General features: G+C 62.4%; 91 protein-coding genes (2 of these 91 running past the window's edge). 28 read left to right on the top strand and 63 right to left on the bottom strand.

The genetic code is table 11. The features are described 5' to 3' along the window. The 5 genes from B3C1_RS02250 to B3C1_RS02230 all read right to left on the bottom strand — a co-directional run. Positions 1-675 carry the 5' end (the start) of an alkaline phosphatase family protein gene (locus tag B3C1_RS02250; protein WP_008482611.1) on the bottom strand. Its footprint begins 939 nt before the window's first position, so 675 of the gene's 1614 nt are visible here — the first part of the coding sequence; its start codon is at positions 673-675; its stop codon lies beyond the left edge, outside the window. A gap of 22 nt (positions 676-697) precedes the next feature. Beyond that, a complete protein-coding gene (locus B3C1_RS02245; RefSeq protein ID WP_008482609.1) occupies positions 698-2221 on the bottom strand; it encodes an alkaline phosphatase in 1524 nt (507 codons plus the stop codon). Between the two features lie 187 nt (positions 2222-2408). Then, a complete protein-coding gene (locus tag B3C1_RS02240; protein ID WP_008482608.1) occupies positions 2409-3707 on the bottom strand; it encodes a transglutaminase-like domain-containing protein in 1299 nt (432 codons plus the stop codon). Beyond that, positions 3704-4798, bottom strand: coding sequence for a dipeptide epimerase (locus tag B3C1_RS02235; protein ID WP_008482607.1), 1095 nt, complete (start codon positions 4796-4798; stop codon positions 3704-3706). Before B3C1_RS02235 ends, B3C1_RS02240 begins: the two co-directional genes overlap by 4 nt. An 8-nt stretch (positions 4799-4806) precedes the next feature. Next, positions 4807-6174 (bottom strand): SH3 domain-containing protein, encoded by a 1368-nt coding sequence (locus B3C1_RS02230; protein ID WP_237750940.1) that lies wholly within the window; start codon positions 6172-6174, stop codon positions 4807-4809. A 182-nt stretch (positions 6175-6356) separates the two neighbouring features. Between B3C1_RS02230 and B3C1_RS02225 the strand changes: the two genes are divergently transcribed. After that, a complete protein-coding gene (locus B3C1_RS02225) occupies positions 6357-9296 on the top strand; it encodes a TonB-dependent receptor (RefSeq protein WP_008482605.1) in 2940 nt (979 codons plus the stop codon). Positions 9297-9371: 75 nt separating this feature from the next. Here B3C1_RS02225 and B3C1_RS02220 read toward each other — a convergent pair whose 3' ends face one another. Together B3C1_RS02220 and B3C1_RS02215 are read right to left on the bottom strand one after the other, a co-directional pair. Then, on the bottom strand, positions 9372-10853 hold the full coding sequence (locus tag B3C1_RS02220) for a serine hydrolase (RefSeq protein ID WP_008482603.1): 1482 nt from the start codon (positions 10851-10853) through the stop codon (positions 9372-9374). After that, positions 10850-12223 (bottom strand): Na+/H+ antiporter NhaC family protein, encoded by a 1374-nt coding sequence (locus B3C1_RS02215; RefSeq protein ID WP_008482602.1) that lies wholly within the window; start codon positions 12221-12223, stop codon positions 10850-10852. The genes B3C1_RS02220 and B3C1_RS02215 overlap by 4 nt, the downstream gene beginning before the upstream one ends. Before the next feature lie 128 nt (positions 12224-12351). Between B3C1_RS02215 and B3C1_RS02210 the strand changes: the two genes are divergently transcribed. From B3C1_RS02210 to B3C1_RS02200, 3 genes are all read left to right on the top strand, one after another. Then, positions 12352-13095, top strand: a complete 744-nt coding sequence (locus B3C1_RS02210) for a L,D-transpeptidase family protein (RefSeq protein ID WP_008482601.1) — start codon at positions 12352-12354, stop codon at positions 13093-13095. A 17-nt stretch (positions 13096-13112) separates the two neighbouring features. Beyond that, the gene (locus B3C1_RS02205) at positions 13113-13943 is read left to right on the top strand and encodes a MurR/RpiR family transcriptional regulator (RefSeq protein WP_008482600.1); all 831 of its coding nucleotides are present in this window, start codon (positions 13113-13115) and stop codon (positions 13941-13943) included. Positions 13944-14017: 74 nt separating this feature from the next. After that, entirely contained in the window at positions 14018-15751 is a 1734-nt protein-coding gene (locus B3C1_RS02200; RefSeq protein WP_008482599.1) for a potassium/proton antiporter, read from the top strand. A 46-nt stretch (positions 15752-15797) separates the two neighbouring features. On the opposite strand, the gene B3C1_RS02195 is transcribed toward B3C1_RS02200, so the two are convergent. From B3C1_RS02195 to B3C1_RS02180, 4 genes are all read right to left on the bottom strand, one after another. Continuing rightward, positions 15798-24191: a tandem-95 repeat protein gene (locus B3C1_RS02195; protein ID WP_008482597.1), complete on the bottom strand. Its 8394-nt coding sequence runs from the start codon at positions 24189-24191 to the stop codon at positions 15798-15800. 114 nt (positions 24192-24305) lie between these two features. Then, complete coding sequence (locus tag B3C1_RS02190) at positions 24306-24833, bottom strand: phage tail protein (RefSeq protein ID WP_008482595.1); 528 nt, start codon at positions 24831-24833, stop codon at positions 24306-24308. 12 nt (positions 24834-24845) lie between these two features. Further along, on the bottom strand, positions 24846-25343 hold the full coding sequence (locus tag B3C1_RS02185; protein WP_008482594.1) for a phage tail protein: 498 nt from the start codon (positions 25341-25343) through the stop codon (positions 24846-24848). A gap of 10 nt (positions 25344-25353) precedes the next feature. Next, positions 25354-25872 carry a phage tail protein gene (locus tag B3C1_RS02180; protein WP_035480797.1) on the bottom strand — a complete coding sequence of 173 codons (519 nt, stop codon included), beginning with the start codon at positions 25870-25872 and terminating at the stop codon, positions 25354-25356. A 57-nt stretch (positions 25873-25929) separates the two neighbouring features. Between B3C1_RS02180 and B3C1_RS02175 the strand changes: the two genes are divergently transcribed. Further along, positions 25930-26427, top strand: a complete 498-nt coding sequence (locus B3C1_RS02175; RefSeq protein ID WP_008482592.1) for a GNAT family N-acetyltransferase — start codon at positions 25930-25932, stop codon at positions 26425-26427. Here B3C1_RS02175 and B3C1_RS02170 read toward each other — a convergent pair. From B3C1_RS02170 to nudE, 4 genes are all read right to left on the bottom strand, one after another. Then, on the bottom strand, positions 26385-26708 hold the full coding sequence (locus B3C1_RS02170; RefSeq protein WP_008482590.1) for a DUF6916 family protein: 324 nt from the start codon (positions 26706-26708) through the stop codon (positions 26385-26387). The genes B3C1_RS02175 and B3C1_RS02170 overlap by 43 nt on opposite strands. 172 nt (positions 26709-26880) lie before the next feature. After that, on the bottom strand, positions 26881-27207 hold the full coding sequence (locus tag B3C1_RS02165) for a hypothetical protein (RefSeq protein WP_008482589.1): 327 nt from the start codon (positions 27205-27207) through the stop codon (positions 26881-26883). A 29-nt stretch (positions 27208-27236) separates the two neighbouring features. Then, positions 27237-28010 carry a 3'(2'),5'-bisphosphate nucleotidase CysQ gene (gene cysQ, locus B3C1_RS02160; RefSeq protein WP_008482588.1) on the bottom strand — a complete coding sequence of 258 codons (774 nt, stop codon included), beginning with the start codon at positions 28008-28010 and terminating at the stop codon, positions 27237-27239. Further along, positions 28007-28570 carry an ADP compounds hydrolase NudE gene (gene nudE / locus B3C1_RS02155; RefSeq protein ID WP_008482587.1) on the bottom strand — a complete coding sequence of 188 codons (564 nt, stop codon included), beginning with the start codon at positions 28568-28570 and terminating at the stop codon, positions 28007-28009. Before nudE ends, cysQ begins: the two co-directional genes overlap by 4 nt. A gap of 61 nt (positions 28571-28631) precedes the next feature. On the opposite strand from nudE, the gene yrfG reads away from it, so the two are divergent. After that, on the top strand, positions 28632-29318 hold the full coding sequence (gene yrfG / locus B3C1_RS02150; protein ID WP_008482586.1) for a GMP/IMP nucleotidase: 687 nt from the start codon (positions 28632-28634) through the stop codon (positions 29316-29318). 74 nt (positions 29319-29392) lie between these two features. Here the strand turns inward: yrfG and B3C1_RS02145 are convergent, their stop codons facing one another. The 14 genes from B3C1_RS02145 to gspC form a co-directional block, all read right to left on the bottom strand. Beyond that, positions 29393-32041: a TonB-dependent receptor domain-containing protein gene (locus B3C1_RS02145; protein ID WP_035480791.1), complete on the bottom strand. Its 2649-nt coding sequence runs from the start codon at positions 32039-32041 to the stop codon at positions 29393-29395. A gap of 65 nt (positions 32042-32106) precedes the next feature. Further along, positions 32107-34770 (bottom strand): hypothetical protein, encoded by a 2664-nt coding sequence (locus B3C1_RS02140; RefSeq protein WP_008482584.1) that lies wholly within the window; start codon positions 34768-34770, stop codon positions 32107-32109. 265 nt (positions 34771-35035) lie between these two features. Beyond that, positions 35036-35788: a type II secretion system protein N gene (locus B3C1_RS02135; RefSeq protein ID WP_008482583.1), complete on the bottom strand. Its 753-nt coding sequence runs from the start codon at positions 35786-35788 to the stop codon at positions 35036-35038. Continuing rightward, positions 35788-36258 carry a type II secretion system protein M gene (locus B3C1_RS02130; protein ID WP_008482581.1) on the bottom strand — a complete coding sequence of 157 codons (471 nt, stop codon included), beginning with the start codon at positions 36256-36258 and terminating at the stop codon, positions 35788-35790. The genes B3C1_RS02135 and B3C1_RS02130 overlap by 1 nt, the downstream gene beginning before the upstream one ends. Beyond that, a complete protein-coding gene (gene gspL, locus B3C1_RS02125; protein ID WP_008482579.1) occupies positions 36255-37451 on the bottom strand; it encodes a type II secretion system protein GspL in 1197 nt (398 codons plus the stop codon). The genes B3C1_RS02130 and gspL overlap by 4 nt, the downstream gene beginning before the upstream one ends. Then, positions 37448-38413, bottom strand: coding sequence for a type II secretion system minor pseudopilin GspK (gene gspK, locus B3C1_RS02120; RefSeq protein WP_008482576.1), 966 nt, complete (start codon positions 38411-38413; stop codon positions 37448-37450). Before gspK ends, gspL begins: the two co-directional genes overlap by 4 nt. Beyond that, a complete protein-coding gene (gene gspJ, locus B3C1_RS02115; protein WP_008482575.1) occupies positions 38410-39063 on the bottom strand; it encodes a type II secretion system minor pseudopilin GspJ in 654 nt (217 codons plus the stop codon). The genes gspK and gspJ overlap by 4 nt, the downstream gene beginning before the upstream one ends. Beyond that, a complete protein-coding gene (gene gspI, locus B3C1_RS02110; protein WP_051012869.1) occupies positions 39060-39410 on the bottom strand; it encodes a type II secretion system minor pseudopilin GspI in 351 nt (116 codons plus the stop codon). The genes gspJ and gspI overlap by 4 nt, the downstream gene beginning before the upstream one ends. Before the next feature lie 2 nt (positions 39411-39412). Then, a complete protein-coding gene (locus B3C1_RS19215) occupies positions 39413-40117 on the bottom strand; it encodes a prepilin-type N-terminal cleavage/methylation domain-containing protein (protein ID WP_008482573.1) in 705 nt (234 codons plus the stop codon). Positions 40118-40119: 2 nt separating this feature from the next. Beyond that, positions 40120-40554 carry a type II secretion system major pseudopilin GspG gene (gspG, locus tag B3C1_RS02100; RefSeq protein WP_008482572.1) on the bottom strand — a complete coding sequence of 145 codons (435 nt, stop codon included), beginning with the start codon at positions 40552-40554 and terminating at the stop codon, positions 40120-40122. A 17-nt stretch (positions 40555-40571) separates the two neighbouring features. Continuing rightward, positions 40572-41792, bottom strand: coding sequence for a type II secretion system inner membrane protein GspF (gspF, locus tag B3C1_RS02095; protein WP_008482571.1), 1221 nt, complete (start codon positions 41790-41792; stop codon positions 40572-40574). Further along, complete coding sequence (gene gspE, locus B3C1_RS02090; protein ID WP_008482570.1) at positions 41792-43324, bottom strand: type II secretion system ATPase GspE; 1533 nt, start codon at positions 43322-43324, stop codon at positions 41792-41794. The genes gspF and gspE overlap by 1 nt, the downstream gene beginning before the upstream one ends. After that, positions 43317-45407 carry a type II secretion system secretin GspD gene (gene gspD, locus B3C1_RS02085; RefSeq protein WP_008482569.1) on the bottom strand — a complete coding sequence of 697 codons (2091 nt, stop codon included), beginning with the start codon at positions 45405-45407 and terminating at the stop codon, positions 43317-43319. The genes gspE and gspD overlap by 8 nt, the downstream gene beginning before the upstream one ends. Positions 45408-45433: 26 nt before the next feature. Beyond that, positions 45434-46312 (bottom strand): type II secretion system protein GspC, encoded by an 879-nt coding sequence (gene gspC / locus B3C1_RS02080; protein ID WP_008482566.1) that lies wholly within the window; start codon positions 46310-46312, stop codon positions 45434-45436. A gap of 294 nt (positions 46313-46606) precedes the next feature. Between gspC and hslR the strand changes: the two genes are divergently transcribed. After that, positions 46607-47005: a ribosome-associated heat shock protein Hsp15 gene (gene hslR, locus B3C1_RS02075; RefSeq protein WP_008482564.1), complete on the top strand. Its 399-nt coding sequence runs from the start codon at positions 46607-46609 to the stop codon at positions 47003-47005. Between the two features lie 7 nt (positions 47006-47012). After that, on the top strand, positions 47013-47873 hold the full coding sequence (hslO, locus tag B3C1_RS02070; RefSeq protein ID WP_008482563.1) for an Hsp33 family molecular chaperone HslO: 861 nt from the start codon (positions 47013-47015) through the stop codon (positions 47871-47873). Between the two features lie 48 nt (positions 47874-47921). Here hslO and B3C1_RS20720 read toward each other — a convergent pair whose 3' ends face one another. Beyond that, a complete protein-coding gene (locus B3C1_RS20720) occupies positions 47922-51554 on the bottom strand; it encodes a S8 family serine peptidase (protein WP_008482562.1) in 3633 nt (1210 codons plus the stop codon). A 316-nt stretch (positions 51555-51870) separates the two neighbouring features. After that, a complete protein-coding gene (locus B3C1_RS20715) occupies positions 51871-55503 on the bottom strand; it encodes a S8 family serine peptidase (protein ID WP_008482561.1) in 3633 nt (1210 codons plus the stop codon). A 330-nt stretch (positions 55504-55833) separates the two neighbouring features. On the opposite strand from B3C1_RS20715, the gene pckA reads away from it, so the two are divergent. Both pckA and B3C1_RS02050 read left to right on the top strand, forming a co-directional pair. After that, the gene (pckA, locus tag B3C1_RS02055) at positions 55834-57435 is read left to right on the top strand and encodes a phosphoenolpyruvate carboxykinase (ATP) (RefSeq protein ID WP_008482560.1); all 1602 of its coding nucleotides are present in this window, start codon (positions 55834-55836) and stop codon (positions 57433-57435) included. Between the two features lie 180 nt (positions 57436-57615). Then, on the top strand, positions 57616-58476 hold the full coding sequence (locus B3C1_RS02050) for a patatin-like phospholipase family protein (protein WP_035480778.1): 861 nt from the start codon (positions 57616-57618) through the stop codon (positions 58474-58476). On the opposite strand, the gene B3C1_RS02045 is transcribed toward B3C1_RS02050, so the two are convergent. Continuing rightward, complete coding sequence (locus tag B3C1_RS02045) at positions 58473-59459, bottom strand: helix-turn-helix domain-containing protein (RefSeq protein ID WP_008482557.1); 987 nt, start codon at positions 59457-59459, stop codon at positions 58473-58475. The genes B3C1_RS02050 and B3C1_RS02045 overlap by 4 nt on opposite strands. Further along, entirely contained in the window at positions 59459-60337 is an 879-nt protein-coding gene (locus tag B3C1_RS02040; RefSeq protein ID WP_192813336.1) for a GGDEF domain-containing protein, read from the bottom strand. Before B3C1_RS02040 ends, B3C1_RS02045 begins: the two co-directional genes overlap by 1 nt. 217 nt (positions 60338-60554) lie before the next feature. Here B3C1_RS02040 and B3C1_RS02035 point away from each other — a divergent pair, with 217 nt between their 5' ends. Together B3C1_RS02035 and B3C1_RS02030 are read left to right on the top strand one after the other, a co-directional pair. Next, positions 60555-63263: a TonB-dependent receptor gene (locus B3C1_RS02035; protein ID WP_008482553.1), complete on the top strand. Its 2709-nt coding sequence runs from the start codon at positions 60555-60557 to the stop codon at positions 63261-63263. A gap of 9 nt (positions 63264-63272) precedes the next feature. After that, positions 63273-65012 (top strand): phytase, encoded by a 1740-nt coding sequence (locus tag B3C1_RS02030; protein ID WP_008482552.1) that lies wholly within the window; start codon positions 63273-63275, stop codon positions 65010-65012. Positions 65013-65055: 43 nt separating this feature from the next. Here B3C1_RS02030 and B3C1_RS02025 read toward each other — a convergent pair whose 3' ends face one another. Then, on the bottom strand, positions 65056-65955 hold the full coding sequence (locus B3C1_RS02025; RefSeq protein ID WP_008482551.1) for a LysR family transcriptional regulator: 900 nt from the start codon (positions 65953-65955) through the stop codon (positions 65056-65058). Between the two features lie 111 nt (positions 65956-66066). Between B3C1_RS02025 and B3C1_RS02020 the strand changes: the two genes are divergently transcribed. Both B3C1_RS02020 and B3C1_RS02015 read left to right on the top strand, forming a co-directional pair. Then, the gene (locus tag B3C1_RS02020; RefSeq protein WP_008482550.1) at positions 66067-66705 is read left to right on the top strand and encodes an NAD(P)-dependent oxidoreductase; all 639 of its coding nucleotides are present in this window, start codon (positions 66067-66069) and stop codon (positions 66703-66705) included. Positions 66706-66852: 147 nt separating this feature from the next. Next, positions 66853-67827 (top strand): alpha/beta hydrolase, encoded by a 975-nt coding sequence (locus tag B3C1_RS02015; protein ID WP_008482549.1) that lies wholly within the window; start codon positions 66853-66855, stop codon positions 67825-67827. 41 nt (positions 67828-67868) lie between these two features. On the opposite strand, the gene katG is transcribed toward B3C1_RS02015, so the two are convergent. The 14 genes from katG to agaR form a co-directional block, all read right to left on the bottom strand. Next, entirely contained in the window at positions 67869-70034 is a 2166-nt protein-coding gene (gene katG / locus B3C1_RS02010) for a catalase/peroxidase HPI (protein ID WP_008482548.1), read from the bottom strand. Positions 70035-70272: 238 nt separating this feature from the next. Then, on the bottom strand, positions 70273-71286 hold the full coding sequence (locus tag B3C1_RS02005; RefSeq protein ID WP_035480775.1) for an ArsA family ATPase: 1014 nt from the start codon (positions 71284-71286) through the stop codon (positions 70273-70275). Then, positions 71286-71564: a cory-CC-star protein gene (locus tag B3C1_RS02000; RefSeq protein WP_008482546.1), complete on the bottom strand. Its 279-nt coding sequence runs from the start codon at positions 71562-71564 to the stop codon at positions 71286-71288. The genes B3C1_RS02005 and B3C1_RS02000 overlap by 1 nt, the downstream gene beginning before the upstream one ends. Next, positions 71564-73237, bottom strand: coding sequence for a carbon starvation CstA family protein (locus B3C1_RS01995; protein WP_008482544.1), 1674 nt, complete (start codon positions 73235-73237; stop codon positions 71564-71566). The genes B3C1_RS02000 and B3C1_RS01995 overlap by 1 nt, the downstream gene beginning before the upstream one ends. 142 nt (positions 73238-73379) lie before the next feature. Further along, positions 73380-74708, bottom strand: a complete 1329-nt coding sequence (gene envZ, locus B3C1_RS01990) for a two-component system sensor histidine kinase EnvZ (protein ID WP_008482543.1) — start codon at positions 74706-74708, stop codon at positions 73380-73382. Beyond that, positions 74705-75430: an osmolarity response regulator transcription factor OmpR gene (ompR, locus tag B3C1_RS01985; protein WP_008482542.1), complete on the bottom strand. Its 726-nt coding sequence runs from the start codon at positions 75428-75430 to the stop codon at positions 74705-74707. The genes envZ and ompR overlap by 4 nt, the downstream gene beginning before the upstream one ends. Positions 75431-75504: 74 nt before the next feature. Beyond that, the gene (greB, locus tag B3C1_RS01980) at positions 75505-75990 is read right to left on the bottom strand and encodes a transcription elongation factor GreB (RefSeq protein ID WP_008482541.1); all 486 of its coding nucleotides are present in this window, start codon (positions 75988-75990) and stop codon (positions 75505-75507) included. A 99-nt stretch (positions 75991-76089) separates the two neighbouring features. Further along, a complete protein-coding gene (locus tag B3C1_RS01975; RefSeq protein WP_008482540.1) occupies positions 76090-77409 on the bottom strand; it encodes a sugar MFS transporter in 1320 nt (439 codons plus the stop codon). Beyond that, entirely contained in the window at positions 77409-80687 is a 3279-nt protein-coding gene (locus tag B3C1_RS01970) for a TIM-barrel domain-containing protein (protein WP_008482537.1), read from the bottom strand. Before B3C1_RS01970 ends, B3C1_RS01975 begins: the two co-directional genes overlap by 1 nt. After that, entirely contained in the window at positions 80680-81876 is a 1197-nt protein-coding gene (gene nagA / locus B3C1_RS01965; RefSeq protein ID WP_008482536.1) for an N-acetylglucosamine-6-phosphate deacetylase, read from the bottom strand. Before nagA ends, B3C1_RS01970 begins: the two co-directional genes overlap by 8 nt. Then, positions 81869-82771, bottom strand: a complete 903-nt coding sequence (locus B3C1_RS01960) for an ROK family protein (RefSeq protein ID WP_008482535.1) — start codon at positions 82769-82771, stop codon at positions 81869-81871. The genes nagA and B3C1_RS01960 overlap by 8 nt, the downstream gene beginning before the upstream one ends. Positions 82772-82774: 3 nt before the next feature. Beyond that, entirely contained in the window at positions 82775-83863 is a 1089-nt protein-coding gene (locus tag B3C1_RS01955) for an SIS domain-containing protein (protein ID WP_008482534.1), read from the bottom strand. 5 nt (positions 83864-83868) lie between these two features. Beyond that, positions 83869-85152: a D-tagatose-bisphosphate aldolase, class II, non-catalytic subunit gene (locus B3C1_RS01950; protein WP_008482533.1), complete on the bottom strand. Its 1284-nt coding sequence runs from the start codon at positions 85150-85152 to the stop codon at positions 83869-83871. Between the two features lie 8 nt (positions 85153-85160). After that, positions 85161-85952, bottom strand: a complete 792-nt coding sequence (gene agaR / locus B3C1_RS01945) for a transcriptional repressor AgaR (RefSeq protein ID WP_008482530.1) — start codon at positions 85950-85952, stop codon at positions 85161-85163. A 324-nt stretch (positions 85953-86276) separates the two neighbouring features. Here agaR and B3C1_RS01940 point away from each other — a divergent pair, with 324 nt between their 5' ends. Both B3C1_RS01940 and B3C1_RS01935 read left to right on the top strand, forming a co-directional pair. Then, on the top strand, positions 86277-89105 hold the full coding sequence (locus B3C1_RS01940; protein ID WP_008482529.1) for a TonB-dependent receptor: 2829 nt from the start codon (positions 86277-86279) through the stop codon (positions 89103-89105). Positions 89106-89232: 127 nt separating this feature from the next. Continuing rightward, positions 89233-91551 (top strand): Tex family protein, encoded by a 2319-nt coding sequence (locus B3C1_RS01935; protein ID WP_008482528.1) that lies wholly within the window; start codon positions 89233-89235, stop codon positions 91549-91551. Positions 91552-91584: 33 nt separating this feature from the next. On the opposite strand, the gene B3C1_RS01930 is transcribed toward B3C1_RS01935, so the two are convergent. The 4 genes from B3C1_RS01930 to bioH form a co-directional block, all read right to left on the bottom strand. After that, the gene (locus tag B3C1_RS01930; protein ID WP_008482527.1) at positions 91585-91935 is read right to left on the bottom strand and encodes a hypothetical protein; all 351 of its coding nucleotides are present in this window, start codon (positions 91933-91935) and stop codon (positions 91585-91587) included. Positions 91936-92111: 176 nt separating this feature from the next. Further along, positions 92112-93404 (bottom strand): cell envelope integrity protein CreD, encoded by a 1293-nt coding sequence (gene creD, locus B3C1_RS01925; protein ID WP_008482526.1) that lies wholly within the window; start codon positions 93402-93404, stop codon positions 92112-92114. 143 nt (positions 93405-93547) lie between these two features. Then, positions 93548-93757, bottom strand: coding sequence for a hypothetical protein (locus tag B3C1_RS01920; RefSeq protein WP_008482525.1), 210 nt, complete (start codon positions 93755-93757; stop codon positions 93548-93550). A gap of 72 nt (positions 93758-93829) precedes the next feature. Then, positions 93830-94570 carry a pimeloyl-ACP methyl ester esterase BioH gene (bioH, locus tag B3C1_RS01915; RefSeq protein ID WP_008482524.1) on the bottom strand — a complete coding sequence of 247 codons (741 nt, stop codon included), beginning with the start codon at positions 94568-94570 and terminating at the stop codon, positions 93830-93832. Between bioH and B3C1_RS01910 the strand changes: the two genes are divergently transcribed. Together B3C1_RS01910 and B3C1_RS01905 are read left to right on the top strand one after the other, a co-directional pair. After that, positions 94571-95254 (top strand): ComF family protein, encoded by a 684-nt coding sequence (locus B3C1_RS01910; protein ID WP_008482523.1) that lies wholly within the window; start codon positions 94571-94573, stop codon positions 95252-95254. Between the two features lie 58 nt (positions 95255-95312). Further along, a complete protein-coding gene (locus B3C1_RS01905) occupies positions 95313-95540 on the top strand; it encodes a hypothetical protein (RefSeq protein WP_008482522.1) in 228 nt (75 codons plus the stop codon). A gap of 27 nt (positions 95541-95567) precedes the next feature. On the opposite strand, the gene B3C1_RS01900 is transcribed toward B3C1_RS01905, so the two are convergent. Further along, a complete protein-coding gene (locus B3C1_RS01900; protein ID WP_008482521.1) occupies positions 95568-98072 on the bottom strand; it encodes a M14 family zinc carboxypeptidase in 2505 nt (834 codons plus the stop codon). Positions 98073-98143: 71 nt separating this feature from the next. Beyond that, positions 98144-98557, bottom strand: coding sequence for a hypothetical protein (locus B3C1_RS01895; RefSeq protein ID WP_008482520.1), 414 nt, complete (start codon positions 98555-98557; stop codon positions 98144-98146). 105 nt (positions 98558-98662) lie between these two features. Between B3C1_RS01895 and nfuA the strand changes: the two genes are divergently transcribed. Then, positions 98663-99241 (top strand): Fe-S biogenesis protein NfuA, encoded by a 579-nt coding sequence (nfuA, locus tag B3C1_RS01890; protein WP_008482518.1) that lies wholly within the window; start codon positions 98663-98665, stop codon positions 99239-99241. Next, on the top strand, positions 99241-99471 hold the full coding sequence (locus B3C1_RS01885) for a hypothetical protein (RefSeq protein ID WP_008482517.1): 231 nt from the start codon (positions 99241-99243) through the stop codon (positions 99469-99471). The genes nfuA and B3C1_RS01885 overlap by 1 nt, the downstream gene beginning before the upstream one ends. On the opposite strand, the gene dinF is transcribed toward B3C1_RS01885, so the two are convergent. Beyond that, on the bottom strand, positions 99461-100753 hold the full coding sequence (dinF, locus tag B3C1_RS01880) for an MATE family efflux transporter DinF (protein WP_008482516.1): 1293 nt from the start codon (positions 100751-100753) through the stop codon (positions 99461-99463). The two genes, B3C1_RS01885 and dinF, sit on opposite strands and share 11 nt — an antisense overlap. Before the next feature lie 103 nt (positions 100754-100856). On the opposite strand from dinF, the gene B3C1_RS01875 reads away from it, so the two are divergent. The 3 genes from B3C1_RS01875 to B3C1_RS01865 are packed head-to-tail and all read left to right on the top strand — an operon-like array spanning position 100857 to position 104029. Continuing rightward, positions 100857-102662, top strand: a complete 1806-nt coding sequence (locus tag B3C1_RS01875) for a M1 family metallopeptidase (RefSeq protein WP_008482515.1) — start codon at positions 100857-100859, stop codon at positions 102660-102662. 48 nt (positions 102663-102710) lie between these two features. Further along, positions 102711-103667 (top strand): polysaccharide deacetylase family protein, encoded by a 957-nt coding sequence (locus B3C1_RS01870; protein ID WP_008482514.1) that lies wholly within the window; start codon positions 102711-102713, stop codon positions 103665-103667. Then, entirely contained in the window at positions 103664-104029 is a 366-nt protein-coding gene (locus B3C1_RS01865; RefSeq protein WP_083858232.1) for a Rieske (2Fe-2S) protein, read from the top strand. The genes B3C1_RS01870 and B3C1_RS01865 overlap by 4 nt, the downstream gene beginning before the upstream one ends. Before the next feature lie 14 nt (positions 104030-104043). Here the strand turns inward: B3C1_RS01865 and B3C1_RS01860 are convergent, their stop codons facing one another. From B3C1_RS01860 to B3C1_RS01840, 5 genes are all read right to left on the bottom strand, one after another. Continuing rightward, a complete protein-coding gene (locus B3C1_RS01860) occupies positions 104044-104349 on the bottom strand; it encodes a hypothetical protein (protein WP_192813335.1) in 306 nt (101 codons plus the stop codon). After that, positions 104346-104630, bottom strand: a complete 285-nt coding sequence (locus B3C1_RS01855) for a hypothetical protein (protein ID WP_008482510.1) — start codon at positions 104628-104630, stop codon at positions 104346-104348. Before B3C1_RS01855 ends, B3C1_RS01860 begins: the two co-directional genes overlap by 4 nt. A 134-nt stretch (positions 104631-104764) precedes the next feature. Continuing rightward, positions 104765-105553: an SDR family NAD(P)-dependent oxidoreductase gene (locus B3C1_RS01850; RefSeq protein WP_008482508.1), complete on the bottom strand. Its 789-nt coding sequence runs from the start codon at positions 105551-105553 to the stop codon at positions 104765-104767. Positions 105554-105640: 87 nt separating this feature from the next. After that, positions 105641-105862, bottom strand: coding sequence for a hypothetical protein (locus tag B3C1_RS01845; protein WP_008482507.1), 222 nt, complete (start codon positions 105860-105862; stop codon positions 105641-105643). A 135-nt stretch (positions 105863-105997) separates the two neighbouring features. Continuing rightward, complete coding sequence (locus B3C1_RS01840) at positions 105998-106327, bottom strand: hypothetical protein (protein ID WP_008482506.1); 330 nt, start codon at positions 106325-106327, stop codon at positions 105998-106000. Positions 106328-106510: 183 nt separating this feature from the next. On the opposite strand from B3C1_RS01840, the gene purU reads away from it, so the two are divergent. Then, positions 106511-107347, top strand: coding sequence for a formyltetrahydrofolate deformylase (gene purU / locus B3C1_RS01835; protein WP_008482505.1), 837 nt, complete (start codon positions 106511-106513; stop codon positions 107345-107347). A gap of 25 nt (positions 107348-107372) precedes the next feature. Here purU and B3C1_RS01830 read toward each other — a convergent pair whose 3' ends face one another. Next, positions 107373-107765: a hypothetical protein gene (locus tag B3C1_RS01830; RefSeq protein ID WP_008482504.1), complete on the bottom strand. Its 393-nt coding sequence runs from the start codon at positions 107763-107765 to the stop codon at positions 107373-107375. 264 nt (positions 107766-108029) lie between these two features. Here B3C1_RS01830 and B3C1_RS01825 point away from each other — a divergent pair, with 264 nt between their 5' ends. The 3 genes from B3C1_RS01825 to B3C1_RS01815 all read left to right on the top strand — a co-directional run bounded on the left by B3C1_RS01825 (position 108030) and on the right by B3C1_RS01815 (position 112174). Next, on the top strand, positions 108030-110027 hold the full coding sequence (locus tag B3C1_RS01825) for a TonB-dependent copper receptor (protein WP_035480855.1): 1998 nt from the start codon (positions 108030-108032) through the stop codon (positions 110025-110027). Positions 110028-110095: 68 nt separating this feature from the next. Then, on the top strand, positions 110096-110488 hold the full coding sequence (gene gloA2 / locus B3C1_RS01820) for an SMU1112c/YaeR family gloxylase I-like metalloprotein (RefSeq protein ID WP_008482502.1): 393 nt from the start codon (positions 110096-110098) through the stop codon (positions 110486-110488). Between the two features lie 165 nt (positions 110489-110653). Beyond that, on the top strand, positions 110654-112174 hold the full coding sequence (locus B3C1_RS01815) for a peptide MFS transporter (RefSeq protein WP_008482501.1): 1521 nt from the start codon (positions 110654-110656) through the stop codon (positions 112172-112174). Between the two features lie 56 nt (positions 112175-112230). On the opposite strand, the gene hmpA is transcribed toward B3C1_RS01815, so the two are convergent. Continuing rightward, positions 112231-113388, bottom strand: coding sequence for an NO-inducible flavohemoprotein (gene hmpA / locus B3C1_RS01810; protein ID WP_008482500.1), 1158 nt, complete (start codon positions 113386-113388; stop codon positions 112231-112233). 161 nt (positions 113389-113549) lie between these two features. Between hmpA and norR the strand changes: the two genes are divergently transcribed. Continuing rightward, positions 113550-115109, top strand: a complete 1560-nt coding sequence (gene norR / locus B3C1_RS01805) for a nitric oxide reductase transcriptional regulator NorR (RefSeq protein ID WP_008482499.1) — start codon at positions 113550-113552, stop codon at positions 115107-115109. Here the strand turns inward: norR and B3C1_RS01800 are convergent, their stop codons facing one another. Further along, on the bottom strand, positions 115110-115343 hold the final stretch of the coding sequence (locus B3C1_RS01800) for an SCO family protein (RefSeq protein WP_008482498.1). 378 nt of this gene lie beyond the right edge of the window; 234 of the gene's 612 nt are visible here — the last part of the coding sequence; the start codon falls outside the window, past its right edge — the gene reads right to left on this strand; it ends in the stop codon at positions 115110-115112. It lies immediately after the preceding gene.

Here is a 115343-nt window from a genome sequence, read left to right as displayed (position 1 = left end):
ACCGGCGCTGATGGCGGCGGCAGGCATATTGCTGTCGGCTTCCCAGTTACGCTCGACGCTGTGGGCGTAAGTGGCAGCCGGGGTGGCATGGGTCAGGCGGGCGGTAGAGATGATACCGGTGCTCATGCCGGCCATTTCCGCCAGCGCCAGGGCGCTGACCATTTCGTGGCCCTGGCCGGAGGCGCAGTTGCCGCGCACTGCGTCGTCGGTGATGGACAGCATGCCGTCCTTGGTCTTGGCACCGGTGACGATGGCGCTCATGGTGGGGGCCGAGTCCGGGGTCTGCTGGTTGGAAGAGTAGGTCTTGACCAGGCCCGAGTAGGGGAAGGTTTCGAAGCTCAAGCGGTTTTCCTCGCCGCTTTTACCCTGCTGCTGGCCTTCGAAGATGCGGGCGGCGGTGAGAGTGGAAACCCCCATGCCGTCACCGACGAACAGGATCACGTTCTTGGCCTTGCCGGCCGGGTCGCTGATGCTGGACTCGGAAGCCTTGGCCACGGTGGATTGACCGGCCAGGTACCATTGGTTGACGGCGGTAAAGTCGCGGCCGTCGGTACCGTTGTTGCCATTGGAACCGTCGGCGCCGGGGGTACCGGCAGCGCCGTTGTCGCCGTCGTCACCGCAGCCGGCCAGACCCAGGGCGGCGATGGTGGCCATCACCAGAGCGAGTTTTTTCATTTCCATGATTTCAATCCCTTAATCAGTACTTGCTGCCACCCAGGGCACCGGCCTGGTTCATGACGTGGAAGATGACGTTCTGTTCGACAGAACCCTGGAACAGGTAGGCACCGGGGCCGGTGGCGTAGATGGCCACATCTTCGGCGGCGTGGGTCTCGCTGCCCATGGGCACCTGGGCCTGCTGCATGAAGTCGACGTCTGTGGTGTCGACGCCAGCCAGGTCCACACGGGCGCCATTCTTGGCGCCGGGGCCGTTGGCGTAACCCAGGGTGGTGTAGGGCAGACCGTCGGCGGCAGTGGCAGCGTCGGTGTCTATGGCTTCGTCATTGGGCTCGTGCACCAGGCCGAGGATGGGGTTACCCCGGGCCGGGTAGCCGGCGATGGTAAAGGTGTGGCTGTGGTCGGCGGAGACGATGATCAGGGTGTCTTCCAGGTTGACCTTGCCAAGGGCAGCCTGCACGGCGTCAGACAGGGCAACTGTGTCTTCCAGGGCACGGGCGGCATTGCCGGCGTGGTGGGCGTGGTCGATACGGCCCCCTTCCACCATCAGGAAGTAACCCTTGTCGTTCTTGGCCAACAGATCGATGGCCTTGCTGGTCATCTCGGCCAGGGAAGGCTCGCCGGCGCTGTCGTCGCTGCGGTCCGCCTCGTACTGCATGTGGGACGGTTCGAATAGGCCCAGCAGGTGGTCGGTGCCCGCCACGTCGATGGCGTCGAACTGCTCCTGGTTCCACACATAGGCGGCATTGGTGAAGTTCTCGGTCCACTTGGCGGTAAGGTCGTTGCCGTCCTTGCGCTTGCCCTTGGCCCCTTCACCGTCGGTGACGGTATTGGGCAGGAAATAGCTGCGCCCGCCGCCCAGGGCCACTTCCAGGCCGTCACCCGGGGCGTCGTTCACCAGTTGGTAGGCGATATCGTGGCAGCCGTTGGCCACGGCTTCGGCGCTCAGGTTGCCGTCCGCTTCCCAGTCACGCTCGGGGCTGTGGGCGTAGGTGGCGGCCGGGGTGGCGTGGGTGATGCGGGCGGTGCTGATGATACCGGTGGATTTACCCAGATCTTCGGCCAGTTCCAGGGCGGTTTTCAGCTCGTTGCCCTTGCTGGACAGGCAGTTGCCGCGAATGGAATCGGCAGACACCGACAGCATGCCGTCTTCGGTCTTAACGCCGGTGATCATGGCGGTCATGGTCGGGGCCGAGTCCGGGGTCTGCTGGTTGACCGAATAGGTCTTGGACAGGGCGCTGTAGGGGAAGGTCTCGAAGCTCAGACGGTTTTCTTCACCGGTCTGGCCGGCCTGCTGGCCCTGGTAGATACGGGCGGCGGTCAGGGTGGAAACCCCCATGCCGTCACCAACGAAGAAAATGATGTTCTTGGCAGCGCCGGTGTTACGGGCTTGGGCGACCTTGGCGGCCAGGGCGGTGGCACCGTCCTGGTACCAGCTGCTCTGGGTCTGGGTATCGGGCAGCACGGCCGCATCGGCGGCCATGGCCACCAGGGCGGTGGCGACGGCACAGCCCAGCGTGGACATCACTTGTGGAATCTTTTTCATGCCAATCCTCGCGTTCTTTAATCCTGAAAGAAGGGACATCGGTCAAAAGAGGGAGAGCCGATGCGCGGCGGATTGTGCGCGAGATTGGTGACACTAATGTTTCCCTGATGTGAAACGTTTTCGTGGCGGCAAAGCCGCGACAGCCGTAGCCCCCGGCTGTCTTGTGCTGAAGGGTTTTATGACAATGTCATGGCGTTTTTATTTCCTGCCAATCCAACTGGTATTGCCATTGGTCGTAGTAGAGGTTGCCGCCGCGCCATTCCACCTCGCCGCGCTGGGCATCGACGGTGTCGGAGCGGGGCCATTGGCGGGCCGGTACCAGGGGCTGGCTGTAGTCGTCGTTGAACACCAGCCGGTAACTGTCCAGCCCCCCCAGGTAGAAGCCGTGCTGAGGGTCGCCTTCTTCGCCCAGCAGGCCATGGGTGGCATCAAAGGGCAGCCAGCCGTAGGGGGCCAGGTACAGCTGCCCCCAGTCGTGCATGGTGTCGAAGCTGGCGTCGGAAAACTCCCAGCCCGACTGCCAGCGGGCCGGGATCCCGGCCAGGCGCAGCAGGGTGATCAGCAGCAGCGTCTTCTGGCCGCAGTCGGCATGGCCGGCGCTGGCCGCGTACTGGCTGATATTGGCGATGGTGGAGTAATCCCTGGCCCCGGCCCAGGGAATGGCGGCCACGGCGGCAAAGAGCCGCTGGGCCTGGCGATAGGGGTTGGTCTCGCCGGCCAGCAGCCGCTGGCTAAGGGCGGTGAGTTCAGGGGTGAACTGCACATGGGGCACCCTTGGCGCCAAGTAAGGCGCCAGGGCTGGGTCGGCCGGGGTGGCGGTGACCTTGGCCGGGTCCACCTTCTGGTAGCGGCCCAGGTGGCGGTAACGGTAGCGCACGAACACTTCGGTGGCCTTGCCGGCCTGGGCCTGGGCTGTGACATAGAGACTGCGCTGCAGATCCCCTTCCTCCCCCACTGTGGCGCCGGGGCTGGCTTCCAGCAGTTCGATGCTGTCCTGCTGGCCGGGGATAAGCCGGGGATAGGGGATCCAGAATTTCAGGCTTTCGCCGGCTGGCACCACATCGGCGTCCACCTTGATGCGATGGGTTATTTCAAAACGCTTGGGGTCGCTTTGGCCGGCCATCAGCCGGGCCAGGTGCGGATGGGGCTGGTACAGAGGCGCCAGGGTGCCGTACTTGGCCGAATAGGGCTGGCGCCGCTGCCGGTATTGGGGGGCGATATAAAAGAGGTTGTCCACCGCCCGCACAAAATAGCGGCTCTGGCCTTCCAGCTGCATGGACTCCAACAGGCCCTGGGCCTTGAGGCGCTCAAATTCCCCTTCCTTGAGATCCGGCAGCAGCCGGGCCAGTTGGTCCTTGACCAGGGCCTCGCTGTAGGGAAATTCTTTGTTGATCCGCGCCAATCGCTCCCTGGGGGGCAGGTTCAAGCCATGGGCCAGGGCCTGGCTGGCCGCCAGGGTCAACATCAGGGCCGTCAGGCCCTTCAAGGCAACATCTCCAGGCCATCTATTTGGGTGATGCCCAGGCCGGGGGCGTCGCTGATGCGGATCTCGCTGTCGTCGAACTCGATGGCCCCTTTGACCGGGTTGAACTGGCAGAGGCTGGGGCCGTCCAGGTCCACCTTGGTGATGATATTGGCCTTGGCCACCGCCAGGTGCGCCGCCGCCGACACGCTGATGCTGGTTTCGAGCATGCAGCCGATCATGCACTGCATGTCGTAGACGCCGCAGATGTCGGCGATCTTCATGGCGTTGGCGATACCGCCGGTTTTCATCAGCTTGATGTTGATGATGTCGGCGGCCCGCATCTGGATAAGCTCTATGACTTCCCTTGGACCAAAGCCGCTTTCGTCGGCCATCACCGGGGTGTAGACCCGTTCGGTCACGTACTTCATGCCGGCCAGGTCCGCCGCCTTGACCGGCTGCTCCACCAGTTCCAGCTTGATGCCGGCGTCTTCCAGGGTGCGAATAGCATAAACCGCTTCCTTAGGGGTCCAGCCCTGGTTGGCGTCCAGGCGCAGCAGCGCCCTGCCCTCCACGGCGCCGTAGATGGCCTTGACCCGTTCGATATCGACGCCGATGTCCTTGCCCACCTTGATCTTCAGGCTTTCAAAGCCCCGCTCCACCGCCACCACCGAGTCCGCTACCATCTTGTCGATGTAGTCGACGCTGATGGTGATGTCGGTGCTCAGGGTCGGCTCGCCGCCGCCAAGGATCTTGTAGAGGGGGGCGTCGTAGAACTGGGCGAACAGGTCGTAGACGGCGATCTCCACCGCCGCCTTGGCACTGGAGTTGCGCACCGCCGACTGGCTGATGGTGGCCAGGATGTCGTTGAGATTCTCCACCTTCATGCCAATGAGCTTGGGGCGGATCAGGGTGCGGATGGCTTCGATGATGGAGCCGTGGGTGTCGCCGGTGATGACGGCGGTGGGCGGCGCCTCGCCGTAGCCCTTGTGGCCGGTGTCGGTTTCGATGACCACCACCACGTCCTCCACCTGGTTGACGGTGCGCAACGCCGTCTTGAAAGGGGTTTTGAGTGGCACCCGCAACATACCCAGCTTGATATCGGTGATCTTCATGGTGCCTCTCAGTTAATGGCCTTGATGTTGTAAACGCCGTCCAGGTAGCTGCGTTCGGCCCCCAGCATCAGCGGTTTGAGGGGGGTGATGGAAACGCCGTTGAGCACCCCCTGGTAAAGCTGGCCGCCGCGCCGGTAGCGCAGCCCGGTGACATCGTGGATGACATAGGGCTCCTTGCCTTCAAAACCCAGCAGCATCATCACGTGTCCCGGCAGGTAGATAAGGTCCCCGGGCTGGCCCTTGGCCAGCACCTGCTCTTTGTCGGCGCTGGGGGTGGCCTTGCTAAAGGGGTGGTTGACCCCGTAATCACCCTTGCCCTGCTGGCCGGAGTTGCGGGGCATCAGGATGCCGAAGCTGCGGTATACCTCCCCCACAAAGCCGGTGCAGTCGCGGCCGTTGTAGTCATGGCCCCAACCGTAGCGCTCTCCCAGGAACTTGAAGGCCTGGCGGATCAGGTTGGCGCGGGTAAAAGGCAGGTAGCCCAGGTGCACGTCCTGGCTGCGGGGGATAAGGGCCGGCCTGAAGGCCAGGCTGCCGTCGTCGTTGCGTACCGGCAGTCGCACCACATAGCCGGTGTAGGGATTCTGGCCGTAGAGGTTGTTGCCGACCCTGGCCGCCGGCAGCAGCGGCAGGCGCAGGCCCATATCCAATTGCAGCTCCGACACCCTGGGTTCTTCGGGGTTGAAGACGGTGCGCACCTTGGCGCCGGTGGTTACCAGGAAGGACGGCGAGCGGCCATAGGCCAACACCTGTTCCCGGCTGCCAAAGGCGATATCGGCCTTGGGTAGCCAGGCGGCATATTGATAGGACTGGGCAAAGACCCAGTTGCCGTCGGCGCTGTCGGCCAGCACCGCCAGGGCCTGGCCGGGGAAGACGCCGGTTTCCTGGAAGCGGTCCAGATCGGTGTCCAGGTCGGCCTTGAACACCCGGTCATGGGTGGGAAAAGTGCGCATCAGGCTGCGCCGCACCGCCAGGGCAAAGCGCACCTGTTGCGGCCCTTGAAGGGCGTCGAGGTTGAGGTTGCGGCGGTAGTTGTCCCAGGCGGCCTGGTCCAGGGCGCTGCCGTCGCGCCGGTAGCGCTCGGCCTCCAGGCCCAGGGCTTCAATCTTGGCCCGGACCGAGGTGCCTTCTAAGTGCCGTGGGTATTGGTCCAGGGCCACCATCTCGGGCAACTTGTCGAACAACCCCTGGTTGAAGCGGGCTATGGCGCCGGCATCCATCACCAGGGCGTCGGGGTCCTTGAGCTTGGCCAGCCAATGGGCGGCCTCCAGCTGTTGGGGCTGCACCGCCACCACGTCGCTTTGCCATACCGGCTCTGCCTGGGCCTGGCCCAGTAACACCAGAGCCAGGATACCGGCCATCCAGGGTTTTGCCATCCTCATTTCTCCCAGCGACTCGTCACTTCTTTGTATCGCCTCAGGGCCATCTATGCCACGGCCCAGAATATTATTCCACCGAAATCACAAAATAATAATAAATTATTTACAGAACCGTCATAGCTGATAGTTTATGCGGGAGCGATGAAAAAAACGGCAATAACAGCGAGAGGGATCACCCGATGAATAAGCGCCACTTGCGCCCTTCCCTGCTGGCCCTGGCGATCACCGCCAGCCTCAGCATGGGCCTTAACACCGCCTTGGCCGCCAACAACGACGGCGCCATTCGCGGCACTGTCTCCCTGGCCGACCGGGGCAGCACCAATGGCGTGACCCTGAGGGTGGAAAACCCCGCCACCGGCTTCAGCCGCACCCTGGCCGCCGACGCCGACGGCAACTTCCGCTTTCCCTACCTGCCGGTAGGCCGTTACCGCATCAGCGCCCACAAGGACGGCCTGCAGGACGTACAGCTGAGCGACGTGGAAGTGACGGTAGGTAACGCCACTGTGGTCAGCCTGGTGCTGGGGGAAGATCTGGAACACATCGAGGTGACCGGCTCTTCCATCCGCAGTATCGACACCAGTACCAGCGAAACAGCCCTCAATATCAGTGCCGCCGAATTGGCCCGCCTGCCCATGGCCCGCAACGCCGAGTCGGTGGCGCTGCTGGCGCCGGGCACAGTGGAGGGCAGCCGTTTTGGCGGTATCTCCTTCGGGGGGTCTTCGGTGGGTGAAAACGCCGTCTTCATCAACGGCCTTAACATCACCGACGTGGAAACCGGGGTGGACTTTTCCACCGTGCCCTTCGCCTTCTACGACCAGTTCCAGGTGAAAACCGGCGGTTACTCGGTGGAGTTTGGCCGCACCACGGGGGGCGTTATCAACGCCGTGGTCAAATCCGGTACCAATGACTTCCACTTCGGGGCCGAGACCTTCTGGGAACCCGAAGACCTGCGCGCCGACGTCAACAACACCTATAACCGCGAAGGCACTCGCCTTATCAACGGCGACGACGACCAATACGGCAGTTGGAGCGCCGATATCACCGCCTCCGGCGCCATCATCCAGGACAAGCTGTTCTTCTTCGCCCTCTATGAACCCCGCAACATCGACCGCCAAAGCGGCAACAGCGACGGCAGCGCCATCAACGACGGCAACGACGACTCGGCCTTTTGGGGCGGCAAGCTGGATTGGCAGATCAGTGACGACCACAGCCTGTCGCTGCTGGCCTTCTCCGACGACCGCGAAGAAGTCACCGACCGCAGCGTCAACGGCCAATACCTGGAAACCAACTACACCAAGCACGGCGGCAAGAACTGGGCCCTGACCTACACCGGCTACCTCACCGACGACCTCACCGCCAAGGTGCTCTGGGGCAAGACCAAGAGCCGCTATGCCAGCGATTCCACCACCTCCATGGAATGCGCCAGGGTCCGTGATTACCGTGACGGCTCAGGCAGCGACATCGGCTGTACCTCGGTCAGCCTCACCGACAGCCGCACCAACTCCCGCGAAGCCCTGCGCCTGGACTTCGAATACGCCCTTGGCGACCACCTGCTGCGCTTTGGCCTGGACAACGAAACCCGCACCACCGAGATGAACCGCCGCACCCCGGGCCCGGACCAGACCTACTACGAGCTGGAAGCCATCAACCCCGGCGACACCATCAACGGCGCCGTGGTCCAGGGCGACAGCTACGTCTACGCCCGCACCCGCTCCACCCTGGGCAGCTTCGACACCGACACCTCAGCCTACTACCTGGAAGACATCTGGTCGGTCACCGACAACCTGACCCTGAGCCTGGGGCTGCGCTGGGACGAGTTCGACACCAAGGCCGCCGACGGCCAGTCCTTCCTCAAGGTGGACGACATGCTGGCGCCCCGCTTCGGCCTGTCCTGGGACCTGTTCGGTGACGGCGAGTCCAAGTTCTACGCCAACCTGGGCCGCTACTATTTCCCCATCGCCAACGGTCTGGCGGCGCGGGAAGGGGGTGGCACCCTGGATGAAATTCGCTACTTCGAACTGGCCGGCCTCGACAGCAACAGCACCTCAGGCGGCCTGACCAACATCACCCCGGTGCTGGGCAGCCAACTGGGTGACACCGTGACCTTCGGCGCCGCCGGGTCCGGCCGTGACGACATCAACCAGGTGGTGGACAAGGATCTGGACCCCATCTACCAGGACGAGCTGATCCTCGGTTTCGAACAGATGCTCAGCGACAACTGGAAAGGCGGGGTAAGGGGTATCTACCGCCACTTCAACAACGCCATCGAAGACATGAAGATCAACGTGGATGTAGCCGGCTGCGGCAACATCTCCGGCTGGGTGTTCGGCAACCCCGGCAAGACCCTGACCCTGGACCGCCAGTGCGATGACGGCAGCACCCGCCAGATCGATATCGACCTGGGCCAGGCCCAGGACTACGACCTGGACGGCAACCCCATCGGCGCCCAGGAAGTGGAGCGCAAGTACTACGCCCTGGAACTGACCCTGGACCGCCAGTGGGACAGCGTCTGGTCCGCCAACTTCTCCTACACCTGGTCCCACAGCTACGGCAACTATGAAGGGGGGGTCAACTCCGACACCGGCAACGACATTCCCGGCTGGACCGAGGCCGGGGACAACGTGGTTTACATCAACAGCGGCTGGGGCAACCTGCCCAACGACCGCCGCCACGCCTTCAAGGCCCGTGGCGCCTGGGCCTTTGCCGAGCATTGGACCCTGGGCAGCACCTTCAGCCTGGTGTCGGGCCGCCCCATCAACGCCCGGGGCCACGGCAACCCCTATAACGAGAACACCCGTTACGACCTCAACTACCTCTGCGTGGCCAACTGTGACGCCGATTCCAATGCCGACCGGGAGTTTATCTACCTGAAAAAAGGCATGTACGGCACCACCTCCTGGCTGCCCAAGCTGGACTTGAGCCTGCGTTACGACAACCAGTGGCAAGGGGCCGACTACTATGTGGGGCTGTCGGTGTTCAACCTGCTGGACAGCCAGCAGGACACCGATGTGGGTGAGATAGTGGTAAACGGCGTCTCCACCCCCAACCCCAACTTCCTGGCCACCACCGGAACCCAGGAACCCCGCTATATCCAGCTGAGCGCCGGCATCCAGTTCTAAGGTCGGTCAATAAAAAACGCGCCTTGGGGCGCGTTTTTTTATGGCTGACTGTCCCTTCGCAGCTGGCTGGGGGGCTCAAGGCTCGCGCTGAAGATCCAGGTCCCCAAAGTCGAAGCTGAAATCCACCTCAGGGCTGGCCGGGGCCAACTTCATATGACCGTCTTCAAACCAGAGGCTGGCATCCGCCTCCAGGGTGCGGTCTTGCCAGCGCAGCAGGTAGTAACCCTCTTGGGCCGGGTAAAGCACACCGCTCAGGCGCTCGGAGCGCTCCGACTGCCACAGCACCTTGTCGCCCTCGGCCTTAAGCTGCACCTTGCCGAACCAGGGGTCCTGCCAGGTGCCCAGCTGCGCCTTGAGCTGGGCCGGGGCCAGGGGTTGACCAGGATCGACGTCGACCTTGGCGCGTGCCTTGGTCTTGGTCACCGCCGGGTAACGGGCAAGCCAGGCCTTGCCGTCCCCACCCAGGGCCGATTTCAGGATGGCCCTGACCAGGGCGTCGCGGCCGTCTGAGCTGTCGGCATTCATCAACACCACCACCCCCAGCTGTTTCTCCGGCAGGAAAGCCACGGCGGCACGCATGCCGGCCAAGGTGCCGGTGTGGTGCACCAGCAACAAACCGTCCATGTCCTTCATCCGCCAGCCCAGGCCGTAGGCGGCAAAATGGCTGTTGTCCCACTGCCTGTCCCACTCCCCCACTGTCATCAGGGTTTGCGGCGTCCACAGGAAGTTATGCTGCCCTCGGCCCAACAAGGGACTCTTGCCCGCTTGGGCGGCCAGATGGAAGTCGAGCCATTTCATCATGGCCCCCAGGGAACAGCGGATCCCCCCGGCGGCGGCCGAGATCAGGCTGTGGTCGGCGGCGTCCGCCTTGGGCAAGCGCTCGATGCCCAGGTGGGGCCAGGCCAGCTGCGCCTTGTTGGCCGGCGGTACGGGGCCGGTAAAGCACTGGTCCATGCCAAGGGGCTTTAGCAGTCGTTGCTGTACCGCGTATTCCCAAGGCTGACCGGTGACCTTGGCGATCAACTCACCGGCCACCACGTACAGCAGGTTGTCGTAGGCGTAACTGCTGCGAAAGGAGCTGGCCGGTTTGAGGTGGCGCAGGTTATGGACCACCTCGGCACGGCTGAAACTGTTGGGCTCAGGCCAGAGCATCAGATCCCCCTGGCCCAGCCCCAAGCCGGAGTTGTGCACCAACAGATCCTTGACCTGCAACTGCTTTGTGACCCAGGGGTCGTACATGGCGAAGTCGGGCAGGTAGCGCACCACCGGGTCGTCCCAGGCCAATTTGCCCTGCTCTACCAGCAGCGCCAAGGTGGTGGTGGTAAAGGCCTTGGTGGTGGACGCTAGCTTGAACAAAGTCTGGCCGTCCACCTTATGGCCAGGCTGGGCCTCGCCGAAACTGCCCTGGTAGCGAAAATCTCCCTGAACCACCCCCACTGCCAGGCCGGGAATGGCAAAACGTTGTTGGGCCTGGCGTGCCAAAGCATCCAGAGACTCGCTATCCATGGCCTTGGCCGGCAACGCCAGCACGCCCACGAGCAACCAAAGTTTTTTCATATCATTACCAAGCCTGCCAGGAAATAAAGCACCAGGCTGATCCCCCCGGCCACCAGGGCGTAGGGCAGCTGAGTGCGGACGTGTTCAAGCAGGTCGCAGCCGGAGGCAATGCTGGACACCGCCGTGGTATCGGAAATCGGCGAGCAGTGGTCGCCGAAGATGCCGCCGCCAAGGATGGCCGCCAGCACCAGTTCCGGGGGCAGGCCCAGGCTTTGCACCAGGGGCATGCCAAGGGGGATAAGGATGGCGAAGGTGCCCCAACTGGTGCCTGTGGTAAAGGACATGGCCGCCCCGGCCAGGAACAGTACAGGGGCCACCAACACCAGGGGCAGGAAAGACCCGACCAGGCCGGCGATATAGGCACCGGTTCCCAAGGCCTTGAGGCTGGCCCCAAGGGCAATGGACAGCAGCACTATGGTCACCAGGGGCAGCAGTTCCCCCATGCCGCTAAAGCACAAGTCCATCAGCCGCTTGTGGCTGAAATCCTTGTTCCACACCAACAGCAGGTAGGCCACCAGTATGCCGCACAGGGTGGCATAGAGCATGGACAGAGAACCGTTGCCCTGGGTGATGTCGCCCTCGCCGCTCCACAGCATAAAGGCCGCCATGCCCCCTACCAGGGTCACCAGGGGCAGCACCATGTAGCGCACCTTGGTGGGGGCCACGCTGTGCATGCCGGCCAGGCCCTGGTCCAATTGCCGCTCACTTTCCTTCATGGGGCCAAACACCTTGCCGGTAAAGGCCACATAGAAGGCGATAGCCAGGGTCACCAGGGCATAGAAATTCAGGGGCACAGTGCCCCAAAGCACCTGCACCGCTCCCCCTTCCAGGGGGTAGTCGCTCAGCAGGGCCAGGATGTAAGCCCCCCAGCCGTTGAGCAGGATCAGGATACAGACCGGGGCCGAGGTGGAATCGATCAAATAAGCCAGTTGCGCCCGGCTCATCTTGAACTTGTCGAACAGGCCCCTGGCCAGGATGCCGGCGGTGAGCACCGACAGGTTGGACTCCACAAAGACCGCCACCCCGGTCAGCATGGTAATAAGCCGGGAACGGCGGGCCGTCTTGGCCAGGCCCTTGCCCCCCAGCCAGTCCACGGTGGCAGAGACGCCACCGGACTCACGGATCAGCGCCAAAAAGGCGCCGATCAGCACCGAGAACATCAACAGCTGCACATTGCCGGCCGAGCCGAACACCGCCACCACCCGGTCCACCCCGTTGATACCGGTTTGGCCCAGGCCGAACTGGCCGGCGGCCAACAGTTGCAGGCCCTCTGAGGAAAGGATGGCCAGCAGCAGGGCGCCGATAACGTCCTTTTTCCAGAAGACGAAGGCGATGGCCACCAGGGGCGGCACTATGGAATACCAATGCACGGTTCTTTCTCGCTGTTATCGGTGAGACCTCGGCCCATTGTTATCAAAAAGCAACCTAACTGAAAATAAATTATTCAATTAAGCAATTCCTGTGCGATAAAGTATTCACGCCCAGCCAAGGAGGCCCCATGCGCCACGTCCTGTTTGCCCTGCTCCTGGCCCACTGCAGTTTCCTGGCCAAGGGGGCGGCCACCCTGCCGGCCGACGCCACCCAGCTGGTCCTGGTCACCACCACTGACTGGCAGCAAAGCCAAGGCCAGCTGCAAACCTTTATTCGCCAGGACGGCCAATGGCTGCCCGGCCCCCTCAGTACCCCAGTCAGCCTTGGCCGCAGCGGCCTGGCTTGGGGTCTTGGCCTTTATCCCAGCCAGCCCCAAGCCCCCCAGAAAGTGGAAGGGGACGGCAAGACCCCGGCCGGCATCTTCAGCCTGGGCACGGCCTTTGGCTATGCCAGCCGGCTCGACAGCGCCCTGCCCTACCTGGCCAGCACCGCTGGCGATTACTGCATGGACGTGCCCGATTCCCCTTATTACAACCAATTGGTGAATGCCGATCGCCTGGGTAAAGCCGCCGTGGCCGGTTCCACCGAGCCCTTGCGGCTGGATTTGAAAACCCCGGGAGACATGCGCTACCAGCGGGCAATAGTGGTACACCACAACCCGGCCAACAGCCCCAATGCCGGCAGCTGTATTTTCCTGCACCAGTGGCGGGCCCAAGGGGTAACCACCTCCGGCTGCACCGCCATGGCCCCGGACGCCATGGCCGCCCTGGCCCGCTGGCTTGACCCGGCCAAGGCGCCGCTGCTGGTGGTGATGCCCAAGCCCGAATATCGCCGCCTGGCCAGCACCCTGGCCTTGCCAAGGCTGCCCTGACAAGGTCTAGTGGCATCATGAGCTGCCTATTGAAAATCAGCGCCATCCGGCACCAGTTGTCGGTCAGTGAAAAGAAGCTGGCCGACTTCATCCTCACCAATGCCCACCTGCTGCGGGACTATTCTTCGTCCCAGTTGGCCAGCGCCGTGGGGGTCAGCCAGTCGTCGGTGGTCAAGTTCAGCCAGAAGCTGGGCTACAGGGGCTACCCGGATCTGAAGCTGGCCATCAATGAGTCCATCGCCCGGGGCTTTCAGGGGGAATCGGCACCGGAGCCCCAGTCCACCCCCAACCCTGCCGGCCAACCCCTGACCCAGCTTAAGCAGGCGTTGCTGGCCCAGGTGGACGAGCTTAACGACCCCCGCCAGCAAAGGGCGGCGGCCCAAGCCCTGGCCAGCGCCCAGCGGGTGTTGGTGCTGGGCCAGGGCTTTTGCCAGTCGGTGGCGGCCGCCTGGGTGGACCGCCTGGCACTGCTGGGCCTGGCCAGCCAGAGCCCGGCCGACCCCCTGCTGCAATGGCAACTGTGTGCCCAGCTGGGCCCCGGCACCGTGCTTTTTGTCATCGCCATGGACAACGCCAGCCCAGAACTGCACAGGGCAGTGCGGCGGGCCAAGGCCCAGGGGGCCAAGGTGGTGGTATTGTGCCGCTACAACCTGGATAACCTCTGGGCCCACGCCGATATCCGCCTCTACTGCCTGGCGGGCAACCCACCCGAGGCCCTTAGCCTGCTGCTGGAACAAAGCGCCCAGCAGCACCTGCTCGATTGCCTCTTTTTGACCCTGCTGGAGGACAAGAGCCTGGCAGAGACCTTTCAACAATGCCGTAACGCATTGAAAACATTGGAGCCTTAGGGAGCGAACTGGCGCCTACCCCCTGCTCTGGGGTAAGGTAAAAGGGCCATCCATACCGCTACTAAGGACCGCCTTTGGACGCCACCACCATCAACAGCCTTTATGTCGTCGGCGCTATCTTGGTGGGGGCCAGTGTCCTGGTCAGTTCTCTTTCGTCACGGCTGGGTATTCCCATACTGGTGATCTTCCTGGCGGTGGGCATACTGGCCGGCGAAGACGGTCCCGGCGGTATCCATTTCGACAACTACCCTGTGGCTTACCTGGTCAGTAACCTGGCCCTGGCGGTGATCCTGCTGGACGGCGGTTTGCGCACCAGGGTGGCCACTTTCAGGGTGGCCCTGTGGCCGGCCTTGTCCCTGGCCACCCTGGGGGTGGCCATCACCACGGCCCTGACCGGGGTGGCTGCCGCCTACCTCTTTGACTTCAACTGGATGGAAGGACTGCTGGTGGGCGCCATAGTCGGCTCCACCGACGCGGCGGCGGTGTTTTCCCTGCTGGGGGGACGCAGCCTCAACCAGCGGGTCGGCGCTACCCTGGAAATCGAGTCCGGTTCCAACGACCCCATGGCGGTGTTCCTGACCGTCACCCTCATTGCCCTTATCGGCCAGGGCCAGGCCATGGGCCCGATGTTGCTGCTGAGCCTGGCCCAGCAATTTGGCCTGGGTATCGCCCTCGGCCTGTCAGGGGGCTGGGCACTGCATCACCTGGTCAACCGCTCCAACCTGGCTGCCGGGCTCTATCCCATCTTGGTGGTGAGCGGCGGCCTGCTGCTCTTTGCCATCACCAACGCCCTGGGGGGTAGCGGTATCCTGGCCATCTACCTGTGCGGCCTGTTCTTGGGCAACAGGGCCATTCGCAGCCGGGGCACAGTGCTGGCGGTGCTGGACGCCCTGGCCTGGCTGGCCCAAATCGGCATGTTCCTGGTGCTGGGGCTGTTGCTGACCCCCAGCGAACTGTTACCCATCGCCCTGCCCGGCCTGTTGCTGGCCCTGTGGATGATCCTGATCGCAAGACCGGTGGCGGTCTGGGCCAGCCTGGGCTTTTTCAAGAACTTCAAGGCCAGGGAACGCTGGTTTGTGTCCTGGGTGGGATTGCGGGGCGCCGTGCCCATCATACTGGCGGTGTTCCCCATGATGGCCGGGCTGGAACACGCCCAGGTCTTTTTCAACCTGGCCTTCTTCGTGGTACTGGTATCGTTGCTGCTGCAAGGCAGCACCCTGCCCCTGGCCACCCGCCTGGCCAAGGTGGAAGTACCGGCCAAGCCCTCGCCCATCTCCAGGGCAGGCCTGGAGATCTACCCCACCAGCCAGTGGGAACTGTTCGTCTACCACCTGGGCCAGGAAAAATGGTTTATCGACTCTCCCCTCAAGGAGCTGCAAATGCCGGCCGGCACCCGTATCGCCGCCCTGTTCCGGGGCCGACAGTTGCTGCACCCCAGCGGTAGCACCCGTCTCAAGGCCGGCGATATCCTCTGCGTGGTGGGTAAGGAAGAGCACCTGGGATCCCTCGGTACCCTGTTCAGCGAAGCCCCCAAGCGGGGCCTGGACAACAGTTTCTTCGGGGATTTCGTGCTGGACGGCTCAGCCCCCCTGGCGGACATCGCTCCCCTTTACGGCCTGATATTGGAGCCGGAACAGCAGCAGCTGACCCTGGCCCAGTTCCTGACCCAGTCCCTGGGGAACAAGGTGGTGGAAGGGGACCAGCTCCATTGGAACCAGTTGTTATGGACTGTGGTGGACCTGGAGGAAGGCCGTATCCACAAGGTGGGGGTCAAACTCAATCCCGAAGGGGCCGAAGCCACCGACTGATTAGCCCCATGAACCATAAAAAAGGCGCCCTTGGGCGCCTTTTTTATTAATGCCGGCGTCGCCGCCAGCCCAACCAGGCCAGCAGCACCAGGGCTCCACTTCCCAGACTGCCGCCGTGGCTGCGGTTTTCCACCCAGTAGGGGGCCCAGCCATCACTCACCTTGAACTCAACCTGGTTGTTGGCACTGTTGAGATCGCTGGCCGACCCATAGACCCTGGCCAGCAGCAGGCTGTTGGCCAGGTTCGGCTGAGCGGTCAGGGTCAAGGTCAGGCGCTGCTCAGCCCCTGAGGCCAGGCTGCCCAAGGGACAGAGCCACAGGTCGGCGTCCTGCACGCAGCTGGCCGGCATGCCGCTGACCACCAACGACGCCGGCAGTGACAGCACCAACAGGTTGTCGTTGGAACTGGCCGGGCCCAGGTTTTGCACCTTGAGCTGGTACTGGCTTTGATAGTCCTGGCCGCTGGGCTCCAGGGTGGCGCTCAGGGCCATATCGGCCTGGGGCCCCAACTGCTCCAGTATCGCCTTGCCGTCATAGATCACCAGGCTGCCGTCTTCGGTATTGGCCAGCAGTATGTCGGCCAGGCCGTCACCGTTGAGGTCGGCCACCAGGCCCAGGCTGTCCGGATGGAACAGGCTCTGGGACAGAGCTGTCCAGGTGCTGCCTTCATTGCGCAGCAACTGCCAGGCCCCGTTGTCATGCTGGGTCAGCAGATCCAGGTCACCGTCGCCGTCAAAGTCGGCCACCAGCAGATCCTGCACCGCTGCTTCCCCTACCTGGCTGTCCACCACGAAGTCATCACCCTGAGCCACCACCAGGGCCACACCGCCGCCACTGCCCTGTTGATCCGGGCCATAGCTGACCGCCACTTCAACCTGGCCGTCGCCGTCGAAGTCGGCCACCCGCAGGGTACGGATCTCCCCGGGCAACAAGGGCTCCGGCTCTGCCGCCGCAGGGCTGGCCTGGGCGCCGGCCTTGGCCAGCAGCAGCGACAGGTTGACCAACTGCAGGCGCTGGCCATTGCTGACCAGTATCCGGCCATCCGGCCAGAGGGCGAAGTCGCTCAGGCTAAAGGGCGTGCTCTGGGCCAAAGGCAGCGCCACGGTGCCGCCGTCATTCCCGCCGTAGAAGGTCAGGGCCGGTGCCCCCACCAGCAGATCCGGGTAGTCGTCGCCGTTGAGCTCGGCAACCCGCACCTTGTGGCCGTAGGCCAGGGTCTGCAAGGCGTTGAAGTGCAGGTCTCCCTGATTGAGGTAGAGGGTGGAGGCATCGCCGCTGGCGTTGATCACCACCAGGTCCTCCAGGCCATCCTGGTTCCAGTCCAACACCGCCAGATCGCGGGCGTCGCCGAGGTTGTCAATGGCGGCCTCGGCCACCAGGCTGTTGCCCTCGATGCGGTACAGGGTGACCCCTTCCCCAGCGGTCGTACCCACCACCAGGTAAGGCTGGTCGCCGTCCTGGAGCAGGGCCAGGGCGCTGGCCTTGGCGATCACCGCCGCCCTGTCACCCTGGGTCAGGGTGTCGGCGGTAATGGTGACGTCGGTGTTGAGGCTGGCCAGCAAGGCACCTTCACTGTCCTGCAGCTCCAGATGGACCAGCTGGTCACCCTGGTTGGCGGTGCTGACCGGCAGGGTCCACTGGGCCTGGGCGTCCACCGCCAGGTTCAGGGGGCAACGCTGGGTGTCGCCGCTGAGGCTGCACCCGGCCAGGGCCGACATACTGCCGCCCTGCAGGCGGATCACCAGGCTGGCGTCGGCCAGGGCAGGACCCATCTCATGCTGGGCACTGATCATCAGGCGCAGGGGCTTACCGACCCGGGCCGGCAGGCCTACCCAACGCCGGCTCAGGCTGACCATGGCGGTATCGGCCTCGGTCACCGTCAGCACAAAGGATTGGGTCGCCTGTAACTGGCCGTCGCTGGCTACCAGGCTGATGTTGTGGTCACCCAAAGCGTCCAGGGGCGCGGTACCGGCCAGCAGGTTACCGCTCAGGGTCAGCCAAGACGGTGCCTGGGTCAGGCTAAGGCTGACACTGCTGTCCGGATCTTCCACCTCCACCTGATAAGCCAGGCTGGCGCCGACGGCCAGGGTCAAAGGCGCCTGGCTGGTAAAGCGGGGGGCGTCGTTGACCGGTGCCAAGGTGAAGGTCACCTGGCCCTGGGTTTCGCCGCCCTGGCCGTCACTCAACCGGTACTGGAAGCTATCGCTGGTGCCTTCGCTGCCGTCATGCTGGTAGCTGAAGCTGCCGTCGGCGGCCAGGTTGAAGGCACTGGCATGGGCCGGCCCAGCAAGCAGGGTGACGGTCAGGCTGTCGTTATCGGGGTCAGACGCCACCGACAACACCCCCTGGGCCGCCGCCACCACCAGCAGCCCGCCTTCGTCCAAGTTGAAGCCCAGGTTCCCAGCCACAGGGGCGTCGTTGACATTGAGCACCTGGATACTGAAGGCCGGCAGGCTGGCCTGAGCCTGGCCGTCGCTGACGCTGATCTGGATAGCGCTGTAATTGCCCACATCGGCATTGCCCGGCACACCGCTGAGGCTGCCGGTAGCGGTATCGAAGCTGGCCCAGCCTGGTTTGTTCTGAATGCTGAACATCAGGCTGTCGCCGTCGGCGTCACTGGCCTGGGGCTGGAACTGGTAGCTTGCACCCTGGGCCACCTGGGTAGCCGGGCTGCCGCTGATTTGCGGCGCACTGTTGGGGTTGAACACCTCTATGGTCAGGGCTACTTCGTTGGAGGCCAGGCCGTCGTTATCCAGGGCCACATATCGCAGGCTGTCCTGGCCGACAAAGTCGGTATTGGGGGTGTATCGCACCCGCCCGGCACCCAGCAGCTGCAAGGCACCCTGGGCAGGGGCCTGGCGGATGTCGATAGCCACCACGGCCCCGTCACCGTCGCTGTCGTTGGCCAACAGGTCCAGTTCGGCATTGGTGTTCATCGCCAGGGTCAGGCTGTCGGCCTGGGCCACCGGCACCTGCCCCACCTTACGAACCTGAATGTCGACCCAGGCCGGATTGGACAGGTCACCCTGATCGTCCATCACCTGGTAGCGCAGCCTGTCCACCCCATAGAAGCCAGCGGCCGGGGTGTAGGTGATGATGGCGGTACCCGGAGTGGCGGTGCCGTGTTCCGGGTTCTGGACCACCACTATGCTGTCGCTGTCCAGGCTGCCGTCCAGGTCGCTGTCGTTGAGCAGCACCCCTATGGCAATGGGCTGGTCCTGGTTGGTCTGTGCCAGATCGCTGTTGGCCAAAGGCGGCTGATTGGGGGCCGCCGCCACCAGGTTGACGGTGACCGGCGCCGACCAGGCCCCCAGGCTGTCTTGCAGCCGGTACTGGAAGCTGTCGCTGACCGGGCTGCCGCTGGGCTGGTAACGGACCAGGCGGCCATTGAAGCTGATACCGCCACTGGCAGGGGCGCCAGTGAACTGGATGGTCAGGTCCGCCAGGGCGTTGTCCACGTCGCTGTCGTTACCCAGCACGTTGATATCCAGGGCGTCACTGCCGCTGAGCACCACCGTATCGGGCTGGGCAACAGGGGCATCGTTGACCGGGTTGACAGTGAGGCTGACGGTGGCCGCCGCCGACGTCAGGCCCTGATCGTCCTCCACCCGGTACAGGAAGCTGTCGGCACCGTTGTAGTCTGCATCAGGGGTGTAGAGGAACTGGTTGCTGCTCAAGGCCAGGGTGCCGTGAACTGGCCCCTGCACTACCACAGGCACCAGGCCGCTGCCGCTGTCGTTGGCCAGGATATCAACCAAGGTGGGGGTGTCTTCGTCCAGGCTGGCAGCGTCAGCCACCGCCAGGGGCGCTGCGCCGTCCAGCACCTGCAGGGTGAGGATGGCGTCGTTGGACAGGACACCCTGGGTGTCGGCCACCCGGTATTGGAGGCTCACCTGCCCTTGCCAGCCGCTAGGGGCCTGGTAGCGGATCTGGCCGGCTTCGACACTGGCCTGGCCTTGCAGGGGGCCGGAGCTTATCACCAGAGAATCCGGGTCCAGGCTGTCGCCGCTGTCCACTTCCAGGTCGTTGGCCAGCACGTCCACCAGCAGGCTGGCGCCACCGGCCAGGCTGGCGGCGTCGTCCAGGGCGCGGGGGGCATCGTTGACGGCCGCTATGGCCAGGGTCACGGTGGCAATGTTGCTGAGCACCCCGAAGGTGTCCTGCACCTGGTAGGCAAAGCTGTCAGCGCCGTTGTAGTCGGGGTCTGGGCTATAGGTCAGCACCCCGGTGCCGGTATTGAGGGAAAGGCTGCCGTGGGACGGCGCCGTACTGATAGTCAAGCTGGCACCGTTGAGGCGGCCCCTGACCACAGTATCGTTGGCCAATACCGGCAGCTGCTTGGCCTGGTCTTCGGTCAGGCTATAGCTGTCGGCCAGGGCCTGGGGGTCGGCGTTGCGGGCGGTAAAGCTCAGCACAGTGCCGCCGGCAAAGGGGTTGCCCGCCAGATCGGTGACTGCCTCGGCGCCCAGGGTCAGTTCATGCACCAAGTCCGGCACCAGGCTGTTGGTGAGGTTTAAGGTCAGGGTGCTGCCACTGACCTCCACATCGCCGCCGTTGGCGGCGCCGCTGAACACCACTGTGCTGTCCGACGCGGTCAGGGCCAGGCCGTTGTCGCCGCTGGCTCCCGCCGCTACCGCCTCGTTGAAGCTCAGGCTAGGGGCAACCCCCAGGGCCACATCGGTGGCCCCATCCGCCGGGGCGCTGCTTTGCAGGGTCGGCGCTACCGTGTCCTTGGTGATACTGACCGTCGCCGCTGTGCCAGCGTTTCCGGCAGTGTCGGTCAGCACCAGCGTCAAACTCAAGGTGCCATCAGCAAAGGAGCTGAGATCCAAGCTGTTCAAGGTCAGGCTGGTACCGGTTAGGGTACCGCTGCGACTGATATTGTCGGCTCCATTACTGATGCTGAGCTGATAACTGGCACCAATCTCGCCACCGCTGATGGTGACAGACTGGGCCGCCTGGTTGGCAATATTGACAAAGCCAGCACCAAAGCTGGCGCTATAGCCTGTAGGCGGGGTGCTGTCTTTAATTACCGTGTCGCTGGCAGCTGTACCGCTGTTACCCGCCTCATCGGTGAGCGTTAAGCTGTAGGTCAGGGTGCCGTCAGCCAGGCCACTGAGACCCAAGCCGGTGATCTGCTGGTTAGCCGCGCTCACAGCACCGCTGGCCAGCACCGGGGAACCGCCGCCGCTGCTGGAGACGGTCAGTTGGTATTGGGCCCCCACTTCAGCGCCAGACAGGGTCACCGAAGCGGCTCCCTGGTTGGCGGCGTTAATGGGGCTTTGGTCCGCCACCAGGGAATAACCGCCGGGGGCAGTGCTGTCGATGGTCAAAGCCAGGGCCGGGGAAGGCGCCGACTCGTTGCCGGATGAATCCAGTTGTACGGCGGTCAGGCTCTGGCTACCGTCGGCCAGGGTACTGGTGGTCAAGCTCCAGTTGCCGCCAGCATCGCTGGTGGTGGTGCCCACTGTGCCGCCGGTGTTTTTCACCCGCACTGTGGCGCTGGCAGCAGCAGTGCCGGTTAAAGTCGGGGTGTTGTCCTTGGTAATGCCGTCCCCCGGGGTACCGCTGTCGGAGCCAGCGGCCAGCACGGGAGCCGAAGGAGCAACCGGTGGCTGGTTGTCGACGCTGGCATTGCTGCTGTCGACCGCCAGGACGCTGTTGCCGGCGTTGTCGGTAACGGTGACAGTCACATTGAGGTTGCTGCCTTCCACGCTGCCGGCCACCAGGGTGTAGGTGGCGGTCCAGGTATTGCCGCTGTTGCTGGCCGCCACGCTGCTGCCACCAAACTGGGAGAAGTCCACGGTCACGGCACTGAGGCCGTCGCTGTTGTTGTCACCGCTAGCTGTGTTATCCCAGGTGGCGGTGATGGTGTCGCCAACGATGAAGGTGCCGCCGCTGCCGCTGGCCCCACCGATGCTGATGCGGCCGTCGGTGACAACCGGGGCTTGGTTATCCACCGTGGCATTGCTGGTGTCGGCTGTGGTGGTGGTACCTGAGCCGTTGGCTGCCGATACGCTGACATTACGGCTAACTGCATCGATACTGCCCGCAGGCAACAGGTAGGTGGCGGTCCAGATGTCGCCACTGTTGCTGGCCGCCACACTGCTACCGCCGCCGAACTGGCTGAAATCCACGGTGACCGCCGTGACGCCGCTGTTGTTGTCGCCAGTGCCGCTGTTGTCCCATTGGGCGGTAACGGTGTCGCCTATCTTGTAAGCGCCGCCGATACCGCTGCCGCCACTGACACTGATATTGGCGTCGGTGACCCTGGGGCCAGCCAGGGAGGTAATGGTGGTAGAAGTGGCGCTCGTCAAACCACCGGAAGAGGCCCTCAAGGCCAGGCTTTCGCTGGGTCCGGTATTGGTATATTGCAGGGCCAAGTTGGTAAAGGTGGCGCTGCCGGTACCTGGGGTCAGGGTGACGGTGACACTGTTGCCGTCGCCATCACCGGTGCCGCTAAGGGTGTTAATGCTGCCGTCCAAAACCCCGTCGTTGGGGTCGGTGACCGACAACACTATGTCGGTGCTGTAGCCCGTATCGAGGGTGTCATTGGCATCCACCGCCTGCACCACAGGCACTGTGCTGAAGTTGGTCAGCGCGCCGCTGATGATGCTGATTGGGGCTGGCTCGGTGCTGAATAGCAGTTTGGTGGCCACCACATCGGCAGTAATGCTGTTGGCGGTGGCATCGGTCAGGCCGCCACCGGCGGCGGTCAGGGTAAAGCTTTCCTGGTCGGCAGAGGCGGTATAGGTAATGCCGCTGAAAGTGGCGATACCATTGATGGCGGCCAGGGTGGTGGTGCCGCTCAGGCTGCCGGCACTGGCTTCGGTGAGGGTGATATTGCCGGTAAAGCTGGCGTCGGTGTTGCCAAAATCGTCCTGTGCCCGCACCACGGGCTGGGTGGTGAGGGCGCTACCGGATACCGAACCGGCCGGCTGGGTGGTAAAGGCCAGCAGGGTGGCGTCGATGGCCGTTGCCAGGCCGGCGCCGTTATCAATGGCCGAAGTGGTGCCCATCTGGGTACCAGAGCTGCCCACTGTCAGATCGGTATCGCCATCAATGCTCAGCAAAAAGCGGTTACCGTCGGTCAGGCCGGTGTTGTCGTTGAAATAACCGCTGATGGCGTAGTTTTCGCTGCTGCCGTCCGCTATCGAAATGCTAACCGGAAAAGTCAGCACGTCGGTGGCGCCGTCGTAGCTACCGGCCACAAAGACGGCGTCCGGGCCGCTGAGGCGCCAGGTGATCTTGCTGCGATCGGCATCGGTGCTGGGGCCACTGACATGGACCCGTACCTCGCTAACGTTCAGGGCCAAGCCATCGCCGGCGCCGCCGTCAAGAAGGGTGAAGTCCAGCACATTGACCGCCTCGGCCGGGCTGTCAGCGGTACTGGCGATCTGGGTAGCTTCAGGAACGCCGCCGCCGATAAGGTTACCGCTGCTGTCACCGCTGACCACTGCCGCCGACACCGTGATGTCGTCAACATAGATATCCAAATCGCTGCTGGTAATGTGCAGGGAATCGATATCATTAAAGGCGGTATTACCTGAGAGGTTTACAACACCACTAGAGGCCGAAGTGGACCCCACTTCAGCGCCATTCTTATAGGCACGAAGGGTTACTGTGGCATCCCCCGCTCCGGTTGCAAGCAGCAGGGAGTCGAGCTTGAATTCCGAGCCATCAGCACTGCTGATCCGCGCTTCGGTCACTTCACCTGGGTTCTGGTTATAAAAATACAGCCAGTATGTACCGCTCGGAGAAATACCGTCGGCGCTGTTCAAGTTCGTGATTTGGAGTGGCTGAATGCCCCCATTGCTGTTGTTGCTGTAGAAAACAAAGGAGTCGCCCAACTGCGTATTGTTATCGTAGGTGGGCCGGGCAGGGGTACACCCCCCTGCGCAAATACCCTCAAAGTTCTCATTGGTTACGGCCAAGAGCACCGGCAATCGGGACAGCAAGGTACTGTCTACCGGGCTTCCCTTGCCATACTCCAGAACCAGGTCACCCCCCAGCGAGGCCGGGCCAGTGGCATTGGTTGAGGCCAGCACCGGCCTGCCCAGGCCCTTGGCCAGGGCGTCTACCAGCAGGTGGCCGTCACCCGCAGCCAGGCCACAGCCCCAGAGTTCCAACTGGGCATCTGCTGCCAGTTGCTGGCGCCAGGGCGCCAAAAAGCCCGGGTTGTCGTTAAGATAAGCCAGATCCAGCTTCTCGCCGCCCAGCTCCAAAGCGCCTGGCTCCCCGTGGCTAACCAGGCTGACCCTGTCCCAAGCCTTGCCGGCCAAGGCGCCGGGCAGGTCGTCCAGAGAATTGACCAAGCGCAGCTCGGCATCTGCCGGCAGCACCAACTGGGATGCCAGCTTGGCATCGGCCAGCACCAAGGTGCCGGCATTGGCGTTAAAGGCCAGTATCCATCCCAACAACAGCCAAGCCAGCTGGCGCATAACGGCTTCCTCATCGACCTGTTAGTGGGCCCGTCCCGGGCCCGTACTCACAAAATGGTGTTTATGCCAGAAGCCGGCCCCAAGGGCCGGCCCGTCCTGTTACACCCGCTCCTATCAGCTGCGGGGCGGGTAAATGCCTTGCAGGCAGATAATGAAATTGAGCACCTGAAACGGCTGCTGGTTGTCATGAGCCTCGTTACCACCTTCCGGCGCCAAACCGCCCGGGGCCATCTCCAGGTTGCCACCTGCTGCGTACAGGGGAGTCGGTCCACGGCCGGCCAAACCTGCGGCCCAGTAAGCCCCTTCTGGCCCCTGGCCAGCTTGGCCTGCACTAGCAACGGCCCTGGCCTGGTGGTTGTGGCTGGGGATCTGCGGCAGCGTTAGGGTGACCCTATCCTGCCCCGTGGGCTCACCCAGAAAACGCATGGTCAGCCCCGCGCCGCGCCCTTGGTGCATGGGCGCCCTGCCCCGCAGGTCTGGCAAAGCGAAGGTGCTGGTGCCGTTGCCACCGTAGGTGGTGCCCACCAGCGAGAACAGCGCCGTGTTTTCGGCAATGGGCAACAGTTGGCCGTCGCAAAACGCCCAGTTACGAGGGGGGAAATTGCCTGCGAAGATCCGAACTTCGCCGATATATGGATCCATGTGCTTAGCTCCTTAATTGCGGCTGGGGAACAGGCCTTGAACGGCGATGCAGAAGTTGATGGTCAGGTAGGGCTGCATATTGTTGTGGGCTTGGCTGCCGCCGGTATTACCTATGGCGCCGGCAGCCATGGTGCCGTTGGCGCTCTCGATATAGGGATTGGAGTCGGTAGTGGCCCAGGCATTGTTGCTGGGGTCTGCAGAAGACGCCTCGCCGGTGGCGGCATTGACCAGGTGGTTATGCTGAGGCAGGTTGGCCAGGGTCAAGGTGACGGATTCGGTACCGGCGCTCATACCAAGGGCCTTGCCGGGGCCCTGGTGCACCGGAGCTCGGCCTTGCAGGTTGGGCAGGGCGAAGGTGGTTACCCCATTTCCCCCATAGGTGGTACCCAGAATGCTATAGAGGGCCTGATTTTCGGAGATCAGCATCACCTGGCCGTTACACAGGGCCCAGCCAACCGGGGCAAAGTCGAAACCAAAGGGGCGGATCTCACCGATAAAGGGTTCAGCCATAACGAAGTCCTCAAGTCCTGGATGGGTAGATGCCATAAAGGCTGATGATGAACCCCAGGGTCAGTCCCGGCATCATGTTGGGGTGGGGTTGAGACCCGCCGGTCAGGCCTATGGCCTGCACACTCATGGCGGTGCTGGGACTGGCCGTCGAATAACCGGCCTCGGCGCCGGACAGGGCAGCCCAGTAGGCGTCCTGAGGGCTGGGCTCGTCACCGGTGTTGTTGCTGGCCCGGGCCGGGTGATTATGGGACGGCATTTCCGCCGTGGTCAGGGTGACGGTTTCACTGCCGGAGCGCTGCCCCAAGCGGTAAATATGGCCGGTGCTGCTTGGCCCATAGTGCAGTGGCAGCCGGCCCCGCAGGTCCGGCAGGGCAAAGGTGGTACGGCCATCGCCGCCGTAAGTGGTCTGCAGCAGGCTGAACAGGGCGTCGTACTGGCTTATGGCCAGCAACTGGCCGTCGCAGTAGGCCCAGCCCCTGGGGGCAAAGTTGCCGCTAAACATTCGAATTTCACCAACATAGGGTTCCATGGGTGCTCCTTTTCCACTATTGATAAGGCCAGGCCCCGCTCTTCATAGGAAAGAACCATGCCTGACCTGCTACCCCCAGGTATCAGCCTGAGGCCGGTCCAAGACGGCGACCGGGAATTCATGGCGGCACTCTTTGCCGCTAACCGCCAGGCCGAGCTGGCGCTGTTCCCCTTTGACGACCGGCAAAAGGCGCTGTTTCTGCAAAGCCAGTTCGAGGCGCAACAGCATCATTACTTCAGCCATTACCCCACCGACCGCTTTGCCATCATCGAACACCAGGGACTGCCCGTGGGCCGCTGGTTGGTAGCCCAGCAACAACAGGCATTGCGGATCGTCGATATCGCTTTAATGCCCAGTCACCAGGGACAAGGCATCGGCAGCGTCCTGATCCGCCGCCTACAGGCCGAAGCCACTGCCAACAGGCAAGCCATAGAACTTCAGGTCACACCCACCAGCCCGGCCAGGACTCTTTATGAACGCCTGGGCTTTCAAGCCGGCCAGGGTGACGACCTCTACCTGGCCATGGCTTGGCAGCCGGCTGTTAGAGCCTGCTGACCATGAATGCTGCACTGGGTAGGGTTGTTGGGCACCATGCTCAGCAACAACTCATCCGGCACGGCACGCTCGAAGCGGCACCGCCCCTGGGGGATCGGCTGCTGCTGATCACCTTCTAGGAGCAAGGTAAAGAGGTCGAGCGGGTTGTCGGGGGAGCTGTGCAGTGTGGTGCCGGTCAGGCGAAGAGGGATGGCAACGTCATCGATGCCTTTGAGATGTATGGGACTACCGATACAGGCCTGAAACTGGCTAACGTCAAACCTTCCCTGCGCGTGCTGCATAACCTACCTTGGTACTACAGTGTTGCGGGAAATGTTAATACAAGGTAACTGCCTTAGATAGGGAACATCTGGTACGCCCAGCCTAGAGCGAATAGTAACCACTTGTTATTTATGGGAATAAAATAAGACTGCTTTTTGATCAAAAGTTGAGCCTGTGAGCCAGATCACAGTGCTACTCCAGTATGACCTGGCCTTTTTCGTCCAGGCGGCATGCAAGCTTCTCTTCTCGCCCCGCTACCGTCACCAGGTAACGGCCCGGAGCCAGGGCCTTGACCCTGAAGCCAGCCTGGCTGGCGTAGCGCATTTGGATGGCGTTTAGGCAGTGACTTTGCAGCAAGGACTGATCCAGGTCCTTTTTGACCTTTTGCAGGGTACTGGGCTTATCCTGCTGGCCAGCCAGGGTGACCTGGCTGGCGGCCTGGTCGGGGTTCAGCAAAAACAACCGCACCATGATCACCAGCACGGCCACCAGCAGTAGCAGCATCAGTATCCTGGCCATTAGGCCCTCCCCGCACAGACCTCTAGAGCTTAGAACAGTTGTTCGGGGCTGAGCTGGCCAAGGACCGCATAGTTGGGGTTTTCCAGGCTCTCGCTCTGGTTGAAGGTCAGGGGCTGGCCGGCCAGGTCGACTATGCGGCCTCCCGCTTCCACCACTATGGCCCAGCTGGCCGCCGTGTCCCACTCGCCGGTGGGGCCTATGCGCACGTAGGCGTCGGCTACCCCTTCGGCCACCATGCAGGACTTGAGGCTGGCCGACCCGAAGGGCAAGGCGTCAAAAGCCAGATCCTGGTGCAGGTGGGCCTTGAGGGTGCTTAAGGACTGGTGGCGGGACACCGCCAGCAGCGGCGGCTTGGGACTTTCCCTGGTATGGATGGCCTGGCCGTTCTTAAAGACTCCCTGGCCCCTGACGGCCCAATAGCAGTCGCCGGACACCGGGGCATGGATCACCCCCAGCACAGGTTCGTTGTCCACCACCAGGGCGATGTTGACGGCAAAATCCGGTGAGCCGCCGACAAACTCACGGGTGCCGTCCAAAGGGTCCACCAGCCAATAGACCCGCCAGCGGCTGCGCTCGGCAAAGGGCTTATGGCCGGATTCTTCCGAGAGAATGGGAATATCCGGGGTCAGGGCCTTGAGGCCCCGCACTATCACCTTGTTGGCGGCGATGTCGGCGTTGGTGACCGGGCTGTCGTCGGCCTTGTGTTCGGTGACCAGGTCATCGGAACGGAACCAGGGCAAGATGGCCTGGCCCGCCTGGCGGGCCAGGGTGATGATGTCGTCGAGATAGGCCTGGGGTGTCATAGCAGCGCCTGTTCTTGCAGCCAGTCCCGTGCCAACAGCAAGGCGGTGAGGCTGCGCGCCTCCGAAAAATCCTTCTGATAGCGTAGCTCATTGATCCGCGCCAGCGGCCATGGCACCACTTCTATGGGTTCGGGCTCATCCCCTTCCAGCCTTGACGGGTACAGGTCCCGGGCGATGAGCAGGGTCATCTTGGCCGAGAAATAGCCGGGGGCCATGGACACTTCCCGCAGCACTGTCCAGTCCCGGGCGCCATAACCTATCTCTTCCTGCAGCTCGCGGTTGGCCGCTTCGATGGCGTCTTCGCCCGGGTCGATCAGCCCCTTGGGAAAGCCCAGCTCATAGGCATGGAGGCCGGCGGCATATTCACGCCCCAACAGCAGGGTGTGGTCGTCCAACAGCGGCACCACCATTACCGAGCCACGCCCCGAGCCCTTCATGCGCTCGTAATGGCGCTCGGCGCCATTGGTAAAGCGCAGGTGCAACTGCTCGACCTTGAACAACCGGCTTTCGGCGACGATTTGGGCGTCTATCACTTCGGGCAGCTTGGCAGATTTCGTCATGGCGGTACCGCTGGCTTAGAATGGCCCCTCCATTACACCCAATCACAGAGGCAGATGCCAGATGCTTGATGACCAACGCCTTAATTGGTCTGAAATTGACACCGTTTTGCTGGACATGGACGGCACCCTGCTGGATCTGCATTTTGACAACCATTTCTGGATGGACAGGGTACCGGTGCTGCTGGCCGAGAAAGACGGCATCAGCCTGGACCAGGCCAGGGCCCGTATCGATGCCGAATACCAGGCGGTGTTCGGCACCCTCAACTGGTATTGCTACGATTACTGGACGGCCCGCCTGGGTCTGGACATAGACCTGGCCAGCCGCGAGATCCAGCACCTGATCAGCCTGCGCAGCGACACCCTGCCCTTCTTGAAGGCCCTGCGCGAGTCAGGCCGGCGGGTCATTCTGCTCACCAATGCCCACCCCAAGAGCCTGTCCTTGAAGGTGGAGCTAACCGCCCTGGACCAGCACCTGGATCAGCTGATCTCCACCCACAGCTACCGGGCGTCCAAGGAGTCCCAGTCGTTGTGGCAGGCGGTTCACCTGGATCTGGGCTTTGACCCGGCCCGCACCCTGTTCGTGGACGACTCCCAGCCGATCCTCGAAGCGGCCCGCCGCTTCGGCATCCGTTATCTGTTGGGGGTGGAAAACCCGGACTCGAAAAAGCCCCATAAGCAATTCGACGGCTTTGCCGCCACCAGCGACTACCGCCAGCACCTGGATGAGATAAAAAAAGGGCCACGGTAAGTGGCCTGGGTAAGAAAGTGTTCTGATTGTAGTTATAGGTATGGGGAATAGGGCCGGTCTGACCGGCCCTTTGCTTAGTAGCGGTAGGACAGGCTCAGGCCGTAGCTGACCCCTTCTTCCTTCTCCTGCACTATCTGGCCCTGCTGCTCTATGGTGGTTTTCTCATCCAAGAGGTTCTTGAGGGTCAGTTTCACCGACAGCTCGGTGGTGGGGTAATAGCTGTAGGTGAAGTTCACCGAGTGGAAGGGTTGCTCCAGGGCGTCGTCACGGCCGTTGGTGCCGGCAAAAGCCACCCGCTCGCCGAATACGTTGTAGCTCAGGTTGGCCGAGTGCAGGCCGTCCGGTGAGTCAAAGCCCAGCTGCAGGTTGGCCACGTACTTGGAGTGGCCGGTCATGCGGCGCTTGAGGTTGGTGAGGTTGGTTTCCGCCAACTGGTTGATGTTGATCTCCGAGTCGGACACCGTCAGGTTACCGGCCACGAATAGACCGTTCCACGGGCTGTCGCCGCTGTCTCCCAGGAAGGAGAAGTCGCGAAGACCTTCGATCTCCAGGCCGTAAACTTCACCGTCTTCGGCGTTACGGAAGGAGATCAGGCGGTCGCCGTCCGAGCCTTGCAGTTCCAGGGTCTCGATGGGCTTTTTCAGGTCCTTGTAGAAGGCCCCTACCGACAGGTTGGCGCCGTCTTCCAGGTACCACTCCCAGCGCAGGTCGAAGTTGGTCATGTCGGTGCTTTCCAGGCCGCTGTAACCACGGACCTTGAAGTCGGTGACAGGGTCAACGTAAAGCACCGGGGTCACTTCCCTAAGATCGGGGCGCACCACGGTTTGGCCGACGCCAAAGCGCAGCTGCATGTCCTCGGTCAGGAAATAGGTGGCGGACAAGCTGGGGTAGAAGTCGTCTTCGGCCCGCACCATCTCTGCCGGGTCACCTTCAATCTCACCGGTGCTGGGGTTGAAGGGCACAGAGGCCTGGCGGAAGTCTTCATAACGCACGCCGCCGGCAAAGCGCCAGTCAAAGCCGTAACGCCAGTCAAAGCCCACATAGCCCATGTCCAGCTGCTGGGCCGACTTGTAGTCGTCGGCGCGGGTGGCCACATCGGAGATGTTAAAGCCCTTGCTGGCATCGAGGATGTTGGCGTCGCTGAAAATGTTCTCAAAGCGGTCGGTCAGCTCGGCCGTGGTAAAGCCACGGGTGTCGAACTTGTAGCGTGAGGTGGTGGAGTCACGTTCCCGCTCGAAGTAGTTGTAGCCCGCCAACAAGTCGAAGCTCGAGTCGCCTACTTCGAAGGGCAGCTTGAAGTCGATGGAGCCGTTTTTGGTCTCGTCCTTCATGTCGCCGAACTGGTAAGTGGCGGCGCTGTCGGAGCGACGCAGGCTGGCGCTTTGCAGCTGGCCGTCGGCGTCGTACTGGTTGTAGTAACGGTATTCAAGCTCACCGGGTGCAAAGCGGCGGGCGCGGGCGTCGGTGTACTGCCATTTGACCCCCAGGCCAAACAGCCACTCCCACATATGCTCGCCCTGCACCTGGTTGGCCACCATGGACCGCTCTTCGTAGCGGATATTGTTGATGCTGTAGTTGGCGTTGGCTTCGTTGATGGTCTCGACTGTGTCACCGGTCTTGCGCTTGGCCTCGTCGGAGGTGTCCTTGAGGTAAGTGCTGGTGAGCTTGACCTTGTTGTAGGGATCCAGTTCGAACCCTACCGAGGCCACCCCGGAGTTCTTCTCGGTGTAGGTGGTGCCCAGAATGTCGTCGAACTTTTCCAGGGGCGACAGGCTGCCGTCGGCGCTGCGGGAATAGTAGCGCTCGCGCTCGTTGAAGTTCTTGGCTTCGGTATCGTGGGCCACCCCCACCATAAAGCCCAGCACGCTTTCGCTACCGATTTCAAAGCGGTTACCCATGGCCACCGAGAAGTCGTAGTCAGGGTCTACGCTGCTCTTGTCCAAATCCATGCGACGGTTGAAGCTGGTGCCCAGTTCACGGTTGATGGTCTCGGCCTTGGCCAGGTTGCCGGCGGTCAGGCCGCCCAGGCCCTTGGCGATATTGACCACGTCGATGGAGCCGTACTGGTTGGCGGCGTCACTGACCGCCTTGGGCAGGGCACGCTTGCCGTCGTCCGAGCCCAAAAAGTCGCGGCCACCGCCGTTGTAGTCCAGGCCGTCTTTGTGGTTCTTGCTGGTGGTGCTGATACCCACCTTGGCGGCCAGGGTGAACTCCAGGGGGAAGCTCAGGGTACGGATGTCGACGTTACCGCCGCCAAAAGCCGCCGGCTTGTCGGGGGAATAGGCCTTCTGCACTTCCAACGAGTCGATGATGGAAGAGGGGAACATGTCCACCGGGATCACCGAGCGGGTCGGGTCAGGCGAAGGCACCAGGGCGCCGTTGAGGGTGGTGCTGGAGTAGCGCTCACCCAAACCACGCACATAGATAAACTTGTCTTGCACCAGGGTCAGGCCCGTGATGCGACGCAGGGCTTCGGCAGCATCGCTGTCGCCGCTGCGGCTGATCTGTTCGGCGTCCATTAGGTCGGCTACCACCGCTTTTTCACGGCGTTCGGCCATCACCGAGGACAGGGTGTTGATCTGGCGACCAACCACTTCAATGCGTTCCACATCGAACTCATCCCCCGCATCTTTTTTCTCGGGTTCAGCAGCCAGACTGGGCAGGGTCACCAGGGCAGCCAGCACGGCCAGGCATACCGGTGTCCGAGTCGGAAATCGACGCATAATCTTCAAATCCTTGCGACAGAGGGAAAGGCGAAGGCGCCGGGAGAGCCCCGGCGCCTTGATGCTTAGTTGTTCAGGCCAAAGGTCCAGCCGGCAGTCCAGTCGGCGTCAGCTTTGACGGCGCCGATGTAGTCGGTGGCGTCGAAGAAGCTGTCGGCAGACAGGTCGGCAGGGGTGGTGGTATCGATGGTGTAGATACCGTTGACCACGTCGGCCATGGCAGCGGCAGTACTGTTACCGGCTTGACCCAAGAACCAGGACTGGGCGTCAACGCCACCGGTCTCGTTCTTGAAGGGCTCGTCGCAGGCGATGACGGAGTTGGTCATCACTGTGGTGCCATCGGTAGCCAGGGCGTTGGACTCGGCGCCGTTGAACTCCAGGCACTCACCCATGCCCACCGGGCCGGTGATGATGAAGTTGTGCAGCTTGGCGGAGGTCCCTTCGCGCAGCAGTACGCCTTCGGAGTCGTCGTCACCGTCCCAGGTGTTGCCGATAATGGTCATATTGGCCACGGTCGGCTGAGTCAGGGGGGTGGCAGACTTGTCGGCTTTCTGGTTGTCTCCTTCGATGCCACGGTTGGCGGGGCCGTTGGCCGGGTCTTGCTTGACCAGTACGTATTGCACCTTGCCGGTCCAGCCGTCGGTCCAATCCAGGGAGTCGTCCTCTTCACCGGTCAGCACCAGGTGGCGCAGGTTGACGTTGCCGCCGAACACTTCCACGCCGTCGTCAGAGCTCTGGTGCACTTGCAGGAAGTCGACTGTGGTACCGGAGCCAACGCCGGCCAGGGTCAGGCCGTTCAGTTCGTTATCGGGCAGCACTTCGTAACCGGAGTGTTTGATCACTACGTACTTGAGCACACCGGAGTTGTCGGCCGGGTTGTTGCCGCCGTACAGGCCGGCGTCACCTTCGGCTTCGATGTCACAGCTGTTAGGGTCGGTACAGAGGTTGGAGGGGGCATTGCCCAGGATAACCATGCCGCCCCATTGGCCGGTGCCGGTCTGGGCGCCGATGACGTCCTGCACCGAGGTGAAGGTGATAGGCGCAGTAGCGGTGCCTTCGGCCATGATTTTGGAGCCACGGCTGACCACCAGGAAGTCGGCAGTGCCTTTACCGAACACCCGCACACCCGGCTCGATGGTCAGGGTAGCGGAGTTGCTGTTGTCGCCGCCCACCGCCACTTTACCGTCCAGCACGTAGTCGGCGCCGGCCAGCAGGGTCAGGTTGCTGGATATCTCGCCGCTCAGCTGGCAGTTGAGCTTGTCGGACACGGACGCCACCTGGGTGGTGCCGGCCGGGCAGTTGGCCAGCGCCGGGGCTTCGTCGTGGATACCGTGGGTCCAGCCCAGGGTCCAGTCGTTGGTGCCGTCGAAGGCGCCGATGTAGTTGACGGTCTGGAACCAGGAGTCGACGTTGTTGGCAACGTCATAGCCGCCGCCGATGGCCGGCGAGGTGGCCGCCGGGGTGTAGCCGCCCAACTGGGCGTCACCCAGGACGTTCTCTTTGGCCGGGTCGGTGAACCAGGTTTCCAGGTTGGTCAGGTTGTTGTCGTTGGCGTCCTTGGCATCCTTGAAGGGCTCGGCGCAATCGATGATGGAGTTGCGCAGGATGATCTCGCCTGCGTTGTACTGGGCGATGGTGGCATCGTTGTTGAGCTCGAAACACTCACCCATGCCGGCCGGGCCGGTAATGATGAAGTTGTACAGCTCGGCCTGGGTGCCTTCGCGCAGCAGCACGCCTTCGGAGTCGTCGTCACCGTCGTAGTTGTTGCCGATGATGGTCATGTTGGAGATGACCGGACGGGTGATCGGCTCGGCGCCGTTGTCGTTCTTGTTGTTGTCCCCTTCGATGCCACGGTTGGCATGGAAGTCGCCCTTGTTCTGCTGAACAAAAACGAACTGGGCCTTACCGTTCCAGCCGTCGGTCCAGTCCAGGGAGTCGTCTTCGTTGTTCAGCAGCACTATGTTGCGCAGGTTCACCGAGCCGCCGAACAGCTCGATACCGTCGTCGGAGCTGTGCATGACCTGGACGTGGTCAACTGTGGTGCCGGAACCGACGCCGGCAAAAGTGATGCCGTTCAGTTCGTTATCGGGCAGCACTTCATAGCCGCTGTAGCGCACTTGCAGATACTGCAGCACGCCGGAGTTGTCGGCGGGGTTGTTGCCACCGTAGGGGCCGGCGTCGCCTTCGGCCTGGACGGTACAGTTGTCCGCGTCGGCGCAGCTGTTGGTCACGGCGTTACCCAGCAGCACCAGGCCGCCCCACTGGCCGGAGGAATCGGCCTGGACGTTGCCCAGCATGTCCTGCAATGACGTCATGACGATGGGAGCGGCGGCGGTACCGGCGGCGTTGAGCTTGGAGCCACGGGACACCACCAGGAAGTCGGCACCGGATTTACCAAACAGGGTGGTACCGGGCTGGATGCTCAGGGTGGCGCTGTCGGTGTTGTCGCCGCCCACTGTCACTTTGCCGTTCAGGGCCCAGAGGATGTCGCTGGTCAGGGTCTGGTCGCTGCTGAAAGTACCGGAGATCTCACAGACCGTCTTGCTGCTGCCGGCAATGGCGGCGCCTTCGGTGGCGAAATCAGGGCAGGCGCTGGCCGGAGGATTGGGGTCAGAGGGGTTGCCACCGCCGTTGGAGCTGTTTTCGTTGATGTTGATATCACCGCCGCAGCCCGCCATGGCCAAAGCCAAGGTCAGGGCGCTGAGCTTGGCTACAAACTTGCAGTTCATAAAAGGGTCTCTCCCGAAAACACGTGATAAGTGCAGATCCGGGGCAAACCCTAAAGGTGAATCTTTACAAATACGCTACAAAAAGATTTCCCAAAAAAGTCATATTTGTTACCCATTCAAGGATTTAAAGTCGGCGAAAATATGTACTACGGCGCCAGCCCTTGCTGTGACTGGGCCCACATCCGTAACACTAATGAAACAAAACAAAAAGCGCCCTCGAATGAGGGCGTCATTTTTTTTAGAAATGCGACGAATGCCTTTGGCCTTACCTGGGCAGGCGGCCCTGGAACTGCACCGGGTAACGGCCGTCACTGCCGGCCTTGCCGAAAAAGGCAAAGGCGTCTTTCAAGGCTTTGGGCTGGTCGTCAGCCGGGCGGGCAAAGCCCCTGACCTGGTAGTTTTCCCCTTCCAGGCGTGCTTCCAGTTCCAGGCCAAGGCGAGGGGGCGTGTCGCGCACCACGGCGGTGATGGCGCCCTGGTCGCAGGCCAGGTCAGCGTCGATGCGGCCAAGGTCAAAGTCACCGAAATTGTTGGTCACGGCGGCATCCAGCCATTGGGCCTTGCCCGACAGGGCTTCACACCAGGGGGCGCCCTTGCGGTACTGGGCCAGGGCCACCGACAGCTGGCCGCTCACCTGGCTGGGTACCGGCAGGCGCATATCCGCCACCAAGGGTGCCACCGGCACTTTCAGCACCAGGTTGTCCAGGGCGATGTCCCCCCCCAGTCCCAACGCCAGGTCACCACCCAGTTGGCTGACGCCGGGGCGGCTGGACAGATGCAGGCTGAGCTGGCCGGTCAACAGGGCCCAAGGCCGGGTTTGCCAGCGCAGCTGCTCAAAGTGCAGCCCCTGCACCGACAGCTGGGCCACTTGGCCCTGCCAGATGGTGCCCTGCACACCGCTTACCGCCACCCCAGGGGGCAGCGGCGCCTGGGAGAGCACCAGGGCAGCAGGAAGTTGCCAGGCCAGGGCCACCAGGAAAAACAACAGCCCTGCCAGGGTCCACTTGATAATCCGCATCAGGCCCCCGTCAATTCCAAACGCCGCACCCGCACCATGCCCGGTGTGCCCGTGGTAATAACGTCGGCCTGGGACACACTCAGGCCCTCTTTCAATTGCAGTGCGGTGAGCCACTGAGTCAGGCGCTCGAAGGGCACCTCATCGACCCAGACGCTGATCCCCCCCTGTCCCGGTTGCAGGCGGGCGATGCGGACATTGAAGCTGTTGGCGCTGCGGGTAACCCTATCGGTGAGGCTGCCACTGCCGGTTGCCAGGCGCCCGCCTTTGGCGGCCAGCAGCCTGCTGCCCTGCTCTCGCAGGTATTGCAGGTCGCCCTGGCGGCTTTGTAGCTGTTGGCGCGCGGCTTCCTCGGCACCGCTCAAGGGCTGCCAGATGGCAAAGTAAAAGAGGCCAAGGGCCATAAAGGGCGCCGCCCAGGTCAGCACCTGGCGATCGCGGGGGGCCATGGCCTGCCAGTATTCCTTGATCATCCTTTGCTCCTCAGGATAAGGGTGCCGGTTACGCCCCCTTCCACCGTGCTCTGGCCACCGCTCTCTACCTGGTAACGGTTGGCCAGTTGCTGTTTGAGCCGTTCGAAGGTGGCAAAGTCCGGCGCCATGGTCAGGACACGCAGCTCGCCACGACCGGCGTCAAAGCGCAGGTTGTCCGGCTTGATGTTGCCGACCTTGGCAAAGGTCAGCGACAGGTCGTTGAGCATGGCCAGCAGGCTGGCCTCTTGGGCGCCGCTGCCCAAGTTTTTGAGCTTACCGCGCAGCTGACTTTTCAGGCTGCCGGCGCTGACCAGCCGCTCCCCGCTGAAGAGGCGGCCGTAGTCGGCCTTGATTTGCGCTTCCAGGGCCTGGGTTTGCGCCGAGTATTGGTACAGGGCCACCCCCTTGCCGGCCAGGGCGATGACCAGCAGGGCCGCCAGGCTGGCCAGGGCCGGCCACCACAAATTCAAAGGGCCCTTACCCTTGCGCTTTTGCTGGTAAGGGCCATGGAGCAGGTCCAGGCTTTGTTCAGAGCCGCCCTTGGCCAATACCGCCAGAGGCAGGTCGGCGTCCAGGTGGGTCAGGGTGCAGTTGGGAGGCAGGCTGAGGTCGCCGTAGGCTTCCACCGGCTGTACCCCGCCGCCGCTGGTTTCTTCCGCCAGTGGGGCTACTATCCAATCGGCCAGGGCTGCCTCGATGCAAAGCCCTTTGCTCTCCTGGGTGCGCAGCAGCAGTTCCTGGCCCAGCACCAGGGCCGACCAGCTGTGGGGCTGCCAAGGCAGAGCCAGGCAGTCGGGCAGCAGTTTCCAGGGGCTCAGCTGGGCCTCTTGCAACCAGCCCAGCCACTGCTCCATCAACTGATGGCGCACCGCCACGGCGGCTACCTGCTCTCCCTGGGGTTTGAGGGTGAAGTGCAGGCTGTCCACGTCGTCTGCCAGTTCTTCTTCCAGGGCAAAGGGCACGGCACGCAGGAACTGTCGTCCCTTGCCGGCCTGTTTGACCGACCCCATAAAGCAGGCGCTACCCGGTACCAATACCAACAGCCGGCCGTCCAGGCGGGCCAGCTCTGTCAGGGCCTCTGGGCCAGGCAAGGTACCGCTGGCCAGCACTGCCTGTTCGGCGCCAGACCAATGGAGCCAGGGTATCCCCTGGTCGTCAGTCAGGGGCAGGCGGATCACCAAAGTGTTGGTCACAAGCGTCCTCCCAGACGGCGCCACAGCGTCGTCAGCTTGTTGTTATCGTCTTTCTTCAAGAGACTTTCCATGTACATGGGCCTGTCCTGGAAGCGCCCTTCCAGGGAAACAAAATAGCGATCAGATTTCAGCACCAGGGCTTCCTTGGCCCCCGGCAAGGGGTCTTGCAAGGACGCCAGGGCAGGCTCTTCCCAAACCTGGTCCAGGCTGTCGAAGCCCTCTTCCGGCCTAGCCCCAAGGATCCCCTCGGCATCGCTCAGGGTCAGGGGGGTGAGCACGGCGGCCAGCACCGCCGCCCTGTCACTGGGCAGGGTGTTGACGTTCACTTCAAAGCTGTTGTCGTCCAAGACGCAGACATAAGGCCGCACCTTGAGGTAGATGGCCGCCGTCACCCCGTTGACCATGCGCAGCTCTGACACATCCGTCATCAGGCCATTGGCCGCCAGGTAGGGAAACTCCCGGCCTTGGTATTCGGCGTCTTCGGCGCCGAAACTGGCATCCAGGCGGCTGTCATCGTCCAGCCAGTCCGCCAGGGAATAGCTGACGGTTTCCGCCTCGAAGCTGTCCACTTCCAGGGCCTCCAGCAAGGCTTGGAAGGCCTTGCGATGACTTTGGCGGTCCTGGTCGTTGTCCCCTTGCAGGCTGTTGAGGTTGAAGCAGCCGTGGCCGTCGCGGATCTGGCCCTTGATACTGCCCCCTTCCACCGGGAAAGCCTGGGGTTTGGCCCAGTCCTGGCTCAGGTTCAGCTCCCCGTCTTCTTCCTTTAGCAGCCGGTGCAGGGCCAGCTTGGCAAAGGCCTCGCCGGACAGGGCATAAAAGTAGGCCTGATGTTGGCCGATCTGGTTGCCGGTACGGCGGATATTGATGCCCAGACGGCCGCCGATACCGGCCGCCACCACCACCATGATGGCCAGGATCAGCATGACGGTAATGAGGGCCACGCCCCTTTGCCTTTGGTTCACTTGTCCTCCCCGCTGCTGTCGTCCTTGTCCGGGGTGGGGACGGCGAAGCGGCGGCTCAGCTCGCCGAAGTCCTTGAGCTTTAACTTAAGCTCTATGGCCCTGGGCAGCGCTGCCGCGTCCCAGCTTTCCTGCCAGTCCTTGCCGTCGTAGTAGCGCACCTTAAAGGCGTCGACACCGGCCAGTAGGGGTTGTTCCTGGGGTTCCACCCCTACGTCCGGGTCCGGATAGAAGTAGTAGTCCTTGACCAGCTTGCCCTCTTTGAGGCGATAAGCGGCCAGCTGCACTTCCGAACGGGGCAGCATGGCCGCCGGGTTTTGCCAGCCCCGGCGGGTAAAGAGGATGCCGTCGTCCTCCGAGTCCAGTAGGAAGGGGCCGCCTTTGAAGACGCTGGCCTGCTTGTCGCCGCCGGGGAAACGCACCTGGCGGCTGGTGAGCTGGAGCATATCCCGCTCCACCGTCAGCATCGCCTGTTGCAGTTCGGCCAGGCGCCCGGACTTTTCCTGGCTGCTCTTGTCAGCCTGCAATACCTGGTTCAACACCTGGTAGGCCCCCACGGCCAGAAGGGCGAAGATGGCCATGGCCACCAGCACCTCGATCAGGGTGAAGCCTCGGACAAGGTCTCGGGGGATAACCCTGGGCGCCGGCCTCATGACTGCACCTCGAAATAGCGGCGCAGCACCGCCCCTGGGTGGCTCAGGTCGCTGTTGCGCGACACTGTCACCTCCAGGGCGAAAAAGCTTTTATCTTCGGTTTTCAGGCGTTTTACCCGCCAATGCCATTCCACCCCGGCCTGGGTTTCGGTGCCTTGGGCACCGTCCTTGAGCTCGCTGTACTCGGCGTCGTTGAGCTTATTACTGGCCACCCAGTCGGCCAGGGTCTTTTCTTCCAGGATGGACAGGCTGCGCACCCCATTGGTGGTGGCATTGATAACGGCAATGGCCGACAGGGCGAAGATGGCCATGGCCACCAGCACTTCGATAAGGGTAAAACCGCGCATCTTCACCAGCTCAGTTCCCCTTGGCGCCAACTGAGATCGCTGCTGTCGGGCCTGTCCAGGTAGCCGTTGGCATGGCCTTGGACGCAGCGGCTCAACACCTGGCTGGGGTCATTGCTGGCCAGGATGCTGCGCTCTCGGCTCTCCCGGCTAAAATCCAGCAATCCTGCCAGGGCCTCGCTCTTTACCTTGAAAAAACAGATTTCAAAGGGCAAAAACTCCCCGGACGACAGGAAGAACAGGTGCGGTGTCAGGCGTTTTTCCCGCTCCTGGGAGCTGCCCTCCACCTCGAAGGCGTCATCGGGGATCAGGCTTTGGCCCAGGGACAACCCCTCCAGGCGCAAGGCGCCATGGATACCGGGCTCGCTGTGCCAGTTCTTCAGGACACCGTCGTCGTCCAGGGCCTTCCAGGCTCCTTTGGGCCCTTCGGGGTCGTCTTCATACCCCGGCGCCGGGGCGTCCGGGTCAAAACGCATGGGCTCAACGCCCCCTTCCTGGTCGAACTTCAGCCCCAGCTCCTCGCCGCGCATGATCGCCTCGTCGTGCATCAGGGCAAAGCGGGCCTGCCAACGCAGGGCTTCCTTGTCCAGAGCCACGCCATCGCTCTGGCCGCCAAAAGACAGGCTGACCATGGCCACCATCATGCCGATGACAAAGAGGACGACCAGCAACTCAAGCAATGAGAAGCCGGCGGCGCGGCGCGGCAACATGATTATTTTTGGAAGTCCTTGATGTTCCAGTTGCCGATGTCGGCATTGAGATCTTCACCCCCTTCCTGGTTGTCGGCGCCCAGGGTGAACAGGTCGTAACGGCCGTGCTCGCCGGGGCTGATGTAGATGTAGTCGTTGCCCCAAGGGTCTGTGGGCAGGCGCTTGATATAGCCGCCTTGGCGGTAGTTGCGGGGGGCCGGTACCGGCTCTTCCACCAGGGCCTGCAGCCCCTGCTGGGTGTTGGGCAGCTGGCTGTTGTCCAGGTAGTACATTTCCAGGGCCGACTCCAGGCCGTTGATGTCGGCAATGGCCTTTTGCACCATGGCCTTGTCTTTGTTACCCAGCACATTGGGGGCGACTATGGCGATCAGCATTCCCAGGATCACCACCACCACCATGATTTCGATAAGGGTAAAACCCTGTTGCTTGCTTTTCATTACGGCTCCTTGGCGGCTCAGGCCACCATATTGTTCATTTCCAGAATGGGTTGCAGGATAGAGATCACGATAAAAAAGACAATGCCGGCCATCATCACCACCATCAGCGGCGTGAGGATGCCAAGGGACACTGTCACCAGGTTGGCAAACTCCCTGTCCTGGTTGTCGGCGGCCCGCTCCAGCATCTGGGTCAGTTCACCGGATTTCTCCCCAGAGGCGACCATGTGCAGCATCATCGGCGGGAACAGCTTGGTTTGGGTCAGGGCCTGGCGCAGGCTGCTGCCCTCCCGGACCTTGGTGGTGGCGTCCCGCAGGGCGACGCGCATCACGTCGTTGGTAAGCACCTCGCCGCTGATGCGCATGCCTTCCAGCAGCGGCACCGAAGAGGCGCTGCAGATGGACAGGGTGCGGGCAAAGCGGGCGGTGTTGACCCCCCGCACCACCTTGCCGAGGCCGGTGGTTCTTAATAGCAGGCCATGGACCTTGGCGCGAAAGCGCTCCTGGCGCATGGCACGGCGAAAGACCACTGTCGCCAGCACCGCCGCCGCCAGCACCAACAGGCCCCAATTGCGGACAAAGTCGGAGGCGGCAATCAAAAAGCGGGTACTGGCCGGCAGGGCGGCATTCATATGGTCAAACTGCCCCACCACAGTGGGTACCACAGTGGCCAGCAGCAGGCTGATAACCCCTATGGCCACCACCGTCAGGATGATGGGGTAGATCATCGCCTGTTGGACCTTCTGCTTGATGGCCTGGCGCTGCTCGGTGTAGTCGGCCAGGCGATTGAGGACAGTGTCCAAGTGCCCGGACTTTTCCCCGGCGCTGATCATGGCGCAGTAAAGGTCGTCAAATACATGGGGGTACTCGGCCATGGAGTCGGCCAGGCTATAGCCTTCCACCACCTTGGAGCGCACCGCCATAATGATGCGCTTGAGGCGCGGCTTCTCGGTCTGTTCCGCCACCGCCTTGAGGCACTCTTCCAACGGCAGGGCCGATTGCACCAGAGTAGAGAGCTGGCGGGTGATAAGGGCCAGATCCGGCACCGAGATACGTTGGCCAAAGCCCACACCTTTGCCTTGGGCCTGGGCCTTTTCCTTCTGGGCGCTGGCTTCCAGGCTGACCGGCATCAGCCCCTGTTCCCGCAGCAGCACCCGGGCCGCCCTGGCGGTATCCGCTTCCAGCAGGCCTTTTTTCTGTTTGCCCTTGGCGTCCAGGGCGACGTATTCGAAAGCCGCCATCAATCCTCCCGGGTGACCCGCAGCACTTCCTCAAGGGAAGTGACACCGGCCTGCACCTTGGCAAAACCGTCGTCGCGGATGCTGGGTACCGACTTGCGTACCTGCTTGATGATGGCCTGCTCGCCCCGGCCGTTGTGGATAAGCTCCCTGAGTTTCTCGTCGATGATGATGAACTCGTGGATGCCGGTCCGGCCGCGATAACCGGTCATGTTGCAGTGTTCGCAGCCCTTGGGGTGGAACAGGGTGAGATGTTTTTCCTCGACCCCCATCAGCTCCAGCTCGCCCTTGCTGGCTTGGTAGGGCTCACGGCATTGGGGGCAGAGGCGGCGCACCAGGCGCTGGGCCAGCACCCCGAGCAGGGAGCTGGAAATAAGGAAGGGTTCAACCCCCATGTCCTCCAGGCGGGTAATGGCGCCGGCGGCGGTATTGGTGTGCAGGGTAGACAGCACCAAGTGGCCGGTCAGGGACGCCTGCACGGCGATCTGCGCCGTTTCCAGGTCTCGGATCTCCCCCACCATCACCACGTCCGGGTCCTGGCGCAGTATGGCCCGCAAGCCCCGGGCGAAGGTCATGTCCACCTTGGGGTTGACCTGGGTCTGGCCTATGCCTTCCAGGTCATATTCGATGGGGTCTTCGACGGTCAGGATGTTGCGGTCCTTGGAGTTGATCTCCGACAGCCCCGCATAGAGGGTGGTGGATTTACCGGAGCCGGTTGGGCCGGTGACCAGGATAATGCCGTGGGGCTTGCGGATAAGGGCCTCGAACTGGCCGCGCACCGCCTTGGCCATGCCCAAGTCTTCCAAGTCCAGGCGCACCGCGTTTTTGTCCAGCAGACGCAGCACCACCCGTTCGCCGTGGTTGGACGGCATGGTGGACACCCGCACGTCCACCGCCCGGCCGGCGATACGCAGGCCGATACGGCCATCCTGGGGCACCCGCTTTTCGGCGATGTCCATGCGGGACATGACCTTGATCCTTGAGACCAGCAGGTTGGCCAGCTTGCGGCTGGGCTTGAGCACTTCCTTGAGCACGCCGTCGATGCGAAAACGCACCACCAGGGCTTGCTCGAAGGTTTCGATATGGATATCCGAGGCCCCTTCCTTGATAGCCTCCGACAGCAGGGCATTGATCAGCCGAATCACCGGGGCGTCGTCGTCGGAGTCCAGCAGATCCTCGGTCTGGGGCAGCTCCTCGGCCAGGGCGTTCAGATCCAGGTCGGCGCCGATGTCTTCCATCAACTGGCGGGCAGCACTGGAGTCACGCTGGTAAGCGGCCACCAGTTGCTCTTCGAAATCGTGGCCGGACAGGGGCGTGGGGCCAATGGCCTCCCCCAGGAAACGCCAGGCCTCCAGCAAGGCCTGGGGTTTGGCCCCCTCTCGCAGGTAGAGGTGCCCTTCGGTAAAGAGCACCCCGTGGCGCTTGGCAAAGGCGAAGGGCAGCCGGCCGGCGGCCAGCTCCTGTTCGGGGCTCAGCTCTTGCTGGGCCTCCTGGGCCAGGGCCTCTTCTTCGAGCTGCAGGCTTGGTTCAGTCATCCTTTTGCTCACGTGCTTGCTTTTCCAGGTACTCCTCCAGGCTGGGAGGACGGGCCAGGTTGTCATCCCAAGGCGGCAGCTCGGGAGGATCCATAAAGGGCATCAGGCTGATGCCGTCTTCCCGGCGCTTCTCCTGCTGGCGGTGCATCAGGTTGTACTTGCGGCGGCTCAGCTCGCGCAGGGTGTCGGCGTCCCGCACTATGGTGGGATGGATAAACACCATCAGGTTACGCTTGCGCTTGGAGGTGGAGGTAGAGCTGAACAGGTGGCCGATAATGGGAATGTCACCCAGCAGCGGCACCTTGGACTCGGATTCCTGGACGTCCTCGTCAATCAGGCCTCCCAGCACTATGGTGTCACCGTCTTCCACCAGCACTGTGGTGTTCACTTCCCGCTTGTTGAGGGTGATGTCCACGGCGGTGTTACCGGCCCGACTGGACACTTCCTGCTTGATCTCCAGCTGTACCGTATCGCCCTTGTTGATCTGGGGGGTGACGTTGAGTTTCACACCCAGCTGCTGGCGCTCTATGGTCTGGAAGGGGTTGGAGTTGGAGTCGCTGGCGGTGGAGCCGGTCAACAGCGGTACGTCCTCACCGGCCACGAAGGACGCTTCCTTGTTGTCCAGGGTGGTGACCGAGGGGGTCGACAGGATATTGGCCTTGGTGTTGGTGCTGACCGCCTGGATAACGGCGCCCCAGTCGTCCTTGATCACCCCCCACATGGCACCGTTGACGCTGCCCAGCACCTGGGCCAGCAGGCTGTAGTCACCCTGGGTGTCAGGGGTGGAACTGGTGGTGGTGGAACCGTCCCGATTGACCACTGTGGTGGTGGTGCCGTCCTCTCCCTGCGCGGCCAGGGCGGCGGCGCCAATCTGGGTGAGGCTGGGGAAGTTGCCGTTGGAGAACTGCTGCAGGCCGTAATCTTTGGACACCCACTGCACCCCCAGGTCGGTGCCGTCACCGTCGTAAATCTCGACGATCATCGCTTCCACATGGACCTGGGCCCGGCGGATATCCAACTGGGCCACCACATTGGCCAGGTTGCTGAGCAGGTCAGGCTGGCCGGTCAGCACCAGGGAGTTGGTCTCTTCGTGGGCCTTGATGGACACCTGCTGGCGGTTACGGGTACTGGACCTGGCCTGGGCCTGGCCTTGCTGGTCCTCGGCCTGGATGGAGTCGGACACCCCTTGCAGCACATCCACCAGGTCCTTGGCCTTGGCGTATTGCAGGTAGATAACCCGGGTATTGCCGGTGTTCTGCTGGTTGGTGTCCAGCTCTTCGATGGTGCGCACGATGCGGGCCCTGGCCTTGGCCTCACCGGACACCAGCACCGAGTTGGTGCGCTCGTCCGCCACCACTTTGACGGCCAGGGGATTATTGTTGTTCTGGTTGGCGCTCCCCGACCCCTTGTTGAGATCGTTGAGGATATCCACCACCTGGTTGGCCGAAGCGTACTTGAGCTTGACCACTTTGACTTCCTGGTCGCCGGCCTTGTCCACCCGCCGTACTATCTGGTCGATGCGGTCCACCACCCCGGAACGGCCGGTGACGATCAGCACGTTGGAGTCGTCATAGTGGACCACGTTGCCGGCCCCGGCGTTGTCCACCAGTTGGCGCAGCAACGGCGACAGTTCCCGTACCGGCACGTTGTGTACCTGGATAACCCGGGTGATCATCTCGTCGCCGCCGGCTTCCCCAGCCTTGTCTTCCAGCACCGGTATGGCGCCGGTCTTGGCGTCCTTGGCCTTGACCACCTTGAGCACGCCGTTGGGCATTTCCACCACGGCAAAGCCGTAGACGTCCAACACGTTCTGGAAGAAGCCGTAATACTGGTCGGCCGTCATCTGGTCATAGGAACGCACGTCGATTTTGCCGCGCACCGAGGGGTCGACGATGATGGTCTTCTTCAGCACCGCCGAAACGGTGGAGATGAATTCGTTGATGTCGGTGTCCCTGAACTGGGCCGAGTAGGTGGCAGGCTCGCCACTTTCTGCGGCCAGGGCCGGCAGCAAGGGGCTGCCCGCCAACAGGGCCGTCAACAAGGCCGCCGCCAGTGTCGGCTTGACGCCGTGATTCTTGGCCATAGTCCTTCCTTTATGCTTGATGGCGGTCATTGCTCGATACTGATGCTGAGGTTCATGGCCTGGCCGCCGCGCTCTATGTCGAGGGCGAGGCTGTCCAGGGTGCCGAGCTGACTGAGAATATCCATGGCCTGTGCCGGATCGGTCAGGTCATAGCCGTTGATGGCTTTGACCAGGTCGCCTTTTTCCAGGCCCAGGCTGTTGAAAAGTTGCGGTTTGGAGCCGGGTGCCACCAGGTAGCCGACAAGGCTGTCGTCCTGGCGGGAGGGGGAGAAACGCACCAACTCGCTGATGGAGGCCGGGTTGGCCTTGGCAGCGGCCAGGCTGTCCCTGACCTGGTCCGCGCTGACCGAGGTCGGTGCCGGGCGGCGGCCGGCCGGTACCGGGGCAGGCCTGGCCAGGGGCTGGTATTCCTTGCCGTCCAGCATCAGGGCTTCGGTCTGGTTGCGGTTGTCCAGCAGCACCCTGTCCCAAAGGATGCGTTTGATCTTGGCGGAGGTGCCCTTGATGTCGTCACCGACCCGGTAGGCCCGCTGGCTACCCTGGCTTTCGATAATGGCCACGCCACTACCGGTGTGGCTTTCGGCCACCAGGCCGCTCAGTTTGAGCTTGAGGCGGGTCTCGGGCGCGTCCACCACTTCCTGCACCGGCGCCTGCTGCTCCGGGGCGGCAATGCCGAACAAGGGGTGGGCGGACAGGCCACTCAGGTCCAGGGACTCACCCTGGCCGGCCTGGGACGGTTGCCAGCGCTCAACAGGCGGTACAGGGGTGGCCAGTTGCCAGCAAAGCCCTGCCAGCAGCCACAAGGCCACCATGCTGAAGATGAGGGTAAGGAAGCGCTGCAAGGTTTTTTCGGGCAAGCGCCGTGCCCAATCCGAGGCACGCTCAAGAAGCAATTCGGTATTCATTGTTATAACAGCCCCCTGGAATCCACCTGTCCCTGGTGTGGGCTGTGACCCCTTTTTAATCGTAATAAGGCACAGAGAATGTGAAGAAAGTATGTCAAATTCGATCTTAACGTTAACTGCAGCAGCTAGTTAAAACTAAGGCAGATGTAAATGCAACGGTGGCCTGGGCCTCCCTAGGCTAAGGTCTCAATATGACGACCAAGTTGCAATAGCCCGGCCTCTTGCAACTCGCCTCCAGCCCCTGCAATCCATGGGCAACTTGGTCATAATGGGCACAGTAAAACGAAGGTGCCTATGACAGACAAGCAAAGTGACCCAAAAGTTCGCCTGGACAAGTGGCTCTGGGCGGCCCGCTTCTTCAAGACCCGTTCCCTGGCCCGGGCCCAGGTGGAAGGGGGCAAGGTCCACTACAACGGCAACAGGGTCAAGGCCGCCAAGGTAGTGGAGCTGGGCGCCCTGGTGCGCTTTTGGTCCGGTAGCGACGAGCGGGAAGTGCTGGTGCTGGGCTTGTCCGAGCAACGTGGCCCCGCCCCTGTGGCCCAGCAGCTCTACGAAGAAACCCCCCAGAGCGTCGAAAAGAGAGCCAAAAATGCCGAGGCACGAAAGCTCAATGCCCTGTACAATCCGCACCCCGACACCAAGCCGGACAAAAAACAGCGCCGGCAGCTGAGAGATTTCAAGCATCAGGAGTGACCCGCTCATGGCCCAAGATCAGCTTCATCGCTTCCTTTTTGAAGACGCCCAGGTAAGGGGCGAACTGGTTCAGCTCGACCAGAGTTTCCAGGCCATATTGGCCAACCACCAGTACCCTGCTCCTATCCAGCGCCTGCTGGGCCAGCTGATGGCGGCCACCAGCCTGCTGACCGCCACCCTCAAGTTCGAAGGGGAGATCACAGTGCAGCTGCAGGGCAACGGCCCCGTCAGCCTGCTGGTGATCAACGGCAACCACCAGCAGGTGTTGCGCGGCGTGGCCCGCTACCAGGGCGAGGTGCCGGACGGCACCCTGGCTGACATGGTCGGCCAGGGCTACCTGGTGATCACCATTACCCCCAAAGACGGCGAGCGCTACCAAGGGGTAGTGGGCCTGGAAGGGGATACCCTGGCCCAGGTGCTGGAAGGCTACTTCGCCAATTCCGAGCAGCTGCCCACCCGCCTCTGGCTCTTTGCCGAAGGCGAAAAGGCCGCCGGCATGATGCTGCAGGTGCTGCCTGGCCATGACGTGGAACAGGACTTCGAGCATCTGTCCACCCTCACCGAGACCATCAAGGCCGAAGAGCTGTTTGGTCTTGAGGCCGAAGAAGTACTGCACCGGCTCTTCCACCAAGAACAAGTGCGCCTGTTCGACCCCCAGGCGGTCAGCTTCAGCTGCACCTGCTCCCGCCAACGCTGTGAAGGCGCCCTGGTGTCCCTGGGCCAGGCCGAAGCCGAGTCCATGCTGGCCGAGCACAACGGTACCCTGGAGATGGACTGCGAGTACTGCCGCAAGCGCTACCAGTTTGACGCCGTGGATATCGCCGGCCTCTTCGCCGGCGCCAACCAGGCAGCGGACGGCACCCACTGACATCGCCCAACAAAAAGGCCCCTGAAGGGGCCTTTTTTATTGCTGGCTTCAGTACCGGCGGCGCCGGCCCCAAGCCAGGGGCACCAGCAGCAGGGCTAACCAGCCCAAGGCACCGCCGCCACCGCCGGAGCTGGGCTGTTCAGTGGTACCGCCGTTACCGCCGGTGTCAGGGTCAGGGGTGGTGGTACCCACCGCCGTAACGGTGACACTGACCTGGCCTTCCAGGCTGGTGTTGCCCTTGGCGTCGGTCAGGCGGTAGCCGAACCGGTCGCTGCCGCTAAAGCCGGCTTTGGGGGTGTAGGTCACCTTACCCTGGCCATCCAGGTTGGCAGTGCCCTGGGCAGGCTGAGTGGCAATAAGGGCGGTCACGGCCCCTTGAGGTTCCACCTGCCATAGGCTGGAGGCCTTGTTGGACTGCACTAGGTTGTCCACCTCGGCATTGACCACCAGCTTGCCCTGCACCAGGCCCTGGGTCAGGTCCAGGCTGGTGCTGCTGTCCTGCTCCAGGCTGATGGCCAAGCTACGGGGAGCAGCGGCCAGGCTGTAGTCGATAACCAGCTTGCCGGCCGGCTGGTATTGAAACAGGTAGGCGCTGTTGCTGGTGGGTGCGGTGCCAGACGCCTGGCCGGAGCCCCTGGCATAGAGGCTGACACCGACCAGGCCAGTACTGTCTTGGGCACCGGTCACCAGGTAGTCCGGCAGGTCGCTCAGATCCAGATAGTGGACATAGACTTGGCCGCCGGTGTTGCTGACGATCACCTGGAAGCTGTACGGCTTGGCACCGGCCGTATCCTGGTAGTCGGCCATTTTGTACCACTCGAAGACCTGGTACTGGCTGCCGTCCTGGGTCAGCACGGCGCTGTACAGACGGCTGTCGGCGTTCATCCGCAGATCGCCCCAGAAAGGCGCCAGCAGGGCACCGGTGACCGCTTCGCTGGGCAGGAACTGCATATTTTGGCCGGCGATGCGGGCGCCGTTGAAAGCCAGGTAGCCGTTGAAGGAAATATCAACAGCGGTTGCCTGGATATCGAGGAAGGCGAAGCTGTTCTCGCCCGCCAGGGTGACCAAGGCACTGCCGTCGTCACAATTGCTGCTGCAGGCAAAACCCGACGCCTCCGGGACTGTCGACAGGCTGGGCAGATCTTCCACCCATTGCGGAACGGTCTTGACCTCCAGGTCACCGGGGCTGACATTGCCGAAGAAACTCAGGGTGCCCTTGCCGGGATCCCGGGTCAGGATGCCGCTGAAGTTGCTGCTTTGGCTGGGGGCACCATCAAACCAGAGGCCGGGGGGGACCGTCATGGTCAGATCCGTGTAGCTATTGCCCGCCCTGTTGGTAAACACCAGTTGCCCAGCCTGGCTGTTCCCCAGACCCAGCTCGCTACCCTGGCTCATGGTCAACACCTTGGCCTGAGACTGACTACCGTTGTAGATGGCCACCGCCATACGGGCATCGGGGTGTTGGCCGGCCTTGTCCTGCCAGGTTACGGCACCGAAGTACCAACTGTCCTTGGCCAGGCTGGCGGTGTCCACCTTGAGCGTCACCTCTTTCTGGCTGCCGCCGGCAGTCAGGGTCAGCTGGGAAGGATCGCTCTCCCCAGTATCCAAGCTGGCGATGACGGCCGGGTTGTCGAAGGTCACTTTGCCCTGCCAAACAGCGGCGCCAGCCAGGCTCTGGGCATTGAAGCTCAGTTCACAATCGATGACACAGTTGCTGTCTACCAGGGAAACCGGGGCAACACTCAGGCCAGCCTGCACCGCCAAGGCCACATCCAGACGGCCGGCGCCCATGGCAAAGGGGGTCGCCTTGCTGATGCCATCATCGTCTTTCACCTGGGGGTTGGCCGTGGTGGTCAGGGCCGCCTTCACCTGCACAGCGCTCCAGTCCGGGTGCGCCGCCTTCACCAGGGCAGCGGCACCGGCCACGGCCGGGCTAGCCATGGAGGTACCTGTCAGGCTGGCAAACTGGCCCATGGTGTCGGGGGAGGCAGCAGAGATGATGTCGGTTCCTGGAGCGGCCAGGTCTGGCTTGAGGACACGACTGTCGCCATTGGGGCCCCGAGAAGAGGAGTCGTTCATGGCGTCAAGCCACTGGGACTGGGAAACGATGTGCTGGCTAGCCGCCACGCTGACCGCCAGGCCTCCCGACAGCAGCTTGGTGGTAAGCAACTCGCCGTCCGCCTTGCTGACCATGACCAGGGGCACCGAAGCCGAGGGGGCGTAAGCGGCAAAGGGGGCGTTGGCGTCGTTGTTGGCCATTACCAGGCCCTTGGCACCGGCTGCAATCAGCTTGGTGGCCTTTTCATCAAAGGTACATTCGCCGCGATCAACCAGCACCCATTGGTCATTAAAGGTACCGGCACTGTAGCTGTCACAGGCCAAGGGATTGGCTGGCACGGCTACTGCCGCCGACACCAGGGTGCCGCTGCGGCTGACCTGGTCCAAGCCGCTGAGGGCGACAGTGCCCCCCTCCAGGCTGTCGTAGCTGTTGCCGTCCACGGTCAGAGCGTTGGCAAAGACACGCCCTGTCTGGGTGTTGGCCACAGTGATGCCGGACTCGGAGCAGGCCGGGCAGCCTATGGTTTGTGCGCTGTTGCCGTCATTACCGGCGGCAGTCACCACCACCACCCCCATCTCTTCAGCACTTTTATATAGGGTGCTGTAGGGAGAATCGGCAGGATCGCCACCAGGGCCGCCGCCCCAGGAGTTGTTGATGACGTCGGCGCCGTCGTTAACCGCATCGACCAGGGCCTGCATCAGGCTGGAGGTGGCGCCATAGGCATGCTCGCCATCGCTGAACAGGGCCTTGTACACCATCAGGTAGGCCCCAGGAGCCACGCCGGCAACGTCAAAAGTGGCACCGTTGCGGGTCAGGCTGACCGGGTTGCCCACGGCAATACCGGCCACATGGCTGCCATGGCTGTCATATCCCAGAGGCGAGTCTTTGTATTCATTGGGGCTGGCTTCGGCCAGGGCCGGGTAACTGCGGGCCAGGATCAATTTGTTGTTACAAAAACTGGCATCCACTGTGTGGCAGTAGTCGTTGTCAGGCAACCCTGTGGGCGCGGTATAGCCGGCGTCGGCGAACATGGGGTTTTCGGGGCGGATGCCGCTGTCGATCACCGCGACCTTGATCCCTTTACCGGCCAGGTTGGTACCACCGACCGCTTCCCAGACGGCGGGCGCCCCCACCAATGGCAGTGAAGCGTCGTAGCTGGCGACCATCAGCCGATCGGGATAGACCCTTTTAACGCCGCTGATGCTCTTGAGGCTGGCCGGGTCCAGGTTTTCTCCCTGCACCACCAGGCCATTGAAAAGGGTGTCGAAGCGCTGGGTCACTTTGGCGCCGGGATACTGGCGGGTCAGGGCACTGGCAACCTGGTTCTGATCATGGCGCAGTTGTGCCAGATAGCCCTGCGACTGGCTGCTGGCCAGGTCGATACGGCCCCCCTTGGTGCGGGGCGCATCGGCCAGGCGGGCCAAGGGGCTGGCCTGGAGCTCGATGATATAGCGGTTGGGCAGGGTGTCACCGGCCTTCAAGGCCTCTTTCTTGGCGCCCTGCACCGCAGTGGCCTGGTCGAACAGCGGCTGCTCCGTCTTTTGCCACTGTACCGCCAGGGCCGGCAAGGCCGCCATGGCCAAGGCCAGCGGTGTCAGACGGCTCAAAATCTGTCTTTTCACGTCAAAGTTCCTCGGATGTAAACAACGCGGCAAGACCCCAAAGGCATTGCCGACAACCTGACACGAGGAAGGAAGAACAGGGGAAAGGTGGATAAGCCCTTAGGCCAAGCTCAGCATCCTTGCCGCACGTCGTCCGGTCCTGGTTAGCGGTACAGCGGTGTTGTTAACAAAAAGCACAGCTGTACCAAATCTGTAGTCGACCATATTAGCAAACATCATTAAGCGTATGCGCAAATACACATTTCACATCTGCCTAGGAAAAATCCTTCCCCATAAAAAAGGCCCCTTGCGGGGCCTTGGTCAAAGAACTATCAGATCAGGCATGGCGACGACGCAGCCAAGCCAGAGGGGCCAACAGCAGCGCCAGGAAGCCAAGGGCACCGCCACCACCGAAGCTCTTGTCGACAGCATTGGTTTGTTCCACTTGGACGGTCACTGTACCCTCGAAGGAAACGTTACCGGCCTCATCAGTCAAGGTATATCCAAAGCTATCTGCACCGATAAAACCGGTATTGGGCGTGTAAGTTGCCACCCCGTTGTCGAGGGAGACAGAACCGTTGTTAGGGGCAGATGCCAAGGTTGCTGTTACTTTCTCGCCAACAGGATTAACCACAACAACAGCCTGGGACTTGGCCGCCACATCGCCACCAGTAATTTCAGACTCAATAACCTGATTGGTACTACCGATAGTGGTAGGCAGCTTGACTGCCACAGGCCAGTTAGCGCCAGTACTCGCTGAGACCGCAGGCGCCTTTATCGCCGCTGAGGTGACTTCATAGCTCAGCTCAACAGATCCGATGGCATTGGCAACAGTCAGGGTAGAAGCTGAAGTCGGTGCTGTACCAGTACCGTCGAAATACCAGTTATCCCCATCTGCTCCGCTGGGCAACTGAGCACCAACGCTCAAATTGGCAGGGAGTGCATCTGCTTTGACGTAATGGAAGTAGACGTCACTGGAGTTCAGCTTAAAGAGCACCTGGAAGGTGTACTTAATGCTGTCATCACCATAAATAGGTACATCTTTCCATTCGAAGGTCAGATAGTTGTCGATGCCGTCACTCAAAACGCTGTAGTACCACTGGCCGACCGAACTCATATCCAAATCGGTCCAGAAAGGCGCCAGGACGGCACCGGTAGCTTTAGTGGTGGGGAAAGCGTCATTGAAATACGACTGCAACACGGTAGCACCGTTGAGGGCCACATAGCCGTTGGTGCCCAGAGTTAACTTGGTCACTTCCTGGCCCACAAAAGACAGGCCCAGGCCGGCGGCGTTTAGAGTGACTTCACCTTCGTCACATTGGCTGGCACTACCACAGGCGATGGTTTCAGGAGCAAAACCTTCCGTCAGGGACGGCAGTGAATCCAGCCAGGCTGGGCCACTGGACACAGTCAGGCTTGGCTTATCCAGAGTTCCAGTCCAGGTCAGTGCGCGGGACGCCTCGTCATAACCCAGTGATGCCTGACTACCGTGTTTCACCACCGCGACAGGCGTTCCTTGCAGGCTCAGGGCCTCGGGAAAGGAAACCTTGAGAGTCGCTTCACCGTCAATGCTCTGATTGTTCACCTGGGTCCTAGCAGCCAAAGAGTCGTTGGCTGTAATGACGCCGCCAGAGCTGCTCAGCAGGGTAAGGTCTGAACTGCTGCCGGCATAAATGGCTACCGGCATATGGGCCTGGGGATACTTGTAACCGCTGTCCTGCCAGGTGATGGTACCGAAATACCATTTATCTTTAGTGGCCTGACTGGTGTCTACAGACAGTGTAAAGCTACCGTCTTTGTTGTCAGCACCAAACACCAGCTCACTGGTTTCGCTACCAGCAACTGCCAGCGTTCCTGTTACGGTGCTGTCGTCAAACTGAACTGAACCAACCCAGGTTACGTCACCCTCTCCAAGGCTGGTTGTAGCTACCTGGAAGCTGCAGCTGTCAAAGCAATAATTGCCTGCGATGGATACGGGGGACACAGACAAGCCAGCATGGATAGCTTTGTAGGTCTCGAGACGGCCGGCGCCCTTGGCAAAAGCGTTGGCCGGGGTTACCCCGTCATCATCTAACACATGTGTATTGCTGGTCGTGGTCAACGCCGCTTTCACTTGGGCTGGAGTCCAATCAGGATGGGCAGCCAATACCAAAGCAGCAGCACCGGCCACATGCGGGCTAGCCATGGAGGTGCCGGTTTTGACTCCGAAAGCACCTTCATCCAAGTCAGGTGAGGCTGCTGACAGAATGTTGGTACCCGGGGCGGCCATATCAGGCTTGATAAAACTGCTGTCTCCGTTGGGGCCACGAGACGAACTTGCGTTCATGACATCAACCAAGTCACTGTCGGTGTACGCCTGCCATGTAGGGTCCAACGTAATGGTCAGGTTGCCATTGGCAAGCGCACTCTCAATGGCATCGCCGTTTTCTTTACTGATCATCACACCAGGAACTGTGGCACCAGGCATCGACATGATGAAGGGCCCTTCCCCTGCATTATTGTTATAAACAACTATGCCCAGCGCCCCCGCAGCCGAGGCATTGTCAGCTTTTTCTGAGAAGGAGCAGGTTCCTCGCGAAATCAGTGCATAGCCGCCCGCGAAGCTATCTACAGGAAAGCTGGTACAACCTTCCACATTGGCCTGATCGATACTAGTCGCAGCCAACAAGGGGGCACTGAGTGCTTCGGTATCAAGGTCCGCAAGAGAAACTGGCGAGCTTCCCTCTACCATTGGCAGTTGGCCAAGGTTTTCGACCTCAGCAAACTGGCTGAAACCACGCCCGGTCTGGGTGTTGGCCACTGTAATGCCAGATTCCACACATCCCGGGCACCCAACTGTCTTGGCTGCATTGCCGTCATTACCGGCAGCGGTAACTACCACTACACCAGCTGCCTCGGCGTTCTCAAACACTGACTTGTAGGCACTGAAATTGGGATCCCCACCAGGGCCACCACCCCAGGAATTGTTGATCACGTCAGCACCGTCTTTCACTGCATCGTTGACAGCACTGATAAGACTGGAGGTCAGTCCGGAAGCAGTGTTGCCGTTGTAATACAATGCCTTGTAGGCCATCAGGTATGCACTTGGAGCCACCCCAGATATTTCATACTGGGCACCACCATACTCGGCAGACACGGGAACGCCCGCTGCAGTGCCAGCCACATGGGTACCGTGGCCGTTGTAACCTTTGGGTATCCCAACATATTCGTCAGGACTGGTACTTGACGACGCAGGGTAGGCCCGGGCAACGATCAGCTTATTGTTACAGAAATCAGGATCTGTAGTGTGGCAGTAATCGTCCGTGGGTAGGCTGCCGGCTTCCGGAGCTTCCATTCCTGCATCACTGAACATCGGATTTTCCGGGCGAATGCCCGAATCGACCACAGCAATACGGATACCTTTACCTGCGCTGTCACGTCCTCCCAGCTCGTTCCAGGCCAGAGGCGCCTTAATGATGGGCAGCGAGGCATCCATCTGAACATGCACCAGTTGGTCGCGATAGACGTTCTTTACGTTTGGAAGAGCTCTGAGACTGGCTTCATCCAAATCTAATCCCTCGACCACGAGTCCGTTAAACACCGTATCGAATTGTGCTTTGACCGTGACGGCAGGGAATTGCTTCTTGATGGCAGCAACGGTTGCCTTTTGTTCTGTTTCCAAGGCACTGACGTAGGCACGGGTAGCCTGGGCACCAAAAAGGATTTTTCCGCTTTCATCTCTCTTGGCACTCTGCAAACCGCTTATACCACCTTCGTAAACGGCCACCGGTTTGCCTTTCAATTCGACAATATAGCGATTTGTTGCAACCTGCTTCAGAACGGGGAGCTTGGATTTATCGACTGATTGAGACTGATAAGTAAGTTTGTCAAAAAAGAGCCCCTGCTCCGCTTTAGTGACCTCGGCGAGAGAGGGCAAAGCAAAGAGCGCCAGCGCTAATGGGCTGATTTTGAAGAGAGAATTAGGCTTCATTATTCGTTCCTCTGAAAACAACATCACGACCAAGCTCGATTGGCTTGTGTCAGGTCCTTGCAAGGGGGGGAAACCTGTGTAACACCTGAAAAATCAATCAGCAACAAAAGTATTCAAAATGTATTGGTACGTCATGTTTCAAAATTTCTTACAAATTTAACATTTCGTGCGTTTCGATGACCTTGGGTCGTTGTAACCCATCCTGAAAGTCTTTCATTTTCGTGACTGGCAAACGTTCTCTCGGGGGCTGCCCTGGGCTACAATGCGCGCCAATAACACAGATACAAATCCCTACAGAAAGACACTACGTATCCTCAGGAGCCAACACCCATGAGCAAGCTCGATCTGGGCCAATACGGCATCAGTGATGTCCAGGAAATCCTCTACAACCCCTCATACGAACAGCTTTTCGAAGAAGAAACCCGTGCGGATCTTCAAGGGTATGAGAAAGGAACCGTCACCACCCTGGGCGCCGTAGCCGTGGATACCGGTATCTTCACCGGTCGCTCTCCCAAGGATAAGTACATCGTTCGCGACGACACCACTAAGGACACCGTCTGGTGGTCAGATCAGGGCAAGAACGACAACAAGCCCATCAGCACCGACACCTGGAACGAACTCAAAGGCCTGGTGACCGAGCAACTGTCCGGCAAGCGCCTGTTCGTGGTGGACACCTACTGCGGCGCCAACAGCGATACCCGCCTTTGCGTGCGCTTCATCACCGAAGTGGCCTGGCAGGCCCACTTCGTCAAGAACATGTTCATCCGCCCCAGCGATGAAGAACTGGCCAGCTTCGTGCCCGACTTCGTGGTAATGAACGGCGCCAAGACCACCAACCCCAACTGGGAAAAGCAGGGCCTGAACAGCGAAAACTTCGTGGCCTTCAACCTCACCGAGCGCATGCAGCTGATCGGCGGCACCTGGTACGGTGGCGAGATGAAAAAAGGCATGTTCTCCATGATGAACTACCTGCTGCCGCTCAAGGGCATTGCCTCCATGCACTGCTCTGCAAACGTTGGCAAAGACGGCGACGTGGCCATTTTCTTCGGCCTGTCCGGCACCGGCAAAACCACCCTGTCCACCGATCCCAAGCGTGAACTGATTGGCGACGACGAGCACGGCTGGGACGACGACGGCGTGTTCAACTTCGAAGGTGGCTGCTACGCCAAGACCATCAACCTCAGCCAGGAAGCCGAGCCGGATATCTACAACGCTATCCGCCGCGACGCCCTCTTGGAAAACGTCACAGTGCTGAGCGATAACAGCGTCGATTTCAACGATGGCTCCAAGACCGAGAACACCCGCGTCTCCTACCCCATCTACCACATCGACAATATCGTCAAACCGGTATCCAAGGCTGGCCACGCCAAGAAGGTGATCTTCCTGACCGCCGACGCCTTCGGCGTACTGCCGCCGGTAAGCAAGCTCACCAAAGAGCAGGCCGAGTACTACTTCCTGTCCGGTTTCACCGCCAAGCTGGCCGGTACCGAGCGTGGCGTTACCGAACCCACTCCCACTTTCTCCAGTTGCTTTGGTGCCGCCTTCCTGAGCCTGCACCCCACCAAGTACGCCGAAGTACTGGTCAAGCGTATGGAAGCGGTGGGCGCCGAAGCCTACCTGGTCAACACCGGCTGGAACGGCACCGGTAAGCGCATCTCCATCAAGGCCACCCGCGCCATCATCGACGCCATCCTTGACGGCAGCATCGAAGATGCCCAGTTCCACAGCCTGCCCTACTTCGACCTGGCCGTGCCCCAAGCCCTGCCGGGGGTAGAAGACCAGTCCATCCTGGACCCGCGCAACACCTACGGCGACGCCGCCCAGTGGGACGCCAAGGCCCAGGACCTGGCCAAGCGTTTTGTAGACAACTTCGTCAAATTCACCGACAACGACGAAGGCAAGGCCCTGGTGGCCGCCGGCCCACAGCTGTAAGCCCGAATCGAAAAAAGGCCGCGCAAGCGGCCTTTTTTATGGGTGCTGCGCGTACAGTCGTGTGCCTAAATGTTCACCAAGGAACGCCACGTGAAATCCTATCTAATTGATTTAAATAATCTATTTAAAGTTTCCCCCGGCCTTTGCTAGGTTAGAGCAAACACTCAGCCGGAGCACGACATGGAAAGGACAGGCCAACAGGCATTGGTGGTTGAAGGGGGCGCCATGAGAGGCATCTTTGCCGCCGGCGTGCTGGACTGCTGGCTGCACCATCACTACCAGCCCTTTGACCTAGTGCTGGGGGTCTCGGCCGGGGCCACCAACAGCGTCGGCTACCTGTGCCGGCAACCGGGGCGCAGCCGCAAGATCATCAGCCGCCTGGCCCGCACCCGCCGATTCTTCGACCCCCGCCGTTTCGCCCTGGGCGGCCACCTGGCCGATGTGGCCTGGCTCTGGCACGAGTCCCGCAAGGTACTGCCCCTGAACCTGGGCAATTTCGACGAGGCCTGCCCGCTGCTGGTGGTGATAACGGACGTGGCCACCGGCCAGCCCCGCTACCTTCAGGCCAGCCGCGACAACCTGGACCCCTTGATGCTGGCCACCTGCGCCCTGCCCCTGGTCTATAAGGCCATGCCGGAGTTCGAGGACAAGCCCTATACCGACGGCGGCATGAGCGACTCCATACCGGTGGCCGAAGCCTACCGGCGCGGCGCCAGGGACATCACAGTGGTGCTGTCCCACCCCCTTGGCTATCGCAAAAAGCCCAGTCGCCTGCCCTGGCTGACCCAGCGCCTGTTCAAGGACCAGCCGCAGTTGGCCCAGACCCTGCTGGACAGGGCCAAGCACTACAACGCCGCCTTGGATTTCATCGAAAGTCCCCCGGCCGATTGCCGAGTCCAAGTAGTGGCGCCGCCGCCAGACTTTGCCGTCGGCCGCCTGACCATGGACAAGGCCAAGGTAGACGCCGGTTACCGTATGGGGCTGGATCAGGGCTTGGCCCACCTGCAACGCCTGGGCCTGCAAGAAGCGGCCAGCGCCTAACGAAAAACCGAGGGCACCAGGCCGGTCCAGCGCTTGAATGAGCGCCTAAAATTGTGGACGTCGGAATAGCCCAGGCGCTGGGCCAGCACCTCGTTGGAGGCGCCGCAGGCGCAGAGCCAGTGCAGGGCCCTGGCCTTGCGGGCCTGGTCGCAGCAATGCTGGAAACTGCTGCCTTGGCACTTTAACTGACGTTTGAGGCTGGCAGGGCTAAGCCCGGCCAGGGCGGCGGTGGCCTCCAGGCTCAGGGGTTCCTTGAGATGGCGCAGCTGCAACCGCATCACCCATTCCAGTAACCCCAGGGGTTCCTTGGCCCCTACACTGGCCCTTGCCTTGGCAAACTGGACGGCATCGGCCTCTAGAAAGGGGGCCTGCCACCAGCTGCGGGGAAAACTCAGTACCGTTTGCGGGCTGTCGAATGCCAGGTCCAAGCCCAGGTGGGTCTGGTAGAGATGCAATGCCTTGGGCACCGGCTCGGCCAGGGCCAGGGACAGGGCCTGGCGGCCATCCAACTGCAGGCGCAGGGTGGCGGCCAGCAGCCCCAGGGCGATCTGGGTGAAAAAGCCCTGGGCTGGGCCCAGCCCCAGGCTGTCGTGCAGATAGCAATAGAGCCGCTCGCCCCCCGCTTCCAGGCGCAGAAACTGCAAAGGCATCCAGGCTCCCCTGCCCCTGGCCAGTACCAGGAAGAAACGGCGCAGATCCGGGACGCTGCGCAGGGCCAGGGCCAGCTCGTCTTCCCCCCTCAGCAGATGATGCCCGACCAGAAACCCCAGGTCAGCCGGCCCCTGGCGCTGGCATTGCTGGGCCAGCCGCAGCAATTGGCTGGGGGCCAGGCGGTAGTTTGAGCGGCCAAGGTCGGCCTCAAACAACCCCGTGCCCCTTAGCAGCCGGTCCGGATCCAGGCCACGCCGGGCCGCAACCTTGACCATGGCCTGGGCCAGGGTCGGCGGCAGCACCTTATCTTCCAGGGCGAACCAGGAGCGCATCAGGCGCTCCGGACAAAGGGCCCCAGGCCCTTGCGGCTTTCCAGGCGGTGCATCAGCCTGCCCAGCAACTGGTCGCTGTTGTCTCCCGGCTGGGCCGCCAGGGCCAGGCTACGTACCCCCAGGCTGTCCCCCAACCAATTGCGCTGGCGCAACTGGCGGCCAAGGCCCTGGCCTATGGCCTCGGCCTCGGCCAGGGCGGTCTGGGGCAACAGGGCCACGAAGCGGTCGCCACCCAGGCGGCACAGCAAGTCTTCGGAACGCAGACCGGCCAACAGGAATTCGGCCAGCTCCCTTAGCACCCTGTCCCCGGCCAGTTCGCCCCGGCGTAGGTTGAAAAGTCCGAAGGCTTCCAGGTCCCAGGCCAGCAGGCATAGGGGTTTACCCAGGGCCAGCTCCCGGTCCAGCACCAGTTGCAGGTAGGGCTGGGTGTTAAGGCGGGTCAAGGGGTCTACCAGTTGGTGCTCGCGAAAGAACTGCTCACGGCCTTTGAGTTGGGCATTGATGGCTAACTGCTCTCGGTGCCAGCCCCAAAGCCCCAGGGTCAGCACCCCCAGCCCCAAGGGAGCCGGCAGGCTCTCAATCCAGCTCATCATCGGCTGGTCTGCGGGGTAGCGGAGGAATTCGTCGAGGAAGTCGAGCCAACAGGAACAGAAGAAGGCCAGGCCGCCACTGAACAGCAGCAGGGTTACCCGGCCATGGGGGCGGCTGGCCAGGGCCAGGTATACCCAGGCCAGGCTGACCAGCAGCACGCAGCCTTCCCCGACCAGATCCAGCCAGTTCAGGTCGCCCCAGGGCTTGAGCTGGCCTTGGTCCAGGGCCAGGGTCAGCAGCCCTGTCATTGCCAGCAGCAGGGCCAGCAGCTTGTATTTATGGGTCATCAGCATCGGCTGATTGTGAAGGGGCTTTTTGACAGTGCTGTGACAAGAGGGCCAGCCCCTGAGCTTTTCGGACCCGGGTCCGCTCGGCTCACCCTTGAATGAGCCGCCAGGCCAGTAAAAACGGCTCTACGCCCTCAACGTCATGGCACTGCAACACCAACGTCACATTGCTCTTCCAGAGTCGGCGCCACCTTCTTGCCAGCCGGACCCGACACCAATGAAAACCGCACCGCTCTTTGCCTTGGCCGCCTTGGCCCTTTCCACCCAAAGCTGGGCCGATGCCCGTATCCAGGGCCAACTCCAGGACGCCACCGGCCACCAGGTGGCCGGGGCCCAGATCCTTCTCAAAGACAGCCCTTACCGGGCGGTGACCGGTAAGGACGGCCGCTTTCAGCTGCCGGCCGTGGCCCAAGGTCGTTACCAACTGCTGGTCCAGTACATGGGCGCTTCGCCTCTGGTCAAGAGCATAGAAGTGGTGGACGGCCAGCCCCTGGAGCTGCCGTTGGTGCTGGACGGCGCCGTGGAGCGCATCACGGTCGTCGGCCAGGCCGCCAGCCTCAGCCGGTCCCTCAACCGCCAGAAGACTGCCGATAACATCCTGTCGGTGGCCGCCGCCGACGCCATAGGCCAGTATCCGGACGACAACGCCTCCGAGTCCCTGCAGCGCCTGCCAGGCATTTCCATAGAGCGTGACCAGGGCGAGGGCCGCTTCGTGCGGATCCGCGGCCTGGCCCCGGATCTCAATACCGTTACCTACGGCGGTGTCGCCCTGCCCGCTCCCGAGGCCGGCCGCCGCGCCGTGGCCTTGGACGTCATTCCCTCAGATCTGCTTTCCAGCCTGGAAGTGGCCAAGAGCCTGACCCCGGACATGGACGCCAACAGCCTGGGTGGCAATGTGGAAATGAAGAGCTATTCGGCCTTCGACCGGGACAGTCGCTACTTCAGCTTCTCGGCCGAGGCCAGCCACAACCGCCTGGAAGACAAGACCAGCCCCAAACTGGCCGCCAGCTACTCGGACACCTTCGACCTGGGTGACCAGGTGGAAGTGCTGGGCCTGGCCCTGGCCGGCAGCTGGTACGAGCGCAAGTTCGGCTCCGACAACGTGGAAACCGGCGGCGCCTGGGACGGCGACCAGCTGGAAGAAACCGAGCTGCGCGATTACCGCATCACCCGCGAGCGCACCGGCCTTGCCGCCAACCTCGATTACCGCCCCAGCGAGCAGCAGCAGTTCTACCTGCGCGGCCTTTATTCGGAATTTTCCGACGACGAGAGCCGCCAGGCCCTGGGAGCCAAGTTCGAGGAGCCACTGGCACCGGGCCAGGCCGGCAGCGCCGAACTGAGCCGTGAACTGAAAGCCCGCAAGGAAACCCAGACCATTCAGGCCCTGATCCTGGGAGGCCAAAGCCTGCTGGACGACTGGACCTTCAAATACCAGGCCGCCGTCAGCCGCGCCGAAGAAGACACCCCCTTCTACATCAGCGGCGCCGCCTTCGAAAGCGAACTGGACGGCCTTAGCTACCAGGGCCGGCAAAAGCCGGTGTTGACCGGCCCCGCCGCCCTTTATGACGCCGGCGCCTTTGCGCTTGGCAAGGTAAAGATGGCTGACACCGACACCACCGACCGGGATAACAGCCTGAAGCTGGATGTCATCCACCATTGGGATCTGGCCCAGCTGACCCTGGACCTGCAAGGGGGCGCCAAGTTCAGCCGCCGTGAAAAGCGCGCCTATGAAGATGCCTGGTCCTTCAAAGACATAGCCGACAACGCCACCCTGGCCGATTTCAGCGCCGGCCAGGCCGACTACGGCCTCGGCACCTTCGGTCCCCGTATCGACAGGGCGGCCATAGCGCGGCTGGTTGGGAGCCTGGATCGGGCCGACTACCTGGAGCAAGTGGACTCGGCCATCAACGACTACGCCATAGACGAAGACACCGACGCCGGTTACCTGATGGCCACCGCCAATTGGCAGAAGCTGCGGCTGGTGGCGGGCCTGCGCTATGAGCGCAGCAAGCGCCAGGCCAGAGGTTTCAGTGCCCTGGAGAGCGACGACGATGCCATTTCCCCGGTGACCGCCAACCGCAGCGAAGACCAATGGCTGCCGTCGTTGAACCTGCGTTACAGCTTCAGCGACCAGACCCAGCTGCGCGCCGCCCTGTCCAGCTCCTTCGTACGTCCCACCTTTGAGCAACTGGCCCCCGGCATGTACCGGGAGGGCGACCAGGGGGAATACGAAGCCGAATTCGGCAACCCCCAGCTCAAGTCCATGACCAGCCGCAACTACGACCTGAGCCTGGAACACTACATGGGGGAAGTGGGGGTGATCTCCGCCGGCCTCTTCTACAAGGACATCCAGCACTTCATCTACAGTGCCGACCTGGCCGGGCGCAGCGGCTATGAAGACTTCGACCAGGCCAAGACCTTCATCAACGGCGACGACGCCGACCTCTACGGCCTGGAGCTCAACTACGTCAAACGCTTTGACACCCTGCCCGCCCCCTACAACAACCTGCTGTTGTCGGTGAACGGCACCTGGACCGATTCCAAAGCCACCATCAACTGGCTGGAAGACGGCGGCCTGCAAAGCCGTGAGCTGCCCTTCCCCAGCCAGTCCGACAAGACCGCCAACTTCGCCATCGGCTACGAGGATGACCGCATATCCCTGCGCCTGTCCGCCGCCTACCAGTCCCAATACCTGCTGGAGGTGAGCGAGCTGGACGACGCCAACTACGACCTCTACACCGACAGCCACCTGCAATGGGACTTTATCGCCAAGTGGTTTGCCACCCCCAGGCTGCAGCTGTCCTTCAAGGCCCTCAACCTCAATGACGAGCCCTACTACGTCTACACCGGGCGCCAGAGCCTGAACGCCCAATACGAAGAATACGGCCGCACCTTCCAGTTGGGCCTGCAGTACAACACTTTTTAAGGAGCGGACATGAAAGCCCTTTTTTCCCTGGCCCTGCTGGCCCAAAGCGCCCTGGCCACCCAGTTCCCCTACCAGGGGGACACCCTGGCCCTGAGCCAATACGGCCTGACCCTGGGGGGCCAAACCCTGGCCGGCGGTACCTTCGAGCCCCTGGCCCTGAGCCAGGACGGCAGCCTGTTGATGGCGGTCACCAAAGCCGACCAGGTTTTGCATATCTGGCAAGGGCAGCAACAAGTATTCAGCGCCCCGGTCAAGGACAGGGTGGTAGAAGCGGTCTGTAGCTACCAAAGCCCCAGGGACGGCAGCCTGCATCTGTTTATCCTCGACGACAGAGGCAGCGGCGAAGAATGGCTGGTACGGGACGGCGCCTGGCGCCAAGCGCCCTTAAAGCTGCGCACCTTGGCGATCCCCTATAAGAGCACCGCCTGCGCCACCGACAGCGGCTCACAAAGCCTTTACATAGCCGAAGACGACCAGGCTATCTGGCGCTACAGCGCCGAGCTGGAAGCCGAACCCAAGCGCCAGCTGGTGGACGTGGCCGCCCCCTTCGGCCCCTTGCAGGGTGAAACCCAGGCCCTGGCGGTAAGAGCCGATGGCCTGCTGGTCAGGGCCGCCGAAACCGGCTTGGACTTTTATCCGGCGGCGGCCAGCAAGAGCCCATCGACCGGGCGCCGCCAACTGCCCCTTAACTTGGGGGAGACCGGCACCCTGGTGCTGGACGCCAAAGGGGCCCACCTGGGAGGCAAGGCCATAACCCTGCCGGCCATGACGGTAACCCGGCCCGCAATCGAGGCCATTGCCGAGGTCAAAGCCAGCGCCCAGACCGCCACCGCCGATCGCATCGGTGACGCCATGGACGACCCGGCCATCTGGCTTAACCGCCAGACCCCGGCCCAAAGCCGCATCCTGGGTACCGACAAACGGGGCGCACTGGAGGTCTACAACCTGGCCGGTGAACGCCTGCAACGCCTGGCGGTGGGCCGCATCAACAACGTCGATGTCCGTTATGGCTTTGAACTCGGCGGCCAGACCCTGGATATCGCCGCCGCCAGCCACCGCGACCACAACAGCATCCAACTGTTCGCCATAGCCCCTGAGTCGGGGGAAGTAGAGGCCATAGGGGAGATCCCCACCCCCCTTTCCGAGATCTACGGCCTGTGCATGTACCAGCCCCAGGGACAGATGCAGGTCATCGTCAACGACCAGTCCGGCCGGGTGCTGCAGTACGGCCTCAAGGCCAAGGGAGCTAAGGTCACCGGTGAGCTGTTGCGGGACTTTGCCGTGCCCAGCCAACCCGAGGGCTGCGTGGCGGACGACCAGCGTGGTCGCTTGTTCCTGGGGGAAGAAGACGTGGGGATCTGGGTCTTTGATGCCGACCCGCAGCAAGCCCCCAAGGGCCAGCTGATCGCCAAGGTGGGCGACAAACTCCATGCCGATGTGGAAGGCCTGGCCCTTTGGCAGGGTAAAGAGCCGCTGCTGGTGGCCTCCAGCCAGGGCAACGACAGCTACGTGCTGTACAGCGCCCTGCCCCCCTATGACTACCAGGGGCGCTTTCGCATCGGCCTCAACGGCGAGCGGGCCATAGACGGGGCCAGCGAAACCGACGGCCTAGAAGTAACGGCCCAACCCCTGCCGGGCTACCCCCAGGGGCTGCTGGTAGTGCAGGACGGGCGCAAGCAAGTGCCGCAAGCCGGCCAGAACTTCAAGTTGGTGTCCTTCGCCGAGGTACTGGCATTACTACAACAATAAGCAATACTTCTTACCCATTCGGCAGGCCAAGGGCCTGCCTTTTTTATGCCTTGGGCACAGAGCCGGCCAGCCAGTCCCGATAGAAGTCCACAAAGGCCCGGACCCGGGCCGGGATAAAGGCGCCGGGCGGGAACACCGCATAGACGCCGCCCCTTGGCAGCTGCCATTGGGGCAATAACTGCACCAGATCGGCCTCCCCGACAGCCCCGAAGCGGGCCATTACCGACAACCCGGCTCCGGCCAGCAACAGGCTGCGCAGGGCCGCCGTGCTGTCCACCTTGAAGGCGCCGTGCATCTGCACTTGCACCTGTTCCCCTGGGCGCTCGAAGGTCCAGGTAAGGGAGCTGGGCAGGGGCGTGAAGTCCAGCCAGCGGTGGCGGTTCAGTTCGCCAGGATGCTCAGGCACACCCATCTGGGCCAGGTACTCCTTGGATGCCAGCAAGACCTGTTCAAACTCCCCCAGCTTCTGGGCGCGCAGGCTCGAGTCCTTCAGCCAGCCCATGCGGATGGCCACATCTATGCCGTCGCGCACCATGTCGGCTACCTTGTCGCCGCTGCGCAGCTCGATATTGAGGCCGGGATGAAGCTTGGCAAAGGCGGCCGCCGCCGGGGCCAGGCTCTGGGCCATGTGGTCCACCGGCGCCGTTATCCGCAAGGTGCCGCTCAACTCGCGGGCGCTGCTGCCCACCTCCGACACCGCTTCCCCCAGCCGCCGCAGCAGCGGCTGGCATTGCAGGTAGAGCTGCTGGCCGGCGTCGGTGAGGCTGACCTGGCGGGTGGTGCGGTTAAACAGCGCCACCCCCAGGTGCTGTTCCAATGCACGGATATTAAGGCTCACCTTGGTCTTGGTGCAGCCCAGGCGGTCTGCCGCTGCGGTAAAGGAACCGGCTTCCACTGTGGCGACAAAGAGGGGCAAGGCGTTGAGATCCAGGTCCTGGCTCATAAGGTTCCGTTATGAAAATGACAACAATGAATTATTGATTGCGCAGTTTTTCAAATCAATCAACAGGCGCAGACTGCATCCCGTACCCAGTGATCAACGAGGAATAGTCTTATGAAAATCGCCCTTATCGGTGCCAGCGGCTTTATCGGTTCTGCCCTGCGTGAAGAGGCTCTGAGCCGTGGCCACAGCGTTACCGCCCTGGTCAGCCGCCCCGAGCGCCTGACCGCCCAGCCGGGCCTGACCATTGCCAAAACCGACGTGCAGGACACCCAGCACCTTGGGGAGCAGCTCAAGGGCTTTGATGCCGTACTGAGCGCCTTCTCCGGCCATGCCCAGCAGGACATCGAAGGCTACTACGCCAAAGGTTTGGACAGCATACTGGCCGCTGCCAAGGCCGCCGGCGCCAAGCGGCTGCTGGTGGTGGGCGGCGCCGGCTCCCTGGAAGTCGCCCCAGGGGTGCTGCTGATCGACACCCCCAGCTTCCCGGCCGAGTACAAGGCGTCCGCCGAGGGTGCCCGCTATGCCCTGAACAAGCTGCGCGGCCAATCTGACCTGCCCTGGACCATGCTGTCACCGGCCGCCATCATCGCTCCCGGTGAACGTACCGGCCAATACCGCCTGGGCACCGACCAGCTGCTGACCGACCAGGACGGCAACAGCCAGATCTCGGTAGAGGACTACGCCAAGGCCATGATCGACGAGCTGGAAAGCCCGGCCCACGTCAACGGCCGCTTTACCCTGGCCTACTAAAAGAAAAACCCCCCGACCAAGGTGGGGGGGTTTTTTGCCCTAGTACCAAGCTCAGAGCTTATCTTCACCCTTGGTTGCTACACCTAAAGCATTGATGCATATTAAAAACATCGACATTGACGTCATAAAAGCCAACCCGGACGGAACATGAAATGGCCCCTTCTTCTACTGGCCGTGTTGCTGAGCGGCTGCGCCAGCTATGTGACCGAGCTAAGCACCCAGCCTGAGCGCCAGCGGCCCAGCTTCGGCGACATCCCGGCATCCCTCCTGGGCCTGCAGGTCCACAACCACTGCCCGGCACCCTGCATTGCCTTTATGGACGGCCAGCCTTGGGCGGCCATGGACAAGTCCCCGGACAGTTTCACTTTAACCTATAGCCTCGATATCGAGCACAGGGCCACTGAGATCCGTGCCACCCAAAGTGCGCTGAGTGGCACCGTGATCTTGTTGCCGGGTTTTAGCAGCAGTTACATGACCATGATGCCCTGGAGTATCTATTTTCAGAGCCGCGGCTTTCACACCCTGTTACCGGACCTGCCAGCCCAGGGCTACACCAGCATCGAGGACTTTAGCTTTGGTGTGCGAGACGCCGATTACCTGGCCCCCTGGTTTAGCAAACACCAGATGCCCAGGCCTTGGCTGGTGGTGGGCCACTCCATGGGCGCCATCGCGGCTACCTACCTGGCCGAGCGGATCCATGCCGACGCTCTGGTGTTGATGACCCCCAGCAGCCCTTTTAAAGAGGCCAGCCAGAGTGCTTCGGCGGCCTTTTCTCCCCTGCTGAGCAAACTGATACCGCAAGGCAGCCTCAATGCCGGCTTGGATGACGCCCTGACCAAGATGCAGATCAGCGAACACCAAACCGACCTGCGCCCCCTGTTGGCAAGCTGGCAAGACCCATTGTTGCTGCTGGCCGCCAAACACGATGGCGTTATCCGCGACGACTGGGCGCCACAATTGAAGGCACCGGCCCTGACCCGCTGGCAGGGCAACCAGGAGAGCCATTTGAGCATCCTCTCCCCCAGCAATGACATGCAACAGCTGCTGGACCAGTGGCTGGCAACCAGCCTGCACCAGCCGATGCCGGTACCACTGTCGCCCAGCAACGCTCCAAGCCCATAAAAAACCGCCGCTATTGCGGCGGTTTTTTTTCCTGATACCCCTTAGCGCAGGTCGAAGCGGTCGGCGTTCATCACCTGGGTCCAGGCCGCTACGAAGTCCTTGACCAACTTCTCTTTGCTGTCGTCCTGGGCATAGACCTCGGCGTAGGCCCGCAGTATGGCGTTGGAGCCAAACACCAGGTCGACCCGGGTGGCGGTGTAGCGGGTCTGGCCGCTTTGCCGGTCAACGATGTCGTAGAGGCCGTCGCCCTTGGGCACCCATTGGTAGTTCATATCGGTGAGGGTGACGAAGAAGTCGTTGCTCAGCACCCCTTCACGGTCGGTAAAGACCCCGTGTTTGCTGCCGCCATGGTTGGTGCCCAGCACCCGCATGCCGCCGACCAGCACCGTCATCTGCGGGGCGGTCAGGCCCATCAGCTGGGTGCGGTCCAGCATCAGCTCTTCGGGGCTGACCACATAGTCCTTTTTCAGCCAGTTACGGTAGGCGTCGTGCAGGGGTTCGAGGACGCCGAAGCTGTCCACGTCGGTCTGCTCCAGGCTGGCATCGCCACGGCCGGGGGAGAAGGGTACTGTCACCGCGACACCTGCGGCCTTGGCGGCCTGCTCTACCCCGTAGTTACCCCCCAGCACTATGACGTCGGCCAGGCTGGCGCCACTTTGCTGGGCTATGGGCTCCAGCACCGCCAGTACCTTTTGCAGGCGCTGGGGTTCGTTGCCGGGCCAATCCTTTTGCGGGGCCAGGCGAATGCGGGCGCCGTTGGCACCGCCGCGCATGTCGGACTGGCGGAAGGTACGGGCGCTGTCCCAGGCGGTGCTCACCAGCTCGGCGATGCTCAGGCCGCTGGCAGCGATCTTGGCTTTGACCGCCGCCACATCGTAATTGCTGTTGCCGGCCGGCACCGGATCTTGCCAGAGCAGATCTTCTTTGGGCACATCAGGGCCGAACCAGCGGGACTTGGGCCCCATGTCCCGGTGGGTCAGCTTGAACCAGGCACGGGCAAAGGTGTCGGCAAAGTAGTCCGGGTCGGCGATGAATTTTTGGCAGATGGCGTTGTAGACCGGGTCCACCTTCATGGCCATGTCGGCGTCGGTCATGATCGGCATGCACTTGATGGACGGGTCTTCCACGTCCACGGGCATGTGCTCGGGATCGATATTCACCGGCTGCCATTGCCAGGCGCCGGCCGGGGACTTGTGCAGTTCCCATTCGTAACCGAACAACAGCTCAAAGTAGCTCATGTCCCATTGGGTGGGGGTGGCAGTCCAGGCCCCTTCGATGCCAGACACCATGGTGTCGCGGCCTATGCCACGGCCCTTGGTCTTGAACCACCCCAGGCCCTGGTATTCGGGGTCGGCGGCTTCCGGCTCCGGGCTGAGATCGGCGGCGCTGCCGTTGCCGTGGGCCTTACCTATGGTGTGGCCGCCGGCGGTCAGGGCGGCGGTTTCTTCGTCGTCCATGCCCATTCGGGCGAAGGTCTCACGGACCTGGCCAGCGGTGGCGGCCGGGTCTGGCTTGCCGTTGACCCCTTCGGGGTTAACGTAGATCAGGCCCATCTGCACCGCCGCCAGGGGATTTTCCAGGGTGTCCGGCTTGCTGACATCGCCGTAGCGGCCGTCAGAGGGCGCCAGCCATTGCTTTTCATTACCCCAAAAGGTGTCTTTTTCCGGGTGCCAGATATCTTCGCGGCCAAAGGCAAAACCGTAGGTTTTCAGCCCGGCCTGATCGTAGGCGATGGTGCCGGCCAGGGCGATAAGGTCGGCCCAGGAGATCTTGTTGCCGTATTTCTTCTTGATGGGCCAAAGCAGGCGACGGCCCTTGTCGGTGTTGACGTTGTCCGGCCAACTGTTGAGGGGCGCAAAACGCTGGTTGCCGGTGTTGTTGCCGCCCCGGCCGTCGGTGTTGCGGTAGGAGCCGGCGGCATGCCAAGTAACCCTGGCCATCATGCCGATGTAGGTACCCCAGTCGGCGGGCCACCAGGCCTGGCTGTCGGTCATCAAGGCGTGCAGGTCGGCCTTGAGGGCCGCCACGTCCAGCTTTTTCAGTTCTTCGCGGTAATTAAAATCGCTGCCCAGCGGATTGGTCTTGGTGTCGTGCTGATGCAGTATGTCCAGTTCCAGCGCCTTGGGCCACCAATCCATGACCCCACTACCCATGGTGGTATTGGCGCCGTGCATCACCGGACATTTGCCCCCATTGCTCTGACTCATCTTGTCTTCCTTATGCTGCTGTTTATAAGCATGGGATGACGCAGCACCGGCAGCGGTACTGCATCACCACTTTGGATAACCTCTGAAAAAGATAGCAGGCCACCACCTCCAATACATGCGATTGCGACAAATTGAGGTGATAGATTTTTTCTATGAAGGGTCCTTGGCGGCGGCGCTGGCACGCTGCGGGTTTAGGGCCAAATCGCACCAAAAAGAAAGCCGCCCTAAGGCGGCTTCTTTATCGGGCGGCGGTCAGCACCTTGGCAAAGGCGCCCAGGTTGTCCAGGCCCTGGATATCATCTTCCCAGAGCGGTACCTCAACCCTGGGCAGGGCCTTTAGCCGTTCCTTGATGTCGTCCAGGTGGCGCTGCTGGCGTTCGAAGCGGGCGGCCCAGAAAGGGCTGTCAGCTACGTCGGGCAGCACCCGGTTCACCACGGCGCCGACCACCGGGATCTTGGACTCCTGCAAGGCCTGCACCGCCCTTTGGGTTTCCAAGATCGGCAGCTTTTCCGGAGTCAGCACAAACAGGAAGGCGGTTTTGACCGCATCCGCCAGCAGGTGACGGGTGCGGTGAAATAGCCGTTGCCGCCTGAGCAGGGTTTCGGCCAGTTCTTTGCCTTTGTCGTCCAACCCCTCAAGGGCGTTGTCCTTGGGGTCCCCCATGGGGTTGTTGATGCTACGCCCCGGGGTCAGGTGCGCCAGCACTTCACCCAGTTTTTCCGAGCGCTTGTTGTGCTTCAACAGGCCGTCTGTCCAGGCCGCCATCACCTCCGGCAGGGAAAGCAGCCGCAGGGTATGGCCGGTAGGGGCTGTATCGAACACCAACAGGTCATACTGCTCCAGGCCCTCTTCCATCAGCTTGGCCATGCGTTCGAGCAGCGCCGCTTCCTGGGCGCCGGGAGACTGGCGGGTCAGGCGCAGTTGCCTGCTGAGCTCGGCTACCTGATCCGGGCCCACATAACGGCGCATCTGGCCCAGCACCCGGTCGAGGTAGGCATCTACCTCGGCGTCCGGGTCCAGTTCCAGCACCGTCAGGTTGGGGGCCAGCATGGTCTCGACACCGCCAATAGGCTTGTCGAAGGCGTCGGACAGGCTGTGGGCCGGATCCGTGGACACCAGCAGCACCCTGCGGCCGGCTTCGGCCGCCGCCACCGCCAGGGAAGCGGACACCGTGGTTTTACCCACGCCGCCCTTGCCCCCTACCAGCAGCAGCCGTTTTTCGGCGATGAGTTTGTTCAGATCCAGCGACATCAGCAACACCGGAAGTTGTCCAGGGGTGAACGCTCCATGCCCATGCGCTGGTGCCACTGGTGGAACCTTTCCATCAGCAGGGGTTGGAGCTCCAGGCAGTACCAGGATGCCGGGTTGGGCACCCCCATCATCTCGGAAAACACCAGCAGCATGAACAAGTCGTCCTCGTCACGCTTGGCCCGGGCGATGGCGGCGCGGTAGGGGGCGTTGTAATACTGCGCCCCCAGTTCACCGGCTTTGTGGTACCAGAACTTAAGCTTGGACAGGCTGCCTTTCATCAGTCAGCCTGGGCGGCCTTGCGCTTCTCGGCGATCAGCACGGCGGCGCATTCCAAAGTCACCAGTATGGCGGCAACCAGCACCACCACATCCAGGCCCAGCAGGAACCATTTCTGCTGGTCGTAGAAGCCCTTGAGCTGCAGCAACAGGGCCGCCAGGGTCATCACCAGCAGAAAGATCAGCGGTGCCATGGTGTAGATGGACGGTGCCTTGCGGCGCACCAGCATCACGGTGATCACCAGCAAGGTCAGGCCCGCCAGCAACTGGTTGGTGGTACCGAACAAGGGCCAGATCAGCAGGCCGCCGGAACCGTCGGCGCCACCGGCACCGAAGGCCAGCACCAGACAGCTGGCCACCGCCAGGGTGGTGGCGGGGAAGGCCTTGCCCATCCACTTGATGCCGTAGATCTCGCCCCACTCCTGGAAGATGTAGCGCTGCAGGCGCAGGCCGGTATCCATGGTGGTGCCGGCAAAGAGCGCCGCCATAACGGTGAGCATGGTGGAAGCCACAGCCACATCGATGCCGGTACCGGCATTGAGGATAACGGCGCCGCCGTCCACAAAGGCCAACACGCCGCCCTTACCGAAGGCGCTGTACACCGCCTGCCAGTCGGCCAGGGAGGCAAAACCGGCAGTGGCGGCAATGATGGCCGCCAGGGCCAGGGCGCCTTCACCCACAGCACCGAAGTAGCCTACGAAGCGGGCGTCGGTTTCCTTGTTGAGCTGCTTGGAGGTGGTACCCGAGGCCACCAGGCCATGGAAGCCGGAGATGGCGCCGCAGGCGATGGTCACGAACAGCAGCGGGATCAGCGACGGGGTATTGGCCGGCACATCCATGTTGATCATCGGTGCCACCACTGTGGGGTTGGCGATCAGCACGGCGGCGTAGAGCAGGATAAGGCCGACGAACAGTTGCAGGCCGTTGATGTAGTCACGGGGCTGGAGCAGCATCCATACCGGCAGCAGGGATGCCACGGCGGCATAGGCGAACAGCAGCAGGATCCAGGACGCGGAAGGAGACAGGCCCATGACGTTGTCAGGCAGGGTCACCGGCACTGAAGGCCCGATGTAGATCAGCCAGTACAACACCACTATGCCCACCACCGACACCAGCCCAAGGCTCATCTTGAAGCGGTAGATCAGCTGGCCTATCACCAGGGCCACGGCCACCGCCCCCCACACCGGCACCACGGCGCCGGGGTTGTTGATCAGCAGCTTGGCGATAACCACACCGAACACGGCGTTGACCATCAACAGCACCAGGAAGATGACGATCATGAATACCGAGCGGGCCCGCTTGCCCACCACTTCCCCGGTCAGGGCACCGACGGACTTGGCCCTGTTGCGGATACTGGCCCAGATGGCCCCGAAGTCATGGACGCCGGCAAAGAAAATGGTCCCCAAGGTGACCCAGAGAAAGGCCGGCAGCCAGCCCCAGATCACGGCGATGGCCGGGCCCACTATGGGGGCAGCCCCGGCTACGGAGGTGAAGTGGTGGCCCCACAACACGAATTTGTTGGTGGGCACGAAGTCCACCCCGTCTTCCATCTCGTGGGCAGGGGTCTTGAAGTCTTCCTCAAGACGGTAGACGTGAGTGGCGATGAAGCGGGAATAGACGAAATAGCCCAGGGCCATTCCCCCCAACCCAAGAACCAGCAAAACGATAGCGCTCATATGCGTTCCTTACCCTGTGGCTAGGCAACATTATAAAAATAATAGTTTTCCGCAATCACACAGGCTGAACACATTATCGCAACATGGCAATACGACTTTTTGCTAATGCAAAGGCAGGCCGGCGCCGCTGGGGCGCCAGCCCTTAAGAGACGGGGTGCAGGGAGGACAAGGGCAGCCGGATCTCCACCAGCAAGCCGCCCTTGGGGGCGTCGTCCAGGCGGATAACCCCGTTGTAGGAATCGACAATCTTCTTGATGATGGCCAGGCCCAGACCGGAGCCATGGCTGCCCCTGGCCCGGTCGCCCCGCTCGAAGGGCTGGAACAGCCGGGCCCGCTCGGCCTGGGGTATTCCTGGGCCGTTGTCCAGAACCCGCAGCACCAACCAGTGCTGGTCGCCAGACAGGCGCCCTTCCACCCTGGCCTGGCCATGGCCGTAACGTTCGGCGTTTTCCAGCAGGTTGTAGACCAGGCGCTTGATGGAAAGGGGCCTGAGCCAAAGCTCCGGCAAGGCATCGACGGTCAGCACCGTCTTCAGGGGCCGGTCGGCAAAGGCGCTGACTGCATCTTCCAGCAATGCTTCCAGATCGGTGGGCTCGGGTTTGTCTTCCCGGTCCTGGCGCACATAGGCGATGAACTGGTCGATGATGCCGTTCATGTCCTCGATATCATCGACGATACCGTCCTTGAGGTAGCCTTCCGAGCTTTGCATCATCTCGGTGGCCAGGCGAATACGGGTCAGGGGGGTGCGCAGGTCGTGGGAGATACCGGCCATCAGCAAGGCCCTGTCCTCTTCCAACTGGGCCACCCCCTTGGCCATCTGGTTGAAGGCCCGGGTCACCGCTTCCACCTCCGAAGACCCCACGTCTTCGGCCAACTGGTCGGGGTGTTCACCCCGGCCCACCTTGCGGGCCGCCAGCTCCAGGCCCTTAAGGGGCCGGTTAAGGCGGCGGGCAAAGAGCCAGCCCCCCAGCACCGACAACACCCCTATCACCCCCAGGTAGATGGGCAGGGGCGAGAAGCGGGCCCCTTCAAAGCCCCGCAAGGGTACCTTCAGCCAATACTGGGGCGCCATGGGCGGCCTGACCCAGATATCGAAGTTCTCGTCCTGGTTGATGCGCACCTCGGTGGGGCCGCCCAATTCCTTGCCCAGCTCTTCCGAGAAGTAGCTGTAGTGCACCGCCTCGGCCAGGCCATGCTTGAGGGCGGCCTGCTCGGTAAAGAACTCGATGCCGGTGGCCTCGAAGAAGCGCTGGCGCATCTCGTCGGGCAGGTCCAGGCGAGGGCGCCCCCCCAGGGGCTCGTCGATAAACACCACTTTGACCTGCTTGGCCAGCAGGTCGTTGATCTGGTCATAACTGGGCTTGAGTACGTAGAGCACCACGATGACGTAGCTGACCAGTTGGTTGATCAGCAGCAGGCTGGCCACCAGCATCACCGTCTGCCCGAAGGCGCTGCGGGGCAGCAGCCTCATGAGCGGGCGCTGCCGTCGGGCACAAAAACGTAGCCAAGGCCCCAAACGGTCTGGATATAGCGGGGGTGGGACGGGTCAGGCTCTATCATGCGGCGCAGCCGTGACACCTGCACGTCTATGCTGCGCTCCAGGGCCGAATAGTCACGGCCCCGGGCCAGGTTCATCAGCTTGTCCCGGCTCAACGGCTCCCGGGGGTGGCTGACCAGGGCCTTGAGCACCGCAAACTCACCCGAGGTCAGGGGCATGTTCTCGTCGCCCTTGAACATCTCCCGGGTGGCCAGATTCAGGCGAAACAGGCCAAAGCTCACTTCCTGCTCTTCGGCGGCCGGGGCGCCGGGCAATTCACTGGTGCGACGGCGCAATACGGCGCGGATCCGCGCCAGCAGCTCCCGGGGATTGAAGGGCTTGGCCAGATAGTCGTCGGCCCCCAGCTCCAGCCCTATGATGCGGTCCACCTCGTCACCCTTGGCGGTGAGCATGATGATGGGGATCTGTTCGCCACGGGAGCGCAGCCGCTTGCAGATCCCCAGGCCGTCTTCCCCGGGCAGCATCAAGTCCAGCACCATCAGGTGGAAGTTTTCACGTTCCAGCAGCCGGTCCATCTGTTCGGCATTGGCCACGCCCCGAACCTGGAAGTTTTGTTCCACCAGATAGCGTTCCAACAGGGCGCGCAGCCGCATGTCGTCATCCACCACCAGGATCTTGGTGCTTTCCTGTGCCATTTTTGTCCTCTCCCACCGTCTAACCGGCGGCCTTTACTATAAAAAGTTGCCGCCATCCCGCCCAGTCAGCTTTGTTACAATTCGTTTCCCTGCCCATAGTCGATGGCCAGCACATACCAGGTTTTCAGCCCTTCCGGCGTTTTGACCACCACTTCGTCGTCTACCTCTTTTTTCAGAAGGGCCCGGGCCATGGGGGCGTCGATGGAAATGTAGTCCTTGCGGCCGTAGATCTCGTCCGGGCCGACAATGCGAAAGCGCCGGCAATCCCCGGCCTCGTTCTCCACCTCCACCCAGGCGCCGAAGAACACCTTGCCGTCCTGCTGGGGGTTGTAATCCACCACCTTGAGGATCTCCAGGCGTTTTCGCAAAAAGCGCACCCTGCGGTCGATTTCCCGCAGCCGCTTCTTGTTGTATTGGTAGTCGGCGTTTTCGGAGCGATCCCCAAGGCTGGCCGCCCAGGCCACCTTCTTGGTGACCTCGGGGCGTTCACTGCGCCACAGGAAATCCAGTTCTTCTTTCAGGGCGTTAAAGCCCTCGCGGGTAATAAGGTCGGTTCTCATGGCACGGCTCTGAACATAACTCCAGGCTTTGTAGCCTCAAGGGCCGCCTGGGATCAAGCCGCAGCCGAGGAAAAGGCGCCCTTGGGCGCCTTGATGTGTTCAGCGCCAGCGGCGCATCCGGTGCCCCTTCAAGGCGTAGAAGGCAATCAGCAGGTAGCAGGGCAACGCCAGTACATAGGCCTGCTGAATGCTGCCCAGGCTTTCGGCCAGGTGGCCAAAGGCCAAGGGCAGGAGGGCACCCCCGGCGATGCCCATGATCAGCAGTGCCGAGCCTTGGGCCGTGTGGCGGCCGAGGCCGTCCAGGGCCAGGGGCCAGACCGCCGGCCAAACCAGGGCATGGGCCAGGCCCATCAGGGCCACGAACAACACAGGGTCCGGCACAGTGGGAATGGGCGTCCAGCCCCAAAGAAAGCTCGACAGGGCCTGGCTGCCTGGGGAACTGAACAATACCGCCAGCACCGCCGCCACCCCGGCCAGGCCTGAGTAAAGCAGGGCCCGGCTTTGGCTCAGCCAACGGGGGATCAGCACGACTCCAAGGCCGTATCCCAGGACCATGAACACCATGGTGTAGCTGGTCAGGGAAGCAAAGCGGGCCACCCCCAGCTTTTCTCCCAGCAAGCCTATGGTGTCGGCAGCGATCACCTCCAGGCCCACGAAGGCGAACAGGGTCAAGGCCCCCAATATCAGTTGGGGGTAACGGAGCAGCTCCGCCAGCCGGCCTTTGCCGCCCTCCCCCTGCGGCGCTATCTCCGGCAGGGGAGATAGGCGCACCAAGGCGATCAGTGCCATCAGGGCTGCCGCCATGTAGAGATAGGGAAGCACCAGGCGCTCGGCAACGGCATCCAACTGGGCGTCTCGAACCGCAGGGTCCAGGTGAGCCAGGCTGGCTTGGTTGACCTGGGCCAGGTCAGACAGCACCAGGGACGTGAACAGCAGCGGTACCAATACCCCGGCTGTCTTGTTGATGATGCCCATGATGCTGATGCGCATGGCGGCGCTCTCGGCCGGCCCCAACAGCACCACATAAGGGTTGGAGGCGGTCTGCAGCAAGGTCAGCCCGGAGCCCAGCACAAAGAGCGCCAGCAGGAACAGGCCGTACTGGGCGCTAAGGGCTGCCGGGATAAACAACAGTGCTCCGGCCGCCATGATCGCCAGGCCCCAGGCCATGCCGTTGCGGTACCCCAGCCGTTCCAGCAGCGCCGCCATGGGCAGCGCCATCACCGTATAGGCGATGTAAAAAGCAAAGGCCACGAACAGCGCCTGGAAGTCATTGAGCTGGCAAACGATCTTTAAAAACGGGATCAAAGAACCGTTCAGCCAGGTGACAAAGCCGAAGATAAAAAACAGCAGCCCTATGATGGCCATGGGGATCAGGGCGCCGAAGCGCCCTGGGTTTATCGAGAAGGCTGGCGTTGCCATCAGGGACGCCCCTTGAAGCTGGCCCCGGCCAGACCGGTAACGGCGGCATTGGCCCAGTTGCCGCAGCAGCCATCACCGCTGGTGCGCAGGCTGAGCAGGCTGATGCCCCTGATATCCAGCTCGGGTTTGACCACCGCAGGCGCCACCACCAGGCCGCTGTCGTACAGCAGCCGGCCATCGCCCCAGACCTGGAAGTGCAGACCCTTGCCCTTGCAGCTGTCGTCTATGCCCACATCGGCGTTGAAGCGCTGCCAGGGCCCCACCAGGCCGTAATCGACCCTGCTGCTGCCGGCTACACCCAGCCCCTTGCTGAAGCCAAGGCCGTTCATGCGCAGCCCCTTGCCGCCCTTGGCCTTGTCCTTGGCCGCACCCTGGGGTGCCGCCAGCCAGGCTTGGTCTGACAGGTATTGGCGCCGGCTGGCGCCTTCGGCCAACTGCTGGTGCAGTACCAGCTCCCCTATGGTGACGGGGCTGACCTTAACCGGCTCCAAGGCGTTGAAGGGAGCAGACTGGGTCTGGGCCGTGGCTTCTTCCTTCATGGCATCGCCCTGGCCGTCGTGGGAGCTGAGGATCCGAAAACGCAGCAACCTGCCCACCAGGGGCTTGTCGAAGCGCACCTGCTGCATCCCCTCCTTGAGGGCCAAGCTACCGATATAGGCAGGCTCGCCCCACTGGCCGTTGACATCGGCCATGTAGATCTCGAAGTCCTTCACCTGGCCATAACGCCAGTGCTTGTCGTTACGGGGGGCTATATCAAAGCCGCTGATGGCTTTGCGCTCGCCAAGGTAAAGCACGAACTCCGGCGGGCCGTAGGCCAGGGCCTGGTCGCGGGAGGTACGGAACCAGGTGTCTGGGTTACCGTCCAAGGCGTTTTCAAACACCTGGCCCGGTTCTTCCAGGGGCCTGGCGATGAGCTTGATGCTGTCGGCGGCGATGGCGGTCCCCCGCTCCGGCATCTTGGGATAAGCCGGAGTGTCAGCCAAGGCCTGGCCGGCGTCCACCGACACCAGCAGGCGATGCCCTTGGCGTATCGGCCCCTTGGGCAGGCGCACATGGAGGGTGCCGAAGCGGTCGGCCGGGTCAAAGAACCAGCCCTTGCCCGCTTTGTTCAGGGCCGCCAGACTGCCCTGCTTGGCCAGGTTATGGCCGTCCAGGCTTAGGCTTTTTGGGGCCACCCTGGTGTGCAGCATCAGCTTGTAGCGACGCTCCTGCTCCATACCCTGGTAGTCCCCTTCCAGGGCCCCCAGCAGCACTTCGATGTCGCCGGCCTTGCCTTGCGGTGCGCTGACCTGGAGCAGCTGTTGGCTGAAGGCTCCCTGCTGATACTGGCGGCTGTTGCCGTCATCCTCGTAGAGGTTGAAGCTGGACTGGCCATAGGGATAGATATCCAGGGTCAGTTCGTCCTTGGGCACCTGGCCGTCAAACAGGGCCGGCGGGTACATGGGGATAATGGCTCCGGCCCGCACCAGCACCGGCAGCTTGTCCAATGTCACCGGCATGTCGATGACCTTGCCTTGGGCGCCCGCTTCGACAACGCGGCCGTCCCAGTAGTCTATCCATTGGCCTTGTGGCAGGTAGATGCCGTCACGCCATCCCTTGGAGGCGTCCTGGCTGCGATAGACAGGGGCCACCAGGAAGTCCTTGCCCAGGAAGAACTGGTACTTGTAGCTCTCGTCAAAGGCGTGCGGGTCCTGGGGGTGGTCCCACATCAGACCCCTTACCAGGGGGGCGCCGCTCTGTTCGGCTTCCCTGGCGTAGGTATAGATGTAGGGCATCAGCCGCATCTTCAACTTCAGGTACTTGCGGTTGATGGAACGGTAAGGCTCGTCGAACCACCAGGGGTGTTTGCGGGCCGCCTTTGACCAGCCGGACATGCCCATGAACACCGGGGTGAAGGCTTTCCATTGCAGGTCGCGGGTGAAGGTTTCCGGGCTGCCGCCGAAGATGCCGTCCACGTCCCCTGTGGCATAGGCCTGGCCGGACAGGCCAGAGCCGATCAGGGTGGGGATATGCCAGCGGATATAGTCCCAGCTGCCGCTCTGGTCGCCGGTCCAGGCGACGGCGTAGCGTTGGATACCGGCCCACCCCATGACGGTCCAGATAAAGGGCCGGGAGTCGGAATTGTTGAGGATGCCCTCGGCGGCGTCATGGTTGGCATCCATGGCGAACTGGTAACCCTTGCCGGTCCAGGCCACGTCCAGCTTCTGGGCCCGGGTGCCGGCGCTGCCCACTTCCCAGGCGATCTGCTCTACGCCGTTTTCGGTCCAAAGACCGGTGTGAAAACCGTACTTCTTGAGCCCGGCCACCACGTCGGGAAGGTCGGTGTATCCGCAGCCATAGCCGTCGTTGGGCAGTATCCAGCCCCCCGGCATGTCGTACTGGCGGTACTTGGCCGCCACGCTGTCGACGACGTCCGGCGTGGTACCAGTGGGGCCGTCTGACCAACCCGGCGGTACCGTGCCCGGTTTTTTGACGTTGTCGCCGTCGTTGTAGCAGTCGGCGTCGCCATATTCGAAAGCCCAGCGGGGCAGCAGCGGTGGCCGGCCGGTAAGCTGGGTGTACTGGTCCAGCACCCCTTGGATGCCGTCCCCGAAGAAATAGTAGGCGTCGAATCTGTCTTCCTGGTGGCGGGTGCTGATATAGCCCTCGGAGCGAAAGTCATAGCTGCCGTTGCTCCAGGTGTTGCGCAGCACACCATAGCCTTTGTTGCTCATGTAGAAAGGGGCCGGGCTGGGGCGATCGAACTCTTCCCAACCACCGGAGTAGGACACCTCCAATACCTTGCCCTTGAACTCGAATTGGCCATTTTGCTGGCCGCCACCGAAGAAGTGTTCTTCAGCGTCGGCAGACAGGGTCTGGTAGCTCTCCTTGCCAAGGTCCAGGGGCTTTTCTTCCTGCCAATAGGCCGTGCGGTTGTCCCCCCGGTAAACGGCAAAGCGCAGCGGTTTTGGATAGATGCGTACCGCCAGCGCCTTGGTGCTGAGCAACTGGTAGCCCTGCTGCTGGCTCAGCTGGAAGGCCACCCGGGCTGGTGCCTGGGGCAGCACTATGGGTGCCTTGCCGTCGCCGGCACCGCTCAATTGCCCCTTCTGGCCGGCTTCCAGGTGTAATAGGCCGTCCCCCAGCAGGCTCAGGCGCACTTTTTCCTTGTCGTGGGTGAGGATCTCCACCCCTGTCGCCGTCGGCGTCAGTTGGGCCAGATCCCCCAGCTCTTTGGCCTGGAGCGGCGCCGCCAGCACGGCCAGCGTCAGCAACCCCAGGGTACCTTTGTTATCCATCTGCTTTCCCCCAATGATGCGGCTGAGACAAGGGCCACTGCGGATGCTGGTAGAGCACCCTGCCCTGGCCAAGGCACAGCACGGTTTCTGCGTTGTTGTTAAGTAGTGCCAGGTCGGCCACCTTGCCGACGGCGACTGAACCCAGCTGCTGGTCCAGTCCCAGAAAACGGGCCGGCGACAGGCTGGCCATGTGTACCGCTTCGCGAAATTCCACCCCAGCCAGGCGGTGCATGGCCTGCACCGCCTTTTCCAGGGTCAGGGTGCTGCCGGCCAGGGAGCCGGCATCGGTACGGGCTATGCCCTGGCTCACCTGCACGTCCATTTCCCCCAGGCGGTAACGGCCGTCGGCCAGGCCACCGGCGTTGATGCAATCGCTGATCAGATGGATGCCGGCGCTGCCCTTGAGGCGGTACACCAGGTCCAGGATGGCCGGGTGCAGGTGCACGCCGTCGGCGATCACCTCCACCGGACAGGGTTGCAACAGCACGGCACCGGTGCAGCCGGGCTCCCTGTGGTGCAGGCCGCGCATGCCGTTGAAGACGTGCACGCCACCACAGGCACCGGCCGCCAGGGCGTCACAGGTGCGTTGGTAGTCGGCATTGGTGTGCCCCAACATCACCTTGACCCCTTGCTGGCGCAGGTAGGGGATCATCTCCAGAGCGCCGTCCAGCTCGGGGGCCAGGGCCAACACCTTCAGCTGCCCCCGGGCCGCCGCCAGCAGGGCGTCCAGGTGCTCCTTTTCCAGGGGCAGGAAATAGTCCTGGTTGTGGGCCCCTTTGTGGTCGGCCGTGAAGAAGAGTCCTTCGCTGTAGGCCCCCAATACCCTGGCCCCTGGCAGTCCCTCTTCGACGCCCTGGGCAACATTGGCCAGGGCGGCCAGGGTCCTGGGCCAGCTGCTGGTAACGGTAGTGGCAAGGAAGCCGGTCACCCCGTGCTTGGCCAGGGACAGGGAAATGGTGGCCAGGGCCTCTGGCGTGGCGTCCATGACATCGGCACCTTCCCGGCCGTGAATATGCAGGTCCAGCAAGCCGGGGATCAGGGTGCAGTCCGGCGCGTCCAGCAAAGGCCTGTCCGAAGGCGCCTCGGGGCTGATGGCCTGGATGTGGCCGTCCGCTATCCAAAGCCAATGGTTCAGGTAGTCCCGGTCTTCGGCGACCAGGCGCGCGGCGCGGATGGCAAGATCAGTCATGTTGGCGGGCCAGCAGGGCTATGCCACGGGCACCGCTGGCGTCGCCGAAGCGAGCCGGCACCAGGGGCGGTGATTGAAAAGGGCCGAACAGGCAGGCGTCGATCCGTGCCGGCAGCAGTTGATAGAGTTCTGGGACCTTGGACAGGCCGCCGCCCAGCACGATGAGGTCAGGATCGTAGGCCAGCACCAGGCCGGCAAAGCAGGCTCCCAGCAGATCCAGGTAGCAGTCCAGGGTGGCTTGCGCCAAGGGCTCTGCCCGGCGCCACAGCGCCAAGACGGCGGCGGCGTCCTCTGCCTGGCCGCCGAAGTGGCCATAGAGCCGGGCCAGGCCAGGGCCGGACACATAGGCCTCGTAACAGCCTTGCTGGCCACAGCCGCAGGTCCAGAGAGGAAGCTGGTAGCGCAGCAGCAATCGCGCCGGCAACGGTTGGTGGCCGTATTCACAGGCGATGTCCTGGCGCCCCTGGTAGAGGAGGCCGTCCACCACCAGGCCTCCGGCTGCACCTGTGCCCAGCACGGCGCCAAAGACCCGCCGGTAACCTGCACCGGCGCCGCCAAGGGCTTCGGAAAGGGCAAAACAGCGGCAATCGTTGCCCAAGGTCAGGGGCTGCCCCAGGCGCCGGGCCAGATCCGCTCCCAGGGGCCGGCCTGTGGCGCCAGGCAGGTTGGCGCAGAGGCTAAGGCCCTGGCCGTCCACCAGCCCCGGCAGGGCGATCCCAAGGGGGCCTGGGCCATGGCGCAGCCGGGCATCGGCAACCAGGGCGGCTATGGTGTTCAGCAGCGCCGGGTAGTCCCGGGCCGGGGTAGCGACGCGGCACCGCTCCAGGTCGTTGAGCTGGGCGTCGAAACAACCCAGTTCCATCTTGGTGCCCCCCACGTCCAGGCCGTAGATCATGGCTCAGCCCTCGAACCTGTGTATCCGTACCCCCTGCACTACCCGGTTCACCTCTCCTGTGGGGCAGGGGTTGTCCGGGCTGATACCCAGGGCCAGGGATTTATGGAAGGCAAGCAGCTGCGCCAGCAGTACAGACGGCAAGGCCCGCCAGGGATCCAGTCCTCCCTGCAGCCAACGGTTGCTGCGCAGCAGGGCCAGGGCCTTGCCGTCGCGGGCCAATTCGTCATGGAGATCCTGGTCGTACAGCTGGCAATGGGGTTGGCCGCTGTCCAGCAGCACCACCAGGGTGTCGGCGTCCACCATGGATTTGGGCCCATGGCGAAAGCCAAGGGGAGTTTCGGCATGGGCGTCGACCCGGCCGGCAGACAATTCCAACATTTTCAGCGCCGCCTCCGTGGCGATGCCCTTCAGCACACCGGCACCGAGGAAAGCCACCCTAGTGAAAGGGCGTTCGGCCAGCTCGCGAATGGCCGGCAACGCCTCTGCCAAAATGTGGCGGCTGGCCGCCAGGGCCCAATCCAGGCCCTCCTGGTCACCGAACAGTTGCAGGGTCGCCAGCAACATGGTGCTAAAGGAGCTGGTCATGGCAAAACTCTGGTCCAGGGTCTGAGGCGGCATCAGCAGGCAATGGCTGCCCGGCAGATCACCGGCCAGGCGCGCCAGCTCACCTTCGCCGTTACAGCTGATCACCAGGTGGCGGCACTGGCCGCACAGCTGGCTGGCCAAGGCCATGGCCGCCACGCTCTCCGGGCTGTTGCCCGAGCGGGCATAGGACACCAGCAGGGTCGGCACCTGGGGTAGCAGGTACTGATCGGGATTGGCCACCAGATCGGTGGTGGAAATGGCTTCAACCAGGCGCCCCAGACGCTGGCTCAGATAAGGGGCCAGGCTCAGGCCCACGTAAGCCGAGGTACCGGCGCCGGTCAGTATGATGCGCAGCCCCGGTTCCGCCAGTTGCGCCGCCAGCCATTGCCGGCTCTGTTGGCCAACGGCCAGCTGCGCCCAGATCTCGGGTTGTTGGGCTATCTCTTTGGCCGTCCAGTAGGCACCGGCAGCCTTGAGCCGGTCCTCGTCCATCATCAGTAGTGCCATGGGGGTTATCCTTCTGCTCCGAAGCAGGCCTGGGCATAGCTGCGGAGAACGTCTTTGATCTTGTCTTTAACCAGCACCCTGGCGTCATTGGCCAGCCGGCCTTGGCGCAGGGCCTGGTATTGAAGCGGCAGATACTGGCTGACCAGGGGCAGCGGCAAGGGCCCAGCCAGGTTGGCAAAAAGCCGTTCCTGGGCGAGCTGTAACTCGGGGTCAGGCCAGTAGTAGCGAATACGGTCGCTGAAGCTGAAAGGGCGTAGCAGCCGCTGCTGGGCCAGATCGCCCCGATAGAACTTCTGCCAATACTGGGGGGCGGCCTGCATGCGGGCGTCGGCCAGGGCCCGCAACCCCGACTGCTGCTCGGCGCTCAGCAGGGCTTCTTCCATATGGCTAAGGGCAAAGAGCCCTTCGCGCAGGGCAAAGGTCAGGGCCGGCCCCACCTTGAGGATGGCAAAATGGTCCCGCACCAGGGCCTGGTAGCTCTGGGGCTGCTGGTAGTCGGTGGAGTGGGCCTCGAAAACGATGGCCGGCTGCTCCTGAACCAGGTTCTTGAGGGCCTGGGCGGCGTCGCTTTGATAATCGATAACCCCCAGGTGGTCGAACTCCACGCCGGGCTGCACCACCAGGGCGATCACCCTGTCCCAGGCCTCTTCCAGGCCCAGGGCCGAGAAGGCCTGGTGGTGGGCGGCCAAGGTCTGGCGGGCGGCGGCCGCAGGAGTGACGTCCAGGTGGTCGATGCTGTGGCTGGCACCACCGGGTGGAGGCACTTCGGTACCGATGACGTAACAGAGGTTGCTGGCACCAAAACTGGCCAAGGCCTGGGCCTCTGCCACCTGGCAAAGACGAGCGGCACGGGCGGCAATCACCTGGTCGCTCAAGGGCTCTGGGTCGTCGGCACAGGCCATGGAGCAATCCAGATGGATCTTGCTGAACCCTGCCGCCACGTAGTCGCGGATCAGGGCTTCGGCCTTGGCCATGGCTGTTTGTGCCCCTTCGGCCAGCCAGCAGACCGGGCCCAGGTGGTCACCACCCAGCACCAGTAGGTGCCGGGGCAGACCGACCCGCTCGGCCAGGGTCAACAGGGCGTCGCGAAAATCGGCCGGGGTCATGCCCGTATAGCCGCCAAACTGATTGACCTGATTGGCGGTCGCTTCCACCAACAGCGGCGTACCGCCGGCCAGGGCCTCTTCCATGGCCGCTTCCAGCACCAGGGGATGGGCGGAACAGACGGCGTAGATACCGGCCTGCTGCCCTGCCCTGTTGCGCCGGATAATGTCCTGGATGATCTGCATCTTGTCTCCTAATCCACTATCACCAGCTTGACCCCGGCCTCGGTCAGGGCCTGGGCAAAGCTGTCCGGAATACCGCTGTCGGTCACCAGGGTGTCCATGTCTCCGAAACTGCGGATCTGGTGCACCCCGGCCTTGTTGAATTTGGACGAATCGGTGACCACCACCAGTTCCCTGGCCAGGGCACACATCTGGCGGTTGAGGATCGCTTCCTGCTCGAAATGGGTGGTGATGCCGGCATGGAAATCAAAGCCGTCCACCCCCAGCACCACCTTGTCAAAGCGATACCGCAACAGGCTTTCCTCGGCTTGGCGGCCATAGAAGGACATGGACTTCTTACGCAGGGTGCCCCCTGTCATCAGCACTTCAACCCCTGGGGCATCCACTAGGTTCTGCGCCACGTTCAAGCCGTTGGTCATCACCACCAGCCGTTTGAATCCTTGCAGGCAAAGGGCAACCTCGGCCGTGGTGGTGCCTGAGTCGAGGATGATGGCCTCCCCTTCGCGGATCTCCCCGGCCACCGCCAACGCCAGGCGCCTTTTGATGTCGAGCCTTTCCTGGTGTTTCTCGCTGACCGACAGTTCACGGGTGATCTTGTTGCTGGCCACAGCCCCGCCCCTGGCCCTGACCAGCAGCCCCTTGTCGTGGAGTTGGTTGAGGTCGGCCCTGATGGTGACGGTGGACACCCCGAAGTGGGCGGCCAGAGCGTCCACTTCCACCCGGCCTTCTTTCAACGCCCGCTGCACTATTTCGTGGCGCCTTTCGATGCTGTTCATCTGGGCCTGCTTGCTTGAACTGTTCATTACCCGATCACCTTAACCAACTTTCATTTCCTTTCAAAGTAAAAAATCTGAAAAAAATTTCACAGTCCCTTTCGAATGAAATAACTCTCTGAAACCAACAGAAAAAAACACATCAATCCTTTATTTTCATGGGGTTTTCCTATCTTAAACGAAAGTTTTTTGCTCAACACCCCCCTTGAACAGCGGCTCTAGATCGTTAAAGGATTTAACAAACGAAAGCATATGAAAGAAAGGTGCGGTATCGGTTTTCAGGTAGCAGCCGGTACCAGGCCTTGGGGCCCAAGCCCCTTAACTGGGCGACAACCGCAGCGGAGACAGAACGCCATGAACCCGAAGAACAAGATCACCTACCTGAGCTTGCTGATAGGCACCCTGCTTTGTGCAGGCCAGCAGCAGGCCTGGGCGCAGCAGGACCCGCCCCAGGCCGAAGAGGGTCAAGGGGACCAGGACGAAACCGAAGTCATTGAAGTCAGGGGTATACGCGGTTCCATCCGCGAGTCCCTCTTTATCAAACAAAGCGCCACCAACGTGGTGGACGCCATAGTGGCCGAAGACATCGGCAAGTTTCCTGACCAGAACATCGCCGAAGCCCTGCAGCGCATGACGGGGGTCACCATCACCCGCAACGGCGGCGAGGGCCAGAACATCATGGTGCGTGGCCTTGGGGGCGACTACAACGTCACCACCCTCAATGGCCGGCGCATGGCCTCGGAAGACAGCAGCCGCAACTTCAACTACGACCTTATCGCCGCCGAGCTGGTGGCCGGTGTGGAAGTGGCCAAGTCCCCCTTGGCGGTCTATCCCGAGGGGGGTATAGGCTCGGTGGTGGACATCCAGACCCGCAGGCCATTGGCCCTGGGCGGTTTCACCCTGTCCGGCTCGGTCAAGAGCATCTACGAGGAGCGTACCGGCCGGTACAGTCCCCAGGGGTCCTTCCTGATCAGCGACACATTCGCCGACAACAGCTTCGGCATCCTCCTTACCGGCGCCTACTCGGAACGCACCATGCGTATCGACTCCTACCAGGGGGAAGGTTTCTACGATCCGGCCGAAGGCATAGACGTGCAAGTGCCGGTAGACAGCAACGGCAACGGGGAGCTGGACCAGGGCGAGCCCAGTTACGAGTCCATGATCCCCGGTTATGTGCGCTACTCCAACTGGCAGGACACCCGCAAGCGCATCGGCGCCAGCCTGGCCATGCAGTGGCGTCCCCGGGACGACCTGGAGTTCAACTTCGACAGCCTCTACTCCAGCTACGACACCAACGGCAGCCAGTACCAGATCTCCTTTGTCACCTACGACGAACCCTGGACGCCGGGTGTGCCTTCGGTGGGGGACCTTAAGTTCGATGAAAATGGCAGGGTCAACTATCTACAGCTCAACAACGGGGCCATGGCCGAGCTGCTCAACGTGTCCACGCCCCGCAACACCACCACTTACCAGGCCGGGCTCAACACCAAGTGGTTTGCCACCGACCAGTTGAGCCTCGAGCTGGACCTCTCCCAATCCGAAGCCAAGAGCAAGAACAGCGGCGACAACCGCTACGTGGTGGCCAGAGGCTTTGTAGACAGCATCACCATTGACCAGACCAGCGGCAACCTGCTGCCCGACGTGACCCTGGATCCGGCCCTGAACGCCGACCAACCCTTCGGGGCCCACTACAGCTACAACTACGGCACCGACATCGCAGACAAGGTGGACGAGGTGCGGTTGGCTGGGCGTTTCCTGCCCGACATGGGGCCTGTCGCCAGCCTGGACTTCGGCGTTCATTACGCCAAACAGACCAAGACCCGTACCCAGTTCAAGTCTAAAAACCCCTCCATGTTCAGTAATGGCGGGGCCTACTTTACCAACTCCGCCTATGACAGCTTCGACGCCAGCAGCGTCCAGCAGATGGGCGGCATGACCCTGTTCCGGTTGCCTGCCGACGTCTTGGTACCCGCCAACTTCGACCATTTCCTGGAAGGGGAGGCCGGCAAGCACCCCGCCCCCTGGGCCAGCTTCGACTACGACAAGCTTTATGCCTTTTATCAGAGCATCAATGCCCAGGCTGCCGAGGACCAGATCAAGGCCAGCCTGCAGCCCAAGGACTCCTACGCCGTCGGCGAGCAGACCCTGGCCTTGTACCTGCAAGCCAACCTGGAAGGGGAACTGCTGGCCCTACCCTACGGCCTCAACCTGGGCCTGAGGGGCGTCAGGACCGAAGTGAATTCCAGCGGCTACACCCTGGACCTGGCAGCCCTGCGCTTTGAAGAGGTGGACAAGGACGGCACCACAGTGGTGCGGCCAGTCGGTGACATCAGCGACTACTATGGCCAGTTCAGCCTCAAGGACCATTACACCGACTGGCTGCCCAGCCTCAACTTCAAACTGAACCTCACCGACCAGTTGCTCTACCGCTTCAGCGCCGCCAAGGTGCTGACCAGGCCAAACCTGGATTACCTGACCCCTTACAGTTCGGTGGATCTCAACCAGTTCAAATACAACACCTCCAATCCCGGCTTGGCGCCGCTCAGGGCCAACCAGGCCGACACCACCCTGGAATGGTACTTCTCGGACTACGGTGCCGCCACCGTCGCCCTCTTCTACAAGGACATCCAGTCCTTTATCAGCTACGGCCCCAGGGGCCACATCGACATCGACGGCTACAGCTTCGAGGTTAACGGCCCTGACAACGACCAGTACGGCGCCACCGTCAAAGGGGCTGAACTGGCTTACCAGCAATCTTTCGAAGAACTGCTGCCGGGCTGGTTGGGGGGCTTTGGGGTGCAGCTCAACTACACCTACACCGACAGCAGCTACGAAGACCCGGATAAAAAGGCAGCCGGGCTGCCCTTCGAAGGCATGTCCAAGAACGCCTACAACGCGGTGGTTTACTATGAAAAATATGGCCTGCAGGCACGCCTGGCCTATAACTGGCGAAGTAAATACCTGCTCTACCCCGACGCCTGGGGAGGTCCGCAGTGGATGGCCGATTACGGCCAGTACGACTTCAGTGCCGGCTATGACCTGACCGACAACCTGTCGGTGCACCTGGAGGCCAGCAACCTCACCAACGAAAGGCATTGGGGCTATATCAAAAGGCCCGAGCAGGTGGCCGAGCTGTCCCGCTACGGGCGCCAGTTTGCGTTGGGGATCAGCGCCGCCTTCTAAGCCCTTTGGCCGCCTTTAAGGCGGCCGTCTTTTCCAGTCGCCCTTCATTCATAAAGGAGCATTGTCTCCATCCCCTGCCGTGGCACAATGTCAGGCCATTGCCCCAAGACCGAATCGAGTTGTAAGGATGATCAATAACAAAATTGCCGAAGAGCTTGGCGTCCGCGAAGCTCAGGTCAGTGCGGCCGTTGCCCTGTTGGACGAAGGTTCCACCGTCCCCTTTATCGCCCGTTACCGCAAAGAGGTGACCGGCGGCCTGGACGACACCCAGCTGCGTAACCTCGAGTCCCGTTTGGGTTACCTGCGCGAATTGGAAGACCGCCGCCAGGCCATCATCAAAAGCATCGACGAGCAGGGCAAACTCACCGACCAGCTGAAAAAAGACCTGCTGGGGGCCGACACCAAGACGGTACTGGAAGAGCTGTACCTGCCCTATAAACCCAAGCGCCGCACCAAGGGCCAGATTGCCATAGAGCAGGGCCTTGAGCCCCTGGCCGATGAGCTGCTCAATAACGCCGGCTGCGACCCGCAGGCCCTGGCCGAGCAGTTTGTCACTGGTGACGTGAGTGACGTAAAAGCCGCCCTGGAAGGGGCTCGCTACATCCTGATGGAGCGCTTTGCCGAAGACGCGGCGCTGTTGGAGAAGATCCGCAGCTACCTGTGGGGCAACGCCCAACTCACCGCCAAAGTGATGGACGGCAAAGAGATTGAGGGCGCCAAGTTCAGCGACTACTTCAGCCATTCAGAACCCCTGGCCAAGGTGCCCTCGCACCGGGCGCTGGCCATGCTGCGTGGCCGCAACGAAGGCATTCTGGCCCTGGCCATCAACGCCGACCCAGGCCAGGAAGAGGGCGTGAAAACCTCTTACTGCGAGCTGATTATCGCCAAGCACCTGGGCTTTAACCTGGGCGACAGCCCCCGCGACACCTGGCTCAAGCAGGTGCTGAACTGGACCTGGCGCATCAAGATTTTGATGTACATGGAAACCGAGCTGATGGGCCGGGTGCGAGACGCCGCCGAGACGGAAGCCATCAAGGTGTTCGGCGACAACCTCAAAGACTTGCTGATGGCCGCGCCCGCCGGCCCGAAAGTGGTGATGGGCCTGGACCCGGGTATCCGCACCGGCTGCAAGGTGGCGCTGGTGGACGACACCGGCAAGGTGCTGGGCACCGCCACCATCTACCCCTTCGAACCCAAGCGCCAATATGCCCAGTCCATCGACGCCCTGGAGCAGCTGTGCCGCAAGTTCAAGGTGGACTTGATTGCCATCGGCAACGGCACCGCCAGCCGCGAGACCGACCGCATGGTGGCCGAGATGTTTAAAAAGGCCCCGGATCTGAAAGTCACCAAGGTGGTGGTAAGCGAAGCAGGGGCTTCTGTCTATTCCGCCTCGGAGCTGGCCGCCAACGAATTCCCGGACCTGGACGTGTCTTTGCGCGGCGCCGTTTCCATCGCCCGCCGCCTGCAAGACCCGCTGGCGGAATTGGTGAAAATCGACCCCAAATCCATAGGTGTGGGCCAGTACCAGCACGATGTGAACCAAAGCCAGCTGGCCAAGGCCCTGGACGCGGTGGTGGAAGACTGCGTAAACGGCGTGGGGGTGGATCTCAATACCGCCTCGGTGCCGCTATTGGCGCGGGTATCGGGCCTTAACAGCACCCTGGCCGGCAACCTGGTGGCCTGGCGCAACGAGAACGGCGCCTTCAAGAGCCGCAAGCAGCTTTTGAAAGTGCCGCGCCTGGGGCCCAAGGCCTTCGAGCAGTGCGCCGGTTTCCTTCGCATCATGAACGGCGACAACCCCCTGGACGCCTCCGGCGTGCACCCCGAAGCCTACCCTGTGGTGGAGAAAATCAAGGCCAGCACCGGCAAGGTGGAAGCGGCGCTGATTGGTAACTCTGATGTGCTGAGAAAGCTCAAGCCCGGCGACTTTGTAGACGCGCAGTTCGGCCTGCCCACCGTCACCGATATCTTGAAAGAGCTGGACAAACCCGGCCGCGACCCGCGCCCCGAGTTCACCACCGCCAGCTTTGCCGAAGGGGTGGAAACCCTTAACGATCTCAAGCCCGGCATGGTCCTTGAAGGGGTGGTGACCAACGTCACCAACTTCGGCGCCTTCGTGGATATTGGGGTTCACCAGGACGGCCTGGTGCACATCAGCGCCATGAGCGAGCGCCGCATCAACGACCCGAGGGAAGTGGTGAAAGCGGGCCTGGTGGTAAAGGTCAAAGTGATGGAAGTGGACATACCGCGTAAGCGCATCGCCCTTTCCATGCGCCTTAGCGACGAGCCTGGCCAGCAGGCCGGTGGCGCCCGCAGCAGCGGCGGCAATCGCCCCGAGCGCTCTGGTAATAACCGCAGCGCCGGTAAGCCCCAGACCCAGGGCCTCGGCGGCAGCAGCGGCAACTCGGCCATGGCCGACGCCCTCAAAGCCGCGCTAAAGCGCTAATCAAAAAACCGGGGCCAAGCCCCGGTTTTTGTTTTATCGGCCGTCTTCGAAGTAGGCCGTGGCCGACACCTCTGTGACTGTGCCTGCAGTCAGGTCAATCAAAGTGGCTGTTGCTTGATATTCTTCAAAAACACGGATAACCGCAGAGCAAGTGGTGGCGTTGGACTCACACTTGGGGTTGTGCCAATCGATATAAAAACGCTCCGGGACGTTATCTATGCGGAAAACAGCAGTGGCCGACCCTTTATTCCAAAGAATCTCAGTGCAGTAATTGGGGGTGAACTCATCGTAGGCAGCAGTATCCAGGTAACAGCTCATGCCTGCAGCAAAGGTTGAGCTGGATCCCAAAGCCAAGACGGCCGCCAGTAAGTTGCGCAGTTTCATTTTTCTCTCCTTGAAATAGCTTCAATATGAAAGCGTTACCCCATCCTGCGGGTACCACAAACGCCCCACTACCGAAACAGACAAAAGGGAAAAAAACAACCACCAGACTCGTCGATGCGACAATACGCAAAAAAAAGCCGACTAAAAGCCGGCTTTTTTAAAACTTGGATTATCAGTTAGTTGCCGTTATCCAGCCCATACCAATCCAGGCGGCGGGTGAGGTACATCACCAGGGCCAGGACGGCGAACAGGCCCAAAGCCCCCATCAGCAGCGCCAGGTCTTCGAGCTGCAAGATCACATAGATATAGCCGTAGAGCAGGGCCAAGACCCCGGCCACCAGGGCCGCCAGCTTGCGGCTACGCAGCACCGCCAGGCTGTAACTGCCGATAAGGCCAATGGTGGCGATGCTGGCCAGCAGGTAGGCGATACCGAAGCCGGTATGCTCGCTGAACGCCAGCAGCAGTATGTAGAAGATGCCCAGGGCCAGGCCCACCAGCAGGTATTGCAGGGGATGGACCCGGCTATTGAGCAGGGCTTCGACAAAGAAGAAAGTCATAAAGGTCAGGGCTATCACCAAGATGGCGTATTTGCTGATACGCATGGCCTGCTGGTAGCTGTCGGCGGTCACCAGGAAGCTGACCCCAAAGTCACTGCCATTGAAGTGGTAGTCGTTGCCCTCGAAGAACTGCGGGTAGTTACGATTGAAATGCAGCACCTTCCAGGCGGCGTCAAAGCCTTGGTCACTGACCTTACGCTCGGTGGGCAGGAAGGCACCGTCGAAACTGGGGCCGCTCCAGCTGGAACTGACCTGCACCTGGGTGTTTTCCCCTACCGGGATAAAGCTCAGGCGGCTGGAGCCGCGCAGGGACAGGGTGATCTCGAAGGGCAAGGTGCTGCGGCGGCCACTGAGATCCAAAGGGGTGCTGACACCGCTGTCCAGCAGGTTGCTGCGTACCCCGGGAGTCAGGGATCTGGGCTTGCCGTCCAGCAGCAGCTGGATATTGTCCTTGACCCCTTTCATGTCACTGATGCCGAACATCAACTCGGCCTTTTGGGGTAGCAGTTGCGGGTCATTGGCCAGGTGCTGGGCCAGTTCGTCCATGTCGAAATGGCCCTGGAATTTGAGATCGGCAACATAGACGGCGGTCTCGTAGAGGCTGCGGCTGCGCAGCTCGGGGGCGGCCTGGGCATTGACCTGCAACGACTTGGGCAGGAAATAGCTGACATAGCTTTGGTTGAACCAGCTGCCGTCATTGCGCTGAACATGGCGCACGCCGGGGATGACCAACACCGGGCCGGACAGCTCCTGGGCCTGGCCCCAGGTGGAGGCAATGTCGTTGACTACCTGATCGCGCCTGTCTGTGCGTTCGCTGATCACCAATTGGACCAGGAACACGGGGATCAACAGCAAGATGGCCATGACCCCGACAATAAGGGCCTTGGAGGTCACCGAAGGTGTATGTGACATGAAAAATCGTCCTTGATGGGTGCGGGAAAACAGTTATAAGCGGCGAAGGCTGCCTGAAAAATGAATGCAAAACAATCTGCTGGATGGCCAGCAAGGCAACAAAAAAGCCACCCTTGGGTGGCTTTTTTCGACCTGGGGCTGGCTCAGGCGGTGGTGTCGATCAGGGTACCGAGCATTTCGTCTGCGGTCTTGATCACTTTGGCGGCGGCGCCGGATTCCTGCTCGGCGACCAACAGCTGGGTCAGGGGCTCGGCTGACACATTGCCACGGGCCAAGGTATAGGCCGCATCGCTGGCACGGGCCTCGGCTGTGTATTGCAGGTTGATGCCGCTGCTGATGGCTGAAGTGGTCATGGCGCCTCCTTTAAAGGTGTTTAGAGTGTACGCCAAATGGCCAGCTTGGCCAAATGACGATCAATCCCTTCCTCACAATGTAGCGACAAAATCGCGCAAGACTTGAGCCGTTTCTTGGGGGTGGGAAATAAAGGGCGCGTGGGAAGCATGTTCAAACACATGGCTGCTACTGGCCGGGGCCAGTTCATCCACCAGGGGCGCCTGTTTGACCGGTACCAGGGCGTCCAAACGCCCGTAGAGGCGCAAAAAGGGTAGCCCCAGACTGGCCAGTTCGGGCCTGAGATCGGTGTTATCGAGGATCTTCAGGCCCCCGGCCAGGGCCGCAAGGCTGGGCAGGGCCCGCTGGGCTACCTTTTCCCGCAGCACCTTGATGTCGGCCTTGGCACTGGGCGCCCCCATGGCCTGGATAGCCAGGAAGCGGTCGATCACCTGCTGCAAATCCCCGTCCAGGGCGCCGGCAAACTGCTTGAGCACCATGGGTTTGATACCAGGCCAATGGGCATCGGCCACGAAGGCCGGGCTGGAGGCCAGGGTGATCAGGGCCCTTGGCCGGCCATAGCCCTTGATGGCGGCCTGAGTGGCGGCCAGCCCCCCCAGGGACCAGCCCAGCCAAACGGCCTCTTGGGGTACCTTGTCGGCCAGGGCCCGGGCCAGGCCGTCGATATGGTCGTAGGCTGGCTCGGCGGCGGCGTCGCCAAATCCGGGCAGATCGACCACCCTTATATCCAGCCCCTCTAGATAGGGCAGCAAGGAAGAGAAGACTGCACCGTTGACCCCCCAACCGTGCAGCATGACCAAGGTGGGTGCTGACATATGACCTCCAATATTGCGCGCATCCTAGCCCGGCTGGCCGCCCTAGCCAAGCCCACCGGCCGTTGCTGGCTCTGCCTGGAAGCCAGTCACAGCCCCCTTTGCGCCACCTGCCAGGGGGATTTGCCGGCCAAAGGCAGCCGCTGCCGCCAATGCGGGGAAGCTGGCCCCGCGCAGTGCCGCGCCTGCGCGCAAAAAGCGCCGCCCTTTGATGAAGTGCACTTCGGCGTGCCTTATGGCCCGCCCCTTGACGCCCTTATCCACCGCTTCAAGTACCAGCGCCACTGGTGGCTGGATGCTCCCTTGTGCCAGCCGCTGCTGGCAGCCCTGGCCGGGGTAGACAGGCCGGACTGCCTGGTGCCGGTGCCCCTGCACTGGTCGCGCCGGCTCTGGCGCGGCTTTAACCAGGCGCACTTGCTAGCCCACCATCTGGGCCAGGCCCTGGACCTTGAAGTGAATCCAAGACTGCTGCGCCGGCAAAGAGCCACCCGCCAGCAGCAGGGCCTGGGCCGCCAGGCGCGCCAGCGCAATCTCAGCCGGGCTTTCAAACTATGCGGCCCGGTGCCGGCCCATGTGGCCCTGGTGGACGACGTAATGACCACAGGCACCACGGCGGCCACCCTGGCCAGGTTGCTGAAACAGGCCGGTTGCCAGAAGGTGCAGCTTTGGTGCCTGGCCAGGGCCTAGTGACAAGCTCTTGTTATTTAGTTAAAAATGATACGCACGTAACACAAAAGGGGCCGCAGTGGACCTGATCATCTTTGCCCTGGTGGGGCTGTCCGCCCTTTGCATCCTGGTCTGTGTCTACCTGGCCAGCCAATTGCTGGGGTTGCTGCTGTTCCCCGGGGACAAGGCGGCCCCCAAGCGGGTAGACCGGTTGCTGGTAAGCCTGGCTTTTACCCTCACCGCCCTGTTGCTGCTGACCACTGTGCCGGACGCCCTTGAGCTGCCCCCCTTGTGGTTCTTCCAATAAAAAAGCCGCCCTGGGGCGGCTTTTTTGTCAGAAGTCGAAATAGAGGGCGTTACTGAGCCAGCGTTCCGACCCCCGCTGTATGCCCCTGAAACTGACGTCATCCAAGAAGGCCACTACGCTGCCACGGCCCAAATGCTGGGCGATGGCAGCCGGGGTGCCGGCCAGAGCGTCCCGGTTGGGCTGGGCCATAAAGCCCGCCAGCAGCGGCTTGGCGTCGTAACGGGCCAGCACACTGAAGGGGCCTTTCACCTCGGCCAGCATCACTTCATGGTCCCGCATCAGCGGCAGGCGCTTGCTGCCCAGGCCGAAATTCAGCGGGTGGCTGCTGTCCAGATCCGCCAAGACCTGGGTACCGGCTATCAGCGTCTGTGCCCTATGGCTGTCGCGGTCTGCGTAGCTGAGCTGGTCGGTGGGGAACTGAGCAAGACGGGCCTGGTCGTCCGCCAATTCGGCGTTCAGCAAGCCCTGCTGCACCCCCCAAGCCACGGCGTCGGTCATCAGGATCAGCCGGCCTCCCTGTTCAACCCAGCGCTTAAGCCGCGCCCCCTGGGCACCGTTCAGGGCCAGGGGCGCCGAGGCCGGCACCAGCAGATGGGTAAATTCCCCCAGGTCCAGCCAGGGCAGCACGCTGTCTTCCAGCAGGGTCACTTCGACCCCGGCCTGGGTGTCCAGGCTTTGCCAGGCACCGCCGGCCCGCTGGGCGTGGATGTCCCGGCCCACCAGCAGCCCCAGCTTGGGGGCCTTTACTCGTTGCAGCCCAGGGCTGCCGAGATCGGCGCCGCTCTGGGACAGGCCAGAGTCCATGGCCTTGAGGGCAATGCCATGGCGGGCACTGAGCTCGGCCAGGGTGGCAAGCAGCCCTTGGGGCTGCTGGGCGCCAGCGGGGATCAGCATGTCACCGGCCTTGAGCCGCACTTGGCCGTTGTCGCTGGCGCTGCCCAGGCTGAACACCTTGACGTCGGCCCGCAGCAAGTCGGCCAGCAGCGCCGGGGCACGGCTGTCGGCCCAATCGAAGGCCCAGGCATAGGCCGGGGTCACCTTGGGCGGCACTTTCTTGGCCGGGGCCCAGGGCTGGCCCGCCAGACTGGCGCCGTTGTCCCAGCTGCCCACCGCCAGGGCCTGGATGTTGTAGGCATAGCCCAGGTTCCAGGCGGACACGTCGTAGAAGGTGTTGTCTTCAAAGTCGGTAGCGGTGCCGAACACCGACTTGATCAGGCGGTACTGGGGTTGGTCCAAAGACAGGTAGAGGTCGCGGCCGGCCTTGAGTTTTTGGCCATCCAGCTCCAGGTCCTTGCCCAGTTGGTTGACGGCGATGCCGTGGCTGGTCAACACCCGGGCCAAGTCGTCCAAGCGGGCCTGGTCACCGGGGTTTTTCAGCACCAGGCCTTTGATCTTGTCGCTGGCCGCAGCCTTGCGGGCGTCCTTGAAGAAAGCGGCCTGGTAGTCGGCCAGCCTTTCCTTGTTGCGCAGCACCCCGGCCAGCAGTTGGCGGCTGGCGGTGAGCTGGTTTTCGATGGTGAAGGTAAAGGTCATGTCACCGAAGGGGGTGGCCACCCGCTGGCCCCTGGCCCTGGCCTGCTCGTAGAGGATGCCGATGGCCCCCATGGCGTCCCCGTAACTGGAGGCCTTGCCCCAGTAGAAATCGTCGAAAGACTCGCCGGTGTAGTAAAGACGGCCCTGCTGGTCCAGGCCCTTGGCCACGTCCTTGGCCAGTTCCTTGGTGATGGCCTGGTTTTCCTTGGGGGTCAGGGGATTGACCCTGCTGGCCACGCCAGGCTGGAAGAAAAAGGTGCCGTGGGGGCCCATTTCGTGGAAATCGCCGAATACCTGCGGCATCCATTGCTGCCAGAAGCGGATGCGGTTCTGGGACGCCGGGTGGGTCAGCAGCAGCCAGTCACGGTTGAGGTCAAAGCCGTAATGGGACAGGCGCCCGGCCGGGAAGTCCTGCCAGCGGCTGCGGTGACTGAGGGAGTCGGAGTTGTGGCGGCCCTGCTGGTTGTTGGCAAAGTTGGCGTACCTGTCCATGCCATCCGGGTTCAGGGCCGGGTCTATCAGCACTATGGTGTTGTCGAGGATGGCCTTGACCTTTTGGTCCTGGCTGGCCGCCAGCCAATAGGCCACCAGGGGCGCGGCATTGGCCCCGGAGGGCTCGTCACCGTGCACCGAGTACCCCAGCCAGACGATGGCGGGCAATTTGGGGTCGCGTTTGCCGTCCCGTACCTGCAGGTGGGCCTGGCGGATGGCGTCGAGGTCTTTCAGGTTTTGGGGGCTGGAGATGGCCAGTAGCACCTGTTCCCGCTGCTCTGTGGTGCGGCCGATACTGATGGGTTTGATACGGTCCGACTGCTGGGCCAGCTTGGCCAGGTAGGCCTGCTGCTGGTCAAAACGCAGGTGCCAGTCCCCGATACCAAAACCCAGCACCGATTCGGGGGTGGGCTTGGCGGCGTCGAAGGTTTCGCCGGGGAAATAGTCGGCGGTGGGCTGGGCCAGCGCCAGGGCCGGCAACATCAGGAGCGGGATAGAGAATTTCATGGGCTGCATCTTGTTAACATTTCCCCCTAGGCTAGCCAAGGTAGCGGCTAGGCAACAGGGTTGTTAACGACTCAGCCGGTCCGTTGGTCGCCTCGGGGCAGCAGCAGGGGCAACTGCTTTTGTCGCCGACCGGCCCGGTGACGATAGTCCAGGGTGCCGAACAGGATCACGGCCAAGGCGGGCAAGGCAACGCCCAGGAAGAGTCCGCCCTGCTGCACCGGGCTCAGCCCCAACAGGGCCAAGGCCAGGGCCAGGGACGCCAGCAGGATCAGCAGTCCCATGCCCTTGTCCACCGGCACCTTACTGCCGGCGGCCACTTCCCTGGTCAGCCAATCCCGCAGCTGGCCTTGCTCAGCGGCTGAAAGGGCCTGGTATTGCTGCTGCCAGCGCTGCACCACCCTTGGCCGCATCCGAGGCCGGCCCAGCAGGGTCCAGGCCTGATTAGCCAGGGGCCTGAGTCGGGGGGAAAGGTCGGCGTGCTTCATAAGGGTCCTGGGCAGGCGATTGAGACGACCAATTTAGTGCTTTGTGCTTTGGGCGCCAAGCGCGTTATCATAACCCAGTAAAGTAGTCAGGTTTTGAGAGGCACCATGATCCGCATCTCCGAGGCCGCCCAGGCCCACTTCTGCAAACTGTTGGCCGATCAACCGGATGGCACCAATATCCGGGTGTTCGTGGTCAATCCCGGTACCGCCAACGCCGAGTGCGGCGTGTCCTATTGTCCCCCCGACGCCGTAGAGGCCAGCGACGTACGCCTGCCCTTCTCCGGTTTTGACGCCGTGGTGGACCAGGCTTCCACGCCCTTCCTGGAAGCCGCCGAAATCGACTTCGTCACCGACCAGATGGGTTCCCAGCTGACCCTCAAGGCGCCCAATGCCAAGGTTCGCAAGGTGGCCGACGACGCGTCCTTGATTGAGCGGGTAGACTATGTGCTGCAAGCCCAGATCAACCCCCAGCTGGCCAACCATGGCGGCAAGGTAGCGGTGATGGAAATCACCGAGGCCGGCATCGCCGTGCTGCAATTTGGCGGTGGCTGCAACGGTTGCTCCATGGTGGACGTGACCCTCAAGGAAGGCATAGAGAAAGAACTGTTGGCCGCCTTCCCAGGCGAGCTGACCGGGGTGCGCGACATGACCGAGCACCAGGCCGGCGAGCACTCCTACTACTGATGCGCGACCTCATCTACCGCCTGGGCAGCGATCCCAGGCGGTCAGTCCGCCGCTTTTTGTCCGGGTTTGCCCTGTTCATCCTGGGGCTCTTCTTCATCTACCTGGGCAGCAAGGGCGAGGCCCTCTGGCAAGTGCCGGGGCTTATCTTTGCCATTCCGGGTTTCGCCCTGGCCTGCTACGGCTACCTGGGCATCTTCTGCAACCGCTTCAGCCAGTTCCTTAATCGCTGACAAAGCCCGGCCGGCGGTATAGCCACCAGAGGCTCAGGCCACGCATGGCCATAAAGGCGGTCAGGGCCAGCCACAGGCCGTGGTTGCCCAGCCCCTGGGCCAGCCACCACACCGGAAAAAACACCCCGAAAGTGGACAGCACCATGCTGTTGCGCATGGCCCGGCCCCGGGTCGCGCCGATAAAGACCCCGTCGAACAGGTAACACCACAGCGCCACCAGCGGCAGGGCCACCACCCAGCCAAGGTACTGGGCCGCCGTCTGGCGCACCGCCGGCAGGTCGGTCAGCAAGGCGATGATCCCCTCGCCAAAAAAGCCGAACAGGGCCACAAAAGCCAAGGCAAAAGCCAGGGACCATTGGCCGCACAGCCGTACCCAGTAGCGCAGCGCCTTTTCATCCCCCTGGCCCACCGCCCTACCGGTCAGGGCTTCGGCGGCATAGGCTATGCCGTCCAGGGCGTAGGAGATCAGCAGCAGGAAGTTGAGCAGCACCGCATTGGCGGCCACCACCTGGTCCCCCATCCTGGCCCCTTGGAAGGTGATGAACACAAAGCACAGCTGCAGACAAAAGCTGCGCAGCAAGATGTCGCGGTTAAGGGACAACAGCCGCCGCCAGCCGCTGTGGCCAAGGGCCGCCCGCCAGTCAAAATCCGGCAGGCGCCGGTGCACCAGCCACAGCCCCAACCCCAGGGTGGCGTAGTCCGCCACCACAGATGCCAGGGCCGCCCCCCGCACCTGCCAGCCCAGCCCCACCACCAGCATAAGGTCCAGCAGGATATTGAGGCTGTTGCCGAGGATCAGCAGCGCCATGGGGCCCCTGGTGTCTTGGCGCCCCACCAGAAAGCCCAGCAGCACCAGGTTCACCAGCACCGCCGGCGCCCCCCAGATGCGGGCGTAAAAATAGAGGGCGGCCTGGGCTTTGACTTCCCCCGAGGCACCGCTCAGCCAGAGCCCCAGCTGGCCAAGGGGCCATTGCAACAGCAGCAGCGCCGCCGCCAGGGCTAGGGCCATGGCCCCGGCCTTGCCAAGCCAGGCGGCCAAAGCGGCGCCGTCGCCCCGGCCATGGGCCTGGGCGATCAGGCCGGTGGTGGCCATGCGCAAAAAGCCCAGCAGCCAGAACAGGAAAGTCACCAACATGTTGCCCACCGCCACGCCCCCCAGGAAGGCGGGATTGGCCAGGTGACCGATAACGGCGGTGTCCACCAGCCCCAGCAAGGGCACTGTGATATTGGACAGGATCATGGGCAAGGCCAGGGCCAGTACCCTTTTGTGGTCGGTAAACAAAGGGGGTCTCGGGTGAATGGGCTTTGGGCTGAGTCTGCCGCCCTGTGAAAGTGCAGGCAAGGCCGTTACACTTGGCCCTTTCCACTTGAAGGAATCGAGAAGAATGAAAGGGGCACTTTGCAGCCTGGCGTTGCTGTCCATGACAGCTACAGCCGCCACCGATATCAACTCCTACGGCAACACCGAGCAGGTGAAGATCACCCACCTGGGCCTGGACCTGACCGTGGACTTCGACAAGCATCAGCTGGCCGGCAGCGCGACCCTGGATTTCAAGCGCCTCGACCCCAACGCCAGCACCCTGGTGCTGGACACCCGGGCTTTGGACATCAGTGGCGTGCAGCAGCACGTCGACGGCCAGTGGACCAGCGCCCAATGGAGCTGGGGTGAAAAATCCGACGCCCTTGGCAGTGCCCTGAATATCGCCCTGGCTCCCAAGGCCGACCAGGTGAAAGTGGCCTACCACACCACCGACGGCGCCACCGGCCTGCAATGGCTGACCCCGGAACAGACCGCCGGCAAGAAGCACCCCTTCCTGTTCACCCAGGCCCAGGCCATCCAGGCCCGCAGCTTTATCCCCCTGCAGGACAGCCCCTCGGTGCGGGTCACCTATGACGCCACCATCAAGGTGCCCAAAGAACTGATGGCGGTGATGAGCGCCGAGAACAGCCAGCAGAAAAGTGCGGACGGCGTCTACCGCTTCCACATGCCCCAGGCCGTGCCCACTTACCTGATTGCCCTGGGTGTGGGCGACCTTGAGTTCAAGCCCATGAGCAAGCGCACCGGCGTCTATGCCGAGCCGGCTGTTCTGGACGCTGCCGCCAAGGAATTCGAAGATACCGAGTCCATGATGGAAACGGTGGAGAAGATGTACGGCCCGTACGACTGGGGTCGCTACGACCTGCTGATCCTGCCCCCCAGCTTCCCCTTCGGCGGCATGGAAAACCCGCGCCTGAGCTTTATCACCCCCACCGTTATCGCCGGTGACAAGTCCCTGGTGTCCCTGATCGCCCACGAGCTGGCCCACTCCTGGTCCGGCAACCTGGTGACCAATGCCACCTGGCAGGACCTGTGGCTTAACGAAGGCTTCACCACCTACCTGACCTACCGCATCATGGAAGCGGTGTACGGCAAGGACCGCGAGCGTATGGAAGCGGTGATCGGCTACAAGGACCTGCAGGAAGACCTGGCCAGCATCGATGCGGCCGACACCCGCCTGCAGCCCGACCTGACCGGCCGCGACCCGGACGATGCCTTCTCCAACGTGCCTTACGAGAAGGGCGCCCTGATGCTGTTCGAAATCGAGCAGAAGCTGGGCCGCAAGAAAATGGACGACTTCCTGCGCAACTACTTCAAGACCTTCCGCTTCCAGTCCGTGTCCACCGACATGTTCCTGGACTATGCCGCCAAGGCCGGCCTGGACATGGACCGCCTCAAGACCTGGATCTACCAGCCCGGCCTGCCCACCGGCGCCCCCAAGCCCAAGTCTGACGCCTTCACCAAGGTGCTGGCTGCCCAGACCCGTTGGCTCCGAGGCCAGGACAAGGCCAGCGCCCTGCCCTTCAAGGACTGGAACGCCCAGCAGCAGATCTATTTCGTATCCGAGTTGCCCAAGAAGCTGACCAAAGGCCAGATGACCGAGCTGGACAAGGCCTTCGGCCTGACCGGCACCCGCAACAACGAAGTGGCCCACGTCTGGTATCGCCAGGCCATTGAGCATGACTATGCCCCGGCCTTCGACGCCATGGCCGACTACCTCAAGCACATCGGCCGGCGCAAGCTGGTGGTGCCCCTGTACGACATGCTGATGGCCAAGCCGCAGTACCAGGAATTTGCCAAGAAGGTGTACGCCCAGGCCCGCCCTGGCTATCACCCCCTGGCTCAGAACACCCTGGACAACATCGTCAAGTAACACCAGGGCCGCCCGCTTCGGCGGGCGGTCTTGTACTCTGGACTCGCCATGCGCACCTTGTTGCTACTTCTGTTGCTCACCGCCATGCCCAGCCGGGCCGCCGTGATCCTGCTGTACCACCATATCGCCACCGACACTCCCCCCAGCACCACCACCAGCCCCAGCGACTTTGAAAGCCACCTTAGCTACCTCAAGGACAACGGCTTTACCGTGGTGGACCTGGCCGATGTGGTACTCGAAGCCAAGGGACAAAAGACCCTGCCGGACAAGGCGGTGGCCATCACCTTCGATGACGGCTACCAAGACATTGCCGACAACGCCGCTCCCCTGCTGGCCCGTTTCGGCTACCCCTATACCCTGTTCGTCAACCCTGAACGGGTAGGCAGACCGGGCATGATGTCGGCCAACACCATGGCCGCCATGGTCGGCGCCACTGTGGCCAACCACACCGCCGGCCACGCCCATCTCACCACCCTGCCCCTGAAACTGGCCCGCCAGACCATTATCGACGGCCAGCTGCCGGGCAACCCCAAGTGGCTGGCCTGGCCCTATGGTGAATACAGCCCCGAACTGGAAGCCCTGGCGGCAGACATGGGCTATGTGGCCTTCGGCCAGCAGTCCGGCCCCTCGGGCCCCTACAGCAGCCTGACCGCCCTGCCCCGCTTCCCGGCCGCCGGTCCCTACGCCAACCTGGGTACCCTCAAGACCAAGCTGTTGAGCCTGCATATGCCCCTGGTCAGCTCCGACACCAGCATGGTCCAGGGCGACCGCTCGCCGGCCCTGACCCTGGAACTTAAGGACAGCGACCCCATGGCCAGCCGGTTTGCCTGTTATTTCCTGGGGCAAAGGGTGGCCATCGAGATGGACGGTACCCGCTTCAAGATACCTGCCATCGCCCTGCCCCCGGGCCGCTCCAGGCTTAACTGTACCGCCCCCAGCAAGACCAAGGCCGGGCGTTACTACTGGTGGTCACAGGCCTGGTTGTCGGGTCAGGGGCTCAAATGATGGACAAGCCGGCGCCTTTTGACCGCCTCAAGGCAGGACACAGGCTTTGTGCCCTGGACGATATCGCCGACCCGGGCAGCAAGGGCTTTGTCTTTGAAAGCCCAGGCGGTGAAATGCTGGGGATCTTCCTGGTACGCAAGGGCCAAGAGGTGTTTGGCTATGTTAACCGCTGCCCCCACATGGGCGTGCCCTTGAGCAGCCTCAAGGACCTGTTTCTGGCCTCCAACGGCCAAATCCTCTGCGACAAACACGGTGCCCTGTTCGAGGTTGAAAGCGGGCTCTGTACCGAGGGCCCCTGCCGCCACTATTACCTGCAGCCGGTGCCGGTGCAGCTGGTGGACGGCCAGGTACTGACCGCCTGACAACCAGCTCGCGATCAGCGGGCCGGTTGTTGGTGAAAGCGGCTGGCCAATAGCAAGGCCCAGGCCAGCAGCACCCAGGCCAGGGGGGCCAGGAACCAGCCATAACCCCAGGGGCTGCTTTCCCGCCAGAAGGCCACCCAGCCGGCAACGGCACAGGGCAAGGCCAAGGCCGGCGCCATCACCAGGGTCTTGTCGGCAAACCAGTTCACCCAGGGCGACACCACCCCCTGGCCCCTTCCATACAACATGAAGGCCGCCAGCAGGCAGAAACTGCCCAGGTAACTCAGGCCCCAGATCCAGAAGGTAACGCCCAGGGTCATGGCCATAGCCACCAAAGCTGGCCCCCATAGCAAAGCACCGCTGCCAACGGCAGTCCGTAGCGCCAGTTGGCGCCCGGGCGGCGCCCTTTGAAAAAGCCCAGCAACACCAGCACCAGGCAGAGCGGCATTACCAGCAGCCCGGAAAAGAGCAGTCCTTCCTGGAAGCGGGTCAAGGCCTGGCTGTTGCTGACCAGCACGGCGGCCAGCAGCCAAGCCAGGGCCAGCAGCAGTATCAGCAATACCGCCAGCACTTTGGCTGTCACGCGTTTAAAGGTGGTCATATTCGTCCCTGAACATGGAAATGGAGCCCCAACAAGCCACAGCACCGGGCCCTTGGCAAGAGCAGAACTGGTGGAAAAAGCATCTTTAGTCGATGTCAGGCCAGTAACAGTGGGGCAAAGGACCTAGGCAGGGGCTAACGGGATTTTGCGGGCCGTGACAGCCAGGCCACCATGGCGGTAACCCAGCGCCGGGGCAGCAGCCTCAGGCTTTGCACCAACAGCTTGTTGCCAAAGCCGGGAATGGCCAGGCGCCGGCCGTTCATCATGGCCCGGTAGCCCACTTCGGCAACCTGGCCCACTTCGGCCATAGCCAAGCGCTTGAAAAGGCCTGTGCCTTCCATACCGGCACCGGCTTGAAAGCCGGAACGGGTCGGCCCCGGGCACAGGGCGGTGACCATGACCCCTGTGCCTTTGAGATCTTCGGCCATGGCCTCAGACAGGGACAGCACATAGGCCTTGGAGGCGTAATAGACCGCCATGTACGGGCCGGGCTGGAAGGCGGCGGTGGAGGCCAGGTTGAGGATATGGCCATAGCCCTGGGCCAACATGGCCGGCAGGCAGAGCTTGCAAAGCCGGGTCAGGCTGCGGATGTTCAAATCCAGCAACCGCTGTTCGGCGTCCAGATCGGTGTCCTGGACCTTGCCATACAAACCGATGCCGGCATTGTTGACCAAGTAGCTGGGTACCAGGCCATCGAGGGCCGCAAATACCTGGTCGGCGCCGTCGGTCAGGGCCAGGTCGATGCACAGGGTTTTGACCTCTATGCCCCGCTCCCCGCGCCAGCGCTGGGCCAGGGCCTGGAGTTTGTCCTCAGATCGGGCCACCAGCACCAGGTTGATCCCGTCCCGGGCAAAGCAGGCGGCCAGGGCCTCCCCTATGCCGCTGCTGGCCCCGGTGACCAGGGCCCATTGTGCGTGGCTCATCAGCCCCTCCTCTTTGTGCGCTCCTTCTAGGCTAAACCGGGGGCGGCGAAGGGGCCATGAAAAAAGCGCCCCTTGGGGCGCTTTCGGTCACTGGGGACCTTGGCAACTCTCGTTGCTCTGGCAGTCCAGCCAACCGTCGTAATAGAAGCGGCAATCACGCACATTGGTCGGTTCCCCCGCTTCACAGCGATTCAGCTCCCGCAGCCACAGGTCGCATTCGCAATCACCGGGGATGCGGGCTATGGCCGGAGCCGCCAGCACCATGCCGATCAGGGTGCCACACAGGGTCGGTATCAGTTTGATTTTCATGACAAGAGTCCTTGATGTCTTGGTCTGGCACCGGCATACCGCCTCCCTTTACCGGTGCTGCTTCGACCCTAGCAAAGACACTGATGGTGAATAAACAACCTTTTGCCGACCTTGTGAATTGGATCTGCCAAGCACTCAGGCGGCCAGCCCTGCCACCACGACCAGCAACAGCAGGAATGACAAGGCGAAGGATAGGCAAAAGCCGCTGATGGCAAAGCCTTTGGGCCCCTTGTCCCGGATCAGGGCACCAATACCAAAACCCAGGCCGGCCAGGATCCCCAACACCCCCAGCAACGCCAGTACCCCGGCCAACAGCATGAAGGCCGACCCGACCAAAGCCAGGCTGGGGTCGTAGTTGACGGTGTAGGCGGTCATGGCGGTGACCCCCAGCAGACTCAGCAAAGCCAACAGGGCGCAGACAAAGGCGACCAGGCCCAGTTTGGAAGGGGGGTTAGTGGCATCCATAGCCTTGTTCCTCGGCAACGCAAAAGGGCGCCCATCTCACCAGGCCGAACCCCGCAGCGCAATGCCTTTTCAAAGCACTGGCACGGCGGTAGCCCCATGCCAGGTAAGGACTTACCGACAAAAGCCCTTTTCAAATGCCCAGGCCTGGGTAAGATGGACTGCCAGCCATCCAAAAGCACGCCCATGGAAAAGAAGATCCTGCTCACCCACTGCCCCGACGCCAAGGGCCTGATCGCCAAGATCACCAACATCTGTTACAAGCACCAGCTCAACATCACCCGCAACAACGAATTCGTCGACAGGGAAAACGGTCGCTTCTTCATGCGCACCGAGCTCAACGGTATCTTCAACGATGAAACCCTGCTGGCCGACCTGGACGACGCCCTGCCCCAGGGTGCCAAGCGCCGCCTGGTCAATGCCGGCCGTAAGAAGGTGGTGATCCTGGTCACCAAAGAGGCCCATGCCCTTGGGGACATCCTGATGAAGTGCTTCGAAGGGGCGCTGGATGTGGAGATCGCCGCCGTTATCGGCAATTACGACAACCTGGGCCAACTGGTGGGCAAGTTCGGCATTCCCTTCCACCATGTGCCCCACCAGGGCTTGAGCCGCCCGGAGCACGAAGCAGCCCTGACCGCAGCTATCGACAGCTATGGCCCGGACTACCTGGTATTGGCCAAGTTCATGCGCATTCTGACCCCGGACTTCGTGGCCCAGTATCCCCACCGCATCATCAATATCCACCACAGCTTCCTGCCGGCCTTTATCGGCGCCAACCCCTACCGCCAGGCCTTCGAGCGGGGGGTCAAGATGATCGGCGCCACCGCCCATTTCGTCACCGACGACCTGGATGAAGGCCCCATCATCGAGCAGGACGTGACCCACGTCAGCCATGTCTATTCCGCCACCGACATGGCCAAGGCCGGCCGCGACGTGGAAAAATCCGTACTGAGCCGGGCCCTGCAGCTGGTGCTGGACGAGAAGGTCTTCGTCTACGGCAACAAGACGGTGGTCTTCAAATAGCAAAAAGGCGCCAAAGGCGCCTTTTTCACTCGGCTACCGGCAATCTGCCGGCCAATGCCTGGAGGCTGTTGTGGCCACCCTTGCACACCAAGGCGTCGACTTTACCTTTGGCGGTTTCGATCACCAGGCCCTGTTCTGACTCGTCATCATAGAGCTGGTAGTGCACACCGTCGTCGTCGAAGCCAACGGCAACAGTGCCAGGTCTGAGCTGTTGGGCGCTGTAACTGGCCCCTTTTCCCAGCTTGATCCCCTCCAACAGCAGGTGCAGGCCACTGCCGTCCGGCAGGCCGCACAGGGTCATAACCCTGGGGCTGGAACAATTGAAGTAGTTGGTCTGGCCCTGGGGGCAGCCGTTGCCCATGGCGACCGCCTGGGTGCTGGCCAGCAACCCCAGGCCCAAAATGGCTGTGATGCGCATGGTGTTACCTTCCGATGGAGTAAAGCCTTGCCTCAAGCAGTAAGAGGATAGGCACAAATGGCCGGCTTTGTTGGGTAAATCGCCAATAAAAGGCGCAGATGCCGGCTCTATGCTGCAAGGGTGCCCCAGCCCATTGGATCTAACCACGGCATAATGCCAAGGCGGCGGTGCCAGCTTGCCAGGGGTGCGACAATATGTCGCATGGTGGTGACCGTCACCTTTGCGGACAATGCGCGGCATCTATCCTTTTTCGGCCCTCAATCCATGACATCCAAAGCCCTGCTCGGCCTGCTGCTGGCCGCCCCTACCCTGGCCGACGACGTGGAACACATCATCGTCACCAGCGAAGCCATGAACGAACCCGGGGTGGTGGTCACCGACCCCAAGCAGCCACGCCAACCCCTGCCCGCTCAGGACGGGGCCGATTACCTCAAGACCATTCCCGGCTTCAACCTGACCCGCAAAGGCGGCGCCAGCAGCGACCCCCTGTTCCGGGGCATGGGAGCCTCGCGCCTCAATATCCTCACCGACGGCCAGACCCTGCTGGGAGGTTGCCCCAATCGCATGGACCCCCCTACCGCCTACCTGTCTCCCCAAAGTTTTGACAGCATCAAGGTGATCAAGGGGCCGCAGAGCGTGCTCTATGGGCCGGCCGCCGCCACCGTGATCTTCGAGCGCAAGGACGAACGCCTCACAGGCCCAAGCCTGGAAGGCAATGTCAGCGCCACCGCCGCCCAATACGGCCGCCGGGAAGGGGCCATGGATCTCACCGCCGGCAACCAGGACGGCTTCGCCCGCCTGGCCGCCATCAAGACCCGCAGTGACAACTTCAAGGATGGAGACGGCAACAGGGTCAACAGCCATTACGACCGCTGGAGCACCGACCTGCAGCTGGGCTGGACCCCCAGCGACGACAGCCTGCTGATGCTGTCGGCGGGGCGCAGTGACGGTGAGGCCGCCTACGCCGACCGCATGATGGACGGCGCCAAGTATGACCGCACCAACCTGGGGCTGCGGCTGCGCCAGGACAACCTCAGCAGTTGGCTGACCCGCCTGGACGGCCAGCTCTATTACAACTATGTCGATCATGTGATGGACAACTACAGCCAGCGCAGCTTCACCCCCAGCATGATGATGCCCAACCCCAGCGTCGCCAACCCGGACAACCGCACCCGTGGCGGCCGGCTCCAGGCCGACCTGGCCCTGGGCAAAGGGCTGACCGCCAAGGCCGGTCTGGATGCACGCAGCGCCCAGCACCGCACCCGCTCCTCCATGAACCAGCCGATGATGCCCTACCAGGACAAGGACCGGATGGCCGACGGCCGCTTTGAACAATGGGGCCTGTTTGCCGAATTCAGCTATGACCTGGCCCAGGCCAGCAAACTGCATTGGGGAGCCCGCCTGGACCGCTGGCAAGCCAAGGACCAGCGCCAAACCCTGAGCCCAAGCATGATGGTGAGCCTGGCCAACCCCACCTATGGCCAGACCCGCCACGACAACCTGCCCAGCGGCTTTGTGCGGCTGGAGCAAGGCAGCAGTATTGGCACCTGGTACCTGGGCCTGGGTCACGCCGAGCGCTTTCCCGACTATTGGGAGATCATCGGTAACAGCCGCGCCAGCAGCGACTCGGCTTCGGCCTTCCATACCCAGGCGGAAAAGAACACCCAGTTGGACGGCGGCTGGATCCTGCGCCAGGGTGACCTGAACCTGAGCCTGTCGCTCTTCTTCAGCCGGGTGGACGACTTTATCCTCATCGAACGCCAGGCCATGGGCGCCGATCTGGTGCGCAACATCGACGCCGACAGCTACGGCGGCGAAGCCACCCTGGGCTATCAACTGACCCCAGCCTTCAAGGTCGAGTCCAGCCTGGCCTACAGCCGGGGCCGCAACAAGACAGACGACAGGGCCCTGGCCCAGCAGCCGCCCTTGGAGCTGCGTCTGTCCGGCCAATACCGCCTGGGGGATTGGAACCTGGGGGCCCTGTGGCGCCTGGTGGTCGACCAAAGCCGGGTGGCGGTGGGCCAAGGGAACGTCATCGGCCTGGACACCGGCCCTACCGCCGGCTTCGGCACCCTGTCCCTCAACGGCAGCTGGCAGCCCGACCCTCATTGGCAGCTGAGCTTCGGGGTCGACAACCTGTTGGACAAGCGCTATGCCGAACACCTGTCCCGCGCCGGCGCCGCCGTAGCCGGCTTCGAGCAGGCCGACAAGGTCAACGAACCAGGCCGCACCGCCTGGGTCAAGGCCGACTACCGCTTCTAAGGCGCCCCCCCTTCAAGGGCCGCACGGCATTGGGTATGCTGGGCGGCCCTTGTCTTATGAGCCTGGCCATGCTGAACGCCATCCACCACGCCGCCCTTATCTGCAGCGACTATGCCGCCTCCAAGGCCTTTTACACCCAGGTATTGGGGCTCAAGGTGCTGGCCGAGCACTACCGGGCCGAGCGGGACTCCTGGAAACTGGACCTGGCCCTGCCCGACGGCAGCCAGTTGGAGCTGTTCAGCTTCCCCGATGCCCCGCCCCGTCCCAGTTACCCCGAGGCCCAGGGCCTGCGCCACCTGGCATTTAGCGTGGACGATGTAGCCGAAGCCGTCGCCTGGCTGGCAACCAAGGGGGTGCAGTGCGAACCGGTGCGCACCGACCCCTACACGGGGCGCCAGTTCACATTTTTTGCCGACCCCGACGGCCTGCCCCTGGAACTCTATCAAGTGCCCTTGTCCTGAAAAAAGCCGCCAATTCAGGGGCTTTGGGGCCTTGCGCGCAAAAAACAAACAAAAAACTCACACAAACAGGGACATAGGCAAACTTTTGCAACACTTTGCCTCGTAGAAAGCTACGTTTTTTATCGGTATAACAATCAACTTATCCCTTAATTAAACGACTTTCCTATGAGCACCTCCGCTTCCCTTGACGCTGTTAAAGCTGAGGAATCCCAAAGCCGCCGCGCTTTCGTGGCCCTCTTCATGATCGAGATGTGGGAGCGCTTCGGCTTCTACGGCATGCAGATACTGATGGTGTTGTTTGCCATCGAGTACCTGGGCTTCAACGACGATCGCGCCAACCTCACCTGGGGCGCCTTTGCCGCCATGATCTACATCACCCCCGTTGCCGGTGGCTGGATCGGCGACAAGGTGCTGGGCGCCAGACGCACCACCATGCTCGGTGGCGTGGTGCTGGCCTTGGGCTACGGCCTGCTGGCGGTGCCCTGGGACCAGTTCATGGGGGAAAGCGGCCATAGCCTGGTGTTCTTCTCCATGGGGGTGATCGCCGTGGGTAACGGCCTGTTCAAGGCCAATCCCAACAACCTGGTGGCCAAGCTCTACGAAGGGGACGAGTCCAAGCTGGACGGCGCCTTCACCCTCTATTACATGTCCATCAATATCGGCGCCTTCCTGTCCCAGTGCATGACCCCCATCATCCGGGTGCACTACGGCTGGCACTGGGCCTTCCTGATCTGCGCCCTGGGCCTGGTGTTCGGCGTGGCCCAGTTCAAGGTGCAGAGCCGTTACCTGGCCCACGTGGGCTCGGCGCCCGACTTCAAACCCATGGACAAGCGCAAGCTGCTGGGCGTGCTGGGCGGCTCCCTGGTGGTGGCGGTGCTGATCGGCCTGGTGGTGCAAAGCACCCAGGTGGCCGAATGGGTGGTGAACCTGGCCAGCGTCGGCCTGGCGCTGTTTTTCCTGGTGCTGGTGGTCCGTGCCACCAGCGCCGAGCGGGCCGGCCTTATCGCTATGGTGATCCTGACCCTGCAGACCATCCTCTTTTTCATCTTCTACCAGCAGATGTCCACCTCCCTGACCCTGTTCGCCAAGAACAACGTGGAGCTGCAATTTTTGGGCTACAGCATCCCCCCCGAGCAGTTCCAAGTGCTCAATCCCTTCTGGATAGCGGTGATGAGCCCGGTACTGGCCTGGCTGTACGCCTCTTTGGGCAAGAAGGACAAAGACCCGTCCCTGGCTGGCAAATACGCCTGGGGCTTCGTGCTGCTGGCCATCGGCTTCTTCCTCTACGCCGTGTCCGGCAATTTCGCCAATGCCCTTGGCCTGGTGTCGCCCCAATGGATGCTGTGGGGTTACATGTTCCAGTCAGTGGGTGAACTGCTGATCTCCGGCCTGGGTCTGGGCATGGTGGCCCGTTACGTGGCCCCTGGCCTGCGCGGCCTGATGATGGGTGCCTGGCTGTTGGCCACTGGCCTGTCCCAGTACCTGGGCAGCGTGGTGGCCAACTTCGCCAGCGTGCCGGAAAACATCACCAGCCCACTGCAGACCCTGCCCCTTTATACCGGCCTCTTTATGAAGCTGGGCTGGGTCGCCCTGGCCGGCGCCTTGGTGGCCATAGTGCTGGTGCCTTACCTCAAGCGCCTGGACCGCCGCAGCAAGGAAGCCGCCGCCCTGTGGGCCAAACAATAAGGCTTTAAACACCCATAAAAAAACGCGCCATCAGGCGCGTTTTTTATTGCCAGGGCTTAAAGGTCGGCATGGGGGCCGAAGGCCTCGTAGTGGATGCGCCCTTCGGCTACTCCCAGGCCCAGCAACTGGCCTTTGATCGCCGCCATAAAGGGAATGGGGCCACACAGGTAGAAGTGGCCATCCCCCAGGGGCAGCTGGCTGCGAAGGGGCGCCAAATCCATCAACCCCTGCTGGTCGTTGTACCAGCTATGCAGGGTTAGCCACGGGTTCTCGGCCAGCTCTTCCTGGCGGCCTTTGAAGCTATGCTGGGCGGCGGTCTCACAGGCATGCAGGAACTGCACTGGCCGTCCGGGCTGCTGGGCACAGAGGCTTTCAAGCATGCTCATCATGGGGGTCAGGCCAACACCGCCGGAGACCAGCACCACAGGCCACTGGCTTTGGGTATCCAGGAAGAAGTCCCCGGCCGGGGGGATCAGGGCCACCTGGGCTCCTGGCGCCAGCTCATCGTGGAGGTAGCGGGACACCAGCCCCTGGTCTTCCCGCTTTACGCTGATGCGATAGTCCTTGCCGTTGGGGGCGGCAGACAGGCTGTATTGGCGGATTTCCTGGTAGTCCCCCTGGCTGGGCTTGACCTTGATACCTATGTACTGGCCCGGCAGGAAGTCCATGACGGGACCACCGTCCAGCGGCTCGAAGTAGAAGCTGGTGACCTTCTCGGACTCCGGCTCCTTGCGGGCAAGACGAAAAGCCCTCTCCCCGGCCCAGCCCCCCTGTTCCCTTTCATGCAAGGCGTAAAGGGTGCCTTCCCGGTCGATGAAGATCCCGGCCAGGAACTGATAGGCCTGGGCCCAGGCGGCGGAGGTGGCGGCGTCGAAGGTGTCAGGGGCCAGTTCCTGCAGGGTGGCCAGCAGATGCTCGCCGACGATGGCGTAATGCTCGGGCCTGACCAGGAAGCTGGTGTGTTTCTGGGCGATACGTTCCACGGCGGCGGCCAGCATTTCAGGGGTCTCGATATGCTGGGCGTAGGTGGCGACGGCCGCAAACAGGGCCGCCGGCTGGCGCCCCGATTTTTGGTGGCTGAGGTTGAAGATGTCCTTGAGCTCGGGATTGTGGGCGAACATGCGCTGGTAGAAATGCTCGGTGACGGCGGTGCCGGCATTGGCCAGTACCGGCAGAGTGGCTTTGACGAGGGAGATGGTTTCGGCACTCAGCATGATTTACTCCTTGGGATAATACTGAGTACGACTTATCAAGGCTTGTGCCAATTATTTTTCACTTATTTATCAGTGCCATATAAAAACAACCTTGCTGAAAGAGTCATAATGACACACCCTACAACCGGGTAATATAACTCGCTTAGTGTCATATTGACTCCATGAACGAAATCAATCAAAGCCTGCTGCTTGGCATCGCCCTGGACCTGGCCTCAAGCCTGGCCAACGACGACCGCTTCGACCGGCTGCTGACCGCCCTGAGAAAAGCCATTCCCTGTGACGCCGTGGCGTTGTTGGCCTACCGCCCGCCCCTGGCAGTCCCCCTGGCTATCCAAGGCCTGAGCCCCGATACCAAGGGACGGCGTTTTGCCCTGGCCGAACATCCCCGCTTCCAGGCCCTGGCCGACGCCGGCCAGCCGGTGCGTTTTCCCGCCGACAGCACCCTGCCGGACCCCTACGACGGCTTATTGCTGGCTGACGACAGTGACCTGCCTATCCACGCCTGTATGGGGCTGCCCCTATACAGCGACCAGCAACTGCTGGGATTCCTGACCTTCGACAGCCTGGTGCCGGGGATCTTTGACAGCATCAGCGAGCGAACCCTGGCGGTGGTCTCGGCCCTGGCCGCCGCCACCCTCAAGGCCGCCATGCAGCTTGAGCACCTGGAGCAGCAGGCCCAGCACAACGAGCAGGTGATGCAGGAGCTGGCCAGCGAAGCCCTGGGCCGGGACGGCAGCAGCCTGCTGGGGGACAGCGAGCCCATGGTGCGCCTCAAGCAGGAGTTGGCCCTGGTGGCGCCGTCGGATTTTACGGTGCTGGTGCAGGGAGAGACGGGGGTGGGCAAGGAACTGGTGGCCCGCACCCTGCACGCCCAGTCCCTGCGCCGCCAGGCACCGCTGGTGCATTTGAACTGCGCGGCCCTGCCAGAACAACTGATTGAAAGCGAGCTGTTCGGCCATACCAAGGGCGCCTTTACCGGCGCCGACAGCGCCAGGCCGGGGAAATTCTTGCTGGCCGACGGCGGCACCCTGTTTCTGGACGAGGTAGGTGAGCTGTCTCCTGCCACCCAAAGCAAGCTGCTAAGGGCCCTGCAGAGCGGCGAGATCCAGCCGGTGGGCCAAGACCAGGTGCGCCAGGTGCAAGTCAGGGTCATTGCTGCCACCAACCGCGATCTCAAGCAGGAAGTGGCAGCCGGGCGCTTTCGCGCCGATCTCTACCATCGCCTGAGCGTCTATCCCATCAGGGTGCCGCCCCTGCGGGAGAGGGGCAGCGACGTGCTGCTGTTGGCCGGCTTTTTCCTGGAAAACACCCGCCGCAAACTGGGCTTGGCGCAGCTGAAGCTGGCTACCGCCACCCAGACCCTGCTGCAAGGATACGATTGGCCCGGCAATGTGCGGGAGCTGGAACATTGCATCAGCCGGGCGGCGTTAAAAGCGGTGCGGGAACAGGGGCGCCAGGGATTTGTTACCCTGACCCCTGAGCACTGCGGTTTGGCAGCGATGGCGCAAACAACGCCAAGGCCCCAGGCTCAGGTGCAGGCCAGCCCTGTCACCGATCTACGCCAGGCGGTGGACCAGTACCAACGGCAGCTGATCAGCCAGGCCCTGGCCGCCCAGGACCACAGCTGGGCAGGGGCTGCCCGCCAGTTGGGCATGGACAGGGCCAACCTGCAACGGCTGGCCAAACGGCTGGGGATAAGGTTGGAAAAGCGCCTGGGTTGATCAACCCCAGGCGCCGGCGATAATGGCGAATTCTTCCGCCATCTTCTTGGTGTCCACCACCGGCAGGTGGCCGGGTTCTGGCTTGAACATGGCCTCAATAAAGCCCTTGGGATTGACCAGTACTATGGCCGAGGAATGGCTGACATCCCCGTGCTTGTCGTACTGGTACATCAGCCCCAATTGCCGGCTCAAGGGGAAGAGTTCGGCCTGGTCGGCACGCACGGCGATAAACTG

This window comes from Gallaecimonas xiamenensis 3-C-1 (genome assembly GCF_000299915.1).
GTDB classification, from domain to species: domain Bacteria; phylum Pseudomonadota; class Gammaproteobacteria; order Enterobacterales; family Gallaecimonadaceae; genus Gallaecimonas; species Gallaecimonas xiamenensis.
Note: the sequence above shows the minus strand (reverse complement) of the source record. Positions and strands in the feature narration are given on the sequence as shown.

Coding starts and splice junctions, on each gene's coding strand:
- B3C1_RS02045 (WP_008482557.1), bottom strand. CDS start 59,459: ATGCGCTCCTGGTTCGCCCTGGAAGATAAGGTGCTGCCGCCGACCCTG.
- agaR (WP_008482530.1), bottom strand. CDS start 85,952: ATGAACAGTTCAAGCAAGCAGGCCCAGATGAACAGCATCGAAAGGCGC.
- gloA2 (WP_008482502.1), top strand. CDS start 110,096: ATGCTGAACGCCATCCACCACGCCGCCCTTATCTGCAGCGACTATGCC.
- hslR (WP_008482564.1), top strand. CDS start 46,607: ATGACAGACAAGCAAAGTGACCCAAAAGTTCGCCTGGACAAGTGGCTC.
- B3C1_RS01875 (WP_008482515.1), top strand. CDS start 100,857: ATGAAAGGGGCACTTTGCAGCCTGGCGTTGCTGTCCATGACAGCTACA.
- gspD (WP_008482569.1), bottom strand. CDS start 45,407: ATGGCCAAGAATCACGGCGTCAAGCCGACACTGGCGGCGGCCTTGTTG.
- B3C1_RS02225 (WP_008482605.1), top strand. CDS start 6,357: ATGAATAAGCGCCACTTGCGCCCTTCCCTGCTGGCCCTGGCGATCACC.
- B3C1_RS01995 (WP_008482544.1), bottom strand. CDS start 73,237: ATGAGCGCTATCGTTTTGCTGGTTCTTGGGTTGGGGGGAATGGCCCTG.
- B3C1_RS01850 (WP_008482508.1), bottom strand. CDS start 105,553: ATGAGCCACGCACAATGGGCCCTGGTCACCGGGGCCAGCAGCGGCATA.
- B3C1_RS01865 (WP_083858232.1), top strand. CDS start 103,664: ATGATGGACAAGCCGGCGCCTTTTGACCGCCTCAAGGCAGGACACAGG.
- B3C1_RS02235 (WP_008482607.1), bottom strand. CDS start 4,798: ATGAAGATCACCGATATCAAGCTGGGTATGTTGCGGGTGCCACTCAAA.
- gspE (WP_008482570.1), bottom strand. CDS start 43,324: ATGACTGAACCAAGCCTGCAGCTCGAAGAAGAGGCCCTGGCCCAGGAG.
- B3C1_RS02170 (WP_008482590.1), bottom strand. CDS start 26,708: ATGCAGCACGCGCAGGGAAGGTTTGACGTTAGCCAGTTTCAGGCCTGT.
- B3C1_RS01860 (WP_192813335.1), bottom strand. CDS start 104,349: ATGACCCTGGGCGTTACCTTCTGGATCTGGGGCCTGAGTTACCTGGGC.
- B3C1_RS02245 (WP_008482609.1), bottom strand. CDS start 2,221: ATGAAAAAGATTCCACAAGTGATGTCCACGCTGGGCTGTGCCGTCGCC.
- gspF (WP_008482571.1), bottom strand. CDS start 41,792: ATGGCGGCTTTCGAATACGTCGCCCTGGACGCCAAGGGCAAACAGAAA.
- B3C1_RS01870 (WP_008482514.1), top strand. CDS start 102,711: ATGCGCACCTTGTTGCTACTTCTGTTGCTCACCGCCATGCCCAGCCGG.
- B3C1_RS01885 (WP_008482517.1), top strand. CDS start 99,241: ATGCGCGACCTCATCTACCGCCTGGGCAGCGATCCCAGGCGGTCAGTC.
- B3C1_RS02040 (WP_192813336.1), bottom strand. CDS start 60,337: ATGACCCATAAATACAAGCTGCTGGCCCTGCTGCTGGCAATGACAGGG.
- creD (WP_008482526.1), bottom strand. CDS start 93,404: ATGTCACATACACCTTCGGTGACCTCCAAGGCCCTTATTGTCGGGGTC.
- B3C1_RS02020 (WP_008482550.1), top strand. CDS start 66,067: ATGAAAATCGCCCTTATCGGTGCCAGCGGCTTTATCGGTTCTGCCCTG.
- B3C1_RS02190 (WP_008482595.1), bottom strand. CDS start 24,833: ATGGATCCATATATCGGCGAAGTTCGGATCTTCGCAGGCAATTTCCCC.
- nfuA (WP_008482518.1), top strand. CDS start 98,663: ATGATCCGCATCTCCGAGGCCGCCCAGGCCCACTTCTGCAAACTGTTG.
- B3C1_RS01935 (WP_008482528.1), top strand. CDS start 89,233: ATGATCAATAACAAAATTGCCGAAGAGCTTGGCGTCCGCGAAGCTCAG.
- envZ (WP_008482543.1), bottom strand. CDS start 74,708: ATGAGGCTGCTGCCCCGCAGCGCCTTCGGGCAGACGGTGATGCTGGTG.
- ompR (WP_008482542.1), bottom strand. CDS start 75,430: ATGGCACAGGAAAGCACCAAGATCCTGGTGGTGGATGACGACATGCGG.
- B3C1_RS02230 (WP_237750940.1), bottom strand. CDS start 6,174: ATGGCAAAACCCTGGATGGCCGGTATCCTGGCTCTGGTGTTACTGGGC.
- nudE (WP_008482587.1), bottom strand. CDS start 28,570: ATGACGAAATCTGCCAAGCTGCCCGAAGTGATAGACGCCCAAATCGTC.
- B3C1_RS01900 (WP_008482521.1), bottom strand. CDS start 98,072: ATGAAATTCTCTATCCCGCTCCTGATGTTGCCGGCCCTGGCGCTGGCC.
- B3C1_RS02140 (WP_008482584.1), bottom strand. CDS start 34,770: ATGAACTGCAAGTTTGTAGCCAAGCTCAGCGCCCTGACCTTGGCTTTG.
- B3C1_RS02205 (WP_008482600.1), top strand. CDS start 13,113: ATGAGCTGCCTATTGAAAATCAGCGCCATCCGGCACCAGTTGTCGGTC.
- B3C1_RS02195 (WP_008482597.1), bottom strand. CDS start 24,191: ATGCGCCAGCTGGCTTGGCTGTTGTTGGGATGGATACTGGCCTTTAAC.
- B3C1_RS02175 (WP_008482592.1), top strand. CDS start 25,930: ATGCCTGACCTGCTACCCCCAGGTATCAGCCTGAGGCCGGTCCAAGAC.
- B3C1_RS02145 (WP_035480791.1), bottom strand. CDS start 32,041: ATGCGTCGATTTCCGACTCGGACACCGGTATGCCTGGCCGTGCTGGCT.
- B3C1_RS02185 (WP_008482594.1), bottom strand. CDS start 25,343: ATGGCTGAACCCTTTATCGGTGAGATCCGCCCCTTTGGTTTCGACTTT.
- B3C1_RS01825 (WP_035480855.1), top strand. CDS start 108,030: ATGACATCCAAAGCCCTGCTCGGCCTGCTGCTGGCCGCCCCTACCCTG.
- gspJ (WP_008482575.1), bottom strand. CDS start 39,063: ATGAGGCCGGCGCCCAGGGTTATCCCCCGAGACCTTGTCCGAGGCTTC.
- B3C1_RS01815 (WP_008482501.1), top strand. CDS start 110,654: ATGAGCACCTCCGCTTCCCTTGACGCTGTTAAAGCTGAGGAATCCCAA.
- B3C1_RS01940 (WP_008482529.1), top strand. CDS start 86,277: ATGAACCCGAAGAACAAGATCACCTACCTGAGCTTGCTGATAGGCACC.
- gspC (WP_008482566.1), bottom strand. CDS start 46,312: ATGAATACCGAATTGCTTCTTGAGCGTGCCTCGGATTGGGCACGGCGC.
- B3C1_RS01830 (WP_008482504.1), bottom strand. CDS start 107,765: ATGCGCATCACAGCCATTTTGGGCCTGGGGTTGCTGGCCAGCACCCAG.
- bioH (WP_008482524.1), bottom strand. CDS start 94,570: ATGTCAGCACCCACCTTGGTCATGCTGCACGGTTGGGGGGTCAACGGT.
- B3C1_RS02025 (WP_008482551.1), bottom strand. CDS start 65,955: ATGAGCCAGGACCTGGATCTCAACGCCTTGCCCCTCTTTGTCGCCACA.
- B3C1_RS02180 (WP_035480797.1), bottom strand. CDS start 25,872: ATGGAACCCTATGTTGGTGAAATTCGAATGTTTAGCGGCAACTTTGCC.
- B3C1_RS02030 (WP_008482552.1), top strand. CDS start 63,273: ATGAAAGCCCTTTTTTCCCTGGCCCTGCTGGCCCAAAGCGCCCTGGCC.
- B3C1_RS02050 (WP_035480778.1), top strand. CDS start 57,616: ATGGAAAGGACAGGCCAACAGGCATTGGTGGTTGAAGGGGGCGCCATG.
- B3C1_RS01920 (WP_008482525.1), bottom strand. CDS start 93,757: ATGACCACTTCAGCCATCAGCAGCGGCATCAACCTGCAATACACAGCC.
- B3C1_RS01855 (WP_008482510.1), bottom strand. CDS start 104,630: ATGACCACCTTTAAACGCGTGACAGCCAAAGTGCTGGCGGTATTGCTG.
- B3C1_RS02220 (WP_008482603.1), bottom strand. CDS start 10,853: ATGAAAAAACTTTGGTTGCTCGTGGGCGTGCTGGCGTTGCCGGCCAAG.
- B3C1_RS02015 (WP_008482549.1), top strand. CDS start 66,853: ATGAAATGGCCCCTTCTTCTACTGGCCGTGTTGCTGAGCGGCTGCGCC.
- B3C1_RS02130 (WP_008482581.1), bottom strand. CDS start 36,258: ATGATCAAGGAATACTGGCAGGCCATGGCCCCCCGCGATCGCCAGGTG.
- B3C1_RS01975 (WP_008482540.1), bottom strand. CDS start 77,409: ATGGCAACGCCAGCCTTCTCGATAAACCCAGGGCGCTTCGGCGCCCTG.
- B3C1_RS01910 (WP_008482523.1), top strand. CDS start 94,571: ATGACCTCCAATATTGCGCGCATCCTAGCCCGGCTGGCCGCCCTAGCC.
- B3C1_RS01955 (WP_008482534.1), bottom strand. CDS start 83,863: ATGGCACTACTGATGATGGACGAGGACCGGCTCAAGGCTGCCGGTGCC.
- gspI (WP_051012869.1), bottom strand. CDS start 39,410: ATGCGCGGTTTTACCCTTATCGAAGTGCTGGTGGCCATGGCCATCTTC.
- katG (WP_008482548.1), bottom strand. CDS start 70,034: ATGAGTCAGAGCAATGGGGGCAAATGTCCGGTGATGCACGGCGCCAAT.
- yrfG (WP_008482586.1), top strand. CDS start 28,632: ATGCTTGATGACCAACGCCTTAATTGGTCTGAAATTGACACCGTTTTG.
- B3C1_RS01950 (WP_008482533.1), bottom strand. CDS start 85,152: ATGCAGATCATCCAGGACATTATCCGGCGCAACAGGGCAGGGCAGCAG.
- B3C1_RS01970 (WP_008482537.1), bottom strand. CDS start 80,687: ATGGATAACAAAGGTACCCTGGGGTTGCTGACGCTGGCCGTGCTGGCG.
- B3C1_RS02165 (WP_008482589.1), bottom strand. CDS start 27,207: ATGGCCAGGATACTGATGCTGCTACTGCTGGTGGCCGTGCTGGTGATC.
- hslO (WP_008482563.1), top strand. CDS start 47,013: ATGGCCCAAGATCAGCTTCATCGCTTCCTTTTTGAAGACGCCCAGGTA.
- gspG (WP_008482572.1), bottom strand. CDS start 40,554: ATGAAAAGCAAGCAACAGGGTTTTACCCTTATCGAAATCATGGTGGTG.
- B3C1_RS20715 (WP_008482561.1), bottom strand. CDS start 55,503: ATGAAGCCTAATTCTCTCTTCAAAATCAGCCCATTAGCGCTGGCGCTC.
- purU (WP_008482505.1), top strand. CDS start 106,511: ATGGAAAAGAAGATCCTGCTCACCCACTGCCCCGACGCCAAGGGCCTG.
- B3C1_RS02210 (WP_008482601.1), top strand. CDS start 12,352: ATGCGCCACGTCCTGTTTGCCCTGCTCCTGGCCCACTGCAGTTTCCTG.
- pckA (WP_008482560.1), top strand. CDS start 55,834: ATGAGCAAGCTCGATCTGGGCCAATACGGCATCAGTGATGTCCAGGAA.
- nagA (WP_008482536.1), bottom strand. CDS start 81,876: ATGACTGATCTTGCCATCCGCGCCGCGCGCCTGGTCGCCGAAGACCGG.
- norR (WP_008482499.1), top strand. CDS start 113,550: ATGAACGAAATCAATCAAAGCCTGCTGCTTGGCATCGCCCTGGACCTG.
- B3C1_RS02000 (WP_008482546.1), bottom strand. CDS start 71,564: ATGAAAGGCAGCCTGTCCAAGCTTAAGTTCTGGTACCACAAAGCCGGT.
- B3C1_RS02135 (WP_008482583.1), bottom strand. CDS start 35,788: ATGCGGATTATCAAGTGGACCCTGGCAGGGCTGTTGTTTTTCCTGGTG.
- B3C1_RS02005 (WP_035480775.1), bottom strand. CDS start 71,286: ATGTCGCTGGATCTGAACAAACTCATCGCCGAAAAACGGCTGCTGCTG.
- cysQ (WP_008482588.1), bottom strand. CDS start 28,010: ATGACACCCCAGGCCTATCTCGACGACATCATCACCCTGGCCCGCCAG.
- greB (WP_008482541.1), bottom strand. CDS start 75,990: ATGAGAACCGACCTTATTACCCGCGAGGGCTTTAACGCCCTGAAAGAA.
- B3C1_RS01930 (WP_008482527.1), bottom strand. CDS start 91,935: ATGAAACTGCGCAACTTACTGGCGGCCGTCTTGGCTTTGGGATCCAGC.
- B3C1_RS01895 (WP_008482520.1), bottom strand. CDS start 98,557: ATGAAGCACGCCGACCTTTCCCCCCGACTCAGGCCCCTGGCTAATCAG.
- B3C1_RS02035 (WP_008482553.1), top strand. CDS start 60,555: ATGAAAACCGCACCGCTCTTTGCCTTGGCCGCCTTGGCCCTTTCCACC.
- B3C1_RS01840 (WP_008482506.1), bottom strand. CDS start 106,327: ATGGATGCCACTAACCCCCCTTCCAAACTGGGCCTGGTCGCCTTTGTC.
- B3C1_RS01845 (WP_008482507.1), bottom strand. CDS start 105,862: ATGAAAATCAAACTGATACCGACCCTGTGTGGCACCCTGATCGGCATG.
- hmpA (WP_008482500.1), bottom strand. CDS start 113,388: ATGCTGAGTGCCGAAACCATCTCCCTCGTCAAAGCCACTCTGCCGGTA.
- B3C1_RS01960 (WP_008482535.1), bottom strand. CDS start 82,771: ATGATCTACGGCCTGGACGTGGGGGGCACCAAGATGGAACTGGGTTGT.
- B3C1_RS19215 (WP_008482573.1), bottom strand. CDS start 40,117: ATGTTGCCGCGCCGCGCCGCCGGCTTCTCATTGCTTGAGTTGCTGGTC.